The sequence below is a fragment of the Phycisphaeraceae bacterium genome (assembly GCA_019636655.1).
Lineage (GTDB): Bacteria > Planctomycetota > Phycisphaerae > Phycisphaerales > UBA1924 > JAHBXB01.
In genome coordinates this window covers 1-115,343 of record JAHBXB010000004.1, presented here as the reverse complement: position 1 = coordinate 115,343, position 115,343 = coordinate 1, and the positions used below count along the sequence as shown (strand labels likewise).

The 115,343-nt window shown below is 68.7% G+C and carries 87 protein-coding genes and 1 pseudogene (1 of these 88 running past the window's edge); 52 read left to right on the top strand and 36 right to left on the bottom strand.

Annotated elements, in window-relative coordinates:
* Window positions 1-775 carry the 5' portion of an aldo/keto reductase gene (locus KF745_12095; protein MBX3359154.1) on the bottom strand. The gene continues 263 nt to the left of window position 1, outside the view, so the window shows 775 of its 1,038 coding nt (coding positions 1-775); it begins with the start codon at window positions 773-775; its stop codon lies off the left edge, out of view.
* 25 nt (window positions 776-800) lie between these two features.
* Entirely contained in the window at window positions 801-1,379 is a 579-nt protein-coding gene (locus KF745_12090; protein MBX3359153.1) for a pyridoxamine 5'-phosphate oxidase family protein, read from the bottom strand.
* Between the two features lie 63 nt (window positions 1,380-1,442).
* Between KF745_12090 and KF745_12085 the strand changes: the two genes are divergently transcribed.
* Together KF745_12085 and KF745_12080 are read left to right on the top strand one after the other, a co-directional pair.
* Complete coding sequence (locus tag KF745_12085; protein MBX3359152.1) at window positions 1,443-2,720, top strand: FAD-dependent oxidoreductase; 1,278 nt, start codon at window positions 1,443-1,445, stop codon at window positions 2,718-2,720.
* A 45-nt stretch (window positions 2,721-2,765) separates the two neighbouring features.
* Complete coding sequence (locus tag KF745_12080) at window positions 2,766-3,593, top strand: aldo/keto reductase (protein MBX3359151.1); 828 nt, start codon at window positions 2,766-2,768, stop codon at window positions 3,591-3,593.
* A gap of 65 nt (window positions 3,594-3,658) precedes the next feature.
* Here KF745_12080 and KF745_12075 read toward each other — a convergent pair whose 3' ends face one another.
* Together KF745_12075 and KF745_12070 are read right to left on the bottom strand one after the other, a co-directional pair.
* On the bottom strand, window positions 3,659-4,315 hold the full coding sequence (locus tag KF745_12075) for a hypothetical protein (GenBank protein ID MBX3359150.1): 657 nt from the start codon (window positions 4,313-4,315) through the stop codon (window positions 3,659-3,661).
* Between the two features lie 171 nt (window positions 4,316-4,486).
* Window positions 4,487-6,814, bottom strand: a complete 2,328-nt coding sequence (locus tag KF745_12070) for a protein kinase (GenBank protein MBX3359149.1) — start codon at window positions 6,812-6,814, stop codon at window positions 4,487-4,489.
* Window positions 6,815-7,034: 220 nt separating this feature from the next.
* On the opposite strand from KF745_12070, the gene KF745_12065 reads away from it, so the two are divergent.
* The 7 genes from KF745_12065 to KF745_12035 all read left to right on the top strand — a co-directional run bounded on the left by KF745_12065 (window position 7,035) and on the right by KF745_12035 (window position 20,284).
* A complete protein-coding gene (locus KF745_12065) occupies window positions 7,035-8,099 on the top strand; it encodes a DUF58 domain-containing protein (protein MBX3359148.1) in 1,065 nt (354 codons plus the stop codon).
* A gap of 61 nt (window positions 8,100-8,160) precedes the next feature.
* A complete protein-coding gene (locus KF745_12060) occupies window positions 8,161-10,689 on the top strand; it encodes a BatA domain-containing protein (GenBank protein ID MBX3359147.1) in 2,529 nt (842 codons plus the stop codon).
* Window positions 10,686-13,121, top strand: coding sequence for a hypothetical protein (locus KF745_12055; protein ID MBX3359146.1), 2,436 nt, complete (start codon window positions 10,686-10,688; stop codon window positions 13,119-13,121). Before KF745_12060 ends, KF745_12055 begins: the two co-directional genes overlap by 4 nt.
* Before the next feature lie 94 nt (window positions 13,122-13,215).
* Window positions 13,216-16,992, top strand: a complete 3,777-nt coding sequence (locus tag KF745_12050; protein ID MBX3359145.1) for a hypothetical protein — start codon at window positions 13,216-13,218, stop codon at window positions 16,990-16,992.
* Window positions 16,989-17,708 (top strand): hypothetical protein, encoded by a 720-nt coding sequence (locus KF745_12045; GenBank protein MBX3359144.1) that lies wholly within the window; start codon window positions 16,989-16,991, stop codon window positions 17,706-17,708. The genes KF745_12050 and KF745_12045 overlap by 4 nt, the downstream gene beginning before the upstream one ends.
* Before the next feature lie 26 nt (window positions 17,709-17,734).
* The gene (locus KF745_12040) at window positions 17,735-18,844 is read left to right on the top strand and encodes a terpene cyclase/mutase family protein (protein MBX3359143.1); all 1,110 of its coding nucleotides are present in this window, start codon (window positions 17,735-17,737) and stop codon (window positions 18,842-18,844) included.
* A gap of 51 nt (window positions 18,845-18,895) precedes the next feature.
* A complete protein-coding gene (locus KF745_12035; protein ID MBX3359142.1) occupies window positions 18,896-20,284 on the top strand; it encodes a hypothetical protein in 1,389 nt (462 codons plus the stop codon).
* Between the two features lie 17 nt (window positions 20,285-20,301).
* Here the strand turns inward: KF745_12035 and mraY are convergent, their stop codons facing one another.
* Genes mraY through KF745_12020 form a run of 3 tightly spaced genes read right to left on the bottom strand, consistent with a single transcriptional unit; the run spans window position 20,302 to window position 24,677 of the window.
* The gene (gene mraY / locus KF745_12030; protein ID MBX3359141.1) at window positions 20,302-21,486 is read right to left on the bottom strand and encodes a phospho-N-acetylmuramoyl-pentapeptide-transferase; all 1,185 of its coding nucleotides are present in this window, start codon (window positions 21,484-21,486) and stop codon (window positions 20,302-20,304) included.
* A 45-nt stretch (window positions 21,487-21,531) separates the two neighbouring features.
* Entirely contained in the window at window positions 21,532-23,043 is a 1,512-nt protein-coding gene (locus tag KF745_12025; protein ID MBX3359140.1) for a UDP-N-acetylmuramoyl-tripeptide--D-alanyl-D-alanine ligase, read from the bottom strand.
* Window positions 23,040-24,677, bottom strand: coding sequence for a UDP-N-acetylmuramoyl-L-alanyl-D-glutamate--2,6-diaminopimelate ligase (locus KF745_12020; GenBank protein ID MBX3359139.1), 1,638 nt, complete (start codon window positions 24,675-24,677; stop codon window positions 23,040-23,042). Before KF745_12020 ends, KF745_12025 begins: the two co-directional genes overlap by 4 nt.
* Before the next feature lie 148 nt (window positions 24,678-24,825).
* Here KF745_12020 and KF745_12015 point away from each other — a divergent pair, with 148 nt between their 5' ends.
* Window positions 24,826-25,152, top strand: coding sequence for a (2Fe-2S)-binding protein (locus KF745_12015; GenBank protein ID MBX3359138.1), 327 nt, complete (start codon window positions 24,826-24,828; stop codon window positions 25,150-25,152).
* Here the strand turns inward: KF745_12015 and KF745_12010 are convergent.
* From KF745_12010 to pdxA, 5 genes are all read right to left on the bottom strand, one after another.
* The gene (locus KF745_12010; GenBank protein MBX3359137.1) at window positions 25,128-26,195 is read right to left on the bottom strand and encodes a prepilin-type N-terminal cleavage/methylation domain-containing protein; all 1,068 of its coding nucleotides are present in this window, start codon (window positions 26,193-26,195) and stop codon (window positions 25,128-25,130) included. The genes KF745_12015 and KF745_12010 overlap by 25 nt on opposite strands.
* A 167-nt stretch (window positions 26,196-26,362) precedes the next feature.
* Window positions 26,363-26,584 (bottom strand): hypothetical protein, encoded by a 222-nt coding sequence (locus KF745_12005; GenBank protein ID MBX3359136.1) that lies wholly within the window; start codon window positions 26,582-26,584, stop codon window positions 26,363-26,365.
* Window positions 26,585-26,845: 261 nt separating this feature from the next.
* Entirely contained in the window at window positions 26,846-27,802 is a 957-nt protein-coding gene (locus KF745_12000) for a tetratricopeptide repeat protein (protein ID MBX3359135.1), read from the bottom strand.
* Between the two features lie 58 nt (window positions 27,803-27,860).
* Entirely contained in the window at window positions 27,861-29,447 is a 1,587-nt protein-coding gene (locus KF745_11995; GenBank protein MBX3359134.1) for an MATE family efflux transporter, read from the bottom strand.
* 82 nt (window positions 29,448-29,529) lie between these two features.
* Window positions 29,530-30,600, bottom strand: a complete 1,071-nt coding sequence (gene pdxA, locus KF745_11990) for a 4-hydroxythreonine-4-phosphate dehydrogenase PdxA (protein ID MBX3359133.1) — start codon at window positions 30,598-30,600, stop codon at window positions 29,530-29,532.
* A gap of 272 nt (window positions 30,601-30,872) precedes the next feature.
* On the opposite strand from pdxA, the gene KF745_11985 reads away from it, so the two are divergent.
* Window positions 30,873-31,205, top strand: coding sequence for an FKBP-type peptidyl-prolyl cis-trans isomerase (locus tag KF745_11985; protein ID MBX3359132.1), 333 nt, complete (start codon window positions 30,873-30,875; stop codon window positions 31,203-31,205).
* 64 nt (window positions 31,206-31,269) lie between these two features.
* A complete protein-coding gene (locus KF745_11980; GenBank protein ID MBX3359131.1) occupies window positions 31,270-32,109 on the top strand; it encodes an FKBP-type peptidyl-prolyl cis-trans isomerase in 840 nt (279 codons plus the stop codon).
* 86 nt (window positions 32,110-32,195) lie between these two features.
* Here the strand turns inward: KF745_11980 and KF745_11975 are convergent, their stop codons facing one another.
* Both KF745_11975 and KF745_11970 read right to left on the bottom strand, forming a co-directional pair.
* Window positions 32,196-33,887, bottom strand: a complete 1,692-nt coding sequence (locus KF745_11975; GenBank protein MBX3359130.1) for an iron ABC transporter permease — start codon at window positions 33,885-33,887, stop codon at window positions 32,196-32,198.
* A gap of 118 nt (window positions 33,888-34,005) precedes the next feature.
* Window positions 34,006-35,295, bottom strand: coding sequence for an insulinase family protein (locus KF745_11970; GenBank protein ID MBX3359129.1), 1,290 nt, complete (start codon window positions 35,293-35,295; stop codon window positions 34,006-34,008).
* A 201-nt stretch (window positions 35,296-35,496) separates the two neighbouring features.
* On the opposite strand from KF745_11970, the gene KF745_11965 reads away from it, so the two are divergent.
* Window positions 35,497-36,138 carry a hypothetical protein gene (locus tag KF745_11965; protein ID MBX3359128.1) on the top strand — a complete coding sequence of 214 codons (642 nt, stop codon included), beginning with the start codon at window positions 35,497-35,499 and terminating at the stop codon, window positions 36,136-36,138.
* A gap of 40 nt (window positions 36,139-36,178) precedes the next feature.
* On the opposite strand, the gene dapB is transcribed toward KF745_11965, so the two are convergent.
* Window positions 36,179-36,949: a 4-hydroxy-tetrahydrodipicolinate reductase gene (dapB, locus tag KF745_11960; protein MBX3359127.1), complete on the bottom strand. Its 771-nt coding sequence runs from the start codon at window positions 36,947-36,949 to the stop codon at window positions 36,179-36,181.
* A gap of 464 nt (window positions 36,950-37,413) precedes the next feature.
* On the opposite strand from dapB, the gene KF745_11955 reads away from it, so the two are divergent.
* The 7 genes from KF745_11955 (at window position 37,414) to KF745_11925 (ending at window position 44,694) form a co-directional block, all read left to right on the top strand.
* Window positions 37,414-38,043, top strand: coding sequence for a hypothetical protein (locus KF745_11955; protein ID MBX3359126.1), 630 nt, complete (start codon window positions 37,414-37,416; stop codon window positions 38,041-38,043).
* Entirely contained in the window at window positions 38,040-39,320 is a 1,281-nt protein-coding gene (locus KF745_11950) for an amidohydrolase family protein (protein MBX3359125.1), read from the top strand. The genes KF745_11955 and KF745_11950 overlap by 4 nt, the downstream gene beginning before the upstream one ends.
* A gap of 12 nt (window positions 39,321-39,332) precedes the next feature.
* Window positions 39,333-40,301, top strand: a complete 969-nt coding sequence (locus KF745_11945; protein MBX3359124.1) for a D-glycerate dehydrogenase — start codon at window positions 39,333-39,335, stop codon at window positions 40,299-40,301.
* Between the two features lie 103 nt (window positions 40,302-40,404).
* Complete coding sequence (locus KF745_11940) at window positions 40,405-41,376, top strand: hypothetical protein (GenBank protein MBX3359123.1); 972 nt, start codon at window positions 40,405-40,407, stop codon at window positions 41,374-41,376.
* A 15-nt stretch (window positions 41,377-41,391) separates the two neighbouring features.
* On the top strand, window positions 41,392-41,928 hold the full coding sequence (locus tag KF745_11935; GenBank protein ID MBX3359122.1) for an FUSC family protein: 537 nt from the start codon (window positions 41,392-41,394) through the stop codon (window positions 41,926-41,928).
* 338 nt (window positions 41,929-42,266) lie between these two features.
* Window positions 42,267-44,348, top strand: a complete 2,082-nt coding sequence (speA, locus tag KF745_11930; GenBank protein MBX3359121.1) for a biosynthetic arginine decarboxylase — start codon at window positions 42,267-42,269, stop codon at window positions 44,346-44,348.
* Window positions 44,349-44,475: 127 nt separating this feature from the next.
* Window positions 44,476-44,694, top strand: coding sequence for a hypothetical protein (locus tag KF745_11925; GenBank protein ID MBX3359120.1), 219 nt, complete (start codon window positions 44,476-44,478; stop codon window positions 44,692-44,694).
* A gap of 10 nt (window positions 44,695-44,704) precedes the next feature.
* Here KF745_11925 and KF745_11920 read toward each other — a convergent pair whose 3' ends face one another.
* Window positions 44,705-46,558: a hypothetical protein gene (locus KF745_11920; GenBank protein MBX3359119.1), complete on the bottom strand. Its 1,854-nt coding sequence runs from the start codon at window positions 46,556-46,558 to the stop codon at window positions 44,705-44,707.
* Window positions 46,559-46,675: 117 nt separating this feature from the next.
* Between KF745_11920 and KF745_11915 the strand changes: the two genes are divergently transcribed.
* From KF745_11915 to KF745_11905, 3 genes are all read left to right on the top strand, one after another.
* Window positions 46,676-47,479, top strand: coding sequence for a hypothetical protein (locus KF745_11915; GenBank protein ID MBX3359118.1), 804 nt, complete (start codon window positions 46,676-46,678; stop codon window positions 47,477-47,479).
* Window positions 47,480-47,602: 123 nt separating this feature from the next.
* The gene (locus KF745_11910; GenBank protein MBX3359117.1) at window positions 47,603-48,751 is read left to right on the top strand and encodes a deoxyhypusine synthase; all 1,149 of its coding nucleotides are present in this window, start codon (window positions 47,603-47,605) and stop codon (window positions 48,749-48,751) included.
* Window positions 48,752-48,957: 206 nt separating this feature from the next.
* Entirely contained in the window at window positions 48,958-49,722 is a 765-nt protein-coding gene (locus tag KF745_11905; protein ID MBX3359116.1) for a hypothetical protein, read from the top strand.
* 128 nt (window positions 49,723-49,850) lie between these two features.
* On the opposite strand, the gene KF745_11900 is transcribed toward KF745_11905, so the two are convergent.
* Window positions 49,851-50,048 carry a hypothetical protein gene (locus KF745_11900; protein ID MBX3359115.1) on the bottom strand — a complete coding sequence of 66 codons (198 nt, stop codon included), beginning with the start codon at window positions 50,046-50,048 and terminating at the stop codon, window positions 49,851-49,853.
* A 434-nt stretch (window positions 50,049-50,482) separates the two neighbouring features.
* On the opposite strand from KF745_11900, the gene KF745_11895 reads away from it, so the two are divergent.
* The 3 genes from KF745_11895 (at window position 50,483) to KF745_11885 (ending at window position 53,100) form a co-directional block, all read left to right on the top strand.
* A complete protein-coding gene (locus KF745_11895) occupies window positions 50,483-51,415 on the top strand; it encodes a DUF1963 domain-containing protein (protein ID MBX3359114.1) in 933 nt (310 codons plus the stop codon).
* A gap of 91 nt (window positions 51,416-51,506) precedes the next feature.
* The gene (locus tag KF745_11890) at window positions 51,507-52,301 is read left to right on the top strand and encodes a hypothetical protein (GenBank protein MBX3359113.1); all 795 of its coding nucleotides are present in this window, start codon (window positions 51,507-51,509) and stop codon (window positions 52,299-52,301) included.
* A 13-nt stretch (window positions 52,302-52,314) separates the two neighbouring features.
* A complete protein-coding gene (locus KF745_11885; GenBank protein MBX3359112.1) occupies window positions 52,315-53,100 on the top strand; it encodes a hypothetical protein in 786 nt (261 codons plus the stop codon).
* Between the two features lie 14 nt (window positions 53,101-53,114).
* On the opposite strand, the gene KF745_11880 is transcribed toward KF745_11885, so the two are convergent.
* Window positions 53,115-54,551 carry an L-serine ammonia-lyase gene (locus KF745_11880; protein ID MBX3359111.1) on the bottom strand — a complete coding sequence of 479 codons (1,437 nt, stop codon included), beginning with the start codon at window positions 54,549-54,551 and terminating at the stop codon, window positions 53,115-53,117.
* 128 nt (window positions 54,552-54,679) lie between these two features.
* On the opposite strand from KF745_11880, the gene KF745_11875 reads away from it, so the two are divergent.
* The 8 genes from KF745_11875 (at window position 54,680) to KF745_11840 (ending at window position 62,706) form a co-directional block, all read left to right on the top strand.
* Window positions 54,680-56,080 carry a hypothetical protein gene (locus KF745_11875; GenBank protein MBX3359110.1) on the top strand — a complete coding sequence of 467 codons (1,401 nt, stop codon included), beginning with the start codon at window positions 54,680-54,682 and terminating at the stop codon, window positions 56,078-56,080.
* 63 nt (window positions 56,081-56,143) lie between these two features.
* On the top strand, window positions 56,144-56,407 hold the full coding sequence (locus KF745_11870) for a hypothetical protein (GenBank protein MBX3359109.1): 264 nt from the start codon (window positions 56,144-56,146) through the stop codon (window positions 56,405-56,407).
* 34 nt (window positions 56,408-56,441) lie between these two features.
* Window positions 56,442-57,833 carry a hypothetical protein gene (locus KF745_11865; protein MBX3359108.1) on the top strand — a complete coding sequence of 464 codons (1,392 nt, stop codon included), beginning with the start codon at window positions 56,442-56,444 and terminating at the stop codon, window positions 57,831-57,833.
* Between the two features lie 1,282 nt (window positions 57,834-59,115).
* Complete coding sequence (gene thiL, locus KF745_11860) at window positions 59,116-60,027, top strand: thiamine-phosphate kinase (protein MBX3359107.1); 912 nt, start codon at window positions 59,116-59,118, stop codon at window positions 60,025-60,027.
* Window positions 60,028-60,052: 25 nt separating this feature from the next.
* Entirely contained in the window at window positions 60,053-60,781 is a 729-nt protein-coding gene (gene tsaE, locus KF745_11855) for a tRNA (adenosine(37)-N6)-threonylcarbamoyltransferase complex ATPase subunit type 1 TsaE (GenBank protein ID MBX3359106.1), read from the top strand.
* Window positions 60,782-60,844: 63 nt separating this feature from the next.
* Window positions 60,845-61,693, top strand: coding sequence for a MotA/TolQ/ExbB proton channel family protein (locus KF745_11850; protein MBX3359105.1), 849 nt, complete (start codon window positions 60,845-60,847; stop codon window positions 61,691-61,693).
* 39 nt (window positions 61,694-61,732) lie between these two features.
* Window positions 61,733-62,173 carry a biopolymer transporter ExbD gene (locus KF745_11845; GenBank protein ID MBX3359104.1) on the top strand — a complete coding sequence of 147 codons (441 nt, stop codon included), beginning with the start codon at window positions 61,733-61,735 and terminating at the stop codon, window positions 62,171-62,173.
* Window positions 62,170-62,706, top strand: a complete 537-nt coding sequence (locus KF745_11840; protein MBX3359103.1) for a biopolymer transporter ExbD — start codon at window positions 62,170-62,172, stop codon at window positions 62,704-62,706. The genes KF745_11845 and KF745_11840 overlap by 4 nt, the downstream gene beginning before the upstream one ends.
* Before the next feature lie 6 nt (window positions 62,707-62,712).
* On the opposite strand, the gene KF745_11835 is transcribed toward KF745_11840, so the two are convergent.
* On the bottom strand, window positions 62,713-63,201 hold the full coding sequence (locus KF745_11835; GenBank protein MBX3359102.1) for a transcriptional repressor: 489 nt from the start codon (window positions 63,199-63,201) through the stop codon (window positions 62,713-62,715).
* Between the two features lie 57 nt (window positions 63,202-63,258).
* Between KF745_11835 and KF745_11830 the strand changes: the two genes are divergently transcribed.
* From KF745_11830 to KF745_11820, 3 genes are all read left to right on the top strand, one after another.
* Window positions 63,259-65,469: a hypothetical protein gene (locus KF745_11830; GenBank protein ID MBX3359101.1), complete on the top strand. Its 2,211-nt coding sequence runs from the start codon at window positions 63,259-63,261 to the stop codon at window positions 65,467-65,469.
* Between the two features lie 86 nt (window positions 65,470-65,555).
* Window positions 65,556-66,545, top strand: a complete 990-nt coding sequence (locus tag KF745_11825; GenBank protein MBX3359100.1) for a flippase-like domain-containing protein — start codon at window positions 65,556-65,558, stop codon at window positions 66,543-66,545.
* An 18-nt stretch (window positions 66,546-66,563) separates the two neighbouring features.
* Complete coding sequence (locus KF745_11820; protein MBX3359099.1) at window positions 66,564-68,279, top strand: NAD+ synthase; 1,716 nt, start codon at window positions 66,564-66,566, stop codon at window positions 68,277-68,279.
* A 10-nt stretch (window positions 68,280-68,289) separates the two neighbouring features.
* On the opposite strand, the gene KF745_11815 is transcribed toward KF745_11820, so the two are convergent.
* Both KF745_11815 and KF745_11810 read right to left on the bottom strand, forming a co-directional pair.
* Window positions 68,290-69,594 carry a LysM peptidoglycan-binding domain-containing protein gene (locus KF745_11815; GenBank protein ID MBX3359098.1) on the bottom strand — a complete coding sequence of 435 codons (1,305 nt, stop codon included), beginning with the start codon at window positions 69,592-69,594 and terminating at the stop codon, window positions 68,290-68,292.
* Between the two features lie 133 nt (window positions 69,595-69,727).
* Window positions 69,728-70,441: a 5-formyltetrahydrofolate cyclo-ligase gene (locus KF745_11810; GenBank protein ID MBX3359097.1), complete on the bottom strand. Its 714-nt coding sequence runs from the start codon at window positions 70,439-70,441 to the stop codon at window positions 69,728-69,730.
* A gap of 464 nt (window positions 70,442-70,905) precedes the next feature.
* On the opposite strand from KF745_11810, the gene KF745_11805 reads away from it, so the two are divergent.
* Window positions 70,906-71,883: a hypothetical protein gene (locus tag KF745_11805; protein MBX3359096.1), complete on the top strand. Its 978-nt coding sequence runs from the start codon at window positions 70,906-70,908 to the stop codon at window positions 71,881-71,883.
* Window positions 71,884-71,895: 12 nt separating this feature from the next.
* Here KF745_11805 and KF745_11800 read toward each other — a convergent pair whose 3' ends face one another.
* From KF745_11800 to KF745_11780, 5 genes are all read right to left on the bottom strand, one after another.
* The gene (locus KF745_11800; protein MBX3359095.1) at window positions 71,896-72,525 is read right to left on the bottom strand and encodes a hypothetical protein; all 630 of its coding nucleotides are present in this window, start codon (window positions 72,523-72,525) and stop codon (window positions 71,896-71,898) included.
* A 43-nt stretch (window positions 72,526-72,568) separates the two neighbouring features.
* Complete coding sequence (locus KF745_11795) at window positions 72,569-73,366, bottom strand: hypothetical protein (GenBank protein MBX3359094.1); 798 nt, start codon at window positions 73,364-73,366, stop codon at window positions 72,569-72,571.
* Window positions 73,367-73,446: 80 nt separating this feature from the next.
* Window positions 73,447-74,829, bottom strand: a complete 1,383-nt coding sequence (locus tag KF745_11790; protein ID MBX3359093.1) for a replication-associated recombination protein A — start codon at window positions 74,827-74,829, stop codon at window positions 73,447-73,449.
* A gap of 106 nt (window positions 74,830-74,935) precedes the next feature.
* On the bottom strand, window positions 74,936-76,003 hold the full coding sequence (locus KF745_11785) for a RelA/SpoT domain-containing protein (protein MBX3359092.1): 1,068 nt from the start codon (window positions 76,001-76,003) through the stop codon (window positions 74,936-74,938).
* 6 nt (window positions 76,004-76,009) lie between these two features.
* A complete protein-coding gene (locus tag KF745_11780) occupies window positions 76,010-77,578 on the bottom strand; it encodes a restriction endonuclease (GenBank protein ID MBX3359091.1) in 1,569 nt (522 codons plus the stop codon).
* A gap of 137 nt (window positions 77,579-77,715) precedes the next feature.
* Here KF745_11780 and KF745_11775 point away from each other — a divergent pair, with 137 nt between their 5' ends.
* Together KF745_11775 and KF745_11770 are read left to right on the top strand one after the other, a co-directional pair.
* A complete protein-coding gene (locus KF745_11775) occupies window positions 77,716-78,510 on the top strand; it encodes a 1-acyl-sn-glycerol-3-phosphate acyltransferase (protein ID MBX3359090.1) in 795 nt (264 codons plus the stop codon).
* A 46-nt stretch (window positions 78,511-78,556) separates the two neighbouring features.
* Entirely contained in the window at window positions 78,557-79,813 is a 1,257-nt protein-coding gene (locus KF745_11770) for a hypothetical protein (GenBank protein MBX3359089.1), read from the top strand.
* 15 nt (window positions 79,814-79,828) lie between these two features.
* Here KF745_11770 and KF745_11765 read toward each other — a convergent pair whose 3' ends face one another.
* A complete protein-coding gene (locus KF745_11765) occupies window positions 79,829-84,358 on the bottom strand; it encodes a hypothetical protein (protein MBX3359088.1) in 4,530 nt (1,509 codons plus the stop codon).
* A 192-nt stretch (window positions 84,359-84,550) separates the two neighbouring features.
* Between KF745_11765 and KF745_11760 the strand changes: the two genes are divergently transcribed.
* The gene (locus KF745_11760; protein MBX3359087.1) at window positions 84,551-85,021 is read left to right on the top strand and encodes a RidA family protein; all 471 of its coding nucleotides are present in this window, start codon (window positions 84,551-84,553) and stop codon (window positions 85,019-85,021) included.
* A 22-nt stretch (window positions 85,022-85,043) separates the two neighbouring features.
* Here the strand turns inward: KF745_11760 and glmS are convergent, their stop codons facing one another.
* Window positions 85,044-86,870 carry a glutamine--fructose-6-phosphate transaminase (isomerizing) gene (gene glmS / locus KF745_11755; protein ID MBX3359086.1) on the bottom strand — a complete coding sequence of 609 codons (1,827 nt, stop codon included), beginning with the start codon at window positions 86,868-86,870 and terminating at the stop codon, window positions 85,044-85,046.
* 342 nt (window positions 86,871-87,212) lie between these two features.
* Between glmS and KF745_11750 the strand changes: the two genes are divergently transcribed.
* From KF745_11750 to KF745_11740, 3 genes and pseudogenes are all read left to right on the top strand, one after another.
* Window positions 87,213-88,400 (top strand): DUF1275 family protein, encoded by a 1,188-nt coding sequence (locus KF745_11750; protein MBX3359085.1) that lies wholly within the window; start codon window positions 87,213-87,215, stop codon window positions 88,398-88,400.
* A gap of 129 nt (window positions 88,401-88,529) precedes the next feature.
* Window positions 88,530-90,635, top strand: a pseudogene (gene carB, locus KF745_11745) (carbamoyl-phosphate synthase large subunit).
* 1,995 nt (window positions 90,636-92,630) lie between these two features.
* A complete protein-coding gene (locus KF745_11740; protein MBX3359084.1) occupies window positions 92,631-93,758 on the top strand; it encodes a glycosyltransferase family 4 protein in 1,128 nt (375 codons plus the stop codon).
* Here KF745_11740 and KF745_11735 read toward each other — a convergent pair.
* A complete protein-coding gene (locus KF745_11735; protein MBX3359083.1) occupies window positions 93,744-94,928 on the bottom strand; it encodes a glycosyltransferase in 1,185 nt (394 codons plus the stop codon). The two genes, KF745_11740 and KF745_11735, sit on opposite strands and share 15 nt — an antisense overlap.
* A 123-nt stretch (window positions 94,929-95,051) precedes the next feature.
* Here KF745_11735 and KF745_11730 point away from each other — a divergent pair, with 123 nt between their 5' ends.
* A complete protein-coding gene (locus KF745_11730) occupies window positions 95,052-96,233 on the top strand; it encodes a glycosyltransferase (GenBank protein ID MBX3359082.1) in 1,182 nt (393 codons plus the stop codon).
* Here the strand turns inward: KF745_11730 and trmB are convergent.
* Window positions 96,230-96,931, bottom strand: a complete 702-nt coding sequence (trmB, locus tag KF745_11725; protein MBX3359081.1) for a tRNA (guanosine(46)-N7)-methyltransferase TrmB — start codon at window positions 96,929-96,931, stop codon at window positions 96,230-96,232. The genes KF745_11730 and trmB overlap by 4 nt on opposite strands.
* A 15-nt stretch (window positions 96,932-96,946) precedes the next feature.
* Window positions 96,947-97,735 carry a methyltransferase domain-containing protein gene (locus KF745_11720; protein ID MBX3359080.1) on the bottom strand — a complete coding sequence of 263 codons (789 nt, stop codon included), beginning with the start codon at window positions 97,733-97,735 and terminating at the stop codon, window positions 96,947-96,949.
* Window positions 97,736-98,219: 484 nt separating this feature from the next.
* Here KF745_11720 and KF745_11715 point away from each other — a divergent pair, with 484 nt between their 5' ends.
* From KF745_11715 to KF745_11700, 4 genes are all read left to right on the top strand, one after another.
* A complete protein-coding gene (locus KF745_11715; protein ID MBX3359079.1) occupies window positions 98,220-100,328 on the top strand; it encodes a hypothetical protein in 2,109 nt (702 codons plus the stop codon).
* A 219-nt stretch (window positions 100,329-100,547) separates the two neighbouring features.
* A complete protein-coding gene (locus tag KF745_11710) occupies window positions 100,548-101,858 on the top strand; it encodes a B12-binding domain-containing radical SAM protein (protein ID MBX3359078.1) in 1,311 nt (436 codons plus the stop codon).
* The gene (locus tag KF745_11705) at window positions 101,855-103,081 is read left to right on the top strand and encodes a hypothetical protein (protein ID MBX3359077.1); all 1,227 of its coding nucleotides are present in this window, start codon (window positions 101,855-101,857) and stop codon (window positions 103,079-103,081) included. The genes KF745_11710 and KF745_11705 overlap by 4 nt, the downstream gene beginning before the upstream one ends.
* 61 nt (window positions 103,082-103,142) lie before the next feature.
* Window positions 103,143-104,348: a hypothetical protein gene (locus tag KF745_11700; GenBank protein MBX3359076.1), complete on the top strand. Its 1,206-nt coding sequence runs from the start codon at window positions 103,143-103,145 to the stop codon at window positions 104,346-104,348.
* On the opposite strand, the gene KF745_11695 is transcribed toward KF745_11700, so the two are convergent.
* From KF745_11695 to KF745_11680, 4 genes are all read right to left on the bottom strand, one after another.
* Window positions 104,345-104,704 (bottom strand): hypothetical protein, encoded by a 360-nt coding sequence (locus KF745_11695; protein ID MBX3359075.1) that lies wholly within the window; start codon window positions 104,702-104,704, stop codon window positions 104,345-104,347. The genes KF745_11700 and KF745_11695 overlap by 4 nt on opposite strands.
* 124 nt (window positions 104,705-104,828) lie before the next feature.
* Window positions 104,829-107,066: a squalene--hopene cyclase gene (shc, locus tag KF745_11690; protein MBX3359074.1), complete on the bottom strand. Its 2,238-nt coding sequence runs from the start codon at window positions 107,064-107,066 to the stop codon at window positions 104,829-104,831.
* A 129-nt stretch (window positions 107,067-107,195) separates the two neighbouring features.
* Window positions 107,196-108,401: a glycosyltransferase family 4 protein gene (locus KF745_11685; protein ID MBX3359073.1), complete on the bottom strand. Its 1,206-nt coding sequence runs from the start codon at window positions 108,399-108,401 to the stop codon at window positions 107,196-107,198.
* Window positions 108,398-109,855, bottom strand: a complete 1,458-nt coding sequence (locus tag KF745_11680) for an O-antigen ligase family protein (GenBank protein ID MBX3359072.1) — start codon at window positions 109,853-109,855, stop codon at window positions 108,398-108,400. Before KF745_11680 ends, KF745_11685 begins: the two co-directional genes overlap by 4 nt.
* 201 nt (window positions 109,856-110,056) lie before the next feature.
* On the opposite strand from KF745_11680, the gene KF745_11675 reads away from it, so the two are divergent.
* Window positions 110,057-111,832, top strand: coding sequence for a hypothetical protein (locus tag KF745_11675; GenBank protein MBX3359071.1), 1,776 nt, complete (start codon window positions 110,057-110,059; stop codon window positions 111,830-111,832).
* Window positions 111,829-112,920: an extracellular solute-binding protein gene (locus tag KF745_11670; protein ID MBX3359070.1), complete on the top strand. Its 1,092-nt coding sequence runs from the start codon at window positions 111,829-111,831 to the stop codon at window positions 112,918-112,920. The genes KF745_11675 and KF745_11670 overlap by 4 nt, the downstream gene beginning before the upstream one ends.
* Window positions 112,921-112,930: 10 nt before the next feature.
* Here KF745_11670 and KF745_11665 read toward each other — a convergent pair whose 3' ends face one another.
* Entirely contained in the window at window positions 112,931-114,445 is a 1,515-nt protein-coding gene (locus KF745_11665) for an adenylosuccinate lyase (protein ID MBX3359069.1), read from the bottom strand.
* 102 nt (window positions 114,446-114,547) lie between these two features.
* Between KF745_11665 and KF745_11660 the strand changes: the two genes are divergently transcribed.
* The coding region (locus KF745_11660; GenBank protein ID MBX3359068.1) for an RNA polymerase sigma factor at window positions 114,548-115,343 on the top strand (796 nt) is incomplete at its 3' end.

Below are 115,343 nucleotides of genomic sequence, written 5' to 3'. Positions count from 1 at the left end.
CCTCGACGACCCTGTACACGTACTCGTCGGCCACCGGGGGGCCGTTGTCGATCGACAGTTTGCTGTGCAGCCGGCTGGTCTCCGGGAGCGGGCGGCCCCGCCGGATCTTGCCGGTGAGACGGCCCCAGCCAAGCGGGCTCCACACGACGGCGCCGACGCGCTGGTCGAGGCCCAGGGGCATCAGTTCCCACTCGTAGTCGCGACCGATCAGAGAGTAGTACGCCTGGTGGGCGACGTAGCGGGCCAGGCCGTACTTCTCGGAGACCGCGAGCGACTTCATCAGGTGCCACCCGGAGAAGTTCGAGCAGCCGATGTAGCGGATCTTCCCCGCGCGAACGGCGTCGTCCAGGGTGCCGAGGACCTCTTCGATCGGCGTGAGGGCGTCGAACGCGTGAAGTTGGTAGAGGTCGATCCGGTCGGTGCGGAGTCGCTTGAGGCTGGCGTCGATCGCGCTGGTGAGGTGGTGTCGCGAGGAGCCGACATCGTTCGGGCCCTCGCCGAACCTGAAGGTGCCCTTGGTGGAGATCAGTACCTGGTCGCGCCGGCCCTTGATGGCCTGCCCGAGGATCTCCTCGGAGAGCCCCTTTGAGTAGATGTCGGCGGTGTCGAACATCGTGACACCGGCCTCAAGGCAGATATCCACCAGGCGCGTCGCCTCGGCGACATCGCTGGCGCCCCAGGCCTTGAAGAACTCGGTGCCGCCGCCGAAGGTTGCGGCGCCGAAGGACAGGACAGGAACCTTGAAGCCCGAGTGGCCGAGTTGGCGGTATTCCATGCCCCGACCGTAGCCGCCCCGGGAGTCAGGCGTGACCGCCGTCGTCGGCGGTTGCCGACCTGAGTCCGGGGAGCCCATCGATGCTGGCCGCGTTCTTCTGCCGCTGGTAGGCGGCGAGGCCGTCGGGGCCTCTGCGATCGCCCATAGTTACCAACTGGTCACGCTCGCCGACGTACTGGTATCTCGGGACGCCAAAGCCGCACGAATCCGCGATGCGGTTGATGTCCAACACGATGATCGAGCGTGCGGTGGTGAGGCGGGGGAAGGCGCCCCGCTCGAACAGCGCCGGGAACTCCGGATCGGGCGCCTCGACAACGCGGCCACGGCCGTAGAGCCGGACAATATTGGGCGAGCCCTCGAAGGCGCAGAACATGATGGTGAGCCGGCCGTTCTCGCGGATGTGGGCGATGGTCTCCACGCCGCTGCCCGTGTAGTCCACGTACCCAACGCTTTGTGGCCCGAGGATGCGCAGGCAGTCGAGTCCCTTGGGTGAAACGTTGATGTGTCCCTGCTCGCCCCGCGGCGCGGTGGCCACGAAGAACACGTGCTGCGACAGGATGAACTCGCGGAGGCGGGCATCGATCTCGGCATAGCACTTTCCCATGCACGGATCCTTGGCGCGAGGGGAAGTCGGCGGGTCCGTGGTCCTTGTAGAATCCGGGCCCGCATGACCGCCGAGAAGACCATCAACCTGGACGTGGTGATCCTCGGCGGTGGAGTCGCGGGGTTGTGGACCGCGTGCAGGCTTCACGCGGCTGGGTACTTGATTGCGGTCGTCGAAGCCGCTGCGCTCGGGTCGCGGCAGACCATCGCGTCGCAGGGCATCATTCACGGGGGGGTCAAGTACGCGCTGACCGGAGCCGCGTCCCGCGCCTCGCAAGCGATCGCGGCGATGCCGGAGATCTGGCGGGAGTGTCTCGCAGGACGCGGTGAGGTGGACCTGAGTGAGACTCAGGTGCTCAGGGATCATCAGCACCTCTGGACGACGGCGTCGATCGCCTCGAAGTTCGCCGGGCTCGCGGCGTCTAAGGTGATCCGCACCGAGGTCAGCCGCGTGGATCCGAAAGACCGGCCCGCGGCGCTGGCGGCGGCCCCCGGGAGCGTCTCGGTGTACCGGGTCGATGAGCCGGTCCTTGATCCGCGGTCGCTGGTCAGGAACCTCGCGGACCGATTCGGCGGGGCTCTCCTGCTGGGCGACAGCGCGGCCGACGGGCTCTTTGGCGAATCGACGGACGGGAGTGTGCGGGTGAACGTGCGCGCAGCCGGGGATGGGCAGCGGCGCCTGGTGCTGGCGCCCCGGCACATCATCCTCGCGGCGGGAGAGGCCAACGCCCGCCTTGCGCGAGAGTTGGACGCCGCCGGCCCAGCAACCCGACACGCGGAGGCCCCCGACCTTATGCAGACCAGACCGCTGCACATGGTCATGGTGCGGTCGGCCACGCTTCCGCTGGTGTACGGGCACTGCATCGCGCTGTCGGAGAAGCCCCGCCTGACCATCACCTCCCAGAAGGACAGTTCGGGCCGGGCGGTGTGGTATGTCGGTGGCCAGCTGGCCGAGGGGGGCGTGGCGCTGGATCGCGGGGCGCTCATCGCGGAAGCCAAGAAGGAGATCGCGGCGTGCATCGGGTGGATCGACGTCTCCAACGCGGAATGGGCCACGCTGCGGATCGATCGCGCCGAAGGTCTGACCGAGAACGGGGATCGTCCGGACGAGCCGGTGGTCACGCCGGTCGGGGAGGCCGCGACCGCGGTGTGGCCGACGAAACTCGCGTTCGCCCCGCTGGTGGCCCGCCGCGTGTGCGACCTGCTCGCAGAGAGGGGGATCACGCCGCGTGCGGGCGAGTCGCGAGGCAAGCCCGGTACGCACACCGAACTGGCCGATTGGCCGCGGCCGGCCGTGGCGGAACTGGCTTGGAACGATGAACGGCTGGAGTGGAGCCGATAGGCCCCGCGTATGACGACGCCAGGGTGGATGTAACCTGAGGACCCCATGCTGCCGAGTCGCAAACTTGGTTCGACGGGATTGAGCGTGTCGTGCCTCTCGCTGGGGACGGTCAAGATCGGCCGCACCCAGGGCCTGAAGCACCCGGACGCCTTCGATCTTCCGACGGACGCCCAGGCGGCGGCGCTGCTGGACGCAGCGGCGGAGGTCGGAATCACCCTGCTGGACACCGCGCCCGCGTACGGCGTCAGCGAAGAGCGTCTCGGCGCGCTGCTCTCGGCCGGGGCGGGCGGTGGGCGGAGCGGGTTTTTGCTGTGCACGAAGGCGGGGGAGGAGTTCGCCGCGACGGCGGATGGACGCGGCTCCTCGACGTTCGATTTTTCCGAGTCCTCGGTTGAGGCCTCGGTGCGGCGGTCGCTCGAGAGACTCCGGACCGACGTCCTCGACATCGTGCTCCTGCACAGCGACGGGCGCGATGCGTGGGTTCTTCGGGAGTCGGGGGCGCTCCGGGCTCTGCGCCGGCTTCAGAAGGCGGGCGCGATCCGTGCCGTCGGGGCCAGCACCAAGACTCCCGAAGGGGCGCTGCTGGCTGTGGACTTGTGCGACGTTGTCATGGTCACGTTGAATCCGGAGGAAATGAGAGATTTGCCCGCGATCACGGCCGCGGGAGAGCGGGGCGTCGGCGTGCTGGCAAAAAAGCCGTTGGCGTCGGGGCGCCTGCGCGGGATTGGAACGGCGGGCCAGGCCGATCCGGTCGCCGCGTCGCTGCGGCTGTCGCTCGGGAACCCGGCCGTGTCGTCCGTGGTGGTGGGGACGCTGAGCCCCGAGCATCTCCGGCAGAACGCCCTGGCTGCGAATCAGATGGAAGCGGATTGAGACTGGAAGCGCAGAGGCCCACCGCAACCGGGCGGCGGGCCTGAACCATCTCCTTCATGGTGCGCCTACGGGCACTGCGGGAGGCCGGAATAGGCGTTGGCGCGCTTCTTGAGAGTGTCGACCATGTAGTAGATATTCGCGTTCTCGCTCGGCGAGTAGGTGTACGGGCCCGAGACCGTAATGCCGCTCCCGGTGCCGCGAGCTTCAACGAACGTCCCCGGCTTGAGCGGACTGTGCGTCTGTGTGCCGTCGGGAAGATAGAGGATGAGGTCCGAACCGTAGATATGCACGAATCGGTCCACCTCGCCGGCGGTTTCGCGGGTGCACTGGATCGCAAAGAACGTCCCCTCGGAACTGCCGGTGAGCCGTTTGGTTCGGCCGATGGGGAACCCCCAGGCTCCGGCGGCGAAGTAGGCGATGGGATCGGGCTGGCCGGAGCCAGCGGACTCAAGTTCGAACACCGGGGCGTTGTCCATCGTGGTTTTCAGCCACGGTGGCTTGAACTCGCCTGCCGCGACACCGTTCTCCGCCAGAGTGCACAGCATGATGTAGTAATCGCGAGGATCTTCCGAGTCGCCCGGAACATCGAACTGGGTGTGGATGAAGGTGGTACCGCCCGTCGCGTACCGAACCCCTGAGGGATCAACTGTGCCGGCAACAGCAAACACCCAGGCCGGGGTGTTTCCGCTCTCGCCTAACAGGCCGACGCTCTTGACCGTCATGATGCCACCTCCATCTCGTCGCTCGGGAGAGCGGAACGGCGCCGAGCCCTGCGGCTATGGACCGCTTGCCCGAAGCCCTGGATACACCTCGAACAGGCCACGAGTACGTGCTCCATCGTCTGAACTCCTGTCTACGAATCGCCCCGCTGAGCCCCGGGGCGTCGGGCACGATCAGGTGCTGGGGGCGTGGAACCGGCGCAGGAACAAGGAGCCGGCCTCGGCCGCGATCAGGGTCGCCACGAGCGGAACCATGGGATTGAAATAGACTGTCATATCGATGCGGTACCACGCAAGGCTTGCGGCTATCGCGAGAACCGCCGCGCCGGCCACCGCCAGGGCACGCATCAGGGCTCGCTGGGGCCAGAGGGCGGCGAACAGGATTCCCAGCAGGGCACCGATGAGCGTCGCCGCGTAGCCGTGGTTGGCCGACGGCGACCACGTGGCCGCACCGCGGATGAGCAGCTCGAGGCCGGAGCTGTGCCCCCAGAAACCGGGCGCCTTTCCAAGGGCCGAATGAGGGAACGTGTCGGCCTCGACATCGGTCCGGCCGACGACGACGGCTTTTCCCTCGAACCACTCCCTGAGCTGCCCGGGTGAAGCACGGAGAACCTGCGCCGCCGAGTACATCGCTTCCCTGAATCGCTCTATCGGCGGCATCGGGAGAGCGAAATACCCGACCGTGTCGCCGGGCCGCAGGCCGAAGCCGGCATCCCCCTGAGTTTCGGGTTCGTGCCCCGCGGTGAGCACGACGCGGTCGGTCGGGGCGATGGTCCGGATGATGTGACGGGCCTCGGCCTCCCGCGCCACGTAGTTGACGGTCACCGTCGCATTGGGACGGTCAAAGCCGACGACCCGTTCGACACCGGGGTGGCGCCAGCATCCGAAGGCGGCGAGGGCGAGGGACTCTCGCGGCGGCTCGTCGCCGCGTTGCACGAACAGGTCGAGCTTCCAGAGGTAGTGGTCGCTGAACTGGCCGGAGGCGGTGCCGACCTGCACCTCACGGGCGATCGTGGGGCTCATGCCGGCATAGTCATCCTGGCTCACCGGCGCCCAGGAAACCGAGCACGCCACCACATCGATACCCGATTGCCGAAGAGATCTCGCTGCGCTCGCGAAGCCCTCATCGATGGGGGTCCGCGAGGGCATGTGGAAGTCGAGCGCGACCACTCGCGCGCCCGAACCAAGGAGTCGTTCCATCAGCGCGGTGTTGAGTCGCCTGGTTGTTTCGGCGTTCCCCTTAAAGTCAGTGATCCCCGCTTCCGCCGCGGCTGCCACGGTCTCCTCATCGACTCCGATCCCGATCATCCGGACCGATTCGAACCGGTCGAAGCCTCCGCCAAGTCCGGCCAGACTCCGCTCGTAGGCGCTGTTGAGGGACGTGTACCGGTACACCAATGGCACGCCGACCAGGAACGCGACCACGACCGAAGCCACAGTGATGGCCGCGAGTGGCACGGCTCGATGGCGGTGCAGGTAGCTGCGGGTCTTGGCGGCGGCGAGGTAGGCAAGGCTGGCGCGGAGGACGTCGAGCGGTTCACCGTCAAGGTACCGCTGCGTGTTTCTCGCCAGATCTGCGGCGGAGCGGATGCGCAGGGCCGGGTCCTTCTCGGTCGCGGCCTCGATCAGGCGCGCGACTTCGTTGGGAACCTCCCGCAGCGACTCCGGAGGCGGGCGGCAGGGAACCTGCTGGATCATGCGGACGGCGTTGGGGAGCGAGACCTCCGTCACGTCATAGGGAATGCGCCCGTACACCAGTTCATAGAGAACGACGCCAAGGGAATAGACGTCGCTGCGCTCATCGATGTCCTGCACGGTGCTGTCGCCGACCTGCTCGGGCGACATGTACTGCAACGTCCCGACGAGCTGGCCGTCGAGCGTGCCGATGCTGGCGGCGGTCGCGTCCGCCCCGATCGCGAGGGCGACGCCGAAGTCGATGATCTTGGCGTTGCCCTGATCGTCGACGATGATGTTGCCGGGCTTCAGGTCGCGGTGCAGCACACCTTGCCGATGACCATGGTCGACTGCCTCACAGACCTTGACGAACAGCGCCAGGCGTTCCCGCAGGTTCAGGCCGTGGATCTCGGCATACCCGGTGATCGGCAGCCCCGACGGAACGTATTCCATGACGAAGTACGGGGCCGAGCCGTGGCGTGTCGGGTACACACCGGCGTCGTAGACCTGGGCGATCCCCGGGTGATGGAGGCGCGCGAGGAGTTGCGATTCGAGCTCGAAGCGGCGGGTCGATCGCGCCCCCTGCCCCCCCTTCATTACTTTGACTGCGACCGTGCGGTGCGGCTGTTCCTGAACGGCTTCGAACACCGAGCCCATCCCGCCCGAAGCAATCAGCCGCCGGATCGTGTACTTGCCTATTCGCTGCGGCACCGGGAGGTCCGCGGCGTCTGACGCCACTTCTGCCGGAAGCGGGTGGGACGGGCGCGGGGTACGCGTCGGATCATCACCCGTGGCTGCATCGGTCTGTTGGTTGGGGTGGTCGGACATCGACTCGATCACTCCCACCTTTCATGCGAACAAGCGCCAGCCACGCCGCACGCGCAACCCCCTCTTGGGACCAAAAGCCAGATCTGAGCGCAAGAACTAGGGAGTACACTAGAGCCGTGCCCACCTCGGTTCGATGGATGCCTCCATGAAAGTTGGTTCGGGGTCCGAGAACCTGCCACGTGTGAACACCCGCACAGGCGTCCGGGTAGGATCTGACTGAATGGCTGATTCAGAACGGAGTCACGACGAATCGCCGGATGGATCCGGCGGGCCAAGGGGTCCTGAGGGGGTGGCGCGGCCGAGTGCGGCGACCAGTTCCCATGCCGATGCGCAGTTGTACCTGCACCCCCAAACCCTGGCCCGGCTGGGGACGCTCGAACTGCGAGCCAAGATGATCGTGGAAGGGGTGATGAGCGGGCAGCACCGGTCCCCCTACCAGGGGTTCTCGGTGGAGTTCGCCCAGCACCGCCCTTACGTGCCCGGGGACGACCTTCGGTACCTGGACTGGAAGGTCTTCGGCCGATCGGACAAGCTCCACCTTAAGCAATACCAGCAGGAGACCAATCTCGACCTGATGGTGCTCGTGGACTCCTCGGGTTCGATGAACTTCGGGACGCGGTCCTTCGAGGACGCGTCGGGGGCGGGCCGGGCGACCTCGCCGGACGGCCGGGCGCACTGGACCAAGTACGACCACGCGACCGCCGTCGCGGCGGCGATGTCGTACATGGCGCTCCGTCAGGGGGACCGGGCGGGTCTCGCGGTGTTCGCGGACGAGATGCGGGCCCTGGTGAAGCGATCGAGCTCGCCCGGGCAGTGGCGGCAGATCGTCGGGGCTCTGTCGATGCACCCGGTCGAGCGGCCGACCAACCTCGGACGCGTGGTGGACCAGGTGCTTGCGAAACTGACCAACCGCTGCCTGATCGTGGTGATTTCCGACCTGTTCGTTGACCCGGAGGAGTACCGCTCGTCGCTCGCGCGGATCCGGCACCGCAGGCATGATGTGATTGTCTTCGAGGTGCTCGACCAAGCGGAGCGGGACTTCAACCTGACCGAGACCGCGCCGTTCGAGGGGCTCGAGGGGGAGGCGCGGCTGCGGGTTGATCCGCGGGCTCTCAGGGCGTCGTACATCGAGGCGATCGAGTCCCACCTCGCCGCGATCGAACGGATTACAAGGTCGTTCGGATTCGACTACCACCGCGTATCGACGCACGATTGGCTTGGGCCGCCGATGGCGGCGTTCATGGCCAGGCGAAACGCGGGAATCAAGCGCGGGAAGCTCGGATAGTGCGGAGCCCAGGTAACCACGCACGACGAATCGGCGCCGAGCCGTCCGGAGGGCGGGCGGCATGACGTTCCTTCACCCCGGGATCGCGATCGCGGGTCTGCTTGCGGTGTCGCTCCCGATCATCATCCACATCATCATGCGGCGCCGGCGGCGACCGGTGATGTGGGGGGCCATGCGGTTCCTGCTGGAGGCGTACCGGCGGCAGCGCAAGCGGCTGCTGTTCGAGCAGTGGCTGCTGCTGGCCTCGCGGTGCCTGCTCGTGCTGCTGGCCGCGATGGCGATCGCGCACCCGCTGCTCGCGGGCGGGCGGGCCTCCGGTGCGGCGGGGCGCACGGTGTACATCCTGATCGACAACTCGATGACCGCCTCGGCGCGGGGCACCGATGGGTCGGAGAGTCGCGCGATCGAGCGACACAAGGAGTTGGCCAAGGGCATCCTGTCACAACTCTCGGGGCGGGTGGGCTCCGCCGCGGGCAACGACGCCGCCGGCGCAGGGGACCGCGCGGCGCTCATTGCCATGGCGGCTCCGGCGGAAGCGTTGGTCTCTCCGCCATCGCCTGATATTGCGGCGGTCTCGCGGCTGGTGGACTCGGTGGAGGCGACCGATTCCAGGTCGGACCCCGGCGCGGCCCTGGCCCTTGCGGTGTCCGCGATCGAATCGGACCGATCCCGCCGGGCCGAGTCCGCTCCGCAGGACGAGACGTTTGTCGTTGTGATCTCCGATTTCCTTGATGGCTCTGTCGACATCGCCGCGGTGTCGACCCAGCCGCTGCCGAGACTGCCGGACGGGGTTCGGCTGCTCGTGCCAAGGCCGGCCGCGACGGCCACCGACAACCTGGCGATCGGTGCGGTGGAGCCTCTGCGCGGCGTGCTCCTGGCGCCCGCCGCGGGAACTGGGGCGAGCGGGGCTGGGGGAGTCCGCGTCAGCGTTCGGCGCTCTGGCCCGGGGGTGTCGCGTGAACTCAGCGTGCCGGTGAATATCCGGCTCGCGGCCGTCGGCGAGCGGCCGTCCGCCGGTTCCAACCGGCCCGTGACCGGTCTCGCGAGGTTCCGGGCGGGCCAGGAAGAGACCGCCATCACCCTGCAGCCGCCCGCCGTGGGAGACGCCCAAGGCCCGGCGTCGAGCGCCGTGCTGGTCGCACAGATCGAGCACCCCGAGACTCGCCCGGGCGAGGCGGCCACCGCGGCGGACAGCATCTCGGACGACAACGTGTTCCGGCGTCCGATCGAGTTGCGCGAATCGCTCCGCGTGGGTCTCGTGGCCCCAAAGCGGTTCGGGGAGCGGGGACGGGTCGATGAACTCGAGGCGGCGGAGTGGCTCCGGCTCGCCCTCAACCCGGGCGGCGCCGGGGGGGTGTCCGACAGCGGCATCGAGGTGATCGACATCGAGCCCGGCGCGCTGGATCTGCCGCGTCTTGCCGGGCTTGACGCCGTGGCTTTGCCGCGGCCGGACCTGATCACGCCTGACGCCTGGAGGCGTCTGCGCGGTTTCGCGGCGGCCGGCGGGCTGCTCTTGATCACCCCCCCGGGGGGCGAGGCAGGGTCCGCGGCAGCGCACACGTGGACCGACGCGATGGTGAACTCGCTCTCGCTCCCGTTCGCGGTGTCGCGAGAGACGCGGGTCTATGACCCGGGCGACCCGGCGGCCCGCCTGGTTGTCAACCCGGCTCCGGGCTCTGGAACGGGCGGGGAGTCGGCCGACGTGCTCTCGTTGGTCCGCGCTGAACTCGCAGAACTGGCGCGACCGGTCACGGTTTCCCGGCTGCTCCCGATCGAGATTCCCGCCGGCACGACCATCGAAGCGGGTGAGCGGCTGCTCTCGATGCCCGACGGCTCGGTGGTCCTGTGGGTCGGGTCGCCATCGATGTCCGCGTCCGGCGAGACGAACGGCGAGGCCGGTTCGGCCAAAGTGGATTCCGGCGCACAAGGACTGATCGTGTACCTCGCGGCAGCACCGGAACTGGACTGGACCGACCTCCCGGCACGCCCACTGATGGTGCCTCTCGTGCAAGAGTTGATCCGGCAGGGCGTCGGCCGAGCCCGGGGCACGTTCACCTCGATTGCCGGCCGGCCCCCCTCTTTGCCGTCGCGAACGGCCGAACTGCTGCGGATCCCGGACCCGCTGTCTCGCACCCGTGACCCCGCCGAGGAGGCAGCCTCGGCCCGGATCAGCGTGGACGCCGCGACGGGCCGACCAGCTGAGCCGCTGCGGCGAGCGGGGCTGTGGAGGGCGGTCGACGAGCGCGGTGCGGCACGCGGCGTGGTGGGCGTGAATCCCGATTCCCGGGCCTCTCGCGTGACGCCCCAACCTGCGGCCGACATCGAGCGATGGCTCCGCGGTGCGTCCGAAGTGCCGCCGACCTGGATCGAGCCGCTGCAGCCGGGGGCGGGGCAGGCTCCCGCGATGCCCGCCCTGGCCTCTGCACGGGCGAGCGGTTCTCCCTTCGCCCTCCCGCTCCTCATCGCCGCGGGCCTGCTGGCCATGCTGGAGACGATCGTCGCCCGACACGCGAGCCACGCGACGCTGCCGGCGACGGTTCCGGATGGCGAACGGATCGGCGCGGCCTCGGCCGCCGGAGCCGCGCCATGAACGCCTCGCTGAACTGGCTTCTTGGCCTCCGCACGCTCCGCTTCGGCGATGAGGGCGTGTCGTTCGCCATGGCCCATCCGATCCCGGCCTGGGCGTGGGCGATGGTGATCGCCGCATGCATCGCCTTCGCATGGCTGTCGTACCACCGGCTCGATGCGCCGTCACGGTCGAGGATCACGCTCGCGGGCGTGCGGTCGCTGACGCTGCTGCTGATCGTGGTGCTGCTCTCCGGCCCCCGGCTGGTCAAGCCCAACGAGACGGAGGAGATGGACTGGGTTCTCGTGCTGGCGGACCGGTCTGCGTCGATGGAGATCCGTGACACGCCTTCGGCCAAGTCCCCGACGGCCCGCGAATCCCGCGAGGAGCAGCTTCGCGCGGCGCTGGTCGCGGCAGCCCCGGCGCTCAAGGCCCTGGAGAAGGACCGGGTGGTGGTGTGGATGGGGTTTGACTCGGGCGCGTACGACCTGCCCGCGGGAGCTTCCGGCGGCGAACTTCCCGAACCGGCCGGTCGCCGAACCGCGATCGGCCGGGCGCTCGAGCAGGCGATGCGGCGTGCGGCCGCCCGCCCGGTGGCCGGCGTCGTGCTGCTCAGCGATGGCCGCTCCATCGACGACCCGTCGAAGCAGACGCTGCGGCGGCTCCAGGCGGAGAAGATCCCGGTGTTCGCGCTGCCGCTGGGCAGCCCTGAGCCGGTTGCCGATGTGGCGGTCCGGTCCGTGCAGAGCCCGCGCACCGCCTTCGTCAACGATCTTGTGCCCGTGGAAGTGGAGATCGAGCGAATCGGCGGCGACTCGGTCGGGCCGGACACCTGGGGCAAGGTGCAGCTGATCGACCGGGCCACCGGACTGGTGCTCGACGAGCAGTCGGTCGGACCCGCCGCGGGCGCCCCGCCACCGGGAGCGCCCGGCGAGAGCGGCGGCACGGCCCCGGCGGCACGGTCCAACCGGGTGATGCTCACGGCGCGGCCGGCACAGGCGGGCGAGTCCCGGTGGCTCGTCAGGATCGTGCCCGAAGGGAGCGACCTTGTCGCCGAGGACAACGAGGCCGCCGTGAACCTCTCCCTGGAGGACCGGCCGCTGCGCGTCGCCTACTTCGACGGCTACCCGCGATGGGAGCAGCGGTACGTCAAGAACCTGCTCCTGCGGGAGAGATCGATTAGGTCCGCGAGCCTGCTGCTGGCCGAGGGCAAGCGATTTGTGCAGGAAGGGGACGACACGATGGCTTCGCTCCCCACCTCGCCGGAAGACTGGCAGCAGTACGACGTCGTCATCATGGGCGACGTGCGGCCCGATGTGTTCACGGAGGAGCAGTTGGCGCAGCTCAAGGAGCACATCGCGATCCGGGGAGCCGGGCTGCTGTGGATCGCCGGCGACGGCTCAACGCCCGCCGCGTGGACGTCGACCGGGCTGGCCGATCTGCTCCCCTTCTCGGTCCGGTCCGGGCCCCGCGATCGCGGGTCGCTGCCGGTGTGGCTCGACCCCGTGCTGGCCCGCCCCACGGCGATTGCCGAGCGGTACGGCGTGCTGCGGCTGACCGACACCCAGGGCCCCGGCGGCGGCGCGGCGAGCTGGTGGCCGGCCGAACTCGGCGATGCGTCGCTCGGATGGCCGCGCCTGCGCTGGGTCCAGAAGATCGACCAGCTGTCGCTCAAACCGACGAGCGAGGTGCTCGCCGAGGCGGTGTCGACCGAAGGAGCGGCGTCGGAAACGTCGCCGCTGGTCACCTCCATGAGGTACGGCGCCGGCCGGGTCCTCTATGTCGCGACAGACGAGATCTGGCGATGGCGGTACGGGCGGGGGGAGGACCTACCCGAGCGGTTCTGGCTCCAGCTCGTGCGCATGCTCGGGCGCGAGAGCCTGGCGCGCGCGGGCCGCGCTGCGCGGATCGAGGTGTCGCCCGCGAGGACCGAGGTCGAGCAGCCGGTGCGTGTCACGGTCGAGTTGCTCGACCAGCGGCTGACCGATTCCGCGGGCTCCACCGTGAACGTCCGGGTCTCGCGGACGGACGCGGCCGGCGCCCCCGCGGCGGTCAGCGAACTGACTCTCTCCCGCGAGAGCGAGTCGGCCGGATCGCGGACGTTTGGCGGAACGCTGGTGGTCCCCGAGAGCGGCAAGTTCGTCGTCGAGGTGATCGACCCGCTGCTCGCCGGCGAGCGGCTGAGCGCTCCGCTCGAAGTCTGGCTCCCCGAGGACGAGCTCCGGCGGCCCGAAACCGACCACGCACTCCTTGGCCGGCTGGCCAGCGCGACGGGGGGGAAGCTGTTAGGGCCGACGGAACTGAGCGAACTGACAAACCTGTTACCGAACCGCCGGGTGCGTGTCGTTGGTACACCTGAAGAGGAAACGCTCTGGGATACTCCGCTGGCGCTCGCGTTGCTGGTCGGGCTTCTGGTGGTGGAATGGGTCTGGCGGCGTGTCATTCGTCTCGCCTAGAGCCCGACCAGGAGGCGGGTGAGATTCGACGGTGTCATGGGGTCCGGGAACGGGCGGCGACCGGCTTTGTATCCGATACTTGGAGGGGGAGGAGATGGCACGGATGGACCCGCAGCGTCAGAGCGCGATTGCCGGCATGGCCCAGGCCTTGGCCTCGCTGCGCGCGCGCGCCCGCTGGCTGCTGATCGGCCAGGGAACCGCGACACTCGTGGCGTGGGTTCTTGGCGTGTGTATCCTCGCCGGCGCGGTGGACTTCGTGCTGCGAACGCCGTGGTGGCTCCGGACGGTCCTCTGGATCGTCGGGATCGGGGCGGTCGCCTGGGGCGTGCGCCGGCTCGTGGCGCCCGCCCTGAGGTTCCGCCCAACGCTGACGGAAGTCGCCCTCCGTGTGGAGCGGAGCCAGCCGGGCCGGTCTGCCGGTCTCTCGGGGCTGCTCGCCGCGGGCCTGGAACTCGCGGACGGGGTGGACCGAGGCGAGATCCGGACGACGGGGCAGGATCTTGCCGACCCTGTCATCCGGCAAGCCGCGGAGCGATTCGGGCGTGTACGGGCCTCGGCGCTCTTGACGGGCAGCGGCGTCGGCCGGTCGAGCGGGGCTGTTGCCGTAATGCTGCTGTCGCTGGTCGCCATCGGCGTCTCGTTCCCGTCGCTCGTGTCGATCGGCGCCTGGCGCGTGCTGGCGCCCTGGTCGGATGTGTCATGGCCCAAGCGAACCCAGGTGGTTGACGCCACGGGCGAGACCGTGCACCCCATCGGAACCGCGATTGCGCTGCGGGCGGCGGTCCTGCGGGGGGCGAGGGTCGACCATGTCGAGGGGGGGACTCGGGTGTGGGGCATGTACCGCATCGTCCGTTCCGACGGCCTCAAGCCCGGCGATGAGACCGGGGTTTCCCGTGTGCTGCTCACGAATCAGGGCAAGCAGATCGATGTGCCCGGAGACGAGGGATCGTCTCGTGGCGTGCTCTTCGAGCGGCTGATCGAGCCCACGCTCCCCGCGGCGAGTACTCGGCGAGGCGAGCAGACGCCGGGCGGGGCCCGCGAGGCCGAACTGGAGTATTGGTTCGAGACGGCCGACGACCGCACACCGACACGCCGGATGACTCTTGTCGATCCGCCGGCGGTCGTGGAGGCGTCGGTCCGGATCGAGGCCCCGGCGTACGCCGCCCTCGCCGAGCACGAGATGAATCGCACGCTCACTCTCGGGCCGGGCAATGACGAGCGGGCCGCCCCGCCAGCCATGCTCGTGGGGTCGGAGCTTTCTCTTACGATCATGCTGAACACGCCGGTGCCTGGGCCCGAGGCCGACAAGAGCGTGTGGCTCGGCCGATCACTCGGCAACGACCTGGCCGGGCTCATCGAGTCCGGGGCGGCCACGGCGGTGTTTGATGGGTCGGTCTGGACGATCGACTGGACGCTCCGCGAGTCCGCCCGGGTTGCCGTCCGTCCCACGGACAAGTACGGCGTCATCGGCGTCGAAGAATCCGTGTACCGCTTCGATGCGCTGGTCGATCAGCCCCCCACCGCGGTCGTCACCCAGCCCGCGGCGGACGAGAGTGTGCTGGCAAGCGCGACGATCGAGGTCGTGGGCGAGGCGCGGGATGACGTCGGGGTTTCCGAGGTCGCCCTCGAGCGACGCACGGCGGACAAGCCCAAGGGCTCTGCCGGCGCGCCCGCAGAGCCCCGCGAGGACTGGGTGCGGATGGCCGCGGAACAGGATGCCCCCGGGAGAACAACCCACGAGCAACCCAAGCAGGTGACGGTCGCATCGACATTCGACCTGGCGCCGATGAAGCTGTCACCCGGGGACGAGGTGTGGCTCGCCACCGTCGCGACTGATGCATATGACCTCGACGGGCAGCGGCACGCGCCCACGCGATCGGCGGTGAGACGTCTCACGGTGATCTCCGAAGAGGAGTTTGTCGCCCGCCTGTGGAACGATCTCGAGGGCGTTCGCCGCTCTGCCCTCCGCATCGACGAGGAGCAGGAGCGGGCCTTGAAGCTTGCGAGCCGGGGCGGGCAGGAGTCGGGCCAGATCGAGGACGCCCGGGCTGCGCAGAAGACCCAGGCCGCGATCACCGAGCGGATCGCCCGGGAGCGGGACGCGGTGAACCGCCTGAGCGAGAGGATGGATCGCAACGGGCTGCACGATCGTGAGATGACGGACCTGCTGACGAAGGCGGAATCACTGCTCGAGCAGGCCGGCACGAGGTCGGTCGATGCGTCCCGTGAGATCGAGAGCATTTCCCGCGCCAAGGCCGAGTCGGGGAAGGCGTCAGAGGAATCGCTGGATGTCGCCGCGAGGTCGCAGCGGCAGGTCCGGGATTCGCTGGAGCAGCTCGCGGGCATGCTCGATCGCGGGAAGGACACGTGGGCGACCAAGCGGGCGATCGAGCGTCTCCTCCAGGACCAGATCGACCTCAAGGACAAGACCGGCCAGGTTTCGCAGGAGACCGCGGGCCGCTCGATGGAAGAACTGACGGACGAGCAGCGCCGCAGCCTCCAGCGGCTCGGGGATGAGCAGCGGTCGCTCGCTGGCAAGGCCGCCGAGGCCGTCGAGCGGATGCTGCGGGACAAGGACGAGGTCGCCCAGCGCGACGCCGCCGCCGCCAAGGCCATGGAGCAGGCTGCGCAGAAGGCCCAGCGGGACCGCCTCGAAGAGAAGATGCAGGACGCCGCGAACCAGGTCGAGAACAACCGCGGCAGCAACGCCCAGCAACAGCAGCAGCAGGCGATCGATTCGCTGCAGCAGATGCTCGACCAGATGAACAGTGCCGCCCAGAACCGCGACCAGGAACTCCGGCGTGTGCTGGCGACGCTGATCGAGTCGATCGAGGCGCTCATCACCGAGCAAACAGCCCAGTTGGGCGTCCTGGCCCAGGGGCTCGCGGACAGTGATTTCGATCCGGCGGCAGCGGGGATGGTGCGGCTCAACCGGAACACCATCGGCGTCATCGAGGAGGCCGAGAACGGCCCCGCCGAGTTGGCGCCGGTGGTCGAGTTGCTCGCCAGAGCGGACGAGGCGCAGGGCGCGGCGATCCGCACACTCCGCGGCAGCCCGGTGGATTCAACCGCCGCGGAGCAGAGCGAGAAACTCAGCCTGCAGCGTCTGCAGCAGGCACGCGACGAGGCCAAGCGGCTCGACGAGCAGGCCGAGGACCGCGAGCAGGAGCGGCGGGCCGCGGAGCTTCGCAACGCCTACCGCCAGGCCCTTACCGAGCAAGTGGCCATCAAAGGCGAGACCGATCCGCTCATCGATGCCGAGCCGACTCGCCGCACGCGCGCGGCGGCCCGTGCACTGGCGGAGCGGCAGCAGACGCTCAAGAACTCGCTGACGGAACTGCAGGACAAGACCCGCGAGCTCTCCGAGGCAACACTCTTCGAGTTCGCTCATCAGCGGCTGGACGAGGCCATGGGCTCCGCCGCGACCACGCTCCGGGCTGGGGACGCCGACACGGGCGTGCAGCGCCGACAAGCAACGGCCGTGCGGACGTTGCAGGCGCTCGTTGAGGCCCTTGACCGGTCTCGGCGCCAGAACGACGATTTCCGCGACAACCCGAACGCAGGGGGCGGGGGCGGCGGGCAGGGCGGGAAGCGCCCGCTCGTCCCGCCGATCGCCCAGCTCCGGTTGCTGCGGTCGATGCAGGTCGAAGCCGGCGAACTCACGCGACTGGCCGCCGACTCGGGCGAGACCGAGGTCACGGCCGAGGCGACCCGGCTCCAGCAGGAACTTGCCGAACGGGGCGATGTCCTGCTCAAGAAGCTGATGGAGCAGGGCGATGGTGGGCAGCCGGAGCCCGAAGAAGAGAAACCCCAGGGCAGCGGGGCGGCATGGGGGCCGAACGAATCAACGACGCCGGAGGGGACACGATGAAACCTCTTCACCCACTCATCCTGGTCACCGTGATCGCCGCGTGCTGCGGAGCGGCCCTTTCCGCGCCGCCGCCGAAGCCCGAGTCGCCGCCGGCCAAGAAGAACGAGCCCAAGAAGCAGCCCCCGACGCCCGGTGGTGAGGTACCCAGCCTGGACGACCTGCTCGGCACCGGAGACCAGAAGCCGAAGGGGGACGGACCGCCGCCAGCCGTTGATCCCTCCGCGTCGGACCTCACGAAGAAGCTCGATGCCAAGGAACTTGGCGATGCGTTCAAGGAGGCGGTCGCGATGATGGGCGAAGTCGCCGGCCGGCTCCAGGACTCGAAGGACCCCGGGGTCGGCACCCAGCGGATCCAGGAGGGGATCGTGCGGCGGCTTGACACGCTGATCGCCCAGATCGAACAACAGCAGAGCCAGGGCAGCAGCCGGTCCCGGCAGAACACCTCGAAGGAGGACCAGGGGCAGTCCCAGCGACAGCAGAGCAGCACCCGGCGCGAGCAGGCCGGCACAGGCGACAACAACAGCGAGATGGAGCCTCCGCCGCGGCAGGAGGGCCCTCTCGCCCCGGAGATTGACTCGGCCCGGGCCGCCTGGGGTGCACTGCCGGAGCGGGTCCGCCAGATGCTCCTGCAGGGCTCCAGCGACAAGTTCAGCTCCATGTACCAGCGGATGACGGAGGCCTACTACCGCAAGCTGGCGGAAGAGGGGAAGAAGTGACTCGGGACGCAGGACAACCCGCCAGCGTGGCGAGGACCGTTGCGGCGCTGCTGGCTGCGGGCGCCCTCGCCGCGGCCTCCCCGGGCTCGCAGCCCGAGCCGGAGCGGCCTACGGGCGAGAACCGGGCCGCTCCGCAGCAGGGCGCTCTTCCCGGCCCGACAGCCCAGAACGCCCCGGCGGAAGGGGAGATGACCGAGCGGCTCAACGCCGCCGTCACCGCGGGCCTCGCCGCGCTCGCCGCGATGCAGACCGAGGATGGCGCGTTCGGCGCCGGCACTCGCTACTCCAAGAATGTCGCGATCACAGCGCTCGCCGCGCTCGCGTTCCTCGCCGACGGCAACATCCCGGGGCGCGGCGAGTACGGCGACGTCGTACGCAAGGCCCTCGAGTTCATCCTCAGCAGCAGTTCGGAGACCGGCCTGCTCAGTTCCGATGCCAACAACGGGCCTATGTACGGGCACGGGTTCGCGACGCTGTTCCTGGGCGAGATCTACGGGATGACCCAGGGCGGCGGCGACACCGCGCTCGCCGCCCGCGTTCACGAGACCCTCGTCAAAGCGATCCGGCTCATCGAACGGACCCAGAACAGCGAAGGAGGATGGCGCTACAACCCCGTCCCCTATGACGCCGATGTCAGCGTAACGATCTGCCAGATCATGGCCCTGCGGTCCGCCCGGAACGCCGGGATCGAAGTCGCCAAGGAGACGATCGACCGAGCCGTGGAGTACGTCCGACGCTGCCAGAACCCCGATGGGGGCTTCCGCTACCAGAGCACCCAGGGGATGAGCGCCTGGCCGCGCAGCGCGGCGGGCGTCGCCAGCCTCTATTACGCCGGCATCTACGAGGACAACGCGATCGAGAAGGGCCTGCAGTACTTGGTCGACAAGGCCCTCCCCGGGGGCGACCCGGAGAGCCGCTTGCACTATTTCTACGGCCACTATTACGCCGTGCAGACCATGTACCTCTCGGGCGGCGAGCGGTGGGCCAAGTGGTGGCCCGCGGTTCGCGAGGAGATGCTCGCCAAGCAGATCGATGGCACGTGGCCCGATGCCGCGGCGGGCACGCCATACGGAACGGCCATGGCCCTTATCGTTCTTCAGATGCCCAAACGGTACCTTCCCATTTTCCAGAAGTAGCCCGACCATGAGCATGATCCCCGTGATTCCCGATGCAACGGAGTTCGGCCGGTGAGTCGCCGCGCCGGGCGGTCCATCGTCCTGGGCGCGCTGCTGTGCGCGATCCCGGCCGCGGCACAGGTCGAGCCCCGGATGCCAGCCGACGGTTCGGCCGCGGGCCGGTTCGTTGTGATTGAGCGATCCGGCTCGCGCCCGAGCGCGGCCACGCAAGGCGAGATCACGCTCACGCGGTTCCTGGGTGATGCCATCCGCTACACCGACGAACGCGGAATCGAGCGTGAGCGCCGGTTCGATGGCATGCTTGCCCTCGCGCCGTGGTGGTGGACGAGCCTCGATCAGTCGTCGGGTTCTCCGGCGAGACTCGAGTCACGCCCCGTCTCGCCAGATGCGCCGGCGGTGGCGCCAGACTTGGCGCTCGGGGCGGTGCTCGACCTGGTCGATGGGCAGCGGCTAACCGGCCTTCCCGCGGCCCTGGCGGGTGGACGGCTCGGCGATGCCGCGCCGGCAGGCGGCGACGCGATCGCGTGGGACCACCCCCGATCGGGCCGTCTGCACATCTCGCTCGATGATGTGAAGTCTCTCCGGATTGAGTGGACGGACGAGCGAGAACCGGCCGCCGGCGACGAATCTCGCGGCTCTGACGCGGAGACGACCGACGAGGTGGTGCTGCGAAACGGCGATCGCCTCCGCGGCCTGATCGAGACCATCGGCCGGAGCGTCGTCGTCGCATCCGGACCCGGGAATACGGATCGAACCTCGGTCACGATCGACCGAGTCCGGAGCCTTCGCCTCGCGAACCCGGCCAGACCGCCCAAGGGCACCGTGGTCTGGCTCCGCGATGGCAGTGTGCTCCAGGTCGCCTCGCTCGAGTCGGGCACCGGAGGAGGTCCGGCCGGATCCGCTGGCGCCGGCCAGGTGGTCGCTCGCCTTGGTGCCGCGGCGGGCGCGGCGGGCCCTTCCTCGTGGCCGCTCGCCGAGATGACGGCCGTGCTGATCGACGCCGACCGCCTCGTGTCGCTGAGCGCCCTCTCCATCGCCAGCCAGGACACCGCAGGCCGCCGGCGAGCGCCGAAGGCTCGCATCTCTGCAGCCGCCGGCGACGAACTCTGGGCGAAGGACGTCCAGCTGCGCGGCCCGATGACCGTCGAATGGAGCCTCCCCGCCGGGTCGACGCGGCTTCTTGGCGATCTCGCAATGCCTTCCGCCGCGTGGGCGTGGGGCGACTGCGAGGTGTCGATCTCGTCCCTCGGACCGGACGGCGCACCGGTCGAGCTCATCCGCGTCCGCCTCAATGCGGATCGACCGGCGGAGCACGTTGACCTCTCGCTCCCCCAGTCGTCGGGCGCCGCGCTCAGGATCCGGGTCGAACCCGGCGCGAACGGCCCGATCCAGGACTGGGTCGACCTGAAGCGGATGCTGATCGAGATCGGAGCGAAGTAGCCCGGTCTCCGCGGTCGTCAGCGGACCTTGATCAGGGCGAGGGCCAGGACCACCAGGATCCCCGAGATGATCCAGAAGCGGGTCACCACCTGCTGCTCGGTCCAACCCGAGAGGTGCAGGTGGTGGTGGTACGGCGCGACTTTGAAGATCCGCTTGCCCCGCGTGATCTTGAAGCAGCCCACCTGCAGCATAACCGACCCGATCTCGATCAGGAAGATCCCCGACATGATCAAGAGCAGGATCTCCTGACGGATCACCAGCGCGATGTACGCCAGGATCCCGCCCAGCGCGAGCGCCCCTGTATCACCCATGAACACCTGTGCCGGCGAGCAGTTCCACCAGAGGAACCCGAGGCACGCCCCGGTCGTCGCCGCGGCAAAGACGGCCAGTTCTTCCGAGTGTGTCACATACGGCACGAGCAGAAAACTCGCGACCGACGAGGTCCCCGCTATGTAAGCCAGAACAGTCAGCCCGAAGGCCGCGGCGACCGTGATTCCCCCTGCGAGCCCGTCCATCCCGTCGGAGATGTTGACCGCGTTCGACATGCCGGACACGAAGAGGATCGACCAGATGATGAACACCGGCCTGGTGAGGTAGACGAGGTACGGGGCCACGGCACCGGGTGGGTCGTACGTCTTCTGGAACGGAAGGTTGAGGACGTGGGCGAGGTCCGCCGGCGCATCCGTGTCGCCGTAACGGTAGGTGAAGTAGCCCACCAGCAGGCCAAGGCCGAGCTGGAAGACCAGCTTCTCCCAGGCGAACAGCCCCTGGCGGCCGCCCGCGCCCCCGCTCGCGGCGGCTCGGGCCTTGGCGGTGAGTTTCAGCCAGTCGTCGAAGCCGCCGAGGGCCGCGAGCCAGACGAGGACGATCATCCCCAGTTGCACGTAGAAGTTGCTCACGTCCGCCAGCAGCAGCACGCTGAAGAGGATCGCGCCGACGATGATCAGTCCCCCCATCGTCGGAGTGTTGGCCTTGCTGTGGGCGGCCAAACGCAGGGCCTCGGCGTCGGTCGCGCCCGTGTCGCCGATCTTCTTCCGCCGCAGCCAGCCGATCACCGGCCGCCCGCCGAAGAGCACGGCGAAGAACGCGAGCAGAGCCGCGGCGAGGGCCCGGAACGTCAACTGATCGAGGATGCGGAATGCCCACTCGAGGTTGTGGGCCTCGAGGAACTCCCGCAAGAGGTTGTGGAGCGTGTAGAGCATCGCGGAACACGGCGAATCGGCGGTCGGGCCCGATGCCCGGGCAGGTCAGTTCCGGGCGGGTACCCGGGACGCCGGCGCCCGCAGCACCGCCGCCGCCGGGCTCGGCTCTGTCGGCGGCCCGTGCCGGGCCTTGAGGGCCTCGACGATCCGTTCAAGCCGCATGCGGCGCGAACCCTTGAGCAGCACGCAGTCCCCGGGCTCGAGGCGCGAGGCAATCATGCCCGGCTGATCGGAATCAAGGTCGCTGAGCAGGGTGTACCGGTCATCGGCCCAGCCCGCGCTGGAGAGCCGATCGGCGCCGTAGAGAGACAGATGCCCGACGTAGATCACCTGGTCAATGGTGCCGGAGTCGATCACCGCCTGCGCGACGTCGCGGTGCGAGTCGGGCGCGGCCGCCCCCAGTTCGAGCATGTCCCCGAGGATCGCCACTCGCCGGCGTGCACCGGCCCCAATCGCCGCGAGCGTCTGGATCGCCGCAATCGTCGAATCCGGGTTCGCGTTGTACGCGTCGTTGAGGATCTCGACGCCGCCGATGACCGCCCGCTGGAGCCGCATCGGCGGGGGCGCGGCGCTCATCAGGGCGGCGGCCGCCTGCTCGTCGGTGACGCCGAACCGCCGTCCCACGGCGAGAGCCGCGAGCGCGTTCTGGGCGTTGTGCTCTCCCACCAGCCCGATCGTGTACGCCTGCCGGTCGTTGACCACGAACCGCAGCGCGGGGTCCCCGGCGGGCGTGCGTACGTGCTCGACGCCGGTCAGCCTCAGGTCCGCGTGCGCCGATCGGCCGAATGTCACGAGGTTGGGAACGACCTTCAGGTGCTCGGCGAGCGACGGCGCGTCGGCCGTGACCACCGCCGTCCCGCCCGGCCTCAGGTACGCAAGGAGCGAGGCCTCCTCGCGTGCTACCCCGTCCAGCGACCCCAGGCCCTCAAGGTGCTCGCGGCCGATCGATGTGAGCACCGCCACATCCGGCTCGATCACCTCCGCCAGGGCGGCGATCTCGCCGGGGGCGTTCGTGCCGACCTCGCACAGCAGGTACTGGTCCGAAGGACTCGCCGAGAGGATCGTCAGCGGAACCCCGACGTCGTTGTTGAACGACTTGGGAGAGGTCGTGCCGCGGAAGCGTGACGACAGCACCGACTGGATGAGCACCTTGGTGGTCGTCTTGCCGTTCGACCCGGCCACGGCGATCACCCGCGTTTTCTCGAGGGTCTTCCGGTACGCCGCCGCGAGCCGCAGCAGGGCCCTTCGGGTGTCGGCCACCTTGATGATGCCAACCTGGCGCGGCAGCCCGCCCGCCGGAATTGCCCCTGCATCGGAGAGGATCAGCAGGGACGAGCCGACCAGCACGGCATCGCGCAGGAACGTGTGACCGTCGAAATGCTCACCCTTGAGCGCCAGGAAGACCTGGCCCGGGCGCAGCGAGCGGGTGTCGGTCGACACGCCCGCCAGCGGCGCATCGGCGGGGACGCCAGCGGTGGATTGGGCGGAGACCGGTGGACGGGCAAGCCATAATCCGCCCGCGGCGGCGCGGATGGTGTCGGGGTTCCAGAAGCTCACGTTGACTCCGTTCGGCGAACTCGCGTGGAAGTAGAGGGCCTGGCGCGGGAAACGACCTCGGGCACGGCGCTCCGACGCGCCGAAAGGGCCGCTCGCGCCACGAGCCGGTCGGAAAACTGGCGGGTCACCGTGCCGCCCCTGCCGTCGGGCAGGATCTGGTAGTCCTCGTGGCCCTTGCCCGCGATGAGCACCACGTCGCCCGGCGCGGCGTCGGCAATCCCCCGATGGATGGCCCGCTCGCGATCAGCGTCGATGGATGTTCGCTCGCGCGCGGCCGCGGGGATCCCGGCGAGGATCTCGTCGATGATCGTGCTCGGCGACTCCGTCCGTGGGTTGTCGGAGGTGACGATGATCCGATCGGCCAACTCCGCGGCCGCGGCCCCCATGCGGGGACGCTTGGTGCGGTCGCGATCGCCCCCGCAGCCAAAGACAATCCAGAGCCGCCCGCTATCCGCGGGGCTCATCGTGGCCCTCAGCGTTCCGAGCACGCTCCGGATCGCATCGTCCGAATGGGCGTAGTCGACGAATACGGTCACGCTGTCCCCGCTGTCGGAAACTGGTTCGAGCCGGCCCGGTGGGGGCGAGAGACCGTCGACCGCAGCCTTGAGATCGGCCGCGTCGAGCGGTCTCCGCGGCCGGAGCGATTCTCCAGTCGCGTGCACCGCGGCGACGGCCTGCAGGAGGTTCATCGAGTTGTGCGCACCGATCAGGCGCACGCTGGCATCGAGCGCCCCCCACGGCCCCATGAGCACCTCGCTGGTGTGCCGCTGGTCCGCCTGCCTCACCACAACGCCGCACCGCCCGCCATCGCGCAGGGCCAGCGAGGGGTCGCCGGCCATCGAGCACCTCAGGACCCGGCCCCGCGATCCCCGCACCATCCGCTCGTGCCACGGGTCGTCGGCGTTGACGACCGCCACGCCGTCCTCTCCAAGAAGCCCGAAGAGCATCGCCTTGGCGTCGGCGTACGACTCCATGGTCTTGTGGTAGTCGAGGTGATCGCCCGTCAGGTTCGTAAAGACCCCGATATCGAACCGCAGCGCTCCGACCCGGCGCTGGTGCAGCGCATGGGACGACACTTCCATCACCGCTGCCTCGCACCCTGACTCGACCATGGTGGCCAGCGTCCGCGACAGCTCGATGGCCGGGGGCGTCGTCAGCGTCGCCGGGGCCACCTCCCGACCGTCGTCGATCTGCACCGTCCCGATCAGGCCTGTCCTCACCCCAAGCGCATTGAGCAACTGGTGGATGAGGAAGGTGATGGTCGTCTTGCCGTTCGTCCCCGTGACCCCGATCATCGCAAGCCGGGAGGCCGGCGACCCATAGAACCGCTCGGCGATCTGCGCCCCGGCGAGGTTGATGTCGGGCGTCAGCAGCGCAACCGGTTCGCCCGCGTGGGTCCCGGCCGGGAGTTGCAGCGAGGGGTCGTCCGTGAGCACGGCGACAGCGCCCGCCGCGATCGCGCTCGGGACGAACCGGCGGCCGTCGGCGTGCTCGCCGCGGCGGGCGACGAACAGCGTTCCGGTGAGCGCCGTGCGCGAGTCCTCCGTAATGTCGCAGACGCGGACCGATTGCCACGAATCGGCGCGCGTCATCGGGCGGATGTCCAGCCCCGAGATGAGGTCGCCGACGAGCATTCGTTCCATCCCTCGTCGCGGCGCCCGGGCGCACCGCCACTTGGCGAATGCTATCGGGCGGGCCGAAACAGGGGGAGCATATTTCGGCCCGTGCTCGCACGGCGCTTGGTGCCGGCCATAATTCGGCGGCAGAAGGGAGCCGTTTGCCATGCACGAGGACGACCACGTCTGCCTCTGCTTCCGCGTATCGCTGCGGAAGATCCGCACTTTCCTCGACCGGGAGGACCCGCCGGTCGCCTCGCTCATCAGCGAGTGCCTCAGCGCCGGTACCGGCTGCCAGTGGTGCGTCCCCTTCCTGAAGCACCTCCACGCCCAGCACCAGCGCGGCGAACTGCCGGACCTGAACGTCTCCCCCCAGCGATACGCGGAGGCCCGCATCTCCTACCACCACGATGGGGTCCGTGACGCGACCGTTCTGCCCGACCCGCCGCGAGAGGATGACAACAGCGCTTACCGCACCTCGCCGCCGGCATAGTCCACGCCGCGCAGCCCCCGGCGCGTCCACCGGTAGTACCCCGTCACGATCTCGGACGATGCGCCCGTGAACGTCGGCGGCTCGCCGGGACCGGGGGTGTAGAGGTATCGCGTCGGGGCCGGACTGTCCGGCGTCACCGGGTGCCAACCGGGATTCGCGTCGCCCGTCTTGCGGATCGTCACCGAACCGTCGAAGAAGACCAACGGCTGCGCGGCCACGGGATAGGCGTGGAAAATGCGCCGCGAGTACTTGTGCCGGTCCCACAGGTCGAACAGGTAGACCTTCCCCGAGGGGAACATCACCTGATCGAGACGGGTGTTGTTGAACCTGGTGTAGAGCGGTGAATAGGTATAAAGAAGGTGGTACCCCGGCACGCCGGCATTGGCCTGGTGTAGGGCGTTTCCTCCGGTCTGGATCGACCAGGCGCACGGGACGGTTTGGTAGGTGGACCAGAACGGCAGCGTTCGCTTGAACGCCGCCGAGGCGGCCGGATCCGGATCAGGAGTCCCCTGCAAGATCACGGCCGGGCTGGTCGTCGTCGGGTTCGCCGCGAAGTTCGACTGCCAGACGAGGGGATCGCGGTCCTCCGGGCAGACGACGCCCTGCTCCGGAAGCCGGCTGCCGAAATAGCCCCCCGCTACGAGGACGAGGTAGGAGTAGTTCCGCGACAGCAACCGATCCGTCACCGCCGGCTGCATCGCCGCGTCACGGGCCAGGAAACGGCGGATCGCATCGACCGCCTGGTACGCGTGGGCCACCGGGGCGCTGGGAGCGTAGTTAAGATCGCTCCACTCGCTGTAGGCCTTGCCCGGTTCCCAACTGAACGTGCTGAGCCACCCCTTTGAGTCCGTCGAGTAGTTGAGCATGCCCATGGCGTGCTGCCGCATGTTGCTCATGCAGATGCTCGTCCGGGCCGCCTTGCGAGCCCCGGCGAGCGAGGGCAGCAGGATGCCGACCAGCACGGCGATGATGGCGACCACCACCAGCAACTCGATCAACGTGAACCCGGCCCGGGACGGCGATGGTGCCTTTCGTGATCGCATCGGCTTGCTCCGCGCCGTCCGAATGCCGGACGGTGATTCGCAGGACTGGGCGTGGCGAGGGAGCCGCCACGATAAGTGTTCAACGCTCGCCCCGAACCTCACCGGGAACCCGGTGGTCTCCCATCGTACCGAAATCGGCTCACTGCGAAACCCCATTCCCCGAACTACTAGATCCCCCCAGTCCCGCCGGGACCCTCGCCGGTGAGCACCATGTCGTACCACAGCACGGCCCCCAGAAGGAGTACGAACATTACGGAAACAACGCGGTGAAACAGCATCGAAGGCGGGAGTGCCGGCCACGCGCCGGGCGCACCGACGAACACAAAGACACCCCATACCACCGACGTGGTCAGCATCAACGAGACAACCGCCGTCCGGCCCGAGTGCATCGCAAGCCTCCGGTGGCCGCCTTGGCCACGGGCCGGCTGGGGTTGTTGCGCACACGGTCGCGCGACCCGCGGCAGCCGGCAGGAGCGAACACCTCAATCTCGTATCTGCCCGGAACGGAGCCGGACAGGGAGAGCACTTCGGGTATCCGGGACATCGGCGGATCGACCGACCCCTCACCAGATTTGGGGTGACAGGCCCGCTCCGGGCACAAAAAAGCCCCGGTCGACCCGGGGCTCTACTCGTACAGGATCGATGCCGAATCAGGCCTCGTCGAGGTGCCGTAGCGACAAGCCCATCTCGTTCAGTTTGACTTTGACCTCGCTGAGCGAGGTCGCGCCGAAGTTCTTGACGCCCATCAGCTCCGCCTCGGTGTGGCTGACCAGGTCGCCGATGGTCTGGATGTTCAGGAGCTGCAGGGCCTTGCGGGCGCGAACGGAGAGGGCCATGTCGGAGACCGACTTGGCCAGCACCACCTCGCTCCCGCCGGTGCCCTTGATCTGCTCGATGACCTTCCGGAGAGCCGCGCGGTGCGCATCGTCGACGCCCTGGCCCAGCCGGAGGCCGTTGGCCGCGAGCATCTGCTTGATCTCGACCAGGGAGGACTCGCCGAAGTTTTTGTACCCCAGCAGCTCGGCCTCGGTGGTCTTGAGCAGGTCGCCCAGCGTGCGGATGTTCATCTTCTTCAGGCACGTGCGGGCACGAACGGACAACTCGAAGTCGGTGACCGGCGTGTCCAGCAACGCCGACCGCTTGAGCTTTTCCTTGTCCTGATCATCGTCTATGACCATCTCGCGCGACGCCTGGATGTCCTTCATATACAGGCGTGCCCGGGCGTGGTTGGGCGAGGTGTCGAGCACCTGGCGAAGGCTGCGCTCCGCGCGGACGTAGTCCCCCTGGTCCTCGTACAGGATCGCGAGGTTGATCAGGGCGTTGATCGGCGCCGGCGGCCGCTCCACCGCCCGCTCGTACATCGCGATCGCCTCGTCCTCCTCGCCGGCAAGGTCCAGCGCGTAGGCGAGGCGGAAGAAGAGGCGGGGATCGGTCGGGTCCGCCGCGACCGCGCGCCGAAACTCGGCGATCGCCCGATCACGGTCGCCCTCGGCCTCGGCCTTCTCGGCGGTCGCAAAGTGCTGCGCGGCGGCCTTGGGGTCGCGGGAGTTGGAGGCATCGGCCCCGATGACGACATCGAGGGGGTCTGCAGAGGTGGTGGTCTTCAATCGAGGCTCCGGGAAAGTGGCTGCTGCGCAGCCCCGTACCAGCCGCGCGAGGGGAAGTTTAGGCGGGGTCGCCGGGCGCCGCGGCAGCCCCGACCGGCTCCGTTTGGCTTGTGAACGGCATCGCACCGCCCCCGACGGACGTTGCGAGTACATCCACCTTCTTCCACGCCCCCCTGGTGAACCGGACAAAGAGGAATACCCCCAGCAGCACGATATACAACGCCACCGCCAGCCACGGTCCGACCGACCCCAGTGATGGCGCCAACACGATCAGCAGGGCGCCCACCCCGAGGATGCACGTCCACGAGAGGCCGACCACCGCGATGCTCGGAACGACCACATCGCCCGCGCCGCGCAGCGCCCCGAGGATCGTGATCCCCGCGGCGTCGAAGAGCTGAAAAACGGCGCCGATGATCATGACCTGCACGCCGATCGCCGTGATCGCCTCCGCCTGCTCCGGAGGAATGTCCGCGAGGAAGTACCCGATCATCGTGCGCGGGAAGAGCACGAACACCGCGGCGCACACGCCCATGTACACCAGCGTCACTTTCAGCCCAAGACGGGCCCTTGCCTCCGCCAGATCGGGCCGCTTCATGCCCATGCACTTGCCCACCACCGCCTGCACGGCGAACGAGATGCCGACAGCCGGCATGAACGACAAGTGCATGTACCGCATCGTGATCCACCCCGCCGCGTTGTGCTCCTTGCCGAAGTACCCCACGTAGGCGGACATGAACGTCGCCCAGCAGATCATCTCGTTGCCGAACATCAGCGCCGGCGGCCACCCGAGCCGAAGGATGTCCCGCATGTGCCCCCAGGAAGGTCGCCACGCCGCCCTCGTCCCGTAGCGCCGGTTGTACCCCGGACCCAGGAACACCGCGAGCGGGATCGCGAGTTCCACCGCGAGGCCCACCAGCGTCCCCCCGGCGGCGCCGGGCACGCCCAGAGCCTTCACGCCCAGAGCCGCCGCGGTCCACTGCGCCGCCTCCATCACCGGACCCACGAGCCACTCACCGCCCTCGCCCAGCACCGACAGCATCGCCCGCGTCGGGCCCTCGGAGCCGAAGATCAGCACCATGTTCGCGAAGCAGTTGACCAGGTTGCCGCAGACCGCCGCGACGAGCACGATGACAGGCCGGTGAAGCCCGTAGAAGAACTGCGCCAGCGAGCGAGTGGTCAGCGTGAGCACGGCGCCGTAGACCAGCACCTGCGCGTACACCGACTCCATCGCGACCAGGCCGGGATCGTGACGCAGCAATGGCAGGGCGAAGACCCACGGGATCGCCATCCCGTACGGGAGCAGCAGGATCGCGCCGAGCACCCCCATCCACACCGCGTTCCAGGCGTACGCGGCGGTTCGGTCCAGCCTCCCGGCCCCGAAGTTCTGCGCGACGAACGTGTTGATGACCCCCAGCAGACCCATCATGAACGAGATGGGCACGAACGAAGCCACGCCGCCGTTGCCCTGCGCCGCGATGTAGGCGGGGTTGGGCCCGATCCGCGACACCATCTGCCCGTCCACGAACTGCATCACCGTGAACGACGTCATCGTCGCCACGACCGGCGCGGCAAGGGTCAGGAGTTCCCACAGCGCCGAACGCTGAGGGGAATCAGGGCTCGCGGTCTGGGTGGCGGGGTTCGACATCTGACACGCCGGTCCATCGCGCCCACAGGGCAACCTTGGAAAGCCCAAACTCGGTCCGGGGCGGGGGGCGATGCTAGGTCTACTACCGACCCTCTCCGACCATCCTCACCGCGAGTTCGATCGCCGACCGCATCGACGTCGCATCCGCCTTGCCCCGCCCCGCGATGTCGAAGGCCGTCCCGTGCGCCGGTGAGGTGCGGATCACCCTCCGGCCGTCGCGGGTCTCCAATCCCACTGTCACGTTCACGGTGCGTCGCCCGTCCGCCAGTTTCGCCGGGATAAGCCCCTGATCGTGGTACATCGCCACCACCAGATCGTGGCGCCCATGCCCCATTGGAGCCGCCGCAGCGCTCAGAAACACCGCGTCCGCCGGGTGGGGGCCCGTAGCATCGATTCCCGCCTCCCGAGCCACGGCGATCGCCGGTGCGATCGACGCCGAGTCCTCTGTCCCGAGCAACCCGTGCTCGCCCGCATGCGGGTTGAGCCCGCACACCGCGATCCGTGGCGACTCGATCCCCAGGTCTCGGCACGCCCGCGCCCCCAGCTCGATCGCAAGCAGCACCCGCTCGGGGGTGACCAGCCGCGGCACCTCGCGGAGCGGCACATGGATCGTCACGAGGATCACGCGGAGCGACGGTCCGACGAACAGCATCCCGGACCGCGGCGACTCGAGCCGCTCGGCGAGCAGTTCGGTGTGACCCGGGTACGGATGCCCAGCGAGCGTCCAGGCCTCTTTCGAAATCGGTGCGGTGACCATCGCGTCAGCATGCAACGGGTCGGACGTCGGAAGCCCGACAAGCTCGATCGCCCTGCACACCGCCCGAAACGACACCTCCCCTCCCCACACTCCGGGACCGCGGGCCGTCGCGGGGGCGGCGTTCGACTCCAGGTCGTCAAGCACCAGGATCTCTCCCCCGGAGTCGAACTCGCCGGGCTGGACCAGACCGTCCACGACGCGCCACGGCACTCCGTCCGCCGCGGCCCGGTCGGCCGAGAGAAGAACCGGCGCCGGGCCGATGACAATGAACCGCGCCAAGGCTCGCAGCGCCGGGTCGCTCAACGCCTTGACGATCGTCTCCGGGCCGATCCCCATCGGGTCGCCGACGGAGATCGCGATGGTGGGCCCGTTGGCTGGCTCGCCCGCGCCTGGCATGCCGGATCGTATGGCATCGGCGCGGTCCTGCCCCTGGGTCCGGCGCAGCGCCGACGGGTACGATTCCCGCCATGCCTCGGTCCTTCGGCAACACGTGCAGGGTCATTGGCTTCGCGCTGGCGGCCCTGCTCGCGCTCGGGTGTCAGAGCGGGGGAGAGAATAAGACGGGTGGAGGCTCCTCGCCCCCGGCGCCCATGCCCCCGGCCGGCTCCGGTGCTGACCCGGCTGAGCCCTCCCAGCCACCCGCGCCCCGGTCCTTGAATCGCGTCCAGATGGCCAGCGGCCTGATCGTTGAAGACCTCGTGCTCGGCGAGGGCCCGGCCTGCACCAGTCCGGAGGCGGTCGTCGTCGTTCGATTCAAGGGAATGCTCACTGATGGGCGCGTCTTCGACTCGACCATGGACCGCTCCGGCGACGGTTACCCGCTCAAGGAACTCATCCGCGGCTGGCAGGAGGGGATCCCCGGGATGCGGGTCGGCGGGACGCGCCGCCTCACCATTCCCTGGCGCCTCGCCTACGGCGACCGCGAGATCCGCATGCCCACCATCACGATCCCCGCACAATCGGACGTCGTATTCGAGATCAACCTCGTTGACCTGAAATAGCAGCCGGTTCCCGGCCGTTGACACGCATCTCACCCATACCACGCCTGAACTGGAGCCGATGACCATGACACGACGGACACGCGGAGGGATCAAGATCGCAGCGCTCTCGCTCGGGGCTGCACTGGGATGGATCGCCGCCGGCACCACGACCGTAACCGCTGACCCGCCGGCCGGCGCCACCGAGCCCCCGGCCACCACCCCCGCCACGGCGCCCGACAAGGCCCCCGCGGCTACTACCCCCGCGGAGACCAAGCCAGTGAAGAAGACCCTCCCCAGCGGCCTGGAGATCGAGGACCTCAAGGTCGGCGAAGGCGCCGAGTGCAAGCCCGGCGCTGCGGTCGTCGCCCACTACAAGGGCACGCTCAAGAGCGACGGGACCGAGTTCGACTCCTCCTATAAGCGAAACGAGCCGATCCCTTTCCCGCTGGGCGGCGTGATCAAGGGATGGCAGGAGGGCGTTCCCGGCATGCGGATCGGCGGCAAGCGAAAACTGGTGATCCCCTACCAACTCGCCTACGGCGAGGCGGGGATGCCCCCGGTGATCCCGCCCAAGGCCGACCTCGTCTTCGAGATCGAGCTCGTCGACCTGCTGCAGATCGAGGATGAGAAGGTCGGCGACGGCGCCGAGTGCGAGCCGGGCCAGACCGTCGTCGCCCACTACAAGGGAACGCTTAAGTCCGATGGGTCCGAGTTCGACTCCTCCTACAGCCGAGGCGAGCCCGCCGAGTTCCCGCTGAGGGGTGTCATCAAGGGGTGGCAGTGGGGCATCCCGGGCATGAAAGTCGGCGGCAAGCGCAAGCTCACCATTCCGTACTCCATGGCGTACGGCGCCCAGGGCCGCCCGCCGGCGATCCCCGCAAAGGCCGACCTGGTCTTCGAGGTCGAACTAATCGAGGTGAAGTAGGCAAACGCCCTTCGGCACGCACATGCAAAGTTCGAGCAGCGGGAGTCGCGCAAGCGGCTCCCGCTTCGTTGCTGCCGCGGCCTGCGTCACACCCTGAAGATCGATCCCAGTTTCTTCCCCATCAGCACGCTCGCGCCCACGAGCGTCACCGTCAGCAGCGCCATCGCCCAGACCCCCATCGCCGACGCGATGTACGGGCCGTCGCCCAGCCGGTTGAGGAACGCGTAGATCGCCCGCGTGATGGGGAAGTACTTCTCCTGCTGGGCCAGCACGAGGGCCTCCGAGACCCCCAGCATCGCGTTGGAGAACGCCAGCAGCGCCCCGGCAATGAGATTCGCCATGATCAGCGGCAGGATCACGCGCCGCACCGCCCGGAAGCGCGAGGCGCCCAGGTTCATCGCCGCCTCCTCGAGTTCCCCGGAAGTCTGCTCGAGGCCCGCGATGGACGACCGAACCAGGTACGGCAGACGCCGGACGGCGAAGATCACAATCAGCAGGATCACCGGGTTGGGGTCGGCCCCGAAGACCGAGACCATTCCTTCAAGCGGCGCCCCCTTGCTGAAGGGCCACTTGAGCGTCATCGCTGTGTACCCGAACGCCAGCACCAGCCCCGGCACCGCCAGCGGCAGCATGCACAACGCATCGAGCAGGTGCCGCCCGCGGACGGTCGTCCGCACAATCAGGTACGCCGCCGCGAGCCCCAGCAGGATGTCAATGATCGTCGCGACGATCGAGTAGTGCAGCGAGTTGACGATCGACCCGAACGCCTCCGGACTCGACAGGGCCTGCTCGAAGTGCGACAGCGTGAACCCCCGCGGCAGCGCCGAGCGGTACCACGACCCCGGCTGCGCCACCGCTGTGAGCACCACGCCGATGTGCGGCAGCAGGGCCACGAACGTCACCAGCCCGAACGCCCCGGCGACCCCCCACCCCGCCCATGTGCCCAGCGGCACCTCGCCGCCGGCTCGCGACGCCTTGGAATACATCGCATGCCCGCGCTGGCCGAAGAGCACCTTGCCCACGCCATAGATGAGCACCGACGCGGCCAGCATCACCACCGTCAACGCGTAGGGCTGCGGTGACGACTCGACTTCCTTGAGACCGAAGAAGATCTGCACCGGGGTCACCTGGTTGTAGTCGAACACCAGCGGCGTCCCCAGCTCCGTGAACGCCCAGATGAACACGATCGTGCACCCTGCGAACAACCCGGGCCGGATCAGCGGCAGGGTGATCGTGAAGAACCGCCGGAGGGCGCCGGCCCCCAGGTTCTCCGCGGCCTCGTCCATCGCCGGGTCGAGGTTTGCCAGCGCCGCCGTCGCGTTCAGGTACACGATCGGGTACAGGTGCAGCGCCTCGACGATGACCACACCCCAGAACTTGGCGCTCCCAAGAACATCGGTGTCCCAGCCAGTCAGAGAGTTCAATGCCCCCTCGCGCCCGAGGATCGACTGCAGCCCGATCGCCCCGACGAACGGGGGCAGGATGAGCGGCACCAGGATCATCGCGTTGAACGCTGCCTTGCACGGGTAGAGGTACCGCGCCGAAAACAGCGCCAGCGGCAGCCCAATCAGCAGGCACACCGCGGTCGTCGCGATCCCGATCTTCGCCGAGTTCACCAACCCCGCCACCAGCCCGGGGTCGGAGAATACCAACCGGATGTGCTCCGTCGTGAACCGGCCCGCATCCTGGCCGCTGCCCCCGGTGAGAAACGCCCCATCCACGGTGAGCGCGATGGGGTACACCAGCGTGACCCCCAGGAACGCCAGCATGGCGCCCATCAGCAGGTACGACCCTGCCGACCGGGGTAGCCACGGCTTGCGATGCAGTGAGGGATCAGTCGTCGCCATCGGGCCCCAGTGTACGGAGCCGACCACGCCCGGGCATCCCGCCCCGACCCTATGCCGGCGGCGGCACGAGTTCCGCCGGGCCGAGCGTCACGATGGTCGCCGCTCCCAACCGCCGCCGCTCCAGGTAGGCATTCACCCGCTCGAGTGTGATCTGATCGAACGCCGCGGCGATCTCGGCCAGCGACCGCGGCCGGCCGAGCTTGTGCTGGTCCGACGCCAACGCCGCCGCCCGCGCCGAGGTTGACTCCTCCGCGAACACCAGCCCCGCCTTGATTCCCACCAGCGCCCGATCGAACTCCGACTGCTCGATCCCCCCGCCCACTCCCTGCGAGCCGTTGACCCTGTTGAGCTCGCTCACCAACACATCCAGCGAGTGCTGTGCACGCTCCGGCGTGGTGCCCACGTACCCGATCACCCGCCCGTACAGCCGTTCCGTCGCATACGCCGACGACACCGCGTAGCACAGCCCCCGCTTCTCGCGGACCTCCGTGAACAACCTCGCCGACATGCCCCCCGACATCACCCCATTCACCACACGCTCAAGGTTCACATCCGGGCTCGGCTCGGCCGGTGCATCATGGAAGAGCACGATCTGCACCTGCGACGACTCATCCGCCTCGTGGTGGTACGTCCCCTTGGTCGGCGAGGCTCCCCAGGTCAGGCCCGGAGGCGAACCTTCCCAGCCCCGCAGCAGCCGGTCCAGCGTCGCCACGATCTCGTCGATCCGCCCAGGATTGATCGCTCCCGCAACCGACAGGATGGCGTTTCCCCCGTTGCCGAACGACGCCGGCTCCGGCCGGGCCTGGCGGGCCCACCCTTCAACGATGTCCTCCCGCGTGATCGCCGCGAGCCCCGCCCGATCGCCCAGGCCGGTTCGGTTGAGTGGCGATGGGTTGTGCCACCGCCGCGCCGCCAGGACCGCTCGCTCGTGCGGGTCGTCCGCCAAGGCATCGATCGCCTGGAGCGCCAGGTCCCGCGTCGGTTCGATGGACTCCGCATCGAATCGCGGCCGGCGGACCATGTCCGTGATCAGCGGCAGCGCATCGAGCAGCCGGTCGCCGAGCATGGTGAACGACAGCCGCAGGTGGAAGGTCGACACGTCCGTCCCGCGGGAGAGCCCCAGGCGGTCCAGTGCATCGGCCTGAGCCCTCGAATCCAGCTCCCCGCAGCCTCGAAGCAGCAGTTCCGACCACATCGTGGAGAGGCCCTGGCGATCCTCCGGGTCGGTCGCCGAACCCGCGGGCAGCAGCCACGACAGCCCGACCGAGCGCACGCCCGACATGGGCTCGACGATCAGCGGCATGCCGCAGGCAAGACGTCTGGTGGTTATCACGGTCATGGCCAACGGTACCCCTCCCGGCGCGACCCGTTCTCGGACCCCTCGGCACGTCAGATGGTACAGCCAGCACAGGGGTCCGCCCGAACCCGGGGAGCCGCCCGCTGCACTCGTTGCCCCCCCACAGGGCTGTCGATAGCGCCAGCGGGGGAATGCGCACGGCGGGCCGGGGCCCGTCCGACGCCGACCGGCCCAGAGGATCCGATGCGAATCCTGCTCGACCTCATTGCGGTGCTGACGGCAACAGGACTGGCTGTTGCGGTGTTCACGTTCGAGCGGAAACGGACCGAGAGCGACGCCAAGATCAGCCTCGCCGCCTCCGATCTGCGCCGGCTGGAACTCGAGATCAAATACCGCTCGGTCACCAAGACCGCGGAACTCAATGAACTGGGATGGCCCGACACCGTCGACCCGGCGTGGTTCGACACCGACCCCCCCCATAACTGCCTGGTCTCCGACCGCCGTCCATGGCTCGAGATCTGCTCGGCCGATGACGCCGACCAGGTGCACCCGCGTGTGCGGCTCGCCGTGGACGAGTCGCTGGCCGGCTTCTGGTACAACCCGTACCAGGGCGTGGTCCGCGCCCGCGTACCCGTGATGCTCAGCGACGCGGAATCGATTGCCCTCTACAACCGCGTCAACCGATCGGCGCTCCTCTCCCTCTTCGACAAGGAGCCCAGGCCGGTGTCCGCAGACGATCAGGCCCGCGCGAGCGGCGAAGCGGTCCGCTACAAGAGCGGCGACCGCAGCAGCATCCCCGTCGAACGTTCCTCGAAGCCGACGCCGCCGCGTCGCCCAATCGGATCGGTGACGGCGCCGGTTCCGGAAGTCCGCGGCGCCGAGTAGTGACCACAACTTACGCGATCATGTTCGCTTCATGCTGCGATCATCGCCCAGTCTCCGCGAAACCGAGTACATCCTCCATGGTGTACCACCCCGGCGCTCGACCGCGCAGCCACAGCGCCGCACGCAGCGCGCCCGCCGCGAACACATCGCGCGACATGGCCCGATGCTCCACGATGATCTCCTCAGCGCTGCCGGTGAATCGCACCATGTGCTCGCCGACGATGTCCCCGGCGCGGATCGAGAGCACCTGCGACTCGTGCATCGCGGCGCCGCCCGAGCGCACGGCGCTCGCAAGCCGCAGCGCAGTGCCTGAAGGAGCGTCTTTTTTGCGGATGTGATGGGCCTCCACGATCGACGCGGCGAACTCGCCGCCGAGCGCCCGCGACAATCTCGCGACCGCATCCGCAACCGCCGCGACACCAAGCGAGGTGTTCGCGGCGAGAATGATCGGAATTTTTTTTCCACCGTCGTGGAGCTCTCCGCGCGTCGTCTCGGACAGCGCGGTAGTCGCAACCAACAGCCCCGCGCCTCGATCAAGCGCCAATCGCAGCGCGGATCGCGCGCCGCTGTCGGTCGAGAAGTCAATGACGACCTCGGCGTGATCGCGTGTGTTCGCCCGTACTTCGAGGTGTTTTTGCGTGGGTATGGCGCATGGAACGGCTTCGCCGAGTCGCGACGAGCCCTCGTGCGTGAGCGCCGCGACGAGTTCGAAGCGATCATCGCGCCGCGCGAGTTCGCACACACGCGCGCCCGTTCGACCCGTGGCGCCGTTGACGATGATGGTGGTCTTGTGGGGTTGCATCGTTTGCATTCCAGTTCACACTGAGTGTATGTTGGACGCTGTTCGCTCAAGTGGGCGGGTAATGGAGCCCGATACACGTTGAGCAGAGTTGAGCGGCGCCAGCGTGTGGCGCCCGGCACCGTTCGGCTCGAACCAGTGAAGTCAGCATCTTCCAGGAGAATCGACATGGCAAAGAAAGCAAAGAAGAAGGCCAAGAAGAAGGCCGCCAAGAAGAAGGCCAAGAAGAAGTAACTGCCTGCTCGGCCTTCACGGCCGGGCCACCCTGCACCGGCTCTGACCGGTGCGACCAACGTCTCGGATGAGAGAAGAGAGTCATCTGTAAGCGGCCCGCGAGAGAGACTGGGGCCGCGTTCGAGCGCCACCGAATTCACGGGACCGGCCCCTTGGGCCGGTCCCGTGGTCGTTTTGGACCCCTCAACCCCGGCGGATCGCCCCCGCGTGGAGATCTCCCACCCGGCGGCACACAATCGCTCATGTCCGAAGACACCACGGGCCGGGCCGACGACGCCATCCGGGAGATCCGCCGCCACCACGAGGGGGTCCTGATCTTCGATGGCCACGCCGCACCGGTCCGCTATGTCGTCTGCGGACGCTCCGGGGCCCTCATCCTGGCCTGCGAGCCCGTCGCCCTGCACGCCACCGACCACATCCTCTCTATACCCGATGAAAGCGACGGCGCCCTGGCCGTCATGCTCCAGCTCGACCCCATCGACCCCCGCTCCGGCCCCGCCGCAGAGAGCTGCGACCGCTGGCTGATCTACCACGGCCACACCACCCTCAAGGGCTGGGCCGCGGGCCGCATCCTGGGCGCCAAGTCCCGCACCGACGTCTTCGATGGCGAGGACCTCACGCGGCCAAGCCCACTGCACGCCCACGAGCGAGACCTGCTCCGCGGGATCAACGCCGATCCCTCCTCCCTCCGTACCGCCTGCCGGCGTGCTGCCGGCATCGATGTGCCCGACCCGGTCGCCGTGGGCGTCGATCCCATGGGTATCGATGTCCGAGCCCGCTTCGGAGTTGTGCGCCTCGAGTTCGACTCGCCCGCGACGACCCCGGATCAGGCGCACACCCGCATCGCCTCGACGCTCGGGAGCACCCCGTGACCGCGCCGTCGAACATGGTCGAGGCCCACGCCCACATCGCCGCCTACGGCCAGTCGCTCGAACTGACCGACCTCTCCGGCTGCACCGATGTCGACGAATGCCTCGACCTGATCGCCCGCGAGCGATCCCGTCTCTCGGCCCACTCCTCGCACTCTCCCGCGTGGATCCGGATGCACGGAGCGAGGATCGAGGGCTGGAAGTCTGCCCGCTGGCCCACCCTGCCGGAACTCGATGCCGCCTCGGGCGATCATCCGTGCGTCGTCATGTCGTTTGATCACCACGCCGCCCTGGCCAACTCCGCCGCGATCGCCGCGGCGGGCCTAGTGCCCGGCGTGCCCATTCCCCCCAGCGGCGTCGTTTGCGTTGATGCTGACGGGCATGCAACCGGCCTACTCCTGGAGCACGCCGCCTACGCGGCCTGGTACGCCGCGCCGGAGCCGACACCTCTCGAGCGTGCCTGCCACGTCCGTATCGCGCTGCAGCGCCTCGCGGCCATGGGCTTCTCGGAAGTCCACGACATGCACAGCCAGGCGTGGCTCGGCCCGATCCTGGCCGACCTGCAGCGCACCGGCGACCTGCCTGCAAGCGTCTGGCTCTACCCGCCGGTCGCCGAGATCGACTCCGCCGCGGCACGACGCCACGAGTGGGAGTCGGCCCGCATCCGTCTCGCCGGCGCCAAGGTCTTCGCCGATGGCACGCTCAACAGCCGCACCGCCCTCATGCTCCACCCGTATCGCGATGCCCTCGCCGACCTCCCCCGCGGCAAGGCCATGGTCACCCCCGCGGACCTCGCCGCCGCCGTTCGCCGAACCGCCGGGCTCGGCATCGGCCTCTCCGTGCACGCGATCGGCGACGCCGCGGTCCGCATGGTGCTCGATGCCTTCGAGGCGGATACCGCTCCGCGGCAATCGGAACGCGTGCTCCGAATCGAACACTGCGAACTCATCGACGAGGCCGACGTCCCTCGATTCGCCAGGCTCGGGGTCGTGTGCAGCGTTCAGCCCTGCCACCTGCTCGCCGATATCGAGGCCCTCACCCGCTACGTCCCCCACCGTCTCGATCGCGTGCTGCCCCTGCACGACCTCGTCGCCGCGGGCTGCCGCCCCGGCGATCTGCTCTGGTTCGGCTCGGACGTCCCTATCGTCAGGCCCGACCCCGGCGACAGCGTCTACGCCGCTGTCCGCCGCGCCCGCCCCGATTCACCGGCGCCCGCGATCGCGCCGCACCAGCACATCCCCGAGCCGCTCGCCTGGGCGGCCTTCCACCGAGCGAGTTAGAGCGAGATGCCCATGCCGACCACCCCGCTCGTCGTCGTTACCCGCCAGGTCCCGGGCACGATCAGCGTGCCCGGTGCCGAGGTCCGCTTCGGCCCGCCCGAGCAGCTCTCCCGGGCCGACCTGCTCACGCTCGTCCGCGGCGCCACTGTCATCGTCTCGATGTTCCACGACCTCGTGAACGCAGAACTCCTCGACGCCGCGGGGCAGCAACTCAAGGGCGTCTGCAACTTCGCCGTGGGCTACGACCGGATCGACGTCGCCGAGTGCGCCCGCCGCGGCGTCACCGTGACGAACACCCCCGACGCCGTCACCGAGGGCACCGCCAACATGGCCTGGGCCCTCCTGCTTGCCACCGCGCGACGCCTCGCCGAGGCCGACCGCTTCGTCCGCTCCGGGCAGTTCGAACGCCGCGGCCCGCTCGGCATCACCGAGTTCCTCGGCATGCACCTGACCGGGCAGACGATGCTCATCGTGGGCGCCGGCCGCATCGGCCGGGCCGTCGCGCTCCGCGCCCTGGCCTTCGGGATGCGCATCGTCTACGCCTCCCGCAGCCGCAACGTCGAGTTCGAGATCGCTCCCCTCGCCGCCCGCCGCGTCGAGCTCGACGAGGGCCTCGCGCTCGCCGACGTCGTCAGCATCCACACCCCGCTCACCGAACAGACCCGCCACCTCATCGACGCTCGGCGCCTCGCGCTCATGAAGCCAAAGGCGATCCTGATCAACACCGCCCGAGGCCCGATCGTCGACGAGGCGGCTCTCGCCGCGGCGCTCGCGGCCAACCGCCTCTGGGGCGCCGGCCTCGATGTCTTCGAGCACGAGCCCAAAGTCCACCCCGGTCTGCTGACACTGGACAACGCCGTCTTCGCCCCGCACATCGGCAGCGCCGAACTCCGCTGGCGCGAGGTCATGACCGAGATGGTCTCGGCCAACGCCCGCGCCATCCTTGCCGGCCAGAACCCCCCGAATCAGGTAAAATCCTAACGAACGCCAATCTGACTCGACCCTGGCGCGCTTGTCGGGGTGGGCCTCCCGCCGCCGCGCCGTAATATAAAGGTGGCGAGTCGTCCGTCTCGAGGAGGCCACCATGCGGCAGGACATCAACTACAACAACATCATCGACGGCGAGGAGGCCCGACAGGCCCAGGCCAACGCCGACAATGCCCCGAACCTGCCCGCCGCGGAGATCGACGCCGAGTCCTTCTACATCACCCAGCACTACGACCGCTACACCCCCGAGAATCACGACGTCTGGCGGGACCTCTTCGATCGTCGCTGGACCGTGCTCGAGCAGCAGGTCTCCAGCCAGTTCATCGAGGGGATGAAGATCCTCCGGCTCACCCGCGACCGCCTCCCGCTACTCGACGATCTCGACCTCGACCGCGACCTCACCGTTGCCGGCGGCACCGTCCTCAAGAAGGGCACGCGGCTGGACGGCATCAACCGGTTCCTCAAGGCGCAGAGCGACTGGGCCTCCTACGGCGTGCCCGGGTACCTCCCCGCCAAGGCGTTCTTCGCCTGCCTCGCCAACCGCCAGTTCCCCACCACCGTCCTGATCCGCCCCCGCGAGGTCATGGACTACCTCCCCGAGCCCGACATCTTCCACGACGTCTTCGGGCACGTCCCCCTCCACACCCTCCGCGTCTTCGCCGACTTCCTCCAGACGTACGGCAAGGCCGCCCTCCTCTGCGAGGACGAGGAACACGTCAAACGACTCGGCCGCCTCTTCTGGTTCACCGTCGAGTTCGGCCTCATCAAGGAAGACGGCAAGGTCAAGATCTACGGCTCCGGCCTGGTCTCCTCCCACGGCGAGAGCGCCTACGCCCTCCGGGGCGACTGGGAGACCGCCGGACGCCCGGCACCGGACTGCGAAGAGCGCGCCGTCGCCGAGTGGCGCCCCTTCGACCTCGAACGGATCTGTGAGACCGACTTCGAGATCCATCACTTCCAGCCGATCTACTACGTCCTGGAGTCCTTCGAGCAACTCCGGGATGCGATGAACCGGTACGCCGAGAAGGTGATCGGCGAACGAGTAGCCGTCGGCCATTCTTCTCGCTAGCTGCGGCACCTGACCATGGGGCACGACGGCCACCCCGGATCGCCAGCACCAGCCCCGCTCCCCCGCTCCGATTCCTGGCTCGGCGCCTCCTACGCCGCCCGCGTCGCCCTCGCCGCGGGGATCACGGTCGTCATCGCCGACCTGTTCGACGTCCAGCACGCCTTCTGGATGACCATCACCGCCGTCATCGTCCTCCAGCCCGACCTCTCGGGGACCCGCGGCAAGGCCGTCTCGCGCGTGATCGGTACCCTGGTCGGGGCCGCCACGGGAAGCCTCATGGCCGCCCTCCTGCCGTACAACCCAGTCACCGTCGCCGCCTGCGTCCTGTTTACCATCCTCGCGTGCTGGTGGATCCGACGGCTCCGCGAGCCGATGCCCCTCGCCGCGGTCACCGCTGTGATCGTTTTCTACTTCAGCCGGCACGACCACTCGCTGCTCGTGGGCGCCTTGCGCTGCCTGGAGATTCTCGCGGGCGTGTTCATCGGGCTCGTTGTCGCCATGTTGCCGATCCCGTTGCCACGGTCCATGGACCAGCGCCAAACCCGCGTCTGATCGCGCGTCGCCCGCCGACGTTTTCGGAGTCCAACCGCTCGCTGATCGTCGCCCGAAAACTCGGCTCGCCCCGCCCGCCCCTTGTCCCGACCCAGAATCGCGGTATCGTCATGTGGGCGTGATGGCTATCCTCACGCCCGACCGCGCGGGCGAGGGCGCACCGGCCCGCACTCTGGTCCGATCCATGGCGGGCGCACGCCCCGAGCGACACTCGGCCGCGTACCTCGTTGGGCCCACTGGACGCCCCGGACCGCCGCCGGCTGCCACGACCGCACCCCGCGGGGAGAACGAGCGATCCTTCTCCCGCCGACTTCGCTCCCCCGGAGCTCCCCACACACATGGCCACCGTCACCTCCTCCCGCTCCGCGTTCCTCCACGGCAAGTGGACCACCGACGACGCCGCCCGTCTCTACGGCCTCCCCGACTGGGGCAAGGGATACGTCGGCGTCACCCCCACCGGCAACCTCACCGTCATGCCCACCAAGGACCCGGCGCGCCAGATCGACCTCAACGAGGTCGTCACCGGCCTCCGCGAGCGCGGCATCCACACCCCCGTCCTCCTCCGCTTCAACGACATCCTCGTCCACCGCCTCCGCGAGATCCGCAAGGCCTTTGACGACGCCATGACCGAGCAGGCCTACACCGGCGGCTATACCTGCGTCTACCCCATCAAGGTCAATCAGCAGCGCCACGTCTGCGAGCAGATCGCCAACCTCGCCGTGGAACTCAACTTCGGCCTCGAGGCCGGCTCCAAGCCCGAGCTCCTCGCCGTCCTGGGCCTTTCCGCCGTCGCCGGCGGCCCCGGCGTCAACGGCATGCCCATCGTCTGCAACGGCTTCAAGGACGACGAGTTCATCGAGACCGTCATCCTCGCCACGAAGCTCGGTCGCAACATCATCCCCGTCGTCGAGAAGTTCAGCGAACTCGAACTGGTCGTCAAGCACGCCAAGGCATACGGCGTCCGCCCCAAGATCGGCCTGCGTGTCAAGCTCTCCAGCCGCGGCGCCGGCCGCTGGGAGTCCTCCGCCGGCGTCCGCAGCAAGTTCGGCCTGTTCGTCTCCGAGGTCCTCCAGGCCGTCGAGTACCTCAAGAAGCACGACATGCTCGACTGCCTCAACATGCTCCACTGCCACGTCGGCAGCCAGCTCTACGACATCCGCGTCCTCAAGAACGCCATCAACGAACTCGCCCACGTCTACGCCGAACTCGTCCGCCTGGGCGCCCGGATGGGCGTCCTCGACATCGGCGGCGGCATGGGCGTCGACTACGACGGCTCCCAGTCCGCCTGGGGCTCCTCCATCAACTACACCGTCAACGAGTACGCGGCGGACGTCGTCTACCGCATCAAGAGCGTCTGCGACGACGCCGGCATCCCCCATCCCATGATCGTCAGCGAGTCCGGCCGCGCCATGGTCGCCTACTCCAGCGTCCTGGTCGTCGATGTCCTGGGCACCTCCCGCTTCGAGTCCGTCCCCGACATGGCCCGCATCGACGCCGACATGGCCTCCGCCACCTCCACCGGCGGCGAGATCCCCCAGCCCCTCCTCGACCTCATCGAGGCCTACCGCACCATGACCGACCGCAACCTGCTGGAGATCTACCACGACTCCATGCAGGCCCGCGACGAGGCCATGAGCCTCTTCTCCCTCGGCTACATGACCCTCCCCATGCGAGCCGCCACCGAGCAGCTCTTCTGGGCCATCGGCCGCAAGCTCGTCGACAAGGCCACCAAGCGCGGCGAACTCCCCGAGGAGTTCGAGAACCTCCCCGAGATGCTCTCGGACATCTACTTCTGCAACTTCTCCCTCTTCCAGTCCATGCCCGATTCCTGGGCCATCGACCAGCTCTTCCCCATCGTCCCCATCCACCGCCTCACCGAGGAGCCCACCCGCCGAGGCATCCTCGCCGACATCACCTGCGACTCCGACGGCAAGATCGACCACTTCGTCGACAAGCGCGAGGACAAGAAGGTCCTCGAACTCCACGAAGTCCGCGACCTCCCGGGCGAGGGCGCCGGCGTCGAGCCCTACTACCTCGCCGTCTTCCTCCTGGGCGCGTACCAGGAAATCCTCGGCGATCTCCACAACCTCCTGGGCGACACCCACGCGGTCCACATCTCCCTCTCCGACCCCTCCCGCTCCCCCGCCAATGGCAACGGCAGCAGCGCCCACGCCACGCCCCAGCCCGCCAACATCGCCACCAACGGCGGCGTCGGCTGGGAGATCGACGAGGTCATCGAGGGGGACACCGTCGAGGAAGTCCTGCAGTACGTCCAGTACGACATCGCCGACATGAAGCGGGCCATGCGCCTCGATATCGAGGCCGCCTGCCGCCAGGGCCGCCTGACACTCCCCGAGGGCAAGAGCCTGCTCAAGTTCTACGACGACGGGCTCGAGGGGTACACCTACCTCGAGGGGTAACCCCCCGCCCCCTGTCCTTCCCCTCAACCTCACCGCCCTCACCTCTACCCGCCCATAACCCCGATCCCCCTCGGGCTCCTTTCCCCGCGCCCCTCATCCGCCGATGCACCCGTATCGAGGTGCACCCATGGATCTCACCAACCCCGCCGTCCTTCTCTCCGGCCTGTTCATCGGGACCATCGGCGTCGGCCTGTTCATCCACGGCAAGAAGAGCGAGAACATCAAGACGCTCATCACCGGCATCGTGATGTGCGTCTTCCCCTACTTCGTCGGCTCGGTCGCCCTCCTCTGGCTCGGAGCCGCGGCGTGCCTGGGCGGGCTGTACGCGTGGAGCCGCTACGCGTAACTGTCCGGTTTCAGACCACACATTCCCGCCGGGCCCGCTTCAGCGTGTCGCCGCCCAGACCAAGCGGGGCCGACCACGGGCCCCAAGGCGACGACGTCCCGATCACCCGCAGGTGCTCCGCCGCTCCGTGGTGCTCCCCAACCTTCCACAGCGCATACGCAAAGAAGTTGCGAGCCCGCGCGGTGTCCATCGTCACCTTGAACCCGCCCGTCCGGAAGCAGCGATCATTCGCCTGAACGATCTCCGCGCGCACCTCGGGCGTTTTCCAATACCCCGCCGCGGCCGCCCTCCCCTCCTTGTGCAAGGACCATCCCCATCGCTCAAGATGGGCCTCGACGACGACAACGTGCGCCGTCGACCCCGGCGGGGCCGCGGCGCTCGTCCGGCGCGCGAACGCAAACATCGATTCGTGCGACCCGTACCACTTCTCGCACAGGTACTGGAGCATGAACGTGTGCGCGGGCCGGTGGAACGGAGCGAGCCGGTGCGCCGCGTCCAGCCGCCGCTGCGCCTCGCCCAGGTCATGCCCCAGGCCGATCGCCGCGTACACCAGCCACGCCCAGGCTGTCGGGTCGCGGGGCGCCCGCTCGGTCGCCTCCAGCAGATCCTGCTCGGCCTCGTCCAGCCGCGCGATAAAGAGATCCGGGTTCTTTGCCTTCCACCCGCCCCCCCGCGCGACCCACGCCCACTTCACCCCGTTGATCCCCCGGATCAGCCGCGGCGCGGCCGCCGTCGGCGTCTCGTCCAGCCAGTCCTCAAGCCACAGCGGACGCTCCGCCCAATCCGCGCACGCCTCGGCCACGTACGCGAGGTCCTCGATCCTTCGCTGAGCCCGCAGTGCCTCTCCCGCCGCGGCGAAGTCCCCCGCATCAAGCCGCTTCCGCAGCGGCTTGGTGTACTCGTTGTCCGCTGTCGAGTCCCGCGCCACCACGGCGCTGGACCATCGCCACGTGGACACGTACTCCTCCCCCTCCGGCTTCGGGATCAGGTCAAACGATTGACGCTCCACCACCGACCCGCTGACGTTGAGCACGGGCCGTCGCGCCGCCATCCCCGGATCGCCCGACTCGGCCCATGCAAAGAGCCGCTCCAGCCCCCCTCTGCTCACCATCATGTCCGTCACGACCGAGGCCGTCGTCGTCTGCTTCGGATCCTTCGTTCCCGGCGTCACCTGCTCGACCCCGAGTGTGGCCATCCTCCCGCACCGGCACGTCCCGACGGTGTACTCAAGCCGCTCCCCATCGGACGAGCCGCCCGGGAGACCGATCAGGTCGCCCACATCCGTCGCGCTCCGCATCGCGGCGACCCTCGCCGCGCCAGGGTTCGGCACCGCGTATTTCCACGCGCTCTTGCGCGCCCAGGTGCAACACCGCTCGCAGAACGGCCGTCCCGCTTCGACCGTGCCGGGGAACATCCCGGCGCAGACCACCAGAACCCCCTCAAGGATCCACGCCGTCCACAGCCACCCGCCGCTCGCCCGCCATGCTCCGCCGAACAGCGGCACCCCCGCGGCGCGACGCTGCGCAAGATACCCCCAAACTGAAACGCCTGCGTTCGACCCGAGCGGGTCGATGAGGTATGCCGCCCAATACCCAGCGGCCAGGAACGACGCCGAGGCCGCCACGCCGATCAGCAATCCGACCCATACGTTTCGCACCTTCGCGGCGCGGCTCGATCCCACAACCACGGCCCCCAATGCGAACGCGGCCATCGCCGTGAGCAGCGGGTTCGCCACGCCCCACGGGTTGTGCATGATCGCCGCCTGGCACACCGCGCCCAGGACCGCGGCGATACCCAGGAGCAGGGGCGTCACAACCGCTGCCAACACGCTCACCCGCCCGGATGCTCGATACCTGCCCGCCATGCCGCTTGCCTCCTCGTGATGGCGGAAACATAACACAACCGGCAGCGGTCGGCGCCCCAAATACCATGATGTATGATGACCGTCGCCATCGGGCCCCACGCCCGCCCGGAGTTGTGAATGGTGACCGCCCCGGACTCGCCCATCACGCCGACTCCTGATCCGGAACAGCCCGCCTGGCGGATCTCCTACGAGTTCTCCGAGACCGACCTTCAACATCTCTACGCCCAGTACTTTGACGATGCGCACGCCGTCAATGTCCACTCCCCCAGCCCCACGGATCGCCTTGTGATCAAGTGGTCGCTGGCCGCGGTACTCGTTGCGTTACTGGCCATGCTGATCGCGTACGTGGCGGGCTGGTACCCGCCAGCGTTTGTCGTCATCTTCTGTTTCATGGTTTTCTCTCTCGTGGCCTTCGCCTCGTTCGCCTCGATTCATGCGGACAGCCGCAAGGCACCGAAAACCACTGTGGACGAGTCGCTGCGACAGTTCCTCGCGAGCGAGCGGGTTGAGATCTTGCTCGGTCCACGGACCTTGGAAGTCTGGTCCGAAGGCGTGCTGGATGAGTGCCTCGCCGCGTCGATGCTCGTCCGATGGAGCGCTGTCGGCGAGGTCTCGCTCTCCGACGAGTTCGTCTGCATCTCGACGCGACTCGGGTTGGGGATCCTGATCCCGCTGCACGCCTTCCGCGATCGCGACCACGCCGCCGCCTTCGTGTACCACCTCAACACCCAACTCTCGGCCCACAGAGCCGGCTACGCCGAACGTGTCCTCGCCCACCTTGCCGCCACCGACCACGACTGCCCCCGCTGCGGCTACAACCTCCGCGGCAGCCCCTCGCTGCAGTGCGCCGAGTGCGGCCGCGTCCTGGAGTGGCGCGATGTACCCGAGGCCTTCCGCCGGCGCACGCCCGCCGCGACCTGACCGCCGCATGGCGCCGACACGCCGAACCCCCGCCTCAATCCGTGAGTATCATCCCCCGTCCCGCCACCCCCGGGACACTCCACACACTCACGGCCAGGGGGGCTTGGCCCGAAGGGTTTTCCCATGGCAAACGGCAAGTGGTCCAAGAAAGAGCTCCTCTCCCGCCAGGTCAAGCACATCGATGTCACCGCCTTCGATGCCCGCCCGGTCATCGATTCTTACCGCGACATGGCCTACTCCGCCCGCACGCTCGCCCAGGCCGCGGACATCTACTCGATGATGCTCAAGGACAAGGAGTGCGGCGTCATCCTCACCCTCGCCGGCTCGCTCATCTCCGCCGGCCTCAAGGAGGCGATCGTCACGCTCCTTGAGAACAACATGATCGACGCCATCGTCTCCACCGGCGCCAACATCGTCGATCAGGACTTCTTCGAGGGCCTGGGCTTCAAGCACTACATCGCCCCCGGCTCCCCCGAGGCCCCGCCCGTCGACGACATGACCCTCCGCAACCTGATGATCGACCGCATCTACGACACCTACATCGACGAGGACGACCTCCGCGCCTGCGACCACGCCACCTACGAGATCTTCAACGCCTTTGAACCGGGCGCCTACTCCAGCCGCGAGTTCATCGAGGCCATGGGCGCCTACCTCGCCAACAACCCCAAGTTCGCCAGGAACGAGTCCATCGTCAAGACGTGCTACCTCAAGCGCGTCCCCATCTTCGTCCCCGCCTTCAGCGACTGCTCCGCCGGCTTCGGCATCGTCCTCCAGCAGACCGAAGCGATCGAGCAGGGCCGCGAGGGGGGGCAGGTCGCCATCGACTCGGGCAAGGACTTCCGCGAGCTGACCGACATCAAGCTCGCCTGCAAGGACACCGGCCTTCTGATGCTCGGCGGCGGCGTCCCCAAGAACTTCGCCCAGGACATCGTCGTCGCAGCCGAACTCCTCAACGAGCGCAAGGGGGGCAAGGCCCGCGGCGACATTGGAATGCACAAGTACGCCATCCAGATGACCGTCGCCGACAGTCGCGACGGCGCCCTCTCGGGCTCCACACTCCGCGAAGCCTGCTCCTGGGGCAAGGTCGACGTCGTCCACGAGCAGATGGTCTTCGGCGAACTCAGCGCCACCTTCCCGCTGCTGGCTTCCGACGCCTTCCACCGCCGCGCCTGGAAGTCCCGCAAGGGCTTCAAGTTCGCCGACCTCTTCGAGAAGGGCACCGGCATGCCCACCTTCGCCCCCGCCGCCAAGCGCCGCGCCGGCGCCCGCTGAGCCATCCCAGCCAACCACCCAAACCCCGAACCCCGCTCGGGGTTTTTCTTTGCGTAGCCACGAGTCGCTCCAACGACCTTGGACCCCAGTCCCTCGATATGCTGCGCGCTCTGAGTGCAGCCGCTCGAATGTGGCTACCGAGAATGACCCTCTCCGCGGCTGCACGCCTGCCTCCACGCATAAACCCCTCGAAGGTACATTGATGCATGAGCCGGCGCCGACTGCACTCGATCGGCAAGGTCTACCTGCTTTGCCTGCTGCTGGTCTTGCTCCTCCAGATTCCAATCTCCTGGCTGCTTGCCGCGCTGTCATGGCGCTCCGAACCTCAGCCGGAAGTCGTCTCCATCATGTCGCCCATCGACATGACCTCCGACGCCGAGACACTCCACATCTACAGCACTCGACTGTTCGGCGCTCGTCGTATTCAGATCCTCGCCCATGCGCCCACGGGGTCCCGATACGGCAAGGTCTACCGGACGCGCTCCGCGTGGCTCCCCCCTCGCGGCCAACTGGAAGCACTGTGCGCCCCATGGGCTCCGGAAGATGTCCACCCGGTCCTCGGCTCGACCGCCGCGTGGCCCGCGATCACTGGAGCCGACCCGTCTTTCGGCGTTCCAATAGCCCATCGCATCGCCAACGGTTGGCCATGGCCGTGCGCCCAGGGCCGCATTGACTACGACGCCTCGACGAGGCAGTTCTCCACCGAGGGGGCGTTCTTCGGTCCGGACTGGCTTCGACCTCACCCGGCAAACGGTCCCGTGTTTTGCTACCGCCCGCGTTGGCCCGGGTATGTGGCCAACTCCCTCGTCCAAGCCGGCCTTCTCACGGTCCTTATTGCCTTCTTCGCGGGAGTACCCGCTCTACGCGCCGCCCTCCGTCGACGCCGCGGCAAATGCCCCACTTGCGCCTACGACCTCCGCGCCACACCCCCGTTCTCCTCCTGCCCCGAGTGCGGCACTCACTTGCGATAAACTCCGCACGACCCGCCAGCGCTCTTCACGATGTCACCCAGGCTGTTGCGCATCCTCGGCTCGCCGCTCACGACACTCCTCGTGGCGATGGTTTTCTTCGGGTCCGTTGTGATGCTCCCGATCTCGCTTCACGGACCATCCACCGTTGGGCGCATGCTCTCGGAGATGCTCGGCTCGCTAAGCGGTCGTGCCCGCAGCACATACTGCGCAAGGCCATATAGCCAGAAGTGGTTCACCGTCAGCGGCGGGACATTCGTCGTGTCGAGTGACTCAACCACCCATTCCGCGCCGAGCGACCCTCCGCTTGCACTGGTATCGGTTGACACCTATCCCTCCGGCCCCAGAGGGTTGTGGGCGCCAACCGTCGACGTTTGGGTAGTCCGAGTGACCGTTACTGGCTTCGGTCTCGCACCCGCACAACACGCCACGCTACGAGCCGCGTACGTCGATGAGTTGGCCGCGGCGGGCGATCCCCTCATCCTCAATGAGATGCCCGCCCTTCGCACCGCCGATGTGCGGAGTACGAAGATCCTCTGGTCTGGCTATGTGCACAATGCCGTCTCGTCCGTGTCCCTTGTACTCCTTTCCGCTTCGGCAGCCTTAGTCGCCATCGGCGCCGCCTGCCGTTCCTACCGCCGCCGCCGCGGCCTCTGCCTCGCCTGCGCCTACGACCTCCGCGCCACGCCCGCGGGCGACCCCTGCCCCGAATGCGGCGCTCACCCGCCTCAGGAGTCTCCCGCACGGCTGTACACTCCGCCTCATGCCCCAGATTCACGAGCGCTTTGACCTCCCCCGCTGGACCCGTGAGTTCAACCTCGCTCCGCTCCAGGACGAAACCCGGCAGTGGGCCGCGCGCCAGACTCACCCCATCGACGACCCCGAGCCCGCTTCCTTCGAATCGAACTGCCCCCTCATCATCGATGGCCCCCGCGGCCTCGCCGCCATCGAGACCATCCGCGCCGGCCTGAACATCGGCACCCTCGGCCCGCCCACGCCCGCTGACGTTTTCGTCTGGGCCCTGGGCGAGCCCGCCCATCCCGCGGCGACCAAGATCGGCGGCGTCCCATACCGCCCCGCCGCGAGCCCATGGCCCAGCCGCGCCGGTCGCCCTATGGGCTTGCTCGCCCAGTTCTGCTTCGCCGATTCACTTGATCTTGCGCTAACGCCCGCCGGCCTGCTCCGAAAGCCGCGCCCGCTCCCGGGCGACGTCCTTCTCATCTTCGCGCCGGGCGATTACCTCGTTGACTGGGATGACGATGAGCCCGACAGCCTCCACTTCGAGTGGCAGCCGCTCGGCCTCCAGGGCCTCGTCCGCCCCGAAGATGTTCCGCCACCACCAGTACGGCTCAACCCCACCCACGCCCAGATCCATCGCACCGCCGATTACCACCACCCGCCCGACAACCACCCGATCTACAACCTCTACGACGGCAAACGGATCGCCCTGCTCCGCGGCTCCAAGATCGGTGGAGTGCCCGCGTTCGGCCACACCGACCCCCGCCTCCCCGGCCGACACCTCTGCACACTCGGCTCGCTCAATCCCCACGGCGAGACCTTCCCCCTCCTGAACGTCCCAAACAGCCCCGACGACAACACCCTCGACAAGAGCCTCCTCATGCTCGCCGACATGGGGATGCTCTACCTCTTCATTGACAAGAACGGCAAACTCCATTGGATAGTTCAGGGCGGGTGACGTCGGCATGTCTCCACTCGCGCGTGAAAGCCACGCTCGCGATGATCTCGAAGCACCCGGCCGATCAAGACATCCCGTTACACTTCCTGGCGTGCCCGCACCGAGCCCTCGCCCGCCGCGCCGCCTTACGCAACTCGCGATCATGTGCTTCGTGTTCGCCTGCGCGATGCAGATCCCCCTGACGTGGGCCTGGGTCTACATGCATCGAGATCACTCCGATGCGAACTCTCGGCTGCTTCTCTTCTGCCTACACGGCGCCCAGTCTCCTCTCACCCCCGTCAATGTTGAGATCCGGCGATACGCCGGCGTGCGCGCGATCTCCATCGGCACCATGGACTGGCCGGGAGTCATCTTCGAACCCGACGCCACGAGCTACGACCCCGCCGTCACGACGCAGGACGACCCATTCTGGCCATTCTCAGTCTTCGACTTCTACCCAGCCGCGACCGCGCCTGCCCGCTGGCCCACAGGCGTTCCGGACCGCGAAGCCCGGTTCAGGAGCACAGGCCCCTCTGTGCAGTGGACAGCGAAGGCCTACGCCATCGGCTGGCCATTCCTGTCGCTGGTCGGCCGCTCCGACCGAATCCCCGCTTCGAACGCCTGGGAGCAGAGCGCCGTCTTCCTGCTTCAGACGCCGATGAATCCGCTCACGGGAACCTACGATGAACTGCCCCTGTGCTGCCGCCCACGCTGGATGCCGTTCGCTGCCAACGCCGCCATCTACACCGCATTCTTAATGCTCGCAACGTGGGCAACCCGCTCTAGCTTCTCAGCACTGCGTTCGATTCCCCGCCGCAGCCGCGGCCTCTGCCCCGCCTGCGCCTACGACCTTCGCGCCACGCCCCCCGGCTCCCCATGCCCCGAATGCGGCGCTGGCCTCATGTAGACTCCACCTCGCCGTGTCCCTCCGCCGCCGCGCCATCCTGCTCGCCCTTTCCTTGATCCTCGGCGCGGCCACCACCATCACGATCGCCCTGGCCTTCGCCCGCCTCCGCCCTCTCCCGCAATACCCTCGCACCGTCGCCCGCGCTTTCATCCTCGACGGTCGCGCCTGGTCCACCGGCGAGGTCCACCTCCTGGGCGCCGCGGACATCTGGTGGAGCGATCTCGCCGACAGCGCCGCCCCGCCGCCACGCTCCACCGCCGAACGCGCCATGGCCCTCCTCGGCGCACGCCCGGCGCCATCCAAGACCCCCGATCAACTCGTCAGCGACGCCCGCCGCACGCACACCCAGCTCGCCGCGGAGCGACCCGGCTTCACCGCGCTCGACTCACCTCCATCCTGGGGCACATTCGCCCAGCCGCCCCCCCTCCCCCCGCCGGGCACGCTCGGCGAAGACGCCGCCTTTGGCTTCCCCTTCCCCTGCCTCTGGTATCGCGTCCTCAGCCAAGCCCGCGGCAACGCCTCCATCGGCGCCGCCATCGAGCACGGCTATCACGTCCGCGGCACACCCAACGCCCGCGCCACCGGCTCGTACACCATCCTCCCCCTCCGCCCGATCTGGCCCGCGCTCATCGCCGATTCCGCCATCTTTGCGTCGCTGTGGGGAATCCTGCTCTTTATCCCCGGCCCTCTCCGCCGCTTCCTCCGCCGCCGCCGCGGCAAGTGCCCACACTGCGCCTACGACCTCCGCGCCACACCGACCGGTGCCCCGTGCCCCGAATGCGGCGCGCCAACCAAGTAGCGCCCCCCTCCCACTCAACACTCACTCAACCCCACACTCACATTCACCGCCAGCCCTCCCTCCGACGTCTCCTTGTACTTGCTCCCCATGTCCTTCGCCGTCTCCCACATCGTCCGGATCACCCCGTCCAGCGTCACCCGCGCCTTGCTCGGGTCGCTCTCCAGCGCAATCTGCGCCGCCGTGATCGCCTTGATCGCCCCCATCGTGTTCCGCTCGATGCACGGGATCTGCACCAGCCCACCGATCGGGTCGCACGTCATCCCCAGGTGATGCTCCATCGCGATCTCCGCGGCCATCAGCACCTGCCCCACGCTCCCCCCCATCACCTGCGCCAACCCCCCCGCCGCCATCGCGCTGCTCACCCCGATCTCCGCCTGGCACCCCCCCATCGCCGCCGAGATCGTCGCCCCCTTCTTGAAGATGCTCCCCAACTCCCCCGCCGTCAGCATCAAATCCACCACCCCACGCTCGCTCCCGCGGCAGAAGCACCAGTAGTACATCATCACCGCCGGGATCACCCCCGCCGCCCCGTTCGTCGGCGCCGTCACCACCCGCCCGAACGCCGCGTTCTCCTCGTTCACCGCCAGCGCGAACGTGCTCACCCACCGCAGGATCTGCTGGAAGTCCTTCGCCGTGTGCCGCATCACCTCCAGCCACCCGTCCAGATCGTCGTACTCCCGCACCCCGGCCCCGTGCCCGAACAGCAACTTCCGGTTCAGCCCCGCCGCGCGCCGAACCACCTGCAAGCCCCCCGGCAGCACCCCCTCGCTGTGGCACCCGCGGTACACGCACTCCTGCATCACCCGCCAGATCCGCAGCAGCCCCCCGCGCACCTCCTCCTCGCCCCGCCACGCCTTCTCGTTCTCCATCACCACCCGCGGAATGCTCCACCCCCGCTCGCGGCTATACCGCTCGAGATCCCCGCCGCGCTGGATCGGGCACGGCAACACCACCGCCGCGGACCCGGTCACCTGCTCCTGCCCCTCCTCCACAACAAACCCGCCGCCGATCGAGTAGTACGTCCGCAGCACCGCCATCCCATCGTCGAGCACCGCCCGCAGCGACATCCCGTTGGGGTGGAACGCCAGCGATTCTTCGAGGTGAAACCGCAGGTCCCGCGCGAACTCGAACTCCACGCCCCGCACGCCCCCCAGCCGGATCCGCCCCGCCTGCCGGATCGCCTCCACCTTCGCGTCGATCAGCCCCGTCTCGCACGTCACCGGATCCTCCCCCGACAACCCCAGCATCACCGCCACATCCGTCCCGTGCCCCTTCCCCGTCTTCGCCAGCGACCCGTACAGGTCGCACTCCACCCGCACCACCTGCCCAAGCACCCCGATCTCGCGGCACCACGCCACAAACCGCTCCGCCGCCCGCCACGGCCCCATCGTGTGCGAACTGCTCGGCCCCACGCCGATCTTGAAGATGTCAAACACGCTGATCGATTCCATCGCTCCCATCCTTGGCACGCCGGCCACCCCGCGCCGAACGCGGCATCCCCGCTCCCGCGCGGTATCCTCTCCTGCCCGTGCGCCACAGCCCAGCGCGGAGCCAGCAGCCCCGGCTCGGATCGCCCCGCATGAGCCACGCCCGCCGCAACTCGCTGCCACGAATCCTTGCCGTCCTCGCGGGGGTCTTGCTCTCCCTCCTCATCGCGCTCGCAGCCCCGAGCACGATCCCGGCACCAGAGACCTCCTCCTTCATCTCAGGCCACTACAGGCGCACCGAGTCCTGGTTCTTCACCGAGTACCGCGGCGTGACCACCCCCGACAGGGAGTCCCCGGACCAGGCACTTGAACGACTCCGCGGTGCCCCGTTCGGGCAAGGGCCCCACCAAGCGTCGCAGTTCCTCCGCGGCTGGATGGGCGCACACCACGGGTTTGATGCCCTCGAAACCGGCTGGCCGCTCCGGTCGTTGTTCGCGTGGGAGTCCTACCAGTCCCACCCATCCACTCGCTCGGGCGTAATCGAGTTGCCGAAGTCCACGCCGGCCGGCTCCTTCGTTCCGCCCCATCGCAGTTGGATCGCCTGCAACCCGCGCTGGCCCCAGCTCATCGCCAACGCTCTCGCCTTCGCCGCCACCCTCCTCGGCCTGCTCGAACTTGTTCGCTTCGTCCGCCGGGTCCACCGCCGGCACCGCGGCCGCTGCGCCCATTGCGGCTACGACCTCCGCGCCACCCCGGCCGCGGCCCCCTGCCCCGAATGCGGCAACACCGATCGCGCACGACTCGACGCCGACCGCCCGCCCCGAGCGCCAACCCTCGCACAGCGCCGCCGATCCCGGATCCTCGCCGCCATCGCGGGCATCGGGCTGTCCCTCGCCGTCGCGCTCGCGGCCCCTGGCATGCTGCCCGGCCCAGAAAGAGTTCCCACGTTTCCCGCCGCCAACGAGCACTCGCACTCCTGGTGCTATTCCATCTTCAACGGACCATGCTGGGATGATGACCCGGTCGAAGAGATGTGCCGCAACGTCGTCACCAACAACGCCCACGACAACTCTCGTTCAAAGACCCCGCGTCAGCCAGGTCTCAACGATGGGGAATGGGCGGTCCTGACAACCGGATGGCCCTTCCGCTCCTTCGCGGCATGGGAGGTTGTCTGGTACACCGGCCGCGCACCGATCAAATCCGGCGTTCTCGAACGGCCCGGACACACCGCCTGGGATCGCATCAACCGCCGCTGGATCGCCTGCTCCCCGCGCTGGCCCCAACTCCTCGCCAACGCCCTCATCTTCGCCGCCGCCGCCATCGGCCTCCTCGAACTCTCGCTCCTCGCCCGCCGCTCCCTCCGCCGACGCCGCGGCCGCTGCACCCTCTGCGGCTACGACCTCCGCGCCACTCCCCCACCCGCCCCCTGCCCCGAATGCGGACAACCCTGCAAGCCGATTCCGGCATCCATCGAGCGCCCAATCCGTGCGCACAAGCAGCGCACGACCGCGCCCTGTGCGCCATTTCGCGACACTCCCCCACACACCCCTTGATCTCCCCCCTCATTCACCCCATCCTCTCCCCCATCAACATCCCCTTCCACCAAGGACTAACCCATGACCCCCTCCCACGACTCCACCCACGACCCCTCCGACAACCCCCGCGCCACCGCGATCAACACCCTCCTCCGCATCGCCTCCGCCCTCGACCGCCCCCTCCTCTCCCCCGACGGCGCCCCGATCCCGCCGGCCCTCATCACCCAGGCCCGCCTCGCGGCGATCGCGCTCCTCCGCTTCCTCCCGGCGCCCGCCCTCCCCGCCGCCCCCCACTTTCCCTCCCGCTTCCCGACGGACCCCTCTCCCCGGCGCATCCATGGGTAACACGCCGGCCCTCGCGCCGGACAAGGAGCCCACCGTGCCCACCACCCAGCCCGCCCACCCGCTCCGTTCTCCCCGCCCCTCCCCCGCCTCGCCACTCGCCCGCCTCGGCCGCGCCGCCGCGGCGGCCCTCATCGCCGCCGCGGGCCTCGCCCCGCTCGCCCTCACCCCCGCCGCCGACGCCCAGGTCGCGATCCGCATCGGCGGCGGCGGCGCACGCGGTGCCGGCGGCGGCATCTCCCGCGCCAGTTTCGAACGCGCCATCAAGCCCCTCGGCCTCGACCAGAACCAGGCCGAAGCCGCCAACGCCCTCTTCGATGTCTACTCCCAGGAAATCCGCGCCGCCTCCCGCGAGATGCGCGACCAGATGGCCCCCCTCGAGGCCGGCCTCGGCAAGGGCGACCTCTCCGCCATCAACGACAAGATCCCAGCCCTCGTCGCCAAGAACGCCGAGCGCACCGCCGCCAGCGAGAAGACCCTCCTCACCGACATCCAGTCCCTCCTCACCCCCGAGCAGGCCGAGCGATGGCCCGCCTTCGAGCGCGTCCGCCGCCGCGACCAGTTCCTGCGCTTCAGCCTCGTCAGCGGCGCCGCCGTCGACCTCGTCTCCCTGATCGATTCCCTGAAACTCCCCCCCGACGAACTCGCCGCCGTCAAAGGCACCCTCGACGAGTACGAACTCGCCATGGACCGCGTCCTCCAGGAGCGCGAACGCGACGCCAAGGACGACGCCCCCGTCATGCGCATGGACCCCGAGAAGGCCCAGGCCCAGATGACCCGCGAACGCGAGCAGGGCGTCAAGACCCGCGAGGTCAACCAGCGCTACGCCCGCCTCCTCGCCAGCCAACTCTCCGACGAGAACAAGGCCAAACTCGACGAGCTCTTCAAGGCCCGCGCCTTCCGCCAGATCTACGGCCGCTCCCCCGTCACCCGCAAGCTCGCCGCGGCGGAGAAACTCCGCGACCTCACCCCCCAGCAGCGCGAACGCCTCGCCGCCCTCAAGGACAAGTACCAGTCCGCCGCCCGACCCCTCAACGACCGCTGGGCCTCCGCCCAGGAACAGGCCGAGACCGACGGCAAGGCCCTCGGCCTCCCCTTCATGATCCGCCCCATGGGCGGCGCCGACGACGGCGAACTCGCCACCGCCCGCACCGCACGCAAGGACCTCGACTCCAGGTACGACACCGAACTCGCCTCCATCCTCACCCCCGACCAACTCAACGCCCTCCCCGCCGACCCAGCGTTCGGCCACAACACCGACGTCATCGCCTTCACCACCGACGAGGGCGACGAGATCGTCGCCGAGACCACCGAGTTCGAGATGGAAGACTCCGGCGGCGACGGCGTCATCCGCGTCCGCTCCGTCACCGTCGGCACCCCCGGCCCCGGCGAGGGCGTCTTCATCCCCGCACCGCCCCCCAAGCCCTAGCAGTCCGGCGACCGGACCACCGGAGATGGAGTGATACCGGTATCTCTCATCTATCCATAATCGCACATCCGTATTGGCGTTTGTTCGTTGTGTGGTAGAGTTGAGGCCATATGCACACCCGGACCCTCCTTCCTCTCACGGTGGGGCTGGCCGTCGGCTCGCTGGGCACACTCAGTGTTCTCGGGCAGACGCCCTCGTTCAACCTCGTCGGCACCGCGCCGGGGACAACCTCGTCCCGCGTGTACGGGCTGTCCGCGGACGGACGCACCGCTACTGGGTTCTCAGTGAGCACACAGTTGACGCCGGGCTTTACGTGGACGGCTGCGGATGGACGCAACGATTTCGGACTCGAATCAGGCCTGCCGCCCGGCACCCTTGCGTATGCGATCTCCGGCAGTGGCACAACCGTGGTGGGTCAGGCTGGATTGGTAAGCGGGGCGCAGGCCTACCGGTGGAGCGGTCCGGGGACCTTCCAGCCACTCGGCATGCTCCCCGGCGCCACCGCATCCCAAGCCGCTGGCGTAAGCGGTGATGGATCAATCGTGGTGGGCAAGAGCACCGTGGGAATCGCCCAGCAAATCGGCGCCGCCTTCCGCTGGACCCAGGAAACCGGGATGCAGAACCTCGGCTTCACCAGCCCCGGCGACGGCTACAGCGAGGCCACCGGCATCAGCCGCGACGGCAGCACCATCGTCGGCTTCTCGGGGTTCAACTCTGATGCCCTGATGTGGACCGCGGACCAGGGGGTGACAGTCCTGCCCCAGTTGCCGGGCACCGTGGGGCGCCACTCGCAGGCCTCGGCGGTCAACAATGATGGCTCGATCATCGTTGGAAAATCCGGATCGGAACTCGCAATTTGGGTGGATGGGGAAGTTTCAGCCCTGCCGCGCAACGGGTGGAACTCCATCGCGCCGTACGCACTCAACGACCTGGGAACCGTGGTCGCGGGTGCGGCAGTTGTCGGCGCCGGCGAGGTTGCATTCGTTTGGACGCCGGAGCGCGGCACCGAACTGCTGTCCACCTACCTCACCGCCAACGGCGTCTCGTTCCCCTCGGGCTGGCTCTTCGACACCGCCCAGGCCGTCTCCGCCGACGGCACCACCTTCGCCGGGTGGGGACGCCTCGGTGGAAGCGAGCCCTTGGGATATGTGGTGTCCATCCCCACTCCAAACACGATGTGGCTCACCGCCGCGTTGATGTTCTCACCCCGTCGCTCTCGCGCCGGCAAGGCGAGCGTGACGAGTTCGAATGGCCCATCGAGTCCCCCACTACCCTTCCCCATATGCGCGAGTCCGACCTCCTCGCCCACATCTACGGCCGCTCCGGCTCTCTCGCCGCCCTCGATCCCGACATCATCGTCGGCCCGGGCGACGACTGCGCTGTCGTCCGCTCCCACTCCGGCGACCCCCTCCTCCTGAAGGTCGACCAACTCGTCGAGTCCCGCCACTTCGCCCCGGACACCCCGATCGACCTCATCGCCCGCAAGGCGATCGCCCGCACCGTCAGCGACATCGCCGCGATGGCCGGCTCGCCGCGATGGGGTCTCGCGGCGGCCCTGCTCCCCCACGCCCACCCCCACGCCGACGCCCTCTTCGACGCCATGGCCCGCTGGGCCCGCCACTTCGGCTGCCCCCTGGTCGGCGGCGACATCGCGATGTGGGGCGCGGACCACCCCGCGCCCCGCCTCTCCCTCACCGTCACCATCGTCGGCCAGCCCATCGCTCGCCCCATCCTCCGCTCCGGCGCCCGCCCCGGCGACGACCTCTACGTCACCGGAAAACTCGGCAACGCCCTCGCCTCCGGCCGCCACCTCTCCTTCGAGCCCCGCCTCCGCGAAGTCGCCGACCTCCTCGCGGCCCTCGGCGACTCGCTCCACGCCATGATGGACCTCTCCGACGGCCTCGGGCGCGACGCCGGCCGCATGGCCCTCGCCTCCGGCACCCGCATCGAGATCGACGCCCCCGCCATCCCCCGGTCCGACGGCCTCGCCGACTGGCGCCGCGCCGCCTCCGATGGCGAGGACTACGAACTCCTCTTCGCCGCCGCCCCCGGTGCCCCGGTCCCGGATCGCCTCGCGGGCACGCCCGTCACCCGCATCGGCCGCGTCACCCCCGGCCACGGCTGCGTCGCCCTCGAACCGGGCACCCCGCCGATCGACATCTCCACCCTCGGCTACGACCACGCGGACCACTAGAGTCCACACCCCCGTCCACCTCCCCATGGTCATCACCCACACCTCCAACTCCGAAGACGACACCATCGCCCTTGGCGCCGCCCTCGCGCGCATCCTCCGTCCCGGCGACATCGTCGGGCTCCACGCCGAACTGGGCGCCGGCAAGACCCGCCTGGTCCGCGGCATCGCCCGCGGCATGGGGATCGCCGAGTCCATCGTCTCCAGCCCCACCTTCGTCATCGTCCACGAGTACCGGCCCGACCCCCCCCATCCCCCCTCCCCCCCTACCCAACCCACCGCCGGCCCCTCCCTGTTCCACGTCGACGCCTATCGCCTCGCCGGCGCCGATGAACTGGATTCCCTCGGCTGGGACCGCGTCACCGACGGCTCCGGCGTCGTCGTCATCGAGTGGGCCAAGCGCATCGAGCCCGCCCTCCCCGCGGGCCAGTCCCGCGCCGACATCCACCTCACCCCGACCGGCGAGACCTCGCGCCTGATCAAACTCGATCTCCCCGACTCCTGGTCCGCCCGCCCCGGGTTCGCGGCGCTCCTGCCGCCGGGCGCGCCGCTCCCCGCCGGCTGGGTCCGCTGCTCCATCACCGGCCGCCCCGTCCCCCCTGACAGCCCGACATTCCCCTTCGCCGACGAACGCGCCCGCATGGCCGACCTCAACCGCTGGCTGACCGGTGCGTATCGGGTCAGCAGAGACATCCTGCCCGACGACGCCGATGACCCGGACCTGCAGGGCCCCGAGGCGCACGGCCCGTCCCGCTAACGCGACAGGCCGTACCCGCGACCGGCGTCCAACCCGACCCCAACGGAGTGTAGAATGGCCGCTATGAATCACCTCGCACCGCGCGCGCGGGCCTCGCTCCGTGCACCGATCCGCAGCGTCCTCCTCGTCGGAACCGTCCTCTCCCTCGGCGTCTGGGCCATGGCCCAGACGGGTGGAGCGACCCCCGCCGCGGAGGCCGCCGGCCCGCAGAACGTCACGCTCTGGGACCTGTTCCGCCAGTCCTTTGACCTGTTCACCATCCTGCTCGTGACCGCGTCGCTGGTCGCCTGGGCGGTGATCATCATGGCCTTCATCGAGATCCGGCAGGGCACCATCGCGCCGCCGGAGTCCGAGGAGGCCCTGCGCCGCCTCGCCGCCGCGGGCCAGTGGGGGCAGGTCCGGCAGTTCGTGAGCGAGGACGACGCGTTCATCAGCCGCGTCGTGCAGTCCGCCATGACCAAGGGCGGCGACACCAAGGACTCACAGCGCGAGGCCGCCGAACTCGCGGCGTCCGAGGAGTCCTCCCGCTGGTTCCGCAAGATCGAGCCGCTGAACATCCTGGGCAACCTCGGCCCGCTGCTGGGCCTCGCCGGCACGGTGTGGGGCATGGTCATCGCCTTCGCCGCGCTGGGCCAGGCCGGCGGCACCGCCAGCCCCGCGACCCTCTCGCTGGGTATCTCGAAGGCCCTCTTCCACACCCTCATGGGCCTGCTGCTCGCCGTCCCGGCGCTGGTGGTCTTCGGGTTCTACCGCACCCGCGTCGACCGCCTGTGTACGCAAGCGACCGTCGTCGCCGCCGAACTCGTCGAGATGCTCCCCTCCGGCGCCGACCTGCGCCGGCTTGACGGCCAGGCCACACCCGCCCGCTCCGCCCAGCCGATGCCGGCACGCCCGGGCCCGGTCGCCCGCTAAGGGACCAGCACCCACGCCCCGAGGAGCCCAGCACCCGCCGTGCGACTGCGCCGCCGCCATCTTGAGCTCGAGCCGATCAACGTCACGCCGTTGATCGACGTGGTCATGTGCCTGATCATCTTCTTCCTGCTCGTCGGGAAGCTCGCATCGGACCGCGGCCAGCAGGTGCGGCTCCCCGAGACCAAGGTGGGGGAGAAGGTCCGGGCGACGGATCCGCTCATCGTCGATGTGACCACCGTTGACCCCGGGGAAACGGCGTGGCTCGGCGGCGCGGCCCGCGTCACCGTCGCGGGCCGCGACGTCCGCGACGCCGACGCACTGGAGGCCATCATCCGCGGTCGCCTGCTGGACCGCCCCGCCACCGCCGTCGAGATCCGGGCCGACCGCGAGCTCTCCTACGGCGCTGTCGAGCCCATCCTCCGCGCCTGCGGCAAGGCCGGGGCCAAGTCGGTCCGCCTCGCCACGGAGAAGCGATCATGAGCGAGGCCGCACGCCGACGGCGCGGGGGCGGGTACGCCCGCCGCGACGCCCTCCACAAGTGGTCCACCCACTTCGGCCCCAACATGACCCCGATGGTCGACATCGTGATGGTCATCCTGATCTTCTTCATGGCCAGCGCCGCCTTCGTCGGCGAGGAGTGGTTCCTCCGCGCCGCGATCCCGGTCGAGGGCGGCCCGGGCAAGTCCAATGCGCCCAAGGACCCGCTCGAACTCCCCCCCACCCGCATCAACATCGTCATGGACATCGACGATCAGGGCGAGACTGTCGTCTCCTGCGAACTGGGCCTCGACCGCCGCCCCGTGCAGGAACTGGTCGACCGCATCGCGGCGATCGGCCCGGGCGCCGATCCGGACAAGATCGAGGTGATGATCCGCCCGACGCCGCGCGTCCCCTACCGCGACGTGATCCGGGTCCACGAATCCTGCGAGGCGGCCAACATCACCAAGGTCGGCATCGGCGTGGCACGCGAGGCCCGGCCCGCCGCCGGGTCCGCGACTCCACCGGCTCCGTGAGCCGCATTATCCGCGGGCCGGCTGCGACTTCGCGTACACCACCAGGCGGTGCCCCTCGGGCACAACGCCGTTCTCGCGGCAGATCCGGTCGCGGATCGCCGCGATCTCCGGCACCTCGATCGCCGTGATCTCCCTGGTGTCCACGTTCACCAGCAGGCCCGTGGCGGACTTGCCGTAGGCCAGGTGGTAGTGAGCGTGCTCGGCGTCGAAGAGCACCTGCTGGATGATCCCCGCCTCGGCGAGCAGCTTGATGGTGCGGTAGATCGTCGCCTTGCTGACGCGGAACTCCGCCCGCTTCATGGACTCGAGCAGTTCCTCGGCCTGGAAGACCCCCTCCCACTGGATGATCGCGTCGAGGATCTGGGCCCGCTCGGGGGTGTACTTGAGGCCGACGCTCTTGAGTTTGCGCCGGAAGACGGCGCACAGTGGCTCGATGATGCGCATCGCCGGCGCCCGTGAATAGCCCGTGTTGTCGTCGACCTCGCCGCCCGGCATCGGCATGATCGTATCTCGACCCGGCCCGGCGAGCGCGTGGTCATTACACTGCTTGGCGTGATCGACCGGCTCCAGAGCGTGTTTGGGAAGTGGCTCGGGCCGGTCGGCTCCGCGGTGCTGCTGATCCTGTTGCTGGCTCCGCTGGCCTCGCTGGGCGGGTTTGATGTGCCGCGAGGGCACCCCGAAGCGGAGACCCGCCTGCGGATCGCCGCGGCGGCGTCGGCGTACTGGTCGGTGATCATCTCGGGAGGGCTCGGCGCGGCCTACCTGGGGGCCGCGTTCGGATTCGGGCGTCTGCTCTCGTTCCTCTATAAGGCTTCGCCGTCGCGGCTCTGGATCCAGGCCGGCGTCGGGCTGGCGCTGATGCTGGTGCTCTCGCAGGTGCTCGGCATGGCCGGCCTGCTCTCGGGCCCGCGGGCGGCGGTCGCGGCGTGGGTCTCCGTCGGCATCGGGCTGGCGCTGCTGGCGGACCAGGTGGTGCGGGGCGAGTTGCGTCCCGAGAAGTGGCCGGTGATGCCGGGCTGGGTGATGCTGGGGATCCCCGGGCTGGCGGTGCTGCTGGTCGCCGCGAGTTCGCCACCGGGATGGCTGTGGGAGAGCGAGAAAGGGGGGTTCGACGCGATGTCGTACCACCTCCAGTTGCCGCGGGAGTGGGCCGAGACCGGCGCCGCGCTGAGGCCGCTGGAGCACAGCGTCTACTCGTACCTGCCGGGGTACGTCGAGGGGGCGTACCTGCACCTCGCCGGGCTCGCGCGACCGATCGATGCGCGGCGTGGTTCGGCGCCGCTGGTCGGCGAGCAGGGCGTGGGCGTGGTGGCGTGCCAGATGCTCCACGCCGGGCTTGCCGCGATGACGGCGCTGCTCGCCGCGCGGTGCACGCTGGTGCTGCTGCGGCGGCAGGGGCTAGAGGCGGCGAAGCCTGGGCCCGAGCCGGACCGCGCCGGAGTACCCGCGGCGGCGATCGCGGGCGCGATGGTGATCTCGATCCCCTGGGTCATCGTCGTCGGCTCGCTGGCGTACAACGAGATGGCAACCACGGCGCTGGGCGCCGCGGCCCTGCTGGTGGCCGCAGACCGCGACCTGTCGACGCTCGTGCGAGGCCTGCTCGCCGGGATGCTGGTCGGCGCCGCGTGCTCGGCCAAGCCGACGGCGGCGATGGTCGTCACACCGTGGGTGGGCGCAGCGCTGCTGGGCCTAATGCCGGCGCGGCGGTGGCCGGCGGCGGTGGCGGTCGGGGCCGTTGCTGGCCTCGCGGTGATGATGCCGTGGCTGGCGCGGAACATCGCGGCGTGCGGGAACGCGTTCTTCCCGTTCGGCGCGTCGCTGCTCGGACCCGGCCACTGGTCGGAAGAGCAGTTGGCCCGCTACGCCGGGGCGCACGCGTTCAGCGGCTCGGTGCTGGACCGGCTCCGTGTGCTGGTGTCGGCCGACCGCGGGATGGCGCACGCGCAGTGGTCGGTGTTCTTCCTTGAAGTTCCGGTCGCGCTCCTGATCGCGGCGGCCCGGCCGGCGCTGCGGCACGCGGCGGCGATCCTGGCGATCGGCATCGCGCTGTCGATCGCGTCGTGGGCCGCGGCGACGCACATGCAATCCCGTTTCCTCGTGCCGCTGGTCGTGCCGGGATCGATCGCGGTGGGGCTCGCGGTGTCGGCGGTGCTGGGCACGACCCGTCGCGCGGGCGCCGGGGTGCTGGCGCGGGCGGCGCTGACGGTCGCGTGCGCGGCGCTGCCGCTGGCGATGGCGGCGCAGGCGGCGCTGATCTTCGCATCCCAGCGCGACGCCAAGCCCAACGTGCTCCTGCCGATGGGCGTGGCGGAACTGACCGGCGGGAGTTTCGATCGTGCGTACGCGAGCGCCACCGATCTGGAGCGGGCTCAGCTGCGCCAGGAGGCGCCGACGCCCGAGATCTACGCGAACATGGTGATCGATCCGGACGAGACGATCTACCTGCTCGGCGACTCCACGCCGCTGTACCTGCGTGGACGGACGCTGTACCACACCACGTGGGACGCCTCGCCGCTGGGCGATGCGATCCGCGCCAACCCCGGCGACCCCGGCGCGTGGACCGAGGCGCTGCGGGCTCGCGGCGTGAAGTATGTGCTGGTGAACCAGTCTGAACTCGAGCGGCTGATCGAGAAGGACCGCTGGTACGATCCGGCGGTCACACCCGAGGCCGTGAAGACGTGGATCAAGGAAGGGTGCGAACCGGTGCGGGGGTGGGCCGATTCGGGCCGATACCTCCTGCGACTCAAGGGCCCGAACCCGTGAACCATCCGCCCGGCGCGACACCGACCCCCCACTCCCACCCACCTCCACCACCGCCCGCGACGGGCCGGTCGGTCGTACGCGCGGCAGTGCAGGTGATCGGATTCGCGGTGTGCATCGGGCTGCTGTGGTGGTGCGCCGCCCGGGCGCTCAGCCCCGGCAACCGGGAGCAACTCGCCAAACTGGGGAACGCCTCGCTGGGGCAGATCGCGGGCGTGGTGGCGCTGTCGGCGGTGACGCTGACCATCAACGGCGCGGCGTTCTGGGTCGTGCTGCGGCCGGTGAGGCGGCTGCCGCCTGTCGATGTCGTCGCGGTGAACTCGGTGGCGACGTTGCTGGGGCTGGCGCCCTTCAAGCTGAGCCTGCTGTGGCGCGTGGTGGTGCACCGGGCTCGCGATGGGCTGCCGGTGCTTACGACCGGGGCGTGGCTGGCGGCGGCGGCGGTGCTGATCGTTCTCGGCGTGTTCTCACCCGTGACGGCGAGCATGGCGTTCCCGCACGAGCGGTCGCTCGGGACGGGGTGGTGGGCGACGACGCTGGGGATCGCCGCGGGCGGGACGGCGACCGTGATCGTGTCGTCGCGACTGTTCCTGCGGCCGGGCGGGTGGGCATTGATCGAGAAGATCGCGGTGTCGCTGCCCTTCGCGCCGGTGCGCCGGGCGGTGTCGCACCTGCTGCCGCGGGGCCACGAGGGGCTGCGAATGCTGGCCTCGCCGGGCGCGGCGGCGCCGGCGGTGGGTTTGCGGCTGCTGGACATCGCGGTGCAGACGGCGCGGTTCCTGGTGGTGGCCGGCGTGGTGGGGAGCGACGTGTCGCTGGACACGGCCGTGCTCGGGGCGAGCGCGTACTTCGTGATCGGCGCGGTGGCGCCGACGGGGGCGCTGGGCGTGCGAGAGGCGGGCGCCACCGGCGTCTTCGCCGCGCTGCACAGCGAGGGGTTCGCGGCGGTGGTGCTGGCCGTCAGCGCGGCGGACACGGCGGTGGTGCTGGTCGCCGCGGCGGCGAGCGCGGCGTGGCTGCGCGTCGACCGGCTCGTGCTGGGGCGCGGCGGGGCGCGGGGATCGGCCGCGGGAGGCTGAACGTACAATCGGGCCCGAATGCGCACCGCCCTGTGCCAGATCAACCCGACCGTCGGCGACCTCGCCGGGAACGCCGCGAAGATCGCGGGGTTCGCCGCCTCGGCGCGCGCGGGCGGGGCGGACCTCGCGGTCTTTCCGGAACTGTGCCTGTGCGGCTACCCGCCCAAGGACCTGCTGCTGCAAGAGGGGTTCATCGATGCCTGCGTGCGGCAGGCCCGGGCGCTGGGGGCGGAGCACTCGGCGGGGATCACGCTGGTCTTCGGCGCGCCGATGCCGGTGGACGCCCGGCCGGGCTCGGACCGGAAGGGGATCGCCAACTGCCTGCTCGCCTACCGCGACGGGGAGCTGCTGGCGTACCACGACAAGCGGCTGCTGCCGACCTACGACGTCTTCGACGAGGACCGCTACTTCGTGCCGGGTAACCGCGCCGTCGTGATCGATGTGGCGGGTCAGCGGGTCGGGCTGTCGATCTGCGAGGACCTGTGGCGCGGGCAGGATGTCGGATTCGCGGAGAGGTACCTCGAGTGTCCCGACCCGGTCGAGGCGCTGGTGAAGGCCGGCGCGGGCGTGATCGTCAACCCCTCGGCGAGCCCGTTCGTGCTGGGCAAGGGACGCCGGCACCGGGAGATCCTGACGGGGCACGCGCGCCGGCACGGGGTGTACATCGCCGCGGTGAACCAGGTGGGCGGGAACGATGAGCTGGTCTTCGACGGGCACGCGGCGGCGTTCGGGCCCGACGGCGGGCTGATCGGCGCTGCGCGCGGGTTTGTCGAGGAGGTGCTCTTCGTCGACCTGCCCGTCGGTCCGGCCTCGCGCGGGGCCGCGGTGGCCGATCCGCTCACGGGCGCGGCGGAGGAGGAACTGCTGTACGACGCGATCGTGCTCGGCGTGCGGGACTACCTGCGGAAGACGGGGTTCAGGCAGGCGGTGCTCGGGCTTTCCGGCGGGATCGACTCGGCGGTGACGGGCGTGATCGCCGCGGCTGCGGTTGGGGCGAGGAACGTGCTGGGCGTCTCGATGCCGTCGCGGTATTCGTCGGAAGGGTCGGTGAGCGACGCGGCGGCGCTGGTCGAGAACCTGGGGATCTCGCACCTGTCGGTGCCGATCGAGGGGCCGTTCGCGGCGTTCGAGGGGGCGCTGGCGCCGGCGTTCGAGGGCCTGCCGGCGGGCGTGGCGGAGGAGAACCTGCAGTCGCGCGTCCGCGGCACCATCCTGATGTCGCTCTCGAACAAGCTCGGGCACCTGCTGCTGACCACGGGGAACAAGAGCGAACTCGCGGTGGGGTACTGCACGCTCTACGGGGACATGAACGGCGGGCTGGCGGTGCTCGCGGACGTGGGGAAGCAGTGGGTGTACCGCCTGGCGCGGTGGATGAACCAGAACCCTGCGAGGCTGGGGATCGCGGGGCTGAGCGTGCCGCCGATCCCGCCCGCGTCGATCAGCAAGCCTCCGTCGGCGGAGTTGCGGCCGAACCAGACCGACCAGGACAGCCTGCCGCCCTACGAGGTGCTCGACCAGATCATCGAGCGGTACATCGAGCGGCGGGAGTCGGCGGCGCGGATCATCCGGGAGACTGGGTTTGACCCGGCGGTGGTCTCTCGCGTGCTGCGGATGATCGACCTCAGCGAGTACAAGCGCAAGCAGGTGGCGCCCGGGCTGAAGGTGACGGGCGTGGCGTTCGGATCGGGTCGGCGGATGCCGATCGCGCAGGGGTACAGGGCGGACCGCGTGTGAAACGCCGGCGCTACGGGACGATGCGGACGACGCTGACGCCTTCCTGCAGCATCTCCCAGACGATGTCGACGTCGTTCGAGCCCATGCGGACGCAGCCCATGGACTGCTCCTTGCCGATGCTCGACGGGTCGATGGTGCCGTGGATGCCGTAGCCGACGGCGGTGCGCGTCGCCTCGTCGACGCCCTCGAGGCCCATCCAGCGCTCGCCGATTGGGTTGGCGGGGTCGTCGGCGGCGAACTTCTGGCCGGTACGAGGGTTGATCCAGGGCGGGTTCACCAGTTTGCTGCGGGGCTTGACGATGAAGGCGCCGACGGGTGTAAGGCCGTGCTCGCCCAGGCCGACCTTGAACGAGCGGATGTAGACCCAATCCGGCTCGACGCCGTCGGGGCTCGACGGGCTGGCGAGGCTACCGGGGGACGGGGGCGAACCGGCCCAGACGTCCATGCGGAAGGCGGACTTGTCGACCACGACGTGGAACGGGCCGCGGACGACCTTGAGTTTCTGGCCGACCTGGAGGCGGCCGGGATCGGACATCTTGTTGATGCGCTGGATGAAGCGGTAGTCAACGCCGAGCCCCTGGCGGGCGGCGATGCGGACGAGGGAGTCGCCGCTCTGGACGACGTAGGTGTCGGTCAGCGGGTCGCCCTTGGTAACGGCGGGGGAGAAGACGAGGCTCTCGTTGATCTCGGCCATCCAGGAGCGGAGGGCCTCCTTCTCGGAGTCGGCCGTGCGGGGGTCGACGAGGGCCTTGTTGAGGAGGATGCGGGCCTCGAGGTACTTGCCGTCCTGGCGGGCGCGCTCGGCGGCGGTGATGGTCTGCTGGATCTCGCTTGCCAGCTCGGTAGCCGCTGGGGAGGGGATCGCCGCCGCGGGGGCGGGAGCGGAATCGGCCGGCGTCGCGAGGGGCGTTGCGGCGGCGGCGGGGGCGGAATCGCCGGGGGTCGTGCCGGTGGCCGGGCGTCCGGCGGTGTCCATCACCACCGGGGGGGTGACGGGCGGCTGGGGCTGGGCGTTGGGGGTGCGGCGGACCAACGAACTGGTCGCGGGGGGTGACGAGATGGGCTTGGAGGCGGTGTCGGAGACCGAGAGCGAGCCGGGCGAGGTGCCGGCCTCGACGCTCTTGGGCGTGCCACCGGAGGTGAGTTTGACGCCGATCACGATCGCCAGCACACCGAGGAGGCCGGCGCCGGCGAGGACGGCGTTCTGACGAGGGGTTCGGGCGCGGGCCCACCACGGGCGGCCGCGGGGCGGGGTGTTGTTGGTGCCGGGACCGGCGGTGCGAACAGGACGAACCGACTGCGAAGCGAGCGTCATGCGTAGAGCCCTCCGTGGCCCGTTAGTCTAGCGGCAAAACCGTTGATATCGGCCGGTGTGTGCCCGTGGGGACAAACTGTCGGCGAAAGTCCGGCGCGACGGCGGCGCGGGGGTCGGGAGGGGCATTCTGGGGCTATTGGGGCTTGGTGGTGATCGCGCCGGTTTCGGTGATCACCGCGTCCACGGGGATGTCCCGGCTGGTGTGCGGGACGGCGGCGACCAGCCCGAGGCAGAAGGTGATGCCGAAGGTGGTCGTGCCGAAGTCGATGAGTTCGCGGCGGGCGAGGAAGCGGTCGTAGAAGCCGGCGCCGCGGCCGAGGCGGTTGCCGTCGCGGTCGAAGGCCAGGCCGGGGACGATGACCAGGTCGATCCGGTTGAGATCGGCCTCGGGGAGCCTGGGGCGGGGGTGGCGGAGGCCCTTGACGCCCTTGGGGGCGCGCTCGACGGGAACGAGGTCTTTGTCGAGGTCGGAGATGAGGACGGGGGTGAGGGTGGGGTCGCCACCGGGGGTGGAGGCGCGGGAGGGGGCGAGGCGGCCGAAGTCGACGCGGGGGATGGCGAGGTTCTTGCCGAGTTTGAGGCAGGCCCGCAGAACGGGGCGGATGTCGGGCTCCCAGGCGGCGCCGGTGGGGATGCCCTTGGGGCCGGGCGGGTCGGCGGGGTCAACCTCTTCGACGCCAAGAGGATCAAAGGCCATGACCAGGCGGGCGGCGTGGAATGCGGCGGAGTTGACGATGTGGGCGCCGATGCGCGCGGAGCGGGAGGCGTGGTCGGCGCGGTCCATGGCCGTGAGGTGGGCCTTGACCGTGCGGCGGAGGGCCTGCTTTTCCGCATCGATGTCGGTCATGACGTGGGACATCCCAACTGGGAGATCGACCGGGATGGGGTGGCGGGGCCAGAGATTCGAGTCCACACTACGCGGGCTGATCGCGGAGCGCAAGTATTGGCGGGATTTGAACTTACTTCATCGGCCCTTGCTCCGGCGGCCTGGGCAGCGAAACCGATCTTTCGACTGACCCGGTACCTTATTCGGAGGTCGGTCATATCGAGGCACCGCCGATGCAACGGGCTCATCAACCCTCCGCGTTTGCCAGGTTTGGCGCGATCCATTGCCGGAGCCTTCGGCCCGTTGGGCTTTCGGCTCTCGCCTGCCTTGTGCTGCTTGGCGCGTGCTCGGATTGTCACGGCCAGACTCAGGAGAAGCTGTCATCCCAGTTGACCCGGGCTATGCAGGCTCCGGGGAAGGTGGATCTGGATTCCCTTGACTTGCTGCTGAGTTCGATTCGGACTGCGAACTCACAGGGGCACGCCGTGCCATGGGGAGAAGTCCTGACCCTGATCGCGGCTCGGGATGCCGATCCGCTTGTTCGCACGTCGCTGGCGAGCGAACTCTGCAGGCTCGCGCCCGAAGCGGACCTGCGTCGGCTTGTTGACCTCGCCGCGGAGTGGGCTTCCGCGGAAGTCGCAGAGGACGGGAATCGCGGGGATCTTGCGGTGTGCCTGGAAGTTGCGCTCTATCGGCTCGCTGACTGCCCGCGGCTTCAGGCACCGAGCGTGTCGGACGCCTCGTGGAAACTCTTGTGCAAGGTCAGTGTTTCGTCGTGGCTGTCGATCGATGCATTGCCGGGGGTTGCGGAGCGGCTTTGCTCGTGGCCCGTCGATGCGGGCGCGAGGAGCCGGGCAGCGATGGCATTCGTCCGCCGGCACGGAGGCCACCGGGATCTCATCGGGTGGTGCATCGCCGATGCGCTCCAGGCGCCGGAGCTCGGTGCGTTGCGATCAGAGGTGTCCGCGGCCGCCAACATCGTCGATCTCCGTGAGTTTCCGATCGGCCAGGTCCAGGCGCTGGCGCAGCGGGGAGATGCCGGGTCACTTGCTGCGATCGAGATCGGCCTGGCGCGGGCGGAGAACGCCGGGTCCAAGGATCTTGCATGGCGTTTGCACGAGGCGGCGTCATTGATCCGCGCGCAGCAGGGCAGCGAAACCCTGCTCAACTGGGCCCTGGAAGACGGGGACCGGCCGCCGGCGTACCGGGCCTGGGCTCTGGGTCGCGCCGTGGAGCTCGGCGTGTCCAAGGAGTTGGCACGCCAATCGATCCTCTCGTACGCCGCTCGCGTTGAGGCACGAACGCAACGGGAGTTATCAAACGCCCGCCCGTCCATGCGCGGCACGGCCATTCGAGACGCGCTGACCGAGCAACTCTGGCCCCTCAAGCAGATGGGCATGGAGAAGGGGGTTCTCGTGGAGGGCGACCTGGCGATGGTCGTGCCAAAGCCCAGGCGGGAGTGATTCGGTGGCGGCTCACTTCGTGCGCCGCGCCTCCATATTCCATCCGCATGCGGAGCATCCCGACACCGAGCTCCCGGCCCCGCGCAGGTCGTGGCCGCAGCGAGGGCAGCGGCCGCGGCTTCGGCGGAGCCAGCGGGCGGGGAGGTGGACGAGGGCGACAAGGGCGGCGAAGGCGATGGACCAGAGAGCGGTGTCGGCGAGCAGGCCGGGCCAAATGGGGACCCAGGGGAGTGCGCCGAGGCCGGGGAGGTTGAGGGCATTGGGCTGGCCGCGTTCGCTGACCCACTTGAGGGAGCGGAAGGGGAGGCCGAAGGCGACGGTGGCGCGGGCGCCGGATTCCGGTCGCGGGGCGACCCAGGCGGGGATGGAGGCGGGATCGAGTTCCGGGGTGGCGGCGGAGAGGGACTCGCGCCGGTAGCGGCCGTGGGTGAAGCTGGAGTACCAGACGCCGGAGTCTTCGAGGACGACCCAGACGTAGTCGGCGCGGCGGTCGGGATCGACGCTCATGCGGGACTCGACGGCGCCGGAGATTGGGAAGAGGGAGGGAAGCCAGGCGAGGAGGACGGTGGTGGCGAGGCCGAGGAGGATGAGGATCGCGGCGAAGCGTGCGAGGCGGCGCGTGGAGGTGAGGCGGGCGGCCATGCGTGGAGGGTATGGGAAGGCGCCGGGCGCGGCGGCGGGTGGATCAGGCGGGCGTGTGGGAGGCGGTCTTCTCCTGATCCGAGATGGCGCCCTGGAGTTCGACGAGGGCGGAGTCGGAGACGCGGATGAGGCCAATGCGGGACCAATCGAGGTCGATGGTGGTCCAGAGGGCGGCGCCGATGAGGATGGCGATCACGGAGGTCATCGTCGTGTTGCGGTGCCTGGAGAGGGCGCCGGCGTAGCCCATGACGCCGAGAGAGAGGATGGAGCAGCACAGGAGCAGGGCGAGCACGAGGGCGGGGAGGTGCTTGCGTCCGGCCGCGATGCGCGCGGCGTGGAGGTCGATGACCTCGTTGACCGAGCCGATGACGAGGACCATCGTCGGCGGGCGAGCCTCGACGCCGGCGCGGGCCGCGCGCCAGAGGCGGCGGTGGAACTCGGCGATCTCGGCTGCGGCCTGGGTGGTGAGGCCGCGCTGGAGGGATCGCGAGGTGACGACGCGGTGGTCGACGTAGGCGGCGAGGGCGGCGCGGAGGGCGGCGCCGTGGGTCTCATCGAGCAGGTCGGAGCGGAGGTAGGCGGTGCCGATGGCGTTGGCCTCGCGGCTGATGAGGTCCTGCCGCTCGATGAACCGCCCGGCGGCGCCGGCGAAACTGAAGCCCAGGAGCAGGCCCAGGAGCCCGAGCATCGCGCCCTGGATGGCGCCGGTCTCGAAGACCTTGACCGAGTCCGAGCCGCGGAGGCGGCGGCGGCCGACGCGGTAGCCGATCTCGACGGAGGCGAGGAGGCAGGCAACGAGCAGGAGGGGCACACCAATCTGAACCGCGAGCATGTCGTCCAAGGAGGGGTCTCCGGGTCGGGATTCCCGGCGGGGGGAATCGGCCGGAGTTTAGCGTCGCCCGCGAGAGGGCTCGGGCGGGTTCACGGCGTTCCGCGGCGGGCGGCCTTGATCGCTTCGAGCCGCTCTTTCAGGAGTTTCTCGGCCCCGAGGGTGGTCGGGCGGTAGTACTCGCGGTCAACGCCGAGGTAGTCCTGGCCGGAGACGCCGCCGACTCCGGCGGTGGGGGCGACGTCATGGGTGTAGACGTAGGTCTGGCCGGCGCCGGACTGGGCGCCGAGGGCCTCGCCGCCGCCCTCGCTCATCGTGATGGGCTTGCGGACGTTGCCGTCCTTGAGGAAGACGGGAACGGGGATGGTGCGGCCCTCCTTGACGTCCTGCATTGCCTCGTCGATGGCGAGGTAGGAGGCGTTGCTCTTGGGGGCGAGGGCGAGATAGATGGCGGTCTGGGAGATGGTGATGCGGGCCTCGGGCATGCCGATACGTTCGACGAGTTCCCAGCAGGAGGCGGCGACCATGATGGCGCGGGGGTCGGCGTTGCCGATGTCTTCGCTGGCGAGGATGGCGAGGCGGCGGCAGATGAAGCGCGGGTCCTCGCCGGCGTCGAGCATGCGGGCGATCCAGTAGACGGCGGCGTCGGGGTCGCTGCCGCGGACGGACTTGATCATGGCGGAGATGGAGTCGTAGTGCTCATCGCCGGAGCCGGAGTAGACGGCGGCCTTCTGCTGGATGGACTCCTCGGCGGCGGCGCGGTCGATGAGGAGGTGGCTCGGGTCGCCGCCCTTGCCCTGTGAGAGCACGGCGACTTCGAGGGCGGTGAGGGCGCGACGGGCGTCGCCGTCGCTCTTGATGGCCCAGACGCGGAGGGCATCGTCGGTGACGGTGATGGGCGTGGAGCCGTAGCCGCGGACCGGGTCGGCGATGGCGCGGCGGAGGAGGGCGATGACGTCGTCTTCGGAAAGGGGCTCGAGGCGGAGGAGGGTGGAACGGGAGACGAGGGCAGAGTTGACGGAGAAGAGGGGGTTCTCGGTGGTGGCGCCGATGAGGGTGATGAGGCCACGTTCGACGTCGCCGAGGAGAACATCCTGCTGAGCGCGGGAGAAGCGGTGGATCTCGTCGAGGAACAGGACGGTGCGGCGGCCGGAGTTGGCGAGGCGCTCGGCGGCGTTCTGGATGATCTCGCGGATGCGGGCGACGCCGACGCCGGCGGCGTTCTCGCGTTCGAAGTGGCGGTTGGTGTGGGCGGCGATGACCTCGGCGAGGGTGGTCTTGCCGGTGCCCGGGGGGCCGAAGAGGATCAGGCTGGTGAGGGCGTCGGCATCGAGCATCCGGCGGAGGAGCTTGCCCGGGGCCAGGATGTGGCGCTGACCGGCGACCTCGTCGAAGGTGCGGGGCCGCATGCGGACGGCGAGGGGCTCGACCTTGCGGACGGCCTCTTTTCGTTTGCTCGCCCAGAGATCAGACATGGGGGATGATAGCTAGGCACCCATCGCCTGAGGCTCGGAGTATCACTCTTGCAAGTACCATCGACCTGCCTCGCCAGGGCCGAACGGGGCAAGCTCCCCGATGTACTTACCAATCAGTATTCATTATATTGTCAATTAAGTCGGCATAGCGTGAGGTATCAAGGAAAAATGTTGGGTATGCATCACGAAGACTGATCACTGAGTTCACGTTAACAAGCACAACAGAAGTATTGTCCTCGGCAAGTGTCTGTCGCTGCTCCGCATCGGCGTATGCCTGAAGAGCTTGCGTGTATTCTTCTTCCTTATAGATCGTACTTCGCAAATCGAGCGGCTCCATGCTTAGTTCTAGGAGGACTATCTCTTTCCCCCGGGCATGGTCGGTGTCGACGTTGACGTGGGCATCAGACACCGTACAGAGTGGTGATCGCAAGCGATCAATCGCACCGACCGATCGCTCTGCGTTCCGCAACTTATCCAGGATTACACTGTCGTCATCTCCGGAGAATTTCGCCGAACGATCGCATCCCTCGCGACGGGCGATCGCTTCGGCGGCGAATTGGAAGAACTCACCCCACGCAGGATCGCCCTCGTCATACTTCAACTGCGAGCCTGTCCAAAGACCAGTGACCTCTACGGCTGAGGCCCATAGGTGCTGAGACGAAGTCCGCACCTGAAGTTCAATTCGCATTCCGTCGTAGCGAGATGGCACTTTGTCGTGGTACCTAAACACGATATGAAGGCTGCGGTATCCACTCGGCTTAGGCGATGCGATGTAGTCGTCCACGCGAACGATATCCGAGCAGGGTGTTGATGGGTTAAAAATGTAATCCTGTTCGAGTCGACGAACGTCAGCAACGCCGGAAACAACCGCTCGGAGAGCGCCAACGTCCTGCATACGCGTCAGTCTCATTTCGTCGAATTGTCGGAGCTTATCGCGTATTCGGAACAATCGCTTGAGTCGAAGAGATACGATCGCCTCAATGCCTAGTCGAGCAAGCCTGTGATTGAGATCGTCGGCGATCGCACGAAGCGGAAACAGGTGTGCCCCGCGCCATTGAGAAACCAGTTGTCTTGCATACTCAATCCCACCGATGTACTCGGTATCTGACGCCAGCAGCTTGCCAACGGCATCGATCCTTCCTTTGGACTCCTCTGGAACCGGCGGATAATCCATGTCGGCTCACATCTTCTGCACGTGGTCGCGGTCGAGGATTTCCTGCACAGTAATGAGCTTAATAATACGACCTGACCGTTTGTGGTAAGCAGCGCATTCGGATGCTGCGTCGGAGGAGAAGGAGAACGCAACGAAGAACCCGCGCTGCCGGTCCTCGCGTTCCATAACGGCCTCGAACGCGTCGATATCGGGGCGACCGACGCGCTCTATCTGCTTGACCTGGATGGGGAACCAGTCACCCGCGAACATACTGTTGGCGTCTGAGGGCTTGGTGCCAACCGGAAAGATGCGACCGTCGATGCCCATGTCGCCAACCTGTACTTTGTTTGGAATGCCACCGAGGCCGATCACAGCCCAGTTTTCGAACTCAAATGGGGGGATGGCCTTGAGCTTGTCGATCGTCCACGGCAGATCGCGGACGATGAAGGAGTTGGGGTCGTGGGCTCGGTGGCCAGGTTCGCTCTCTCGCATCCTACAGACATCGCGGAGGCGTTTGGCCATAACTCGGCAGGCGGTGGGCGAAATATCAATCCCAATCCACTGCCTTCCGAGGATCTGAGCCGCAACGAGGGCAGTACCGCATCCGCAGAACGCGTCGAGGACAATGTCGTTGGGGTTGCTGTGAGTCTGAATGATCCGATCGAGCAAAGCGAGGGGTTTCTGTGTCGGGTAACCCAATCGCTCCTGCGCCTGTGAGTTGATCGGGTCGATGTCATCCCAGACATCGCCAAGGGCTTGACCGGGCATCTCGTCCAAATACCGCTTGTACTCTGGCATCCCCGTTGACGTGTACACGAGCCGCCCCTGCCTCTCAAAGTCCAGCATCTTGGACTTCGAGTACGCCCAGTAGCGACCAGCGTAAGGCCTGACCTTACGCCCATTTGGCCCGGTCCATTCATACTCGGTATCGCCACCGCCCTTGTTGGCGGTCAGGTCGCCCTTGCGGTAACGCCGTCCTGTCCCTTCTTCGATGTAGCGATAGTGACTTTCGATGTACTCGTCACTGTACCGAACATACTGTGTATTGAAAGTCCAATTCTCAGCGCCTCCTGTATAATAGAATAGAACGTCGTGAACATGTCCATATTCCTTTGCGCCTTGTTTCGCGTTGGAGTGGGCAGTGTTACGCTTCCAAACGATTTCGTTGTGAAAGTTGGTTTCCCCGAATAGCTGGTCCAACATCACCTTGACGTAGTGCGAGGCGTGCCAGTCGCAGTGGTAGTAGAACGAACCGGTCCTTTTGAGGACGCGTGCGAGTTCGACGCAGCGCGGCCGCATGTAGTCGATGTACGCCTGCGTGCTGGCGTGCCGGTCCTCGAAGGATCGCTTCTCCTTGGTTTCGCCCCAGAAGACTTCGTAGTTGCGGTTTGAGTTGAAAGGCGGGTCGATGTAGATCAGGTCGATGCAGGTGTCGGGGAGTTTCGCGAGTTGTTCCAGGTTGTCGCCGCAATAGATGACGCGGGTATCGAGCAGCGCCGAGGGGCGGCCGTGCGTTACAGCGGGAGCAGGCTTGGCCGCGGTGGGTGCAGCGGCCTTCTCAGGAGTCGTCAACTTGCGTGTGGCCTTATTGCCCATTCCTGACAGAATACGTACCTGACCGCCAAAGTGCAAGTTGACTCCCTCTTCTTCGCTCCAGATTACAGCGTTCGAAGCGAGAGTTCGCCGCTACTCGCCCTTCCCTTTGAGTTTGCGAGTGCTAACATCCGGCCTGCATGGGTGACGGCTGGCTCATCTGGTCCGGGGTCGGAGCGGGGGTGTGGCTGGCGTTCGCTACGGCGTGCTGGCTGATGCGGCACAGTCCGCGCGGCGACGTGGAGACGGCGGTCGGCTTTGCGCTGATCAGGCTGCACTCGCGCCTCGTGCACCGGCTGCGCGTGGAGGGGCTGGAGCATGTACCGCGGGCCGAGCACGGGTATCGCGTGCCGAATGGGCCGGGGTCGACGGGCGGGCTGGTGGTGGTGGCGAACCACACGGCGGGGGTGGATCCGCTGCTGGTGCAGTCGCAGTGCCGGTTCTTCATCCGATGGATGATGGCGCGGGACATGATTCTGCCGGAACTGGCGTTCGTGTGGACGTGGGTGGAGGTGATCCCGGTGGGGCGGGTCGGGGGGCCGGCGAACGAACCATCGGGCGATGCGCTCTCGGCGCGCGAGGCGATGCGGCACCTTGAGAGCGGGGGCGTGCTCGGGCTGTTTCCGGAAGGGGCGATCGAGCGGCCGCGGGGTAGGCTGATGCCGTTCCTGCCGGGGGTGGGGCTGCTGGTGAAGCGGACGGGGGCGTCGGTGCTACCGGTGATCATCGACGGGACGCCCCCGGCGAAGACGGCGTGGGGGAGCCTGCTGACGTTCAGCCGGTCGCGCGTGCGGTTTCTGCCGGTGATCGAGTACGGGAAGCGCGGGATGTCGGCGCGGGAGATCGTGGCGGACCTGGAGGCGATCTACATGCGCGAGACGGGGTGGAGCATGCCGGAGCGGCGCGTGCGGCGCGCAGACCGCGGGGAGGCGTGAGACGCGGCGGGGCTGGCGGCGGGTGAACTGAACATACGATCGGGCCATGAGCAGCGAGACCCCAGCAGAGCGGCCGGTGTGGCGCGATGAGCATGTGGCGTGGCTGACCGAGTTGACGCAGGTGCCGACGGCGGCGGGGCGGGAGGGGCGGGTGATCGAGTGGGTGCGGGGCTGGGTGCGGGAGCGGCCGGAGCTGGTGCTCGGCGAGGATGAGGCGGGGAACCTGACGGTGGAGTTCGCCGGGCGCCGCGAAAAGGACGGGGAAGCGGGGGCGCCGATCTACGTCACGGGGCACTTGGACCATCCGGCGTTCGTGGTCGAGCGGATCGTGGGGCCGGGGACGCTGGAGGTGTCGTTCCGCGGCGGGGTGATGGAGGTGTTCTTCGAGGCGGGGGCGCGGATCGTGGTGCACACCGAGGGGGGCGAGCGGCTGGGGGCGACGATCACCGGGCCGACGACGAGCCCGACGGGGGCGTACAAGTGCTACCTCGCGGAACTTGATGAGGACGTGGCGGGGGCGATGGACGGCGCTGGGGTGGGCGACGTGGGCACGTGGGCGCTGCCGCCTGCGGAGATCGTGGACGGGTGCATCCACACGCACGCGTGCGATGACCTGGCGGCGGTCGCCGCGGCGCTGGGGATGATGGACGTGTTGGTGCGGCGGCTGCGCGAGGGGGCGCGGCTGGAGCAGGATGTCCGGCTGCTGCTGACGCGGGCGGAGGAGATCGGGTTCGTGGGGGCGATCGCGGCGTGCAAGGCGGGGACGATGCCGCGGGATTCGCGGGTGATCGCGCTGGAGAACTCGCGATCGTTCGCGGACTCGCCGATCGGCGGCGGGCCGATCGTGCGGGTGGGCGACCGGATGAGCGTGTTCACGCCGTGGCTGACATCGGCGTGCGCGAAGCGGGCGGAGGAGGTGTTCGCGAGGCCCGCCACGCCGGCGGCGTCGCAGACGGCGTCGCGCCAATGCGGGGCGGGGACGCGGGCGTGGCAGCGGAAACTGATGGCGGGCGGGGCGTGCGAGGCGTCGGTGTTCGTGGCGTACGGGTACGCGGCGACGTGCCTGTGCCTGCCGCTGGGCAACTACCACAACATGCCGCATCTGGCTGAGCTGCAGGATGAGACGTACGACCGGGAGCGTCTGGGGCCGGCGCGGGCGGCGCGGGAGTTCGTGTCGCTCTCAGACTTCGAGGGGATGGTGGACCTGCTGGTGGCTCTCGCGGAGCGGCTGCCGGCGGGAGACGTGAACCTGGAGCGGATCGAGCGGCTGTACGCGGAGAGGCGGTTCGTGCTGGAGGGGTGAGGCGGGGACTGCGGGTCAGGGGTTGTCCTTCTTCTTCTTGGGATCGATGAGGTTGCCGATCCCCTCGAGCAGGTTGCCCGGGGCGCTGAGGAGGTTCTTGCCCGACTCCTCGAAGAACTGCTTGACGTCGACCTCGGTCTTGGGGTTGTCGAGCGAGCCGCTGGTGCGGATGGGGATCATGGTGAGGCGGTCGATGGCGTTGCCGGGGATGATCTTGCCGAGCGTGCCGGCGATGTTGGTGTTGAAGGCGCCGGCGGCCTCGTCGGTGAGGGCGAAGAAGGGGGCGTAGGTCACGATGTTGATGGTGCGGTTCACGAGGTTGACCTGGCCGGTGGTCTCGACGGTGTACTCGCCGAGGGGGATCTGGAAGCGGTCGTAGTTGAGGTTCCCCTGCTGGGCGCGGACGACAAAGGGGTTGAGTCGCTGGCCGATGACGCCGGCCTGCTTCTGGCCGACGAACTTGAGGATGCGCTGGAAGGCGCCGCTGGTGGCGAAGCTCGCGGTGCCCGGGTCGACGGAGATGACGCCGTTGAGTTTGGAGAGGTCCTTGTCGAGGGGGACGGTGAGACCCTCGGTGCGGATGACGGCGGGGGCGTCTTCCTTGGACTTCTGCAGGGTGCCGATGACGGGGAGGGAGCCTGCGAGTTCCCTGGTGAGGGCCTCGGTGATCTCGGAGAGTTTGAGTTCGACGGGCTGCTGCTGGACGAAGGTGGCGTCGGTGATGGAGCCGCCGAGGGTGACGGTGGCCCGCTCGCTCGTGGCGGTGGCCTTGATCACGCCGCCGGTCTTGGAGGCCTTGTCGGCCTGCAGGGTGAGTGAGACGACCGGGCCGAGGGCGGCGGTGAGCAGGCCGCCCTGGTGGGCGAGCGCATCGAGCAGCGGGGAGGGGAACTTGCGGACGTCGCCGCGGGCGTCGATGGTGGCGGCGTCGGGGGTAAGGACGCCTCGAGCGTCGGCGTAGTTGGCGAGGCTGCAGGTGAGCGCGGAGGGCTGGCTGCCCTCGCCGGTGGCGGCATCGAGGACGGACTTGATGCGGAGGTCGGCGCTGAGGATGCCGGGCTTGGCGGCCTCCATCCACATGGAAGCGCGGATGTCCTGGGCGGTGAGCGCCGGCCGGCCCTCGCCGGGGATGACGGTGATGCTGGGCGAGGTGAGGACGCCGCCGGCGAGGAAGACGCCGGGCTTGAAGGGGCCCTGCAGTTGCTTCTCGCCCTCGGACTTGGGACGCGAGAGGATGATGCGGCCAAGAGAAAGGTCGAACGACACGGGCTTGGTGGTGTCGAGCCGCGCCTTGTCGGCGGGGGCGTCACCCTCGACGGGCGGGAACAACCGGGTGGAGAGCCACGCGGGGTCAGGGGTCCAGGTGACCTTGGTATCGCCGCCGCTGGCGATGGTGTCGGGGGTCATGGTCAGGCGGATCGGGGTGGACTTGAGGCGCGGGGCGTCGGCGGTGGCCTCGATAGTGAGGATGTCGTTGGGAGCGGGCGTGACCTTGAGGGCGACCTGGCCGGAGTTGCCCAGCGCGCCGACCACGTCGCCGCCGGTGCCGAGCAGCGAGTCGAGGACGGCGGCGTTGAGGTTCTTGAGGGCGGCGGTGAGCGTGGGCGCGCCGGGCTTGTCGAGCTGCACGTCGGCGTCCGCGGTGACTGTGGCGATGGCGCCCGTCTGGGGACCGGAGAGGTTGGAGAGGACGGTGGCGAGGGTGGCCTTGGCGCGCCCGGTCATCTCGCCGAGGATCGCGGCGGCGGGGGCGGTGGCGTGGACCGTGGTCTGCGCAACGCCGAAGGAGCGCGGCGAGCCGGAGATGATCACGTTGTCCAGCGAGATGGCCTTGGTCTCCAGCGTCGCATCGATGGTGCCGCCGGTGAGGTCGACCGGGACCGCGGCGCCGGGCTTCCAGGGGGCGGAGAGCGTGCCGACGGTGAGCGTCGCGGCGAGCGAATCGCGGAGGCGCATCGGTGGACCGCCGGCGGGGGAGAGGGCGGTGAGCACCGGCTGGACGTCGCCCGAGGGGATGCCGGTCGTGGCCCAGAGCTTGAGAAGGACGGCCCGGTCGTTGGTGAGGAACGCGTCGATGACGGTGCTGACGGCGACGCCGGTGGTCTGGAGCGTGATGTTGGTCTGCGCGGGGCCGGAGGGCGGGTTGGGCTGGACGATGCGGACTACGAGGTCCGTCGGGTGGGCCGCGGCGGCGCGGACGAGCTCCATGATCTGGGCGTTGAGGTCGTCGGGCGCGGGCGGGATCGCCGGGGGCGAGAGGACGGGCGCGAACTGCGCGAGGGTGCCGGGGAGTTTGTCGACCTTGATGGTCCCCGCGGGCCGCATGCCGTTGACGGAGCGGACCATGGCAACGGTGTCGCCGTTCTCGATCGGCCAGTGCTTGAAGAACGTGGGGAGCGCGAGGTCTGCCTCGGCGGTGAAGGGCTTGGACTCGTGGTCCATCGAGGCGTTCAGCGTCAGCTTGGGGCCGTCGCCGTTGCCTGGGAGCGAGACGGTGGTGAGGGCCTGCGTGAGGTGGATGGGGCCGATGCGGCGCACGGCACCGCCGGGGGCGTTGGTGGGGAGCGGTGTGGAGGGCGCGGCGGCCGCGGCGGGGCGGAAGGAGACGTCCGTCACCTTGAGGCCGACGGCGGCGGCGATGGCGGCGGGGTTGCTCGCGCGATCGTCGATGGGGGCGGCGAGGTCCTTGACGGTCAGTTCGAGACCGAAGGGGCCCGTGACCTCCGGCGCGGGCTGGGCGCCGCGCGCCAGGAAGCGACGGACGAGCGGCCCGGCGGAACGGATGCTCAGCGTTATGGCGTCGCCGCGGGTCTTGACGACCTGGTCCTCGAGACGGACAGCGGCGTTCGCGTTGGCGTTGTCGGATTGGAGGGAGAGCGCGGCATCGATGGGCGGAAGGCCGCCCTTGCCGGCGGAGCCGGAGGCGGAGGCCGTGAGCTTGGCGTCGACGGTCGGGCCGAGGTCCTCGGCGAGGTTGATGGGCAAATCGAGGCCGGCGACGATGGGCTGAAGGATGGCGGTGGCGGCGCCGGCGAGGCTGATGTTGGCGTTGAGGTTGGTGGGGAGGCCGGCCGTGGGGTTGCCGGAGGCGTCGAGGACGCCCGCGGCGTGGGCCTTGATCGAGAGGGTGCCTGCGGGCTTGGAGTCGATGGTCGCGGCGGTCTTGCCGATGACGTCGATGCCCTGGTTGAGGTCGGCCGAGTCGATGACCAGTTCGATGGGGTCGGTCTTGAGGGCGCTCCAGGCCGCGGGCGGCAGGGAGCCATCGGGGCCTGGGGGCGCCGCGGCGACCTTGCCCGACATCGCATCGACCTTCATCGACGCGGAGATGACGGCGAGGCGGAGATCGAGAGATGCGGGGGCGGCGGGCTTGGCGCCGGAGATGATGTCCTTGGGCAGCGGCAGGTCGAGGCGGGAGATGGTGAGATCGATGCCGGGGGCCTGATCGAGCTGGACCGAGGCGCCGGCCTTGTCGAGCGAGGGGCGCAGGGCGCGGACGCCGGAGAGGAACCGCGTGGACTTGGTCCAGATGCGGGCGGGTTTGCTCAGGATGAGGCGGGAGCCGTTGTAGTCGGCGGCGAGGTCGATGCCAGCGGAAGCGGCGGTGAGCGTCGCCGCGGCGTTGGCCTTGTCGAGGCTGCCCGATGCGGTGATCTTGAGATCGACCATGGGGCCGATGGATGGTGAGAGCGTGCCGCCGAGATCGGCGAGGACATCGATGAGCGCGGCGGGGACGTTGGAGATATCCACATCCGCGGATCCGGCGATGGGAACGCCGGAGGGGCTGAGGTCGAGGGCGATGTCGGTCTTGATCTTCTGCTTCTCGGCGGTGGCAGGCACACCGCCGCCGGAGAAGGCGCCGGAGAGATCGGACTTGAGGTTGAGCTTGCCATTGGAGCCGGCGCGGTAGTCCACCGCGACCGGGCCGCCGAAGTCCTTGAGCGCAAGCCCCTTGTGGACGGGGGCGTCAGCGGGGGCGGAGAGATCGGTGAAGGTGAAGTTGAGGCTGTCGAGCCGGAGCGAGGCCTTGGCGGTCTCAACCGGGGAGGATGCCGGCGCGGGCTTGGAGGGAGCCGGGGACGGGGCGGGCGATGGAGAGGGCTTGGCCGGGGCCTGACCCAGGGCACGCTCGATGTTGGTGGAGCCGTCGGGGTTGCGCACGACATCGGCGGAGCCGGCGATGACGATCTCGGGGAGGGTGATGTGTGATCGGCCAAAGAGGGCGGTGCGGGTCAGGCCCCAGACGGTGATCGGGGAGTTCACGGAGACATCGGCGATCCGCTTGCCCTTGTCGTCGGCGAGAGAGATGGGGCCGAGGCGGGTTGAGGAGAACCAGCCGACGCTGACGGTGCTCACCGTGACCTTGCCGGGGATCCCCGCGTTGACGGATCGCTCGATGATGCCGGGGGCGAGCCACGAGGCGAGGGTGGGAGCAAAGAGGATGAGGGCGATCAGCAGGATGACGAGCACCGCGGCGAGGCGGAGGAGGCGACGGCGCCAGCGTGAGCGCGTACGAACGGGCTGGGTGGTCGGAGTGTCGGTCATCGGTGCTCCCCTCAAGTGAACCGGCGGAAGGGCGGATCTGTTCGCAAGCGCGGGACTCGGTCTGCCCGTGCCGCGGTCGCCCGACTTGCCGGTGGCTGCTCGGCGTCCAGAACGATGTTATGCGTTCGCGGTTGGGATGCGGTTGGAAACCACCGGACGCGCGTTGGTGTTCGGAACCTCTAGAGTGAGGGGATGCCGACCAAAGCCGAGGTGAGCGCCAACCTTGCGGAACTGGGCCTGACCCTGCCGGAGCCGCCGCGACCTGGCGGGGCGTACGAGGCGGTGCGGGTGGTCGGGCACATGGCGTACGTGGCGATCCAGTTTCCGGTCGAGGGCGGGCGGGCGCGGTGGACCGGTCGGCTGGGGCGCGAGGTAACAACGGAGGATGGGGTGCTCGCGGCGAGACTGTGCGCGCTCAATGTGCTGGCGCAACTCGACCGCGCCGTGGGGTTTGAGCGCGTGGCGGGGATCGCTCACATCCAGGGGATGATGCAGACGGTCGATGGGTGGGGCGATTGGGCGAAGGTGCTGGATGGGGCATCGAAGTTGATGCTGCACGCGCTGGGTGAGGGCGTGGGGAAGCACTCAAGGTCGCTGATGGGCGTAGAGCGGCTGCCGATGGATGTGCCGGTGGCGCTGGTGGCGACGGCGGGAATCGCGTAGACGGTCCGCCGCAGGACCGGAATCACTCCACCGTCACGCTCTTGGCGAGGTTGCGGGGCTTGTCGACGTCGTGGCCGCGGAGGAGGGCGGCGTAGTAGGCCATGAGCTGGAGGGGGATGACGGTGAGCATGGGGCTCAAGGGCTCGGGGACGTCGGGGACGTAGAGGACATCCTGGGCGACGGCGGCGATGTGCTCGTCGCCCTCGGTGGCGACGGCGATGACGTGGCCGCCGCGGCTGCGGACCTCGGCGATGTTGGACATGACCTTCTCGTACTGGCGGCCCTTGTTGGCGATGAAGACGGCGGGGAGGCCCTCGTTGATGAGGGCGATGGGGCCGTGCTTCATCTCGGCGGCGGGCATGCCCTCGGCGTGGATGTAGGAGATTTCCTTGAGCTTGAGGGCGCCCTCGAGGGCGGTTGGGTAGTTGTAGCCGCGGCCGAGGAAGAGCCAGTTCTCGCGGTCGACGTACTTCTCGGTGACCTTGCGGATGCGCTGGGCCTGCTCGAGGATGCGCTCGATCTTCTCGGGGACTCGGTCGAGTTCCTTGAGCAGTTCGGAGGTATCGCCGGCCGACATGAGGCGCCGGCGCGCCATGAACAGGGCGATCATCGTGAGCACGGCGACCTGGCCGGTGAAGGCCTTGGTGGAGGCGACGCCGATCTCGGGGCCGACGCGGAGGTAGACGCCCGCATCGGTATCGCGCGCCACGGTCGAACCGACGACGTTGACGACGCCCAGGGCGAGGGCCCCCCGCTCCTTCGCCTCGTGCAGCGCGGCGAGCGTGTCGGCCGTCTCGCCGGACTGGCTGACGGCGATGACGACGGTGCCGTCCTCGATGACGGGGTTGCGGTAGCGGAACTCGGAGGCGTACTCCGTCTGGGCGGTGACCTTGGCGAGGTCCTCGAGGAGGTAGCGGCCGATCATGGCGGCGTGCAGCGCGGTGCCCTGGGCGGTGAGGATGACCCGCTTGGCGCGGGTGAGTTCCTTGGCGAAGGTGGAGAGGCCGCCGAGGATGACGCGGCCCTCGGTGATGTCGAAGCGGCCGCGGCAGGAGTTCCGGATTGCGGCGGGCTGCTCGTGGATCTCCTTGAGCATGAAGTGCTCGTAGCCGCCGAGCTCGATCTCCTGGAGGTCCATCTCCAACTGGATGATCTTGGGGGTCACGGGCACGGAGTGGATCGTCGAGGTGCTGAAGGCCTCGCGCGTGATCTTGACGACGTTGTAGTCGTCGAGGTGGAAGGCCTGCGTGGTATGGGCGACGATGGCCGAGGAATCGGAGGCGACGATGAACTCCTTGTCGCCGACGCCGACGATCAGCGGCGAGCCCTTGCGGGCGACGACGAGGGTGTCGGGCTCCTTCTCGCAGATGACGGCCAGGGCGTACGCCCCGGTCACCTCCCGCAGCGCGGCCTGCACTGCCTGCTCGAGGTCGCCCTCGTAGAGCTCGGAGATGAGCATCGAGATGACCTCGGTGTCGGTCTGGGACTGGAAGACGTGGCCCTTCTCCTTCAGGTAGGTCCGGAGGGCGGCGTAGTTCTCGATGATGCCGTTGTGGATGACGGCGATGCCGTGCCGGTCATCGCGGTGGGGGTGGGCGTTGATCTCGGTCACCCCGCCGTGGGTCGCCCAGCGGGTGTGGGCGATGCCGAGGGTGCCGTGGAGGCTGCCCATCTTCTCAAGCTTCTCTTCGAGCTGGTAGACCCGGCCGACGGCGCGGGCGACGGTGAGCTTGGAGTTGAGGATGGCGACGCCGGCCGAGTCGTAGCCGCGGTACTCCAGGCGTTTGAGGCCCTCGATCAGGATCGGTTGAGCGGGCTTTTGACCGATGTAGGCGACGATTCCGCACATAAGGGTCGGCTCCTGGGTGGGGCCCCGTGCCGGGGGCCGGCGGGCTCGGAATGTCGGGGGTGTCGTCAAGGAACCGCCCGCGGGGGATCCTATAGGGTGTATCGGCCCAAATGACAGGCGACGCCGTGGTACGTCACCGGCCGCTCGCCGGGTCGCCGAAACGCGGAATTCCGGATCATGGCCTGCGTTGGTTATCGAATTGCCCGACTGCGCAGGCCAACTGCTTATTGCACAATGACTTAAGTCAGACTTTCCGCAGACCGAATTATCGGAGGCGTCGGTAGGCTATTGTCGGCGGGTGAGGGTCGGGTCGAAACGGGGAGGGGTTCGCGGGGCTGAACCGTGTTTGTCGGCCAGGCGCATTCCTTCGTCCAGCAGGCCCGGCTGGCGGTGACATTGGCGTGGGTGGCGGGGTATACGAACCTGATCGCGATCCTGGTCTGTGGATCGGTGACCTCGCACGTCAGTGGGACGACGTCCAACCTCGGGCGGGACATGGCCGAAGGGATGCTGGGATCCGGGGATGCCTGGCCGCTGGCGGGGTACGCCGTGTTCCTGCTCGGGACGTTCCTGCTCGGGGCGGTCCTGTCCGGCGTCATGACGGAACTGGGCCGGAGGCGGGGGTGGGAATCCATCTATGTGCTGCCGATGGCCGCCGAGGCGGCCTTGCTGCTGGTGTTCGCCGTGGGCGTCGAGCAGGTCGGTCCGGCGGGGGCGATGGTGGGAGCGGGGCACTACTGGATGACCGGGGTGGCCTCCGCGGCGATGGGGCTGCAGAACGCGACGATCACGCGGATCAGCAGCGGGGTGGTGCGGACGACACACGTGACGGGGGTGGTGACGGACCTTGGGCTGGAGCTGGTGCAGTTTGTGTGGTGGCTGGTCGACCGGCCGCGGGACGTGCCGCCGGGGTCGATGCGGTCGCTGGTCCGCGGGCTGCGGACGCACCCGACGCCGCGCCGGCTGGTGCTGCTGGCGTCGATCATCGGGTCGTTCGCGTTCGGGGCGTTCCTGGGGACGCTGATCCATTGGGCCGAGCCGCGGCTGGCGATGATCCCGCCGGTGCTGTTCCTGGTATGGATCGTCTACCAGGATCTGGTGAGGCCGATCGCGGAGATCCAGCCGTCTGACCTCATCTCGAACGGGACGGTCGGGGGGCTGCCGGGGGAACTGGCGGTGTTCCACCTGAAGAAGGATGCGACGCGGAAGGGAACGGTGCACCGGCTGCCGAACCTGGTGGGGTGGGCGGAGCGGTTGCCCAAGGCGGCGCGGGTGGTGATCCTGGACCTGGGGGACGTCACGCGGCTGGACAGCAACGCCGCCCTGGAACTGCGGACCGTGCTGACCGCCTTCCGCAGCGAGCAGCGGCGCCTGGTGCTGGCCGGGCTCTCCGGGGAGCAGTACGAGCAACTCCGGCAGGCCGGCGCGGCGGGGGTCATCGATCCCACGAGCGTGTGCGCGGATCTGGAACTGGCGGTGGCCCGCGGGCTGGTGCTGCTGGAGGAGCTCAAGGCGGGGGACCGCGGCTGATCGCGGGCGGTCGCGGACAACCTTGGGCGAGCGACATTCCGGGACATCGCGCGTATTGTCACGGAGTTTGCGCCCGGCGCAAAGCCGACGACCGCCTCCATTGCCCGTGACGGCCCTTGAAGGAGACCGATGCCCAAGCGCACCGACATCAAGACGATCCTGATCATCGGGTCGGGTCCCATTGTCATCGGGCAGGGGTGCGAGTTCGACTATTCGGGGACGCAGGCGTGCAAGTCGCTGCGGGCGGAGGGGTACCGGATCGTGCTGGTGAACTCGAACCCGGCGACGATCATGACCGATCCGGAGTTTTCGGATCGGACGTACATCGAGCCGATCACGCCGGAGGCGGTCGAGAAGATCATCCAGAAGCAGAAGGAGATCGGCGACCCGATCCACGCGCTGCTGCCGACGCTGGGCGGGCAGACGGCGCTGAACACGGCGTGCGCCCTGTTTGACAGCGGGGTGCTGGCGCGGCACGGGATCGAGATGATCGGCGCCAGCCGCGAGGCGATCCGGCGGGCGGAGGACCGGCAGGCGTTCAAGGAGGTATGCGAGAAGGTGGGGCTGAAGCTGCCGCCGTGCCGGACGGTGACGACGCAGGCCGAGGCGCTGGAGTTCCTGGGGACGATCGGGCTGCCGGCGATCATCCGGCCGGCGTTCACGCTGGGGGGGAGCGGGGGCGGGATCGCATACAACCGCGAGGAGTTCGAGGAGATCGTGACCCGCGGGCTGCGGCTGTCGATGATCGGGCAGGTGCAGATCGACAAGAGCCTGCTGGGGTGGAAGGAGTACGAGCTGGAGGTCGTCCGCGACCGCGCCGACAACTGCGTGGTGGTGTGCGGGATCGAGAACATCGACCCAATGGGGGTGCACACGGGGGACTCGATCACGGTGGCGCCGATCCTGACGCTGACGGACAAGGAATACCAGGCGATGCGCGACGCGGCCTTCGCGATCATGCGCGAGGTGGGCGTCGAGACGGGCGGGAGCAACGTGCAGTTCGCGGTGAATCCCGATCCGGCGCCGGGCCCGGACGGGAAGAAGCCGTTCGAGATGGTGGTCGTTGAGATGAACCCGCGCGTCTCCCGCTCCAGCGCGCTGGCGAGCAAGGCGACGGGGTTTCCGATCGCGAAGATCGCGGCGAAGCTGGCGGTGGGCTACACGCTGGACGAACTGAAGAACGACATCACGGGGACCACGAGCGCGTGCTTCGAGCCCGCGATCGACTACGTCGTCACGAAGATGCCGCGGTGGACCTTCGAGAAGTTCCCCGAGGCGGACGAGACGCTGACGACGCAGATGAAGAGCGTCGGCGAGGCGATGGCAATCGGACGGACGTTCGTGGAGAGCCTGCAGAAGGCGATCCGGTCGATGGAGGTCAAGCGGTTCGGCCTGGGGCTGGACCGCAACGACAAGTGGCTGGCGGCGGTGCGCGCGGTGGAGGGGAGCCAGTTGATGCTCGACCCGGGGACCGCGGTCGCGGCGAGCGACACGGGGCTTAAGACGGCCGACGGGGAGGCGCTGGAGTGGCCGATCCCCGAGGAGAAGCTCACGCGCAAGCTGGCGGTGCCCAGCCAGGGGCGGCTGTACTACATCCGCTACGCGATGAAGATGGGGTGGAGCCTGGAGCGGATCCGCTCGCTCTGCAAGGTCGACCTGTTCTTCCTCGACCAGATCAGGAGGCTCGTCGAGTTCGAGGATGTGCTGTGCGGCTTTGCGAGCCTGGACGAGGTGCCGCCGGGGGTGCTGTTCGAGGCGAAGCAGATGGGGTACAGCGATGCGCAGCTGGCGAACCTGTACCTGGGGACGATCTCGACGGACACGATCCTGCGGGTGCGCCGGCGGCGGCAGGCGCTGGGGGTCGAGCCGGTGTACAAACTGGTCGACACGTGCGCCGCGGAGTTCGAGGCGCGGACGCCGTACTACTACAGCACCTACGAGACCGCCGCCGCGGCGGTGGGCACGGACAAAGAGCCCGCGGCGGACGACGAGATCCGCGTCAGCGACAGGAAGAAGGTGATCATCCTCGGCGGCGGACCCAACCGCATCGGCCAGGGGATCGAGTTCGACTACTGCTGCTGCCACGCGGCGTTCGCGGCGAAGGAACTCGGCTTCGAGTCGGTGATGATCAACTCAAACCCGGAGACGGTCAGCACGGACTACGACACGAGCGACCTGCTGTTCTTCGAGCCGCTGACGCTGGAGGATGTGCTGAATGTTGTGGAGCGGCTGAATCGAATGACCTCCCGCACGCCGGTGGAGGTAGTCGATTTCACTCACACTGACGGCCGCAGCCTCCTTGTAGACGACACGTTCAGACACGATCCGAGCAGGCTGTCTACCCCTTGGAAGGGCGACGCAATCTGCAGGTTGCCATCAGATTTCATGAATCAGATTCGCGCAGCCTTCCAGGCGGTGGCGATTCGGAGGCTCGCGATCTTCGCAGCAGGTCGCGGTTACCAAGAATTGGACGGGCAGGAGATCAAGACGGCGGTGTTGGAAGGGGTTGACGACTCGGGCCGTGTCTGGAACATCGCGTTCAGTTCCGGCGACGAACCAAGGCTCGCTTCGTTTGTCAATCAGCCGGGGCCTTCTGGCCGCTGGAGAGATGTCAAGCTCGATGTTGCTCCAACACTCGAGTCGAACATTGATTCATGGCTGCAACTTCAAGGCGGCTTGGTCCACGGCCTGATCGTCCAGTTTGGCGGCCAGACGCCGCTGAACCTGGCGCACGGGCTGGAGCAGGCCGGCGCCCCGATCATCGGCACCAGCGTGGACTCGATCGATCTCGCCGAGGATCGCAAGCGGTTCGACGCGCTGCTGGAGAAACTGGGGCTGAGCAAGCCGCCGAGCGGGACTGCTCGGACGCTGGAGCAGGCCGTCGAGATCGCGGGGCGCATCGGGTACCCCGTGCTGGTCCGCCCCTCGTACGTGCTGGGCGGGCGCGGCATGGAGATCTGCCCCGACGAGAGGGCGCTGCGGCACTACATGCTCAACGCCGTCGACATCTCGGAGCTCGAGAACGCCCCGGTGCTGATCGACAAGTTCCTGGACGACGCGACGGAGGTGGATGTCGACGTCGTGGCGGACTTCGGCGGCGGCCCCGGCGAGCCGGGCACGGCGCTGGTCTGCGGCGTGATGGAGCACATCGAGCAGGCGGGGATCCACTCGGGGGACTCGGCGTGCACGATCCCGCCGTGGTCGCTCGCCGCGGAGACTGTCGAGGAGATCAAGCGGATCAGCCGCGACCTGGCGCGGGAACTGCGGGTGCGCGGGCTGATGAACGTGCAGATGGCGATCAAGCAGCAGCAGCCCGGCGCGAACGGGATGGTGACCGGAGGGGACCGGATCTACATCCTGGAGGTGAACCCGCGTGCATCGCGCACGGCGCCGTTCGTCGGCAAAGCCAAGCACGTGCAGTGGCCGCGGATCGCAGCGAAGGTGATGATGGGCCGCAGCCTCGCGGACCTGGGGACCCGCGAGGTGCCGGACACCGGCGCGTACGCGGTCAAGGAGAGCGTCTTCCCCTTCGGCAAGTTCCCGGGCGTGGACGTCGTGCTGGGACCGGAGATGCGATCAACCGGCGAGGTTATGGGGATCGATCGGAGCCTGCCGATTGCCTTCGCCAAGAGCCAGATGGGTGCTGGGATTCAGCTGCCCGCGAGCGGCAGCGTGTTTCTGTCGGTGCGGGATTCGGACAAGGCGGCGATTGTTCAGGTCGCCAAAGAGTTGCACGAACTGGGGTTCGGCGTGTACGCAACGGGCGGGACCGCCGATGTCATCGCCGGCGCGGGCGTCCCAACCACGGTGCTGCAGAAGATCGGCGCGGGGGCGAGGCCGAACGTGATCGATCTCATGTCCGACGGCAAGGTGCACCTGGTGATCAACACGCCGACGAAGACAGGGTGGCAGACCGACGAGGGGAAGATCCGCGCGGCGACGGTGCGGCTGGGGGTCCCGATGATCACGACGGCGACCGGGGCCCTGGCGGCGGTGCGGGCGATCCGGGCGGTGCGGGGCCACGGCTGGGGAGTGGCGGCGATGCAGGACTTCCGCGCCGAGGCGGAGCGACGCTCGGGGGCGGAGGTGTCGGTCAAGCCGGCGGCGAACCGGGAGCACGCGGCCACGTAGTCGCCGGGCCATCCGGCCGCGGCTCTCGCCATGGGGACACCAGAACCACATCAGACACCGGGAGGGGAGCGGGGCGGGCGACCGATCCGGTTCGTCCTCGTGCAGCCGGCGCTGCCCAAGTACCGGGTGCCCGTCTTCCGTGAGATGGCGTCTCGCGGGGGAATTGATTTCCGGCTGCTCTACGGCGAGGAACCGGGGCTGAAGAACGTCCCCGCCGACGGCTTTGTTGCGGAATCGGCGCCAATGCGGCACCTGCGATTGCGAGGCCAGCCGCTGTTCTGGCAGTCCGCGCAGACCCGCTCGGCCTCGCGCGACGTGGCGGATGTGCTCGGGATGACGTGGAACACTCGCTACATGAGCGGCTGGCCGGCGCTGCGGCTGGCGCGGCTTCGCGGTGTGCCGACGCTGCTGTGGGGGCACGGCTATTCCAAGAACGAGTCGGAGAAGCGATTCCGCCTGCGCGTGCGGATGGGGAAGGAGGCGACCGCGGTGCTGCTCTACAACCACACCGCGGCGGAGCGCGTCATCGAGGCGGGCATCCCGCGCGAGCGGGTGTTCGTGGCGCTCAACGCGCTGGACCAGGGGCCGATCCAATCGGCGCGGGAGCGTTGGATCAGCGAGCCAGCCCGGCTGGAGGCTTTTCGGCGCGAGGCGGGGCTCGAGGGGGGCAAGGTGGTGCTCTTCGTCTCGCGCCTGGACCCGGCCAACCGCGTTGACCTGCTCCTGCAGGCCGCGGCGAAGATCAAGGACCGGCACGGGGCGCTGCGGGTGGTGATCGTGGGAAACGGGCCGGACCTCGATCGTCTCCGCGCGATGGCCGGCACGCTGGGGATCGCGGCGAACGTGCAGTTCCCGGGGGCGATCTACGACGAGGATCGGCTGGCGGGGTACTTCCTTGCGTCTCGAGTGTTCTGCTACCCCGCGAACATCGGCCTGAGCATCCTGCACGCATTCGGGTACGGGGTGCCGGTAGTCACCGGGAACGACATCGCGTCGCACAACCCGGAGATCGAGGCGATCCGCGAGGGCGAGAACGGGTTGCTTTTCCGGCACGACGACGCCGACTCGCTCGCCCAGGTGCTGGACCGCCAGCTGGGTGATGCGGACCTTTCGGCCCGCCTGGGCGCCGGGGCCCACCGGACCGTGATGGAACGATTTACGCTGAAGAACATGGTCGACGGGATGGAGGCGGCGGTGCGGTACTGCGCGGCGTCACGTGCGAGGTGATGCCGGCGCGGCGGTACCCGCCGCGGATTGGTAGAACCCCAGCGACTGCTCCGCGATGGCCCGCCAGGTGTACCGCTGCTCGATCAGCCGCCGGCCAGCCTGCCCCATTTCGGCCCTCTCCGGTGATTGGAGGACCCGGGCCAGCGCCGCGGCGAGCGCCTCGGCCGTGAGCGGCACCACCTCGCCCGCCCCCGCCTCGGCCACTTCCGGGAAGTGGCAGTGGTCCGAGATGACGACCGGCGTGCGGCACGCAAGGGCCTCGAGGATCGCCATTGAAAAGCCCTCCTCGCGGCTGGGGAGGCAGAAGCAGGCGGCATCGGCGAACGCGGCGAACTTGTCGCGGCCGTAGATCGGGCCGGTCAGGAGCACCCGATCGGCGAGGCCGTGCCTGGCGATCCGCGATTCGAACGGGCCCCGCTCGCCATCGTCCGGGCCGGCGACCACCAGCGCCACACCGGGATCATGCTTCGCCAATATCGCGAACGCATCGGCCAGGTGGTCCAGCCCCTTGCGGAAATGGATGCGGCTGAGGAACAGGATGTAGGGCCGATCACCGACCGTGGCGTGCGCGGACCTGAACGCCCCCGGTGGGGGAAGCGGATCGACCTCCTCGAGGAACACGCCGTTTGGGATCACGTGCACCGGCGGGCTGAGTCGGTGCGGGATCATGCCACGGACCTCGTCGGGGTTGAGGGCGTGGAGGAACGCGGCGGAGTTGAGCATCCGGCGTGTGGCGACCAGGAGCGAGGCCTTCTTCTTCAGCCACTTCTGCGACATGCACCAGGGCTCGAGCATGCCGTGGGGCACGACGCAGTAGGGAACGGCGGCCCGGCGTGATTCGTTCGCGCCGGCGAGCAGGACCGGGTCCCACACGCCGTGCAGGACAGTCCACTGGGCGGAGGCGAGCAGCGACCGCAGTTCCCGCCTGGCGGGCGTCGCGAGCACCGCGCCGAACCCTCTTGGCCTTGGCAAGAGCCTGACATCGACGCCGTCGATGCCCGGGGTTGCCGCCAGCATTCGGCCGGTCCGCTCGGCCGCGCCGGGCTTGTCGAAAGAGACGATCGTCAGCCGGTGACCCAGCCCGGCCTGCGCCGCGGCGAGCGCGGTGCAGACCACCGAGGGACCGCCGTGGGCTGGGTCGAGAGCGTCAATGACGTGGACGATGTGCATGAGGTTGATCGAGAGCGGCCCAACGCTAGGCCCCGCCCGGACAAGGGTCCGTCCGCTGAATCATCACCATCGGCCCGGCGGGTGTGCCGATACACTTCGCGGCCCCGGTGCCACGACGATCCAATGCGCCTGCTGCACGTTACCGAGTCACTCGATCCTGTTCGCGGCGGACCGCCGGCGGTGGTGGTGCGCCTCGCTGCGGCCCAGGCCGCGGCGGGGCACGAGGCCCACATCCTGTGCCACCGCGTGGACGACACGGACGGGCGGGTCGGCAGGTTCCTCTCGGTCGTTCCAGGGTTTGACCGCGTGGTGCGGCACGAGTGCGACCCCGGGCGGGGGCTGCTCCAGCGGGCGACGGCACGCGGGGCGCGACGGACCCTCGACACCATCATCAGCGGGTTCGACATGGTCCACCTCCACGAGGTGTGGCTGCCGATCGTCCGCGTGTCTGCCGCGGCGGCGCGGCGTGCGGGGGTGCCGTACCTGCTCGCACCCCACAGCACGCTCTCGCCGTGGTCGCTTCGCCAGAAGCACCTCAAGAAGAGGATCGCGCTCGCGCTGGGGTACCGCACAATGCTCGACCGTGCGGCGGCGATCCACGCGCTGAACCAGACCGAGGCGGCGTTGATCGGACCGCTCGCGCTGCGCTGCCCGGTCGAGATCCTCGCCAATGGGATCTTCGTGCAGGAGGTCGAGCCGCTGCCGGCAAAGGGCGATTTCCGGGCGGCCCACCCGGAACTGGGCGACGACCCGTACATCCTGTTCCTCGCCCGGCTTCAGGAGCGCAAGGGGCTGGATTTCCTCGCCGAGGCGTTCATCAGGATGGCCGCGCGGCAGCCTCGCGCGAGGGTGGTGGTGGCCGGGCCCGATGAGGGGTGCCGCGAGGACTTCGAGAGGAGGATCCGCGGCGCGGGGCTCGAGGGGCGCGTGCACCTGCCCGGGCCGATCTACGGGGCCCAGAAACTCGGCGCCCTTGTGGATGCCGCGTGCTTCTGCCTCCCCAGCCGCGAGGAGGGGTTCAGCATCGCCGTGCTGGAAGCGATGGCGGCGGGGTGCCCGATGGTGCTGTCCGAGCACTGCAACTTCCCGGAGGTCGCCGCGGGGAAGGCGGGGCACGTAGTCCCGCTGGACGCGGATCGACTGGCCGAGGCGCTGGCCGCGGTGCTCTCGGACCCGGCCGCCGCCGCGGAGATGGGGAAGCGGGCACGGGCGATGGTGATGGCGGACTACACCTGGCCGGAGATCGCGCGCAAGTCCGTCGAGATCTATTCGAGGTACACGCGGTCCCGCGGCTCGATCGGTTAGTCCGGCTTGCGGAGCACCACCGCGTTGAACGGACGCCCCTCGCGCCGGTACTTGCGCTCGAAGTTGGTCCCAACCAGTTCGCCCTCACCGGCGGAAGGCGGTCGTTCGAACTCTCTCCGCTCGAACCTCCGCTCCGGCGTCGCATCCGGGCCGGTGACGAGGGCAAACTCTCGCTGCATCCACTGCCAGTACTCGTCGTGGTCGGTGACGATGCGCAGCTCGCCCCCCGGCAGCAGCACACGCCGGGCCTGCTCGAGGAACGGGCCCTGCACGGTCCGACGCCGGTGGTGCCGCGTCTTGGGCCAGGGATCGGGGAAGTAAAGGTGGATCACGCGGGCGATGGACCCGGGGACGCGCCAGCGGAGGAATTCCGTGCCGTCGGTCCCGAGCATCCGGACGTTCCGGAGGCCGTTACGCCGGACGCGGTCCGCGGCGTACTGGAAGAACTCGCGGGCCCACTCGATCCCGAGGAAGTTGGTCTGGGGCTGGATCGCCGCCTGCTGGACCAGGAAGGTCCCCTTGCCGCACCCGATCTCGATCTCGAACTCTCGCGACGGGTCGGGGAACCACGCACGCGGATCGATTCGGCCCGCTTCGGGATCGGCGAGGACCGAGTCGGGGAGCGGGGGCAGATCGGCGTCCGTGACGGCGATGCCGGTGCTGTCAAACTCACGCCCCTTGGCCAATCCGAACGACATGGGCGAGTCTAGCGGTCAGTCCGCGTTGCGAGTGAGCAGGCCGCGGTACTCGCCGTAGGCGTAGGGGTGGCTCTTGTGGTCGCTGATCCGGTCCTTCACCACCGTGAAGCCGTGGCGCTGCAGCAGGGCCCGAACAACCGGCTCCGAGAACGGGTTGGGGTGCAGGGCGTCGCTGTAGTCCATCAGGTCCACCAGCAGCCAGAGGTGGCCGCCGGGCTTGAGCAGCCGCCGCACCTCGGCCATGACCCGCTCGGGCTCGTCCACGTGGTCCAGCGCGTTCTCTGCGACCATCACGTCCGCAAAGGCGGTCGGCAACGGCACGGATTCTCCAGCGGCGGTCAGGTACACCACCGAGGCGCTCTCCTTCGGGAGCAGCCCCTCCGCTGTGTACCCATCGGCGAGGGCGTCCACGGCAACCGCCCGGCACCACGGCAGGACCGAGACCGCGGGGTACGGACCCGCCCCGATCTCCACGGCCGTCCGCTCCCTGCACCAGGCATTGAACGCTTCGGGATCGACCAGACCGAGGAACTCGGCCATCTCCTGGGCCCGGCCGCGCTGCCAGCCCCCGTAAACCTGATGGAACGGACCGCCGAACTGGGCCTCGCTTCCGCCGTGATAGACAGAGTGCCAGTAGAGAAGTTCGGAACGGTACTTTTCGGAGAGCGCCGGGTGCAACCGCCCATCAAGGGTGTACGCAAAGCCGTCCTTCAGCGTGCCGCGCCACACGGCGGGGCCGGTGACGGGCTCCTCCTCGGCGCGCAGCCGCATCCAGGTCGGGGTGGCGTCGACAATCCGTTGCATCTTGGACCGGAGGGACACTCTCAGCACTCCACAGAGGACCAGCAGGGCGAACAGGTCAGCACGCCCGCGGCTCGCATCCTTTCGAGCCCGATGGCCCACAGACGCTAACCATGCCCGGACATCGGGTCAACAGTCCCCCGCGGGTCGACGCATGCTTGCCCGGGCCGCGGGCACGGAGAGACACGGCTTGGATGGGCTGATCGGACCAAATCGGTGATCCGATCCGGGGGTTCGTTCGTATAATCGCAAGATCGGGGGGACCGGTGCTTCTTCGCCGCCCCCTCTCGTGCCGATAGCCTTTGGATAATCGCTCCGGCTTGCCGGTGCGGCCAAGGGGTTTGCGGGTCTGGACTTGACCCGGCGAGGATTCGAGTGACGGGCCGGCGCCTGACCGCGTCGACCGCGTTCTTGTGTGACGGCCCACGCTCTGGTCACCGCACGCCGCATCTGTTCACGCGGGTGCCTCGGGAACGGAGTCCGCACGATGCGCGACGAATCCCCCAAGCCCTCCGAACCGACCCGGTCCGCCGCCGACCTGCTCGCGATGATCGAATCGCGGATGGACCGGCGTTCCTTCCGCCAGCACCACTGGGAGGGGACGTTCTTCGAGTACATGGACATCGCGATGGAGCGCCCGGGCGTCGTGCGCAACGCCTACCAGCGGATGTACGACGCGGTGCTCTCGTTCGGATTCGAGAAATACCGCCTGTTCAAGCGCGACTGCATCCGCTACCACTTCTTCTCCGACCCGATCGACTCCGGCGCGGACGCCATCTTCGGGCTGGACTTCGCGCTGATGCAGCTGGTCGACGTCTTCCGCTCCGCGGCGGAAGGGTACGGAACGGACAAGCGGATCCTCCTGCTCCACGGGCCCGTGGGCTCGAGCAAATCGACGATCGCCCGCCTGCTCAAGAAGGGCCTGGAGCAGTACTCGAAGACCGATGCGGGGGCGCTGTACTCGTTCTCGTGGCTGCTGGACGAGCACTGCGGGGCCGGCGGCAAGTCGCACGAGTTCCCCTGCCCGATGCACGAGGAGCCGACGCTGCTGGTGCCGCGCGAGGCGCGCGACGACATCCTGATGCGGCTGAACGAGAAGTACGCCCCGCAGCACCGCATGGGCCGCCTGCGGGTCGTCGGCGACCTGTGCCCCTTCTGCCGGCGCGTGTACGCGGAGCTGATGCGGCACTACGGCGGCGACTGGCGCCAGGCGATGGAGCACGTGAAGGTGCGGCGGATCATCCTGAGCGAGAAGGACCGCGTCGGCGTCGGCACCTTCCAGCCCAAGGACGAGAAGAACCAGGACTCGACGGAGCTGACCGGCGACATCAACTACCGCAAGATCGCGCAGTTCGGGTCGGACTCCGACCCGCGGGCGTTCAACTTTGACGGCGAACTGAACATCGCCAACCGCGGCCTCTGCGAGTTCATCGAGGTGCTCAAGCTCGACGTGGCCTTCCTGTACGACCTCCTGGGCGCGAGCCAGGAGCACCTGATCAAGCCCAAGAAGTTCGCCCAGACGCACATCGACGAGGTGATCCTGGGCCACACCAACGAGCCCGAGTACAAGCGGCTGCAGAACAACGAGATGATGGAGGCCTTCCGCGACCGCACCATCAAGATCGACGTCCCCTACAACATCCGCCTCGACGACGAGATCAAGATCTACCAGAAGGACTTCGGTCCCGAGCGGATCCGCAACATCCACATCGCCCCCCACACCCTGGAGGTCGCGGCGATGTGGGCGGTGCTCACCCGGCTCGAGGAGCCCAAGAAAGCCGGCCTCTCGCTGATCCAGAAGATGAAGCTCTACAACGGCAAGGCCATTCCCGGCTTCACCGAGGACTCCATCAAGGAACTCAAGGAAGAGGCCGACCGCGAGGGGATGGATGGGATCTCCCCCAGGTACATCCAGGACAAGATCTCCAACGCGCTGGTGAGCCGGCAGGCCGTGGACGACAAGGCGATCAACCCGTTCATGGTGCTCAACGAGCTGGAGGCGGGCATGGCCCACCACTCGCTCATCAGCGACGAGGACCTGAAGAAGAAGTACCGCGAGCTCCTCGCCGTCGTGAAGGAGGAGTACGAGGACATGATCAAGGCCGAGGTGCAGCGGGCGATCTCGGCCGACGAGGACGCGATCCGCCGCCTGTGCGCCAACTACATCGAGAGCGTCCGGGCCTACACCCAGAAGGAGCGCGTCCGCAACAAGTACACCGGGCGCGACGAGGAGCCGGACGAGCGCCTGATGCGTTCGATCGAGGAGAAGATCGACATCCCCGAGAGCCGCAAGGACGACTTCCGGCAGGAGATCATGAACTACATCGGCGCCCTGGCGCTCGACGGGAAGAAGTTCGAGTACAACACCAACGCGCGCCTGTACAAAGCCCTCGAACTGAAACTCTTCGAGGACCAGCGCGACACCATCAAGCTCAAGAACCTCGTTTCCAGCGTCGTCGACGACGAGACGCAGCAGAAGATCGACATCGTCAAGCAGCGGCTGATCAAGCAGTTCGGCTACAACGAGACGAGCGCCACGGACGTGCTGAACTACGTTGCGAGCATCTTCGCGCGTGGGGATGTGAAGAGCAAGTAAGCCGGTCGTGAACCCGCTTAGCGCTTGGTCCCGTCGTTGGCGCGGTCCTTGGCTTTCTCTCGCCCCGGCCGGCCCTCGCCCCGATCTCCCAGATCCTCCACCCGCACCCGCCGCCACCTCCGCAACTCGTTGCATGCTGGCGGCGTACAGACCCGGCCGCGGCGTCGTGCTGTATGCGCCGGGCACGCACGCCTCGCTCCCGCCCGTTAGGCTACGGCCATGCCCCATCTTGCCATGATTGCGCTCTCTGGTGTTCGAGTGCGCGAGAGCGAGATGATCGCCCTGGGCATGGCTCTTCCCGGTCTGCACTCACGCGGCCAGGCGATCGCCGCGCTCCCCGCGCTCGGGCTGCTCACCCTCGCGGGAATGACGCCGGACCGATGGACCATCTCGTACCACGATGCGCCGGTGGTACACGAACAACTTGTCGCCGCCGTGCTCGCGGAACGCCCCGCCCTCGCCGCGATCTCCGCCCTGACCGCCTCGATCACCGAGGCGTACGCGCTCGCGGATGCCCTCCGCGGCGAGGGAATCCGGGTCGTCATCGGCGGTCTTCACGCCTCGATGTGCCCGGAAGAGGCCTCCGCTCACGCCGACGCGGTGGTCGTCGGCGACGGCGAGTCGTCGTGGCTCGAGGTGCTCCGCGATGCCGAGTCGGGGTCGCTCCGCCCGGTCTACCGCCCGACCCGGCCGTTCGATCTCGCCCAATCGCCGATCCCTCGATACGACCTGCTTGGTCCGCGGGAGCGTCCGCGGTTCACGCTCCAGACCGCGCGCGGCTGCCCTCTCGCGTGCGAGTTCTGCGGCGCGAGCCGGTTGCTCGGGCCGTTTCGCGAGAAGCCCGCCGCGTGCATCGAGCGGGAACTCGATGCGATCCGATCGAGGGTGCGCCGGCCGGTGCTCGAACTGGCGGACGACAACACGTTCGCCGGCCGGCGGGACGCCGGCGAGCTGCTGGGCGTGCTGGAGCGATCCGGCGTGAGGTACTTCACCGAGGCGGACTGGCGGATCGGCGAGCGGCCGGAGATCCTCGACCGGCTTGCGGCATCGGGATGCGTCCAGGTGCTTGTCGGCGTGGAGTCGATCGTCTCCCGGTTCGTGGGGCTCGGCGCCAAAGCGGCTCCGCTGCCAAGGGTGATGGAGGCGGTGCAGCGGATCCAGGACCACGGCGTGGCGGTGATCGCGTGCTTTGTCGTCGGCGGAGCGGGGGAGGACCTGGACTCGATCGGCGCGCTCGCCGAGTTCCTCGCCGCAGCGCCCTTCGCCGACGTCCAGCTCACGCTCGCAACGCCCTTCCCGGGCACGCCGATGCGGCACGCCCTGGAGCGCCGCGGCCGGTTGCTGGGGGACCGCGGCTGGGAGTCCTACACGCTCTTTGACGCCACGTTCCAGCCCGAGCGGCTGTCCGTCGAGCAACTCGAATCCGCGTTCAGATCGCTCGTTCAGACGACCTTCGGTCCCGAGCCGACGAAGCGCCGCCTCGGGATTCGGCAGTCCGTGTGGGCCCGGCGTTCGGAGGCTCCGGTGTGAACATCCGCACGCTCCTTCGCTACCTCGTCGGTTCACGCGAAGCGATCATGGAGATTGCCTCGACGCGCTGGTCGCTGGCCGTCGGAGCCATGTTCGTGCTCTCGGCAAGCCTGGCCCGCAACTACGACGGCGCCTACCTGCCCGCCGAGTGGACGGTGCTCTTGCACGGCCTTGCCGCGTCGATCGGCAATTCCCTGGTGCTCTTTGGATTCGTCTGGCTCGTTGTTCGGCTGTGGAAAGGACAAGTGCCGGGGTTTCTGCACGGGTACCTCTGCTTTCTTGGGCTCTTCTGGATGACCGCTCCTATGGCGTGGCTCTACGCCGTGCCGTATGAGAGATTCCTGACGCCTGTGCAGGCGATCAAGGCCAACGCCTGGACCCTCGCCTTCGTTTCCCTTTGGCGGGTGGTCCTGATGACCCGGGTCCTTGCGGTGCTGTTTGCGGCTCCGCCGTTTCTTGTTCTCTGCCTGATGCTGCCCCTTGCGGACGCGATCGTGCTGGCGGCCGCCGTGTACATGCCCGCGCCGCTCGTAGACATCATGGGCGGGATGCAGCACACGCCGGAGGACGGCTTGCTTGCGTCGCTGAACGTTTGGGTGCAAGTCGTGGCCGTCTACTCTGGACCGGTGTGGATCATCGCCGGGATCATCGGAGTCTCATCTCTTCGCGGCTCATGGCAGGAACCCCCGCGGCGGGTCGCTGCTGCACCAAGGGGCTTGCTCGTACTCGGGGCTCTCTCCATCATCGCATGGGCCCCGGCCCTGGCCGTCACGCAGCCCGAGCAAGGGCGTCGATACCTGGTCGAATCGCTACTTTGCGGGGGAAGAGTTGCCGAGGGCCTTGCCGCACTCTCCGCCTCCAGGCGGACCGACTTCCCACCGGTCTGGGACATCCCTCCGCGTATCGGTTTCGCCGAGCCGGCTCCGGGCCTCCTCGAAGTGCAGGCCGCTATGTCGGCGAGCCAACCCGCGGCGTGGGTTCGGGAGATCTACGTACACAAGGCGTGGCGCGCGGCGATGCGATACGCGACGCTCCAGCCCGTGGACGACAACATCGATAGGAACATCGAGTTCCTGTGCAAATCGCCTTACCTGCCCCAGGCGACCTTTCCCAGGGCGGGTCTGTCCTTTATTATCGCCCATGATGACCGGCTGTCAGCCGAGCAGCGCGGCCTTCTGATCGCGCTCGAAGCATCACTTCCCGCGGAGTCGTACGACGAGTAAAACCGTGCCGTAGGCCGCGCCGTGTTCGGTACGGACGCTGCACCGGGCCGGAGCGCCGATGATGAAGCCCGCGACTCTCCTTCGCTATCTCCTCGGCTCACGCGAAGCGATCATGGAGATTGCCTCGACGCGCTGGTCGTTGGCCATCGGAGCCATGTTCGTGCTCTCGGCGGGCCTGGCTCGCAACTACGACGGCGCCTACCTGCCCGCCGAGCCGACCGTGCTCCTGCGGGGGTTCGCCGCCTCGGTCGGCAACTCGCTGCTCCTGTACTCGCTCATCTGGGGAATCGTGGCGCTCACCAAGCGAGGCGTGCCGAAGTTCTTAGACGGCTACCTGTCGTTCCTCGGGCTCTTCTGGATGACCGCTCCCCTGGCGTGGCTGTACGCCGTGCCATACGAGCGGTTCCTGACGCCCGTTGATGCGATCGAGGCCAATGCCTGGACACTCGCCTTCGTCTCCCTCTGGCGGGTGGCGCTCATGGTCTGGGTGCTGACCGTGATCTTCGCGGCGAGGCTGGTACCTGTGCTCCTCGTCGTGCTGTGTGTGGCCAACGCCGCGCTGCTGGCCGCCGCCATCGCCATGCCGGGGCCAATCGTCGACATGATGGGCGGGATGCAGTACTCGCCGGAGGATGTACTGCTCGCTGAAATCCGGACCATGGTCCACACCCTCTCGTTTTTCGCCGCCCCGGTCCTCTTCATCGCGGCGGCGATCAGCCTGGCCTGGTTCCGCGGAGCCTGGCAGGTACAGATGCAGAGCCCGCTCCGCCCCCCGCGGGGACTGCTGATCCTCGCGGCGGTCTCTGTCATTGTCTGGCTCCCGGTGCTGGAGCTGGTCCAACCCGAACAGCACCACCGCCACACGGTCGAGACTCTCTTTCGCGCCGGCAGCGTCGCCGAAGCGATCGCCGAGATGTCCCGCCACGATCGCCGCGACTTCCCGCCGGTGTGGGAAGCGCCGCCGCGTGCAGCCTACGCCGAGCCGGGTCCGCCCCTGCAGGAGGTGCTTGCCGTCGTTTCTTCCGCGCCAACTCCCGAGTGGGTCCGCGGCCTCTACCTGCGAAAGGCCTGGATACAGCTCGCGGGCATCCCATCGATCACTGACGCAGCCGATGCCGGCGCCGTCATCGAGCGGGCGTGCTCGGACTACGCGGCGAACGCGAGCAAAAACCCCGGGCAGGTCCTTGCGCTGCGCCGCTGGGTCGCGGCCAACGATCCCCACCTCACACCCGGGCAGCGCGAGGCACTCGAAGGCTCTGAGCGCTAGTACCCGTACCGCCGCGGCCGGTACCGCTCGTATGGCCGCAGGAAGTACACCGATGTCTGCGGCTGCGACGGGTAGAACACATACCAGCTGTCGGTGATCGACGGGCCCGGCGACTGCGGCCACTCCTGCGAGGCCAGCAGCGGCCCGGTCGCTCCCTCGCGTACCGCCAGCGCGCCGTCGCGCCTCGACGCGTCCTCGTACGAGTACTCATCGACCTCGGGCACCGCCTCGGGGGCCAGCACGATCGCGCCCGCCGCGAAGCCCTGCCCCGCCACCGCGGGCCGGCGGGACCGCTCGGGCACGTCGCACGCCGCGAGCAAAGCGCCCGCCAGCGCCACCGTTCCAATCTGGATCATGCGAGCCGCCATCCTTGAGGAATCTACAGCGCCCGCCGCCAAGCGGTAGCCCAACGCACCGGATTCGCCGCGTTTCCTGGTGTTCCCACGTCCGAGAAACCGCCGGGACGCCCGTGTTTCGCAGTTACCGCGCCAGCAGCCGCCGGTACCGCGCCAGGGCCATCACCGGGAAGTAGTGCCGGTAGTAGTGATACCGCAGGTAGAACACCCGCGGGAACCCCGTCCCGGTAAACCAGTGCTCGTTCCACCCCCCGGCGCGATCCGCGACGTGGTCGTCCCCCGCCAGGTCACGCGACCCCGGATCGATCGCTCCCGGGTCGGCCATCAGTGCGGGCTCGTACGGCCGCTTGGCGCACGCCAACTGGTGGTCGCACAGCCAAGCCACGGCCCGCTCCACCGCCCGGTCCGTCGGCTCCACGACAAACAGCAGCGCCATGATCGCCCACGCCGTCTGCGAGGCGGTGCTCGCGCCGCGCCCCGGCGGAGCGCGCATCGAGTCCGCATCGTCGAGGTAGGTGTTGGCGGATTCGCCAAACCCGCCGTCGTCATTCTGCACACTCCGGAGCCACTCCACCGCCTTCACCAGCGCCGGGTGGTCGCGCGGCACACCGGCGAACGTCAGCCCGCCGAGCGCCTGCCACGTGCCGTAGATGTAGTTCACCCCCCAACGGCCCCACCAGCACCCCTCCGGCCGCTGATGACCCAGGTCGTATCGGATCGCGTTCTGGATCACCTCGCTGTCGCGCGGCACGCCGCAGGTGATCAGCGCCTCCAGCACGCGCCCCGTGATGTCGGCGCAACTGGGGTCCTGCATCGCGTTGTGGTCCGCGAAGGGGACCTTCTCCATCCACGGCCGGTCCTTGGTCCGGTCAAACGCCGCCCATCCGCCGTCGTCGTTCTGCATCGCGACCAGCCACGTGCACGCCTTGCGGGCGGCCTCGCGGTTCGCCTCCCCACCCGCGCGCCACAAGGCCTTGGCCACCATCGCTGTGTCGTCCACATCCGGGTACCAGTCGTTGCGGTACTCAAACGCCCAGGCGCACGCGTCGACACCGAGCCGGATCCCCCGGTGCTCGGACCGCAGGTTCCGCGCCCAGTCCCCGTTCATCCGCACCTGCCGCTCCAGCAGCCACCGGCAGCACGCGGCAACCTGCGGGCTGTTCGCCGCGGTCAGCCCCGCCTCCGTCAACGCGTACAGCGCGATCCCCGTGTCCCACACCGGCGAGAAGCACGGCTGCAGGCGGACATGGTCCAGCCGCGGATCAGCGTGCGGCGCCTCGATCATGAACGCGTCCAGTTCCGCCTCGGCCGTGCGGATCACGGGGTGATCCCGCCCGTAGCCAAGTGCCCGGAAGGCGATCTGCACGTACACCATCGGGGGGAAGATCGCCCCGAGCCCCTCGGTCGTCCCCGGGTCCATCCGCTCACGGATCCACCGCTCCGCCGCCTTGATCCCTCGCGACTTGAACGGCATCAGCCCCGCCTTGTCCGCCGCCTTCACCAGCCGGTCGACGACGAGGAAGGTGTTGGTCCATGAGACCGGCTCGTCCCGATCCCACGGCTTGTTCAGCCGCCGCACCGCGCCCAGGTCCACGAACAGTTCGTCGATCCGCTGCTCCGGCCGCAAGGCCCGCGCGGGCCGCAGCGCGGTGCACAGCGCGAGCGGCAGGATCATCGTCCGCGTCCACGCGCTCACCTTGTCCATGTGGAACGGGAACCACCGCGGCAGCAGCGCGATCTGCGGCGGGATCGCCGGGCACGCGTCCCACGACACCTGCCCCAGGCACGCGAGGTAGAACATCGAGAAGGTGTTGATCCCCTCGGCCCCGCCCATTTCCAGGATGCGCTCCCGCGCCCGCGCCATGTGCGGCTCGTCCGTCGCATCACCCATCAGCTTGAGCGCGAAATACCCCTTGACGCACGCCGAGAGGTCCGCGGGCGAACCCGGGTACTGCCCCCACGTCCCGTCGCTCCGCTGCGACAGCCGCAGGTGGTTGGCGATCCGCTCGAGCGTCCGCCGGTCCGCCTTCACCCCAGCCCCCGGCGCATCGTTCTCCTGCCCGAGGATCCACTTCATCAGCAGGTACTCGCTGGAGAGGATCGAGTCCCCTTCCAGTTCGGCGCACCAGTGGCCGGACCAGGTCGCGGCCCCGGGATCGTTCTCCGCCGCCCCCCACGGCCGCGCGGTCCTCTGCTTGGCGAGCAACGACGCGACCGCAAGGTCCAGCGCCCCCGCCGCGCGACGCCGCAGTGAGTCCCGCCCCGGATCAACCGTTGCGCCCCAACCGTGCGCGGTCAGCACACCAGCTACGGATCCACCCCCGGCGGACGGCAACGACTCGGCGAACGACGCGGTCTGCATGTGATGAGAATCCGTTTCAGACGGCCGCTTCCGCCCGGTGATCTCGCTGGGCGCGCGGCAAGGGTGGAGGCTACGAGGCCCGATCGCCCGCGGCAATTCCACGGCCGCCAGGCCCACAAACCAGCGAACTCACATCGGCACGCCGCCTTCCGCTCTTCCAATCCCCGCAGTCTCGTTCAGCACCCCCTCCAGGCGGTCCACAAACCGGTTCAGACTCAGTGAATCCGATGCCCCGGAGGCCGCCGCCGTCGCCCCGCCAATCCACTCGTCACTCCCGACATGGGCCAGCGCGTCGGCCCACGACCTGGCATCCGTTCCGCCGGCCACCAGCCCGGCCCCCGCCATCCCAACACCCCCGAGCACGTCCGCCGCGCCCGTCCCTGGGGCCGCGATCACCGGCCGCCCAAGCCGGACCGCATCGGCCGCGAACCGCCCGAACGACCCGGCCCAGAACACCCCCCCATGGGGCACCATCGGCGACAGAGCCACATCCGCCCCCAGCAGCAAGGGGGTCGGATCCTCCGCCCGGCCCAGGATCTGCACCGACCCATCCACATCCGCCCGGCACGCCGCGGTGTGCACCGCGACCGCGTCGCGGGCCAGCACCACCAGCCGCGGTCCGCGATCCCCCAGCAGCCGCAGCCCCTCCAGCATGTTGGTCAACTGCGGATCATCGTGCACCACCGGCCAGGGGATCGAGACTAGCACGATCTGCACCCCCGGCCCAATCCCCATCGCGGTCCGCATCCTCGACCGGATCCTGCCCGCCTCCTCCGCCGACGACGGCTCCAACAGGCTCGCAGTCCCCACGTGCACAACCCGCGACGCCAGCCCGGGAAACGACCGCATCAGGTCCGCCGCCGCCCCCGGCCCCGACACCAGCGCCCGCCCGACCCCTGCCGACCGCCCCGCCGACCGCTCGCACCACAGCGAAGCCGGCAACCCGATGTGCCTGGCCATCTTCATGCCGATCCGCAGCCACCCCGCCTGCCTCCGCACGGACGCAAACCACGCCCACGCGCTGAAGTCCGTCGGCATCCACACCTCCGCGCCGACCAGGTGCGAGCACGACAGCATCACCCGCGGCGACACCTCGTGCCGGCGCGACCGCACAAACCGGACAAACCTCGCGGCGCTCCGGTGAGGGTTGTCCTCCAGCGGACGCATCGCAACGACCCCCGCGGCGCCCGCCAGGATCGAATCGTCGTCGATCGAGTCCGCCGCGACGTGCACCTCGTGCCCCCGCGACGCCAGCGACCGAACGATCGCTCCCACCAGCGGCCCATCCGCCCACGGCCGCCACGAAATCATGCCCGCGGCGACGAGGATCCTCATGGCGCCGCCGGCCCGTCGGCATCCGCGCCCTGCTCGTCCCTCTCGGCGTCCACGCCGGCCTCATCCATCGCGACGGGCCTCAGCGGCGTGCACAGCGCGATCAGCACGTACAGCACAGCGCTCGTCTGCTGGTTGATGTGAATGGAGTCCGTGATGCCCGCGATGCACAGGCCCAGCAGCGCAAACGCCGGACCCGCTTCATAGCCGCACCACCGCGGGTAACTGTGCCTCGCCGTGCCCCGCAGCCGCCGCCACTCCCCCAGCCCGATCAGCACGATCGACGTCCCGGCGATCGCTAGCCCCACAGCGCCCAGCGTCACCATGATCTGCATCGGCGTGTTGTGCGCGTGGGCGTGCACCCCGTCGACGGCCGGATCCAGCCCGTGCGCCGCCGCGTCCTGTTCCCCAAACTTCCGGAACCCGCCGATCCCCACGCCCACCAGCGGCCGCTGCTGCACCGCGTGCCACCCCACCTCGAACATGTAGATCCGCTTGCCGGTGTCCGTGGTGTAGTCGCCGTGCTCCAGCGCCGCCCGCACCTCCGCCACGCCCGTGCTGAACCGCCGCTCCAGCGCCGGCCCCATGGCCTTCCACGCCCCAAGCCCCAGCAGCAGGGCCCCGCACGCCGCGAGCGGGATCACCCCAAGCAGTTTCCGCCGGTCCTCCACGCGGCTGATCGCGAACAGCACGAACACCACCGCCAGCGCCATCGCCGCGAGCCACGCCCCGCGAGACCCCGTCAGCGCAATCCCCGCCGCGGATGCGAGCACCCCGGTAAGCCCCAGCATCCGCGTCCGCGCCGGCCCCAGGAACGCCGCGGGCAGATGCATCCCCAGAGCCGCCACCAGCAACGACCCCCCCACCACCGGCTGCCACCACGCCGAGTGCCGATCAACGTCCCTCGACCACGTCAATCGTCGCACCAGCCAGCCGATCCCATCCCACGACCCGACTCCCGCGGCGGACAGGAACTGCACGATGTTCGCCGCGAACGCACCGGCGATCAGGCACCGCACCATCAGCCCGCGCCGCTCCATCGCCGGCCACAGGCACGGGATGAGGACCGCGAACCGCAGCGTCCCGAAGTCGTCCAACCCCTGCGTGCGGTCGAGCGTCCAGGCCATCGCCACCCCGCACCACGCGATCCACGCCATCAGCCACTTGCTCGACGCCTGCTCACCCAGCCGGTTCGCCATCGGCCAGGTCCAGCGGATGCGGATCAGCGTGCACACCACCGCCGGCGCCAGCGCCCACTCCACCATCGAGGCCGGCCCCATCACCATCAGGCAACTCGCCGCCGCGCACGCCCACTGAAACCGCAGCCCCCGGGTGTCATTCTCCCGCTGCCACGCAAACAGCCGGTCCACCTCGACCGCCTTGCGGGTCGCCTTGGGCTCCTCAGGCGCCCGCGGGGCGGGGGCGGAGCGGGGACCGAGGGCGCCAGGAAGACTCATGGGCTCATGATCCGCCCGGCGACCGGAATGGGCAAACCGGGCTTGACACCCATCAGTTGGTATGTTATGGTATTGTTTGGAGTTTGTGTCACAGTCCTGTCTCAATGAGCGAACCGCCAGCACCGTACGCCGAAGACAGTGGTACAAGGATGGGTTCCCAGGGCTCGCCTGGGGGAAAACGGGGGTATTGGAGTGGGTGCGATGTCTGATATTGCTCGCGTGCTCCGGTTGGCGGCGTGGCGGCTCTGGGCGACCTCGTTCGTCCACTCGCTCGTCCTGCTTCTCGCCGTGGCGGTCGGCGCGTTGATCGCCCTCCGGCTGACCCAGCGCGCGGTGGTCTTCGAGGTTCCGTGGTGGACCGTCGCCGGCTGGTCCGGCGTCGGCGTTCTGGTCGGCGCCGTCGCGTGGTCCGTCTTCGCCCGGGCCGATCGCCAGGCCGTCGCCCGCCGCGTCGATGAGGGAGCCGACCTCCGCGAGACCCTGTCGACCGCCCTCTTCATCTCCCGCAACGACGATCCCTGGTCCCGCCTCGCCGTCGAATCCGCCGCCACCAAGGCCCGCGGCGTGAACGTCCGGCGCGCGGTCCCGATCGCACCGCCGCGGTTCTGGCCGGCGCCGCTGGCCCTGGGGCTGGCGCTGCTGGTCGTCTGGCTCACCGTGCCCAACCTCGACCTGTTCGGCCGGGCCAAGGGCATCGCCGCCGCCAAGGAGCAGCAGACCGCGATCATCGAGGCCAAGTTCCAGGCCGAGTCCGCCACCGCCAAGGTCGACGACATCATCGCCAAACTCGGCCTCGACAAGGACAAGGGGGACGACTCTGCCTCCGGCCGCCCCGAGGCAAAGTCCGCCGAGGAGATCCGGCGCGATGCGGCCAAGCGGCTCACTTCTCTGAAGGAACGGCTCGAGGCCCTCAAGAACAGCGAGAAGGGCCAGTCCCTCGACGCGATCCGCAAGGACCTCAAGCAACTGAGAACCCCCGGCGACGGCCACCTCTCCGAACTCGCCTCGCAACTCTCCAAGGGCAACTTCGATCAGGCCGCCGCCGAGCTGCAGAAGCTCGCCGAGAAGATGCAGTCCGGCCAGCTCAGCGAGGACCAGAAGGCCAAGCTCGCCGCGCAGATGAAGTCGCTCCAGGAGCAACTCGCGAAACTCGCCCAGGAGAAGAAGGAACTCGAGGACGCGCTGGAGAAAGCCGGCCTCGACAAGAACCTCGCCTCCAACCCCGAGGCCCTGAAGAAAGCCCTCGAAGAGGCCCAGAACCTCACCGAGGAGCAGAAACAGGCCCTCGAGGAGATGGCCAAGGCCCAGCAGCAGGCCGCGGGCATGTGCCAGTCCATGTCCGACTCCATGGGCCAGATGGCCCAGGGCATGGGCAAGGAGGGCCTCTCCAAGGACGGCATGGAGGGGCTCGAGGGGATGATGAACGAGATGGCCCAGCTCGAGCAGATGGCCCAGGAAATGGCGATGGCCGACGCCGCGATGCAGGAGTGCGACGGCTCCCTCGCCGAACTCGCCGGCTTCAGCGATTGCGACAACCCCGGCATGGGCGAGTGCGCCGACGGCCTCGCCGACAAGATGGGCACCAAGCCCTGGGAAGAGGGCTGGAACGAGAACACGGGGTGGGGGCAGGGCGGGCCTGGCCGCAGCATGGGCGGCGGCAACATCGGCGAGGAAGAGGACGAGACCAAGTTCACCAAGGAGAAGGCCCGCACCCGCAACCAGGGCGGACCGATCATCTCCAGCCGCCTCGTCCAAGGTGACCAGGTCAAGGGCGAGTCCCACGCCGAGTTCGCCGCGGCGGTCGAGACCGCCGAGCGCAGCGCCACCGAGGCCATCGAGGGCAACCTCGTCCCCCGCGAATACCAGGACACTGTCAAGCACTACTTCGGACGCCTCGCCGCCAAGGCCAAGGCCGAGGAAATCAAGACTCCCTCCTCGACCCCGGCTCCGGCCCCCGAAGCCGCGCCGAAGAAGTGAACTCCCCCCGCCGCAGCAGCCTGAACCGGCGTGAGTTCCTCACCGCCTCCGCCACGGCCATCGCCGCGGGCTCGCTGTGGTCCTGCCACCGCGCTCCGGCCGGCGGCCCTGGCGAGGTCATCCTCTATTCCAGCGCCGACCCCGAGGTCCTCTCGCTCATCGTCTCGCCCTTCGAGCGGGCGACCTCGATCAAGGTCCGCTCCGTCGGCGACACCGAGGCCACCAAGACCACCGGGCTTGTACAGCGCCTCATCGCCGAGAAGGGCTCGCCGCGGGCCGACGTCTGGTGGTCCAGCGAGGCGATGGGCACGGTGCAACTCTCGAACGCCGGAATCCTCGAGCCCTACCGCAGCGAGGCCAACGAGCGCGACTTCCCCGGCGCCGGCTGGCCGGCCGCGCTCCGCGGCCACGCCGGAAACTGGTACGGCTTTGCCAGCCGCGACCGCGTGATCGTCTACCACACCGGCCGGACCAGGCCCGGCGACATCGGGCCCGACCTCTTCGCCATCGCCTCCCCAGCGTTCAAGGGCCGCATCGGAATCGCCCGCCCCCAGTTCGGCACCACCCGCGGCCACGTCGCCGCCATCATGGCCCTCCACGGCGAGGAGACGCTGAGCCGACTCGGCGCCTCGCTGAAAGACAACGGCGTCCGCCTCTACGACGGCAACATGAGCGTGGTCCGCGCTGCCGCGGCGGGCGAGATCGACATCGGCTGGACCGACAGCGACGACGTCTTCGCCGGCCAGCGCAACGGCTGGCCGATCGACGCCGTGCCGGCGCACATCAACCTGGCAGGCGCTGACGCCGCCGCCACTCCTACCGGCGTCATGGCCACGCCCAACACCGCCGCGATCGTCCGCGCCGGCCCCAACCCCGCCAACGCCCGCCGCCTGCTCGATTTTCTCATCTCCGCGGCCGGCGAACGCCTCCTGGCCGAGAGCGACTCACACAACATCCCCGCACGCCCGGCGCTCGCGGCGGAGTTCGCGAAGTACTCCTTCGGCCCCCCGGCGCCCGTGCCGTGGGACAAGGCCGCCCAGTGCGCGGCGACCGCCATGGATGTCATGGACAAGTCGATCGGGCAATGACTGAGAAGGACTACACCCGCGGCGAACTCTCGCCGAGCTTCGCGATCGCCTCGCCGTACTGCTGCCGTAGGGGCTCGACGACCTCCTTGATGAACCGCTCCGTCTGCTCCACGCTGCGGCCGATGTACCTCATCGGGTCCATGAGACCCGACCAGTCGAGTTCGTTCTTCAGCGCCGGCGGGTGGAACGCGGGGTCGGCCTTCAGACGCTCGAGAAGATCGTTGTCGAGCCCCTCGTCCTTCACGCGGGCCCCCGCGGCCTGCGCGTGCACGCGGATCAGTTCGTGGTAGTGCTGCCGGTCCCCGCCCGCCTTCACGCACGCCATCAGGATGTTCTCGGTGGCCATGAACGGCAGCTCGGCCATCAGGTTCTTCCTAACCATCGCCTCGTGCACGATGAGCCCGCTCGCGACGTTGTGCATCAGGTCGAGCGCCCCGTCGAGCGCGAGGAAGGCCTCGGGGAGACTCAGGCGGCGGTTGGACGAGTCGTCGAGCGTGCGCTCTAGCCACTGGGTCGCCGCGGTGTCGTAGGCGTTGCCGACGAGGTTCATGACAAACCGCGTGAGCCCGCAGATGCGCTCGCAGCGCATGGGGTTGCGCTTGTAGGGCATGGCGGAGGAGCCGATCTGCTTGGTCTCGAAGGGTTCGTCGAGTTCCTTGCGGTTGCAGAGGAGGCGGATGTCGGTGGCGATCTTGTAGAGGACAGAGGCGAGCGTTGCAACATCGGAAAGCACAAGCGAATCGGTCAATCGCGGATATGTCTGTGTTGTCAGACTGAAGAGAAGCGGCTTCGAATCCAGCCGAGTCAGATGGGATCCCTCCAGGGCCCTCCAGATCTTCCGAACGAATGCCATCTCAAGTTCATCTACTCGCCGCGAATCCCCATCGCACAGCTCTAAGAATGAAGCCTGCGTGCCTGTCGCACCGCGCAATCCGCGAAGGTAAGCCCACGAGGCAGGACGAATCGGACAGCTGTACAGATCGTGTGCCCATTGCGCTGCCCGACGCCCGACGGTGAGGGGCTGTGCGGGTTGATAGTGCGTAAACCCCAGCGTGGGGATCTTTGCTGTATGACCCGCAAAGCACGCGAGTGACTGGATGAGCCGGATCTTCTTGATCCAAAGCAGCTGTGCACTTTCGAAGATGCACAATAAGTCAGCATTGCACACCACATCCTGGCTCGTCATCCCCAGGTGGATGATGCCCTTGGCCTTCGGGCACGAATCCCCCAGTGCGTGCACATGCGCCATCACGTCGTGCCGCAGGTCCCGCTCGTATTTCTCCGCGGCCTGCATCTCCGCATCCGTAATGCCGCCGGGCCGGTTCACCACCGCCCGCAGTTCCTCCACCTGCTCCTTCGTCACCGGCAGCCCAAGCTCGTGCTGGGCCTCGGCGACCGCCAGCCAGATCCGCCGCCACGTGTTGAACTTGTGCCTGGGGGACCACAGCCGCAGCATCTCCGGGCTGGCGTTCCGCTGTGCAAGAGGGCTGGTGTAGGTGTCGTACGGGGAGGTGGGTTGAGGCATCGCACAAGCCTACGGAACCGATCAGCCAGCCGCTGGGGTTCAAGCCGCGGGTCTCCGTGGTACGATGCCCACACCCGCACGGCCACGCGGATGCACGGACGCATGAAACCGCCACCCACCACACGAATGCCCTCCTCGCCCACTCCACCAACGCCCCCCTCCGGCTCGCCGCAGCCCCAGGGTCGGCGCTCCCACCTGCGCGTCCCCCCCTCCGTCGCGGCCCCGGCCACTCCCGCCACGCCCTCCATGGACGCCGGGACCGACGATGCCGAACTGGTCCGCCGCATCCAGACCGGCGAGCCCCGCGCCTGGTCCATCCTCCTGGGCCGGTACCAGGACCGCCTCTTCGCCACCTGCATCCGCATGGTCGGTGACCGCGATACCGCGGCCGACCTGACGCAGGACTCCATGGTCAAGATCATCCAGGGCATCGGCTCGTTCGACGGGCGGTCCAGCCCGGGCACCTGGCTCATCCGGGTGACCATGAACACCTGCCTCTCCTACCTCAGGTCCCAAAAACTGCGCCGGCACGCCCCGCTGGACGGCGGCGACGCCGAGGGAACAGGGTCGGATTTCGGTAGTATCACCCCCCGTCGCCCCGACGGCACCGAGGCCCGCAGGGAACCCGCCGGCTCCGAACGCGTCCAACGCAGTGAGGAGCACCAGCGACTCGCGGCGGCCCTGGCCTCTCTGGCCACGGAACACCGGGCAATCCTCGTCCTCCGCGACGTCAACGGCCTCGACTACGACCAGATCGCCCAAGCCCTGGGCGTGGCCGTAGGGACCGTCAAGAGCCGCCTCTTCCGGGCGCGCTTGGCCTTGCGAGAAGCCATCGAGAACCCCCCCCCCCCCCCCCCCCCCCCCCCCCCCCCCCCCCCCCCCCCCCCCCCCCCCCCAC

Bases quoted from the DNA above. Each gene is read 5' to 3' on its own strand.
- KF745_12090 (MBX3359153.1), bottom strand. From the start codon at position 1,379: ATGGGAAAGTGCTATGCCGAGATCGATGCCCGCCTCCGCGAGTTCATC.
- KF745_12085 (MBX3359152.1), top strand. From the start codon at position 1,443: ATGACCGCCGAGAAGACCATCAACCTGGACGTGGTGATCCTCGGCGGT.
- KF745_12080 (MBX3359151.1), top strand. From the start codon at position 2,766: ATGCTGCCGAGTCGCAAACTTGGTTCGACGGGATTGAGCGTGTCGTGC.
- KF745_12075 (MBX3359150.1), bottom strand. From the start codon at position 4,315: ATGACGGTCAAGAGCGTCGGCCTGTTAGGCGAGAGCGGAAACACCCCG.
- KF745_12070 (MBX3359149.1), bottom strand. From the start codon at position 6,814: ATGTCCGACCACCCCAACCAACAGACCGATGCAGCCACGGGTGATGAT.
- KF745_12065 (MBX3359148.1), top strand. From the start codon at position 7,035: ATGGCTGATTCAGAACGGAGTCACGACGAATCGCCGGATGGATCCGGC.
- KF745_12060 (MBX3359147.1), top strand. From the start codon at position 8,161: ATGACGTTCCTTCACCCCGGGATCGCGATCGCGGGTCTGCTTGCGGTG.
- KF745_12055 (MBX3359146.1), top strand. From the start codon at position 10,686: ATGAACGCCTCGCTGAACTGGCTTCTTGGCCTCCGCACGCTCCGCTTC.
- KF745_12050 (MBX3359145.1), top strand. From the start codon at position 13,216: ATGGCACGGATGGACCCGCAGCGTCAGAGCGCGATTGCCGGCATGGCC.
- KF745_12045 (MBX3359144.1), top strand. From the start codon at position 16,989: ATGAAACCTCTTCACCCACTCATCCTGGTCACCGTGATCGCCGCGTGC.
- mraY (MBX3359141.1), bottom strand. From the start codon at position 21,486: ATGCTCTACACGCTCCACAACCTCTTGCGGGAGTTCCTCGAGGCCCAC.
- KF745_12020 (MBX3359139.1), bottom strand. From the start codon at position 24,677: ATGCTCGTCGGCGACCTCATCTCGGGGCTGGACATCCGCCCGATGACG.
- KF745_12015 (MBX3359138.1), top strand. From the start codon at position 24,826: ATGCACGAGGACGACCACGTCTGCCTCTGCTTCCGCGTATCGCTGCGG.
- KF745_12010 (MBX3359137.1), bottom strand. From the start codon at position 26,195: ATGCGATCACGAAAGGCACCATCGCCGTCCCGGGCCGGGTTCACGTTG.
- KF745_12005 (MBX3359136.1), bottom strand. From the start codon at position 26,584: ATGCACTCGGGCCGGACGGCGGTTGTCTCGTTGATGCTGACCACGTCG.
- KF745_11995 (MBX3359134.1), bottom strand. From the start codon at position 29,447: ATGTCGAACCCCGCCACCCAGACCGCGAGCCCTGATTCCCCTCAGCGT.
- pdxA (MBX3359133.1), bottom strand. From the start codon at position 30,600: ATGCCAGGCGCGGGCGAGCCAGCCAACGGGCCCACCATCGCGATCTCC.
- KF745_11985 (MBX3359132.1), top strand. From the start codon at position 30,873: ATGGCCAGCGGCCTGATCGTTGAAGACCTCGTGCTCGGCGAGGGCCCG.
- KF745_11980 (MBX3359131.1), top strand. From the start codon at position 31,270: ATGACACGACGGACACGCGGAGGGATCAAGATCGCAGCGCTCTCGCTC.
- KF745_11975 (MBX3359130.1), bottom strand. From the start codon at position 33,887: ATGGGCGCCATGCTGGCGTTCCTGGGGGTCACGCTGGTGTACCCCATC.
- KF745_11970 (MBX3359129.1), bottom strand. From the start codon at position 35,295: ATGACCGTGATAACCACCAGACGTCTTGCCTGCGGCATGCCGCTGATC.
- KF745_11965 (MBX3359128.1), top strand. From the start codon at position 35,497: ATGCGAATCCTGCTCGACCTCATTGCGGTGCTGACGGCAACAGGACTG.
- dapB (MBX3359127.1), bottom strand. From the start codon at position 36,949: ATGCAAACGATGCAACCCCACAAGACCACCATCATCGTCAACGGCGCC.
- KF745_11955 (MBX3359126.1), top strand. From the start codon at position 37,414: ATGTCCGAAGACACCACGGGCCGGGCCGACGACGCCATCCGGGAGATC.
- KF745_11945 (MBX3359124.1), top strand. From the start codon at position 39,333: ATGCCGACCACCCCGCTCGTCGTCGTTACCCGCCAGGTCCCGGGCACG.
- KF745_11940 (MBX3359123.1), top strand. From the start codon at position 40,405: ATGCGGCAGGACATCAACTACAACAACATCATCGACGGCGAGGAGGCC.
- KF745_11935 (MBX3359122.1), top strand. From the start codon at position 41,392: ATGGGGCACGACGGCCACCCCGGATCGCCAGCACCAGCCCCGCTCCCC.
- speA (MBX3359121.1), top strand. From the start codon at position 42,267: ATGGCCACCGTCACCTCCTCCCGCTCCGCGTTCCTCCACGGCAAGTGG.
- KF745_11925 (MBX3359120.1), top strand. From the start codon at position 44,476: ATGGATCTCACCAACCCCGCCGTCCTTCTCTCCGGCCTGTTCATCGGG.
- KF745_11920 (MBX3359119.1), bottom strand. From the start codon at position 46,558: ATGGCGGGCAGGTATCGAGCATCCGGGCGGGTGAGCGTGTTGGCAGCG.
- KF745_11915 (MBX3359118.1), top strand. From the start codon at position 46,676: ATGGTGACCGCCCCGGACTCGCCCATCACGCCGACTCCTGATCCGGAA.
- KF745_11910 (MBX3359117.1), top strand. From the start codon at position 47,603: ATGGCAAACGGCAAGTGGTCCAAGAAAGAGCTCCTCTCCCGCCAGGTC.
- KF745_11905 (MBX3359116.1), top strand. From the start codon at position 48,958: ATGAGCCGGCGCCGACTGCACTCGATCGGCAAGGTCTACCTGCTTTGC.
- KF745_11895 (MBX3359114.1), top strand. From the start codon at position 50,483: ATGCCCCAGATTCACGAGCGCTTTGACCTCCCCCGCTGGACCCGTGAG.
- KF745_11880 (MBX3359111.1), bottom strand. From the start codon at position 54,551: ATGGAATCGATCAGCGTGTTTGACATCTTCAAGATCGGCGTGGGGCCG.
- KF745_11875 (MBX3359110.1), top strand. From the start codon at position 54,680: ATGAGCCACGCCCGCCGCAACTCGCTGCCACGAATCCTTGCCGTCCTC.
- KF745_11870 (MBX3359109.1), top strand. From the start codon at position 56,144: ATGACCCCCTCCCACGACTCCACCCACGACCCCTCCGACAACCCCCGC.
- thiL (MBX3359107.1), top strand. From the start codon at position 59,116: ATGCGCGAGTCCGACCTCCTCGCCCACATCTACGGCCGCTCCGGCTCT.
- tsaE (MBX3359106.1), top strand. From the start codon at position 60,053: ATGGTCATCACCCACACCTCCAACTCCGAAGACGACACCATCGCCCTT.
- KF745_11850 (MBX3359105.1), top strand. From the start codon at position 60,845: ATGAATCACCTCGCACCGCGCGCGCGGGCCTCGCTCCGTGCACCGATC.
- KF745_11840 (MBX3359103.1), top strand. From the start codon at position 62,170: ATGAGCGAGGCCGCACGCCGACGGCGCGGGGGCGGGTACGCCCGCCGC.
- KF745_11835 (MBX3359102.1), bottom strand. From the start codon at position 63,201: ATGCCGGGCGGCGAGGTCGACGACAACACGGGCTATTCACGGGCGCCG.
- KF745_11820 (MBX3359099.1), top strand. From the start codon at position 66,564: ATGCGCACCGCCCTGTGCCAGATCAACCCGACCGTCGGCGACCTCGCC.
- KF745_11815 (MBX3359098.1), bottom strand. From the start codon at position 69,594: ATGACGCTCGCTTCGCAGTCGGTTCGTCCTGTTCGCACCGCCGGTCCC.
- KF745_11810 (MBX3359097.1), bottom strand. From the start codon at position 70,441: ATGACCGACATCGATGCGGAAAAGCAGGCCCTCCGCCGCACGGTCAAG.
- KF745_11800 (MBX3359095.1), bottom strand. From the start codon at position 72,525: ATGGCCGCCCGCCTCACCTCCACGCGCCGCCTCGCACGCTTCGCCGCG.
- KF745_11790 (MBX3359093.1), bottom strand. From the start codon at position 74,829: ATGTCTGATCTCTGGGCGAGCAAACGAAAAGAGGCCGTCCGCAAGGTC.
- KF745_11785 (MBX3359092.1), bottom strand. From the start codon at position 76,003: ATGGATTATCCGCCGGTTCCAGAGGAGTCCAAAGGAAGGATCGATGCC.
- KF745_11780 (MBX3359091.1), bottom strand. From the start codon at position 77,578: ATGGGCAATAAGGCCACACGCAAGTTGACGACTCCTGAGAAGGCCGCT.
- KF745_11775 (MBX3359090.1), top strand. From the start codon at position 77,716: ATGGGTGACGGCTGGCTCATCTGGTCCGGGGTCGGAGCGGGGGTGTGG.
- KF745_11770 (MBX3359089.1), top strand. From the start codon at position 78,557: ATGAGCAGCGAGACCCCAGCAGAGCGGCCGGTGTGGCGCGATGAGCAT.
- KF745_11765 (MBX3359088.1), bottom strand. From the start codon at position 84,358: ATGACCGACACTCCGACCACCCAGCCCGTTCGTACGCGCTCACGCTGG.
- KF745_11760 (MBX3359087.1), top strand. From the start codon at position 84,551: ATGCCGACCAAAGCCGAGGTGAGCGCCAACCTTGCGGAACTGGGCCTG.
- glmS (MBX3359086.1), bottom strand. From the start codon at position 86,870: ATGTGCGGAATCGTCGCCTACATCGGTCAAAAGCCCGCTCAACCGATC.
- KF745_11735 (MBX3359083.1), bottom strand. From the start codon at position 94,928: ATGCACATCGTCCACGTCATTGACGCTCTCGACCCAGCCCACGGCGGT.
- KF745_11730 (MBX3359082.1), top strand. From the start codon at position 95,052: ATGCGCCTGCTGCACGTTACCGAGTCACTCGATCCTGTTCGCGGCGGA.
- trmB (MBX3359081.1), bottom strand. From the start codon at position 96,931: ATGTCGTTCGGATTGGCCAAGGGGCGTGAGTTTGACAGCACCGGCATC.
- KF745_11720 (MBX3359080.1), bottom strand. From the start codon at position 97,735: ATGCAACGGATTGTCGACGCCACCCCGACCTGGATGCGGCTGCGCGCC.
- KF745_11715 (MBX3359079.1), top strand. From the start codon at position 98,220: ATGCGCGACGAATCCCCCAAGCCCTCCGAACCGACCCGGTCCGCCGCC.
- KF745_11710 (MBX3359078.1), top strand. From the start codon at position 100,548: ATGCCCCATCTTGCCATGATTGCGCTCTCTGGTGTTCGAGTGCGCGAG.
- KF745_11700 (MBX3359076.1), top strand. From the start codon at position 103,143: ATGAAGCCCGCGACTCTCCTTCGCTATCTCCTCGGCTCACGCGAAGCG.
- KF745_11695 (MBX3359075.1), bottom strand. From the start codon at position 104,704: ATGATCCAGATTGGAACGGTGGCGCTGGCGGGCGCTTTGCTCGCGGCG.
- shc (MBX3359074.1), bottom strand. From the start codon at position 107,066: ATGCAGACCGCGTCGTTCGCCGAGTCGTTGCCGTCCGCCGGGGGTGGA.
- KF745_11685 (MBX3359073.1), bottom strand. From the start codon at position 108,401: ATGAGGATCCTCGTCGCCGCGGGCATGATTTCGTGGCGGCCGTGGGCG.
- KF745_11680 (MBX3359072.1), bottom strand. From the start codon at position 109,855: ATGAGTCTTCCTGGCGCCCTCGGTCCCCGCTCCGCCCCCGCCCCGCGG.
- KF745_11675 (MBX3359071.1), top strand. From the start codon at position 110,057: ATGTCTGATATTGCTCGCGTGCTCCGGTTGGCGGCGTGGCGGCTCTGG.
- KF745_11665 (MBX3359069.1), bottom strand. From the start codon at position 114,445: ATGCCTCAACCCACCTCCCCGTACGACACCTACACCAGCCCTCTTGCA.